Here is a 115,343-nt window from a genome sequence, read left to right as displayed (position 1 = left end):
CGCGCCAGCGCGGCCAGCGCCGCGGCGATCCGGTCCAGATCGGACCGGTCGCCGCGCCAGAACCGCACGGACACGCCGACCAGCGGCGGCCTGTCCGTGCCGCCCCCGCGCGCCGCGCCTGCGCCTTCGGCAGGAGCGGCATCGCGTTCTCCGGCGCCCGCAGCGGCAGCGCCGGCCAACCCCGAGCCCCGCGCGCCATCGGCCGCTCGAGGCCCATCGCCCGCGGCGCCCGCAGCGGCGGCGCCGGCCAACCCCGAGCCCCACGCGCCACCGGCCGCGCCGGGCTCACCGCTCGCCGCGCTCCGGCCTTCGGCCGCGCGGCCCCCATCGCCCGCCGCTCCGCCTGCAGCGGCGCCGCGCACCTCCGCCCCGCCGGCCGACGGCGGCAGCGGCAGCCCCATGACCGGGTCCGGCACGACCGCGACCCGATCCTCCGGAACGCCGAAGCCGGCCAGCAGCGCGGCCGATTCGGCGTCCCGCACCGACACGTACGACGCCTTGCGCATCGCCCGCGCGATGAACGGCCCGAACATCCGGCGCTTCACCGGCCCGATGCCCTGGGCATACACAAATGTCGGCTTGCGCGCCCAGCGCGCCATCTCCAGGATGCCCAGATAATACGGGATCGACCCGAGGCCGGTCGCATCCTGGAGCAGGCTGCCGCCGCCGCTGATCACGCCGTCGCTGGCGGCGATCGCTTCGCGCACCTCGCGCAGCTTCATGCGCGGCACCGACCAGACGCCGTACTGCCGGGCCGTCCAGGCCGGATCCCCGGACAGCACGATCGGCTCGACGAATACACCTTGGTCTTCGCCGGCCTGCTCGAGCGCGTTCAGGATGCTGAGCAGCACCGCTTCGTCTCCGCTGTTGCGGAAGCCGTAGTAGCCGGACAGCACCAGCCGCAGCTTCCGGTCCGTTTTTGCCATACCCATTATGCCATGCACCGCCTATGTTTGCCTTAAATTCAGATGAAAGAGGCGCGCCGCCCTGCCTTACCTTCAATATCGATCTCTTAGCGGCCGCATTCCTCTTTACCCGATTTCCGCGCCATGCAGAACTTGCTCACTTCAAGCCAGCTGCTTTCTCCAAACCGCCCACAGACGCTCGAGCACCTGCCAGACGACGATCAGCACGAGTCCGATCAGGAAACCGATGCCGAGTCCTAGCAGATCCCGTGTCGCGGACAGCACGGCTGGCGTATGAATGTGCGCGAACGTGTCGACCATCGACAGCTGTCCGATCGTGGCGGCGACGATGAGCACGAGCGGCCACTTCGGATAGCGAAGCGACAGGAACAGGCCCAGCAGCATGAGCGGGTGGCCCATCGCGAATTCCTTGAATCTCGGACGCACGTGGAAAGTCGTCTCGAGGAACGTGCGCAGCTTCATCTCGATGCCGGATGCGGAACCGCCGTTTCCAGTACGCGTCAGATAATAATAGCCTGCCGCCAGGATGAACACGCCTGCGATGACCCAGAACACCTTGATCGGCATGACCAGCAGCTGCCGGAGGTTGCCCCAGAATCCGTTCGCGGAGCCATAAAAGAATACGTAGAGCGCCACCAGCGCGATCGGCGCGAGATGGAGCAGGCTGACGCCGCGGAACTGCTGCAGCACGAGTTCGTACGTAATGTCGTTGAGCAGCGCGATGACGAACGGGATGGCGATGACGGACAGAATCGCCGTACGAATATAGAGCAAGATCGCGGAGCCTATCCGGCGACCGGCGGACATACGGAAGTTTTCGGGGCGATTCCTTCTCGCCCGAAGCAGGCGAACCAGCGTCACGACGGACACCGTCGGCGCCGCGATCGCGACGAACAGCGCCAGCGCCTGCGTAAGCAGCGACGAATCGAGCGCGAGCACGCCCGCTCCGCCGATGAAGCCGAGGATCGTAACCGGCAGGAGCAGCGGCGGCAGGAACAGTCCGATCATGATCGCGATCAGCGAGACCGCGCCCGCGATCGCCAGACCGCGCCAGACCGTCTCGGCCGGTGCTTTGTGAACCTTAAAAGCATGCGCTTCGCCCGTCACGAAGCCGAAGTCTCGCATACGCTCGATCGCGCCGTCGTCTCCGGAGAGCGCAGTGACGATCGTCTTGTCGATCGGGTGGGTCACGACCGCCTTCTTGTCGTCGCGCGCCGGCGCGGCGTTCAGGTAGATCATACGGATGTTGCGGTCCTTCACGGCCAGCACGAGACGGTCCTTCAGCGTCTCGGGGCTGATCACCATCATCTCGCCCTCGGACACCGAATGCAGGCGGACCGCGTTGTAGTCGAGCTTCTGGGCAAGCGCGCCCATGCCGAGCTGCGGCGCCTTCAGGTTCTCGATGACCGCGGTACCGAACCCGCCGTCCTTGAGCTGCTTGGCGAAGTCGTCCAGGCTGCGTTGATCCGCCTGGTTGTTGTATCCCGTCACTGCTTCGCCGTCGAAAATAATGCGCGTAGCGCCGACCGCTTTGAACTTGGCCAGCCAGTCGGACACGCGAGCGGCGTTGTACGGCTGAGTACGATCGGAAATACGCGGTACGACCATCAGCCCCGCATCGTGGATCGCCTGCATGGAGAGCGGGTTCGGTTCCATCGGACGCAGCTTGGCGTCATCGGGTCCGACCCCGAGGATGATGCCGTCGCGGCCCTTCGCGGACCAAGACTCGACGCTCACCCCGGCCTGGTTGAACGCGTCTTCCACGATCGGCTTGATCGCGGGCTCGGTATCCGGCTTGTTGAACATGACGTATGTACGATTGTCGCCCGGCACGCTAAGCTCGCCAACCAACTGCGCGGCTTGCTGAGCCGTATACACCATTACGTCCCCGGTCAGGCTCAGCTCGTCCAGATTGCTTTCGAACACCGCCATTCCATTGACGCCGGCATCCTTCAGCTTTTTTAAGCTGCTCCTGGGCAAACGCCTTCGGATCCGCCTGCGTAGCCGCGATCGTCAAGATGTCCTTGTAGTCCACGATGATTTCCACTTTGTTCGCAGAGTGCTCGGTCTGCACGCGCGCATAAGCGACGGGCAGCGAGCCCAGCACGCCAATCAGCACGACCCACCAGAGCCACTTCGCCAATCTGCGATTCCATTGATCCAGCCATACAGGCACCGCTTCCACTCCCTTTTATCCTCATCGGCGACGGCGCGCTTCGCTTACGAACGCTTCGCGCGGACGCCGAAGGTTACCCATTGCCGCGAGTTTCGCGAATTAAATGTAGTATTGCAGTTATCCCGGCAATGAATGCCGAAAGCGCAACATTTTCCTGCCGCCTTGCTGAAGCCAAGCCTTCCCGTTTCTGACGCGCATGCCATATAGACGAAGTCGCAGCCTGGCAAGTTACGAGCCGTTTTCTTCTGCATCGTCAATAGCCATCATTTCCCGCGCAATACCGCGACAAGAAGCGACACCGTCCGAGTATGCGAATCCCATTGCGCTTGCCTTCAAGGCAAATCGGAGTCCGTCCGGCACGAGTCAGAGCCAACGACTCACTCACCAGCCAGGTCACCAGCATCAGTCAACGAATCAAAAACCAGCCAATCAGCCGGCAATCAGCTCCCAGCCAGCCGGACGGCAAGCCAGCCGGACGTTACTTGCCACTGTCGCGCTCCCCGCCGGCCCGCCCAAGCGCACAAGCGCCCGCAAGCCGTGCGGAGCGCAGGCGGCTGCGGGCTAGATTGTGGCCGAAAGGCGCGGACCTCGCTTAGCTAAGCGCGTCTACGCGCGCCATGACCGCGCCGACCAGCGCGTCCAGCGCGGCGTTGGCGCCGCCAAGGTCGTCGCCGCGAACGGCGAAGTACACTTTGATCTTCGGTTCTGTGCCCGAAGGACGAAGGCAGAACCAAGAGCCGTCCGCGCGCAGAAACTTCAGCACGTTCTCCTTCGGCAAGCCGTCCAGTCCCAGCTCGTAGTCGAGCACCTGGTCCACCTTGATGCCGCCCACCTCGGCAGGCGGATTCGTGCGCCAGTCCGCCATGATCGCGGCGATTTGGGCGACGCCGTCCTTGCCTTTGAGCGTGCGTGATTCCAGCTTTTCCAGATACGTGCCGTACTTCGCGTACAGCTCCAGCAGCACGTCGTACAGCGTCTTGCCTTGCGTCTTGTAGAAGGCGGCCGCCTCGCAGATGAGCAGCGACGCGACGACCGCGTCCTTGTCACGCGCATACGTGCCGGCGAGATAGCCGTAGCTCTCCTCGTAGCCGAAGAGGAACGCATGCTCTCCCGTGGATTCGAACTCGGTCATTTTCTCCCCGATGTACTTGAAGCCGGTGAGCGTGTTGATGACCGCGCTGCCGTACGAGCGCGCGATATCGGCGCCCATCTCGCTCGTGACGATCGTCTTAATGACGGCGCCATTGGCCGGCAGGCGTCCCTTGGCCTGCAGATTGGAGAGCAGGTAGTGCACCATCAGCGCGCCGGACTGGTTGCCGGACAGCACGACGTATTCGCCCTTGTCGTTCTTGACGACGGCGCCCATGCGATCGCAGTCCGGATCCGTGCCGATGATGATGTCCGCGCCCACTTCGTCCGCGAGCTTGATCGCGAGCGTAAACGCTTCGTGCTCCTCCGGGTTCGGGGACTTGACCGTCGAGAACATGCCGTTCGGCTGCTCCTGCTCGGGTACCACGTGTACGTTGGTAAAGCCCGCGGCAGCCAGCACCCAGCGCACGGGCATGTTGCCCGCGCCGTGCAGCGGCGTATAGACGACGGAGAGCGCCGATCCCGCGCCGCTTTTCAGCACCTCGGGATGAACGGATTGAGCGGCGACCGTATGTACGAACCGATTGTCTTCATTTTCGCCCAGCCATACGATCAGGCCCTGCGCTTCGCCTTCGGCCTGACTCATACGCTTGACGTCATCGAACGCGTCGACTTCGCGAATCGCGGCGATGACCTGCTCCGCCTGATGGGGCACGAGCTGGCAGCCGTCCTGGCCGTAGACCTTGTACCCGTTGTACTCGGGCGGGTTGTGGCTGGCCGTCACGACGACGCCGCCTGCGGCCTTCAGATCCCGGACCGCGAACGACAGCTGAGGCGTCGGGCGCAAGGAGCGGAACAAATAAGCCTTGATCCCGTTTGCCGCCAGCACTTGTGCCGTCTCGAGCGTGAAGATATCGGAATTATTGCGGGAATCGTGCGCGATCACGACGGAGGGGGACTCGAAGTTGCGCAGCAAATAATTGGCGAAGCCCTGCGTCGCGCGGCCGATCATATACCGGTTCATCCGGTTTGTGCCCGCGCCCATCACGCCGCGAAGGCCGCCGGTGCCGAACTCAAGCTCGCGGTAAAAACGGTCGTCGATCTCCGCGGGTTTGTCCCCGATCGAGCGCAGCTCCTCCTTGGTCGAGTCGTCTACCTTCGGATTGTTGAGCCAGGATTCATACACTTCGTTCGCAGCAATGGTCATCAATTTCTCATCCTTCCGTCTTTGGTCTCTTTATCTATACCCAGGCGCCGCGCTCTCCGTCACAGCGAGAGCCCGGCGCGCCGGGGCCGTACGTTCATCTCTCCTTCGCCGGATCGGTCAGCGCGAACATCAGCACGCCTTCGGCGACGACCTTGCCGTCCACCTTGGCGGATGCCTGTCCTTTGCCGACGGGTCCCTTCAGCCGGATAATCTCGACCTCGAGCGTCAGCGTGTCCCCTGGCGTCACCTGTCCCCGCCAGCGGAACTCGTCCACGCCGGCGAACAAGCCGATCTTCCCCTTGTTTTCCTCGAGTCCGAGGATCGCGGTGGCGCCGACTTGCGCGAGCGCCTCCAGGATCAGGACGCCCGGCATGACCGGGAATCCAGGGAAGTGCCCGGCAAAATACGGTTCGTTCATCGTCACGTTTTTGAGTCCGACCGCGCGTTTGCCCGGCTCGAGCTCGAGGATTCGGTCGATGAGCAGGAACGGCTGGCGATGCGGAATGATTTCCTGAATTTGATTGATGTCGAGCATGAACAGTACTCCCTCCGATTGTACGGCGACCAAGGAATAACAGCGAGGCCCGGCGCCCATACTATGTATAATCCTTCCGCGTCCTGCAGCCGCGAAGGTTGAATATAAGAGGGCTTGCCTCCCGTGCCGATCGCTTCCCGCGCGGCCCTGCGGCAAGTCCTTTTGTCATCCTTCAGGTCGGCTGCGTCCGCTTAAGCGGACTTCGTCTCGCCATTCAGTTCTTTAAATGAAGTAAAGTAAACGAAGGAAGTCGCGAACGACAGGCCGACGGCAACCCAGAGCGCAACGACGCCTCCCGGCTGATCGAGAATCAGCAGCACGATGGCAAGGTAATAAATCACGGTCGTCAACTTGCCGAACGAATTCGCGGGCACCGTCCGCTTGCCCCGGAAGTGAAAGTACGTGCCTGTCGCGATCATCCCCACCTCGCGGAACGCCATCGCGCCCGCAGCGGACCAGGGAATCTCTCCGTGCGCCAGCAGCGCGCCGACGACGGCGAGCATCATGAGCTTGTCCGCGAGCGGATCGAGCATAATGCCGACTTGCGTCACGAGGCCGCTGCGCCTGGCGATATAGCCGTCCAGCATGTCGGTAATCCCGGCTCCGAACACCACGATCAACGCCCATATAGGGTGTCCGTCCAAATAAAGCGCCAGAAAGACGGGGATCAGGACAAAGCGGGACATCGTCAACAGATTCGGCACATTCACGCCGGAGCCTCCATTTCCGCCATCGGCTCCGCGATCGCGATCGCAAGACCGTTGTCAGCTTTTATTATACCGCCAGTCCCGCGTCGGGTAAAATCCCGTTCGATTGTCACGGGTCAATGATACCATATGTATCGCAAATACGCATAAAAAAAACTCCCCTTGCCATAAGACGGGGAGCCTCCTTGTCGTCCATTCCATACCGGCGCCTGCGCCTGGGCACGCCTGTCTTTCCAATCCAAACGGCTGCGCTAACGGCTGCCCTCGAAAATGAGATCGTACATGTGCTTCCAGGTATTCCAGTCGAACACGTCCGACCATTCCTGCTTGCCGAGCACTACGTATCCGATACCAAGCCCGGCCAGGAGCGCCACGATGCACAGTAACGGGATGAACACAATCTTGACGCTGGTCCAAACGATCAGCATCATGAGCCGTCCTGCGGATCGCTGCTTCTTGTCCGTCGGACGCTTCGTCGCTGACACGGTAGATCCTCCTTCAGAATAAAGAAGCTCGAAAAATGCTTTGCGTTCGAGTCAATTTATTCTAAGCTTTGGGTCGGAATTGCGCAAGCGGACCGGCAGCGGGGCACGCTAAAGCGCCGGCCCGCCGCCGGTCGTCAAGCCGCGTCAGGCGCGGAGATTGGCTGCCATCTGGGACATCTGGTCGCCGGAGCTGAGCGCCCTCGCGCTGAGCTGGTAGGCGCGCTGGACGTTGACGAGATCAGCCATTTCGTCCACCAGGCTGACGTTGGACTCCTCGAGGAAGCCCTGGCGAATCGCGACGCCGCCCGCCTCGTCGGGCCTGGCGACGACGTTCGCTACGACGTCCGCTACGTTCACGTCGGAAGGCACGCCGTACAGGTTGTCCGCGACCGCTTGCAGCAGCTCGGGCTTGTTGACCTCGACCAGCCGCAGGGTGCCCAGCTCGATCGACTCGTTGCCGTCGGAAGAACGGGCGGTCAGCTTGCCGTCGGCGCCTACGATCATCTCATAGTTGTTCGGCACGCGCACGAACGTATCCTGGCCGTTCGTATTCACGGCGACGACGGGATAGCCCTCGGCCGTCGTGAGCAGGCTGTCGCCCTGGGCCGTCGGCGACAGCTGGAAGGCGCCTTGTCTCGTGAAGGCGCGCGCGCTGTCGAGCGTGCCGCCCGAGCGCACTTCGAACAAGGCGTTGCCGGCGATCGCGAGATCGGTCAGGCTGTCGGTCTGCTGCATGGCGCCCTGGGTCATGTCGATCTGTTGGCCGACGACGCGCGCGCCCCAGCCTTGCGTGAAGCCCAGCGGCGACCGGCGGCCCGGCAGCTCGAACGATTTTTCGTGCGGCTGGATGTTCGTGAGGATGTCCTCGAACACCGTGCTCTTGCGCTTGTAGCCCTTCGTATTGGCGTTGGCGATATTGTCGGCGAGTACGTCCAGCTTCTGTTGGAGAGCGCCCATGGACGCGGCTGCGCTGACGATGGAGTTGTTCATCTCGATTCCCCTTCGCTTTTATTATACTTTGCCGACGTCGTTGACCGCTTTGTCCAGGCTGCGGTCATAGTATTGGACGATCTTCTGGTTCGCCTCGTAAGCGCGCAGCGCGCTCATCATGTCGACCATCGACTGCGAGGCGTCCACGTTGGAGCGCTCGAGGTAACCCTGCTTGATCTCTACGCGCTCGCCCGCCTGCACCTGACGCAGCCCGTTCGCGTCGCCCGCGTATACGTACTTGCCGTCGCCCTGGCGTACGAGCTGGTTCGGGTCGTTCACCTCGGTGAGCAAGAGCGCCGGGTTGCCGGCCAGCGGCTGCTGGGTCTCCTTGTCGATCAGGCGTCCGTCGGACGTGACCTGTACGTTGTCCCAAGTGCCGTCCACGCGAATCGCCTGTCCGTCCACGCCGAGCACTTGCATCCCGTCGGGAGTAACCAACGTGCCGTCTGCCGTCGTGCGGAATCCGCCGTCGCGGGTGTACCGGCGCTCGCCGTCCGCGTTCTGCACGGTGAACAGCGCCTGCGGCTGGTAGGTGACGTTGCCGTTCGCGTCCACGAACTTGCCGGAGTCGTCGAAGGCTTGTCCGTCGACGAGGATGTCCGACACGAGCGCCAGGTCCTGGCTGCGTCCCGTCTCGTTCAGGTCGCCCTGGCTCAGGTTGATGAGGCTCTCCTCGGCGAATACGCCCGTATTCAATTTGCCGATCGTGCCCTTCGTGTCGTCCGGGCTGCCCATCAGCGAGATGAGCATCTCGGGAAATGCCCGGTTCACCGAATTAACGCCCTTGTAGCCGGGCGTATTCAAGTTGGCCACGTTGTTCGTCACCGTATCGTGCCTGCGCTGCTCCGCGATCATCCCGGCAGCCGCCGTATACAATCCTCTGATCATGTTGCGTTGTTCCCTCCCGTTGTAAGAAAGCTACTTGCGGCGCGCCATCTTGTCGAGGTGGTCGAGCATGATGCCCGTTCCCTTGACGACGCAGTGCATCGGGTCTTCTGCGATCAGCACGGGCACTTTGAGCTCGTCCGCCAGCAGGGCGTCGAGCCCGTCCAGCAGCGCGCCGCCGCCCGTTAAAATGACGCCGCGGTCAATGATGTCGGCCGACAGCTCCGGCGGCGTCCGCTCCAGCACGGCCTTGGCGGAAGCGACGATGGACGATACGGGCTCCCATAGCGCCTCGCGGACCTCGTCCGCGTGAATCGTCACGGTGAGCGGCAATCCCGAGACCATGTCCCGGCCCCGAATATCCATTTCTTCCTTCCGGCCGCCGGTATAGACGGTGCCGATCTTGATCTTGATGTCTTCGCTTGTCCGCTCGCCGATGAGCAGCTTGTATTTATTTTTGATATACCGCATGATGGCGGCATCGAATTTGTCTCCGGCAACCTTGAGCGACGAGGCGGTCACGACATCCCCCCATGGACAGTACCGCGACGTCGGTCGTGCCGCCGCCGATGTCCACGACCATATTGCCGCTTGGCTGGAAGATATCCATGCCGGCGCCGATCGCGGCCGCCTTGGGCTCTTCCTCCAGAAAGACTTCCTTCGCTCCGCTACGCTCCGCGGCCTCGCGGATCGCTTTTTGCTCGACCGAGGTGATGTTGGTGGGCGCGCAGATCAGGATGCGCGGACGCCCGTACCAGCTGCGGCCTCCGACCCGCTGAATGAACGCCTTCAGCATCATGTCCGTAACTTCGAAGTCGGCGATGACGCCGTCCTTCAGCGGGCGGATCGCGATGATATTGCCGGGGTGCGGCCGACCATCCGGCGCGCATCCTCCCCGACGGCCAGCACCCTGCGGGTGTCGTTCTCTATCGCGACAACGGAAGGCTCGTCGAGCACGACGCCCTTGCCTTTAATGTGGATGGAGACGTTCGCCGTGCCCAAGTCGATTCCGATGTCTTTGCTGAACATATGAAAAACAAGCCTCCAACGCATAGATATTCCTTTAAGTATTCGCCATGATTTCTAAAAATCCTCTAACATTTCTAACGATATGACAAAATTTACGCTTTTGCGACCGCGAATACTTCCCGCTTCTTGATCGTCGTCTTTTTTGTACTTGATCTTGGTCGCCTCCCCGCCCCGCAGATGCCGGATCGACTTGTGGTACTCGAGGATGTGCTTGACCTGATCGGCCAGGTCCGGATTGATCTCCGGCAGACGCTCGGTCAGATCTTTGTGCACCGTGCTCTTGGAGACGCCGAATTCCTTGGCGATGGTACGAACCGTATTGCGCGTCTCCACGATGCTGCGGCCGATCTTGATGGTCCGTTCTTTGATGTAATCGTGCACGCTCCCGCCTCCCTGCTCTGATTGATTGGTACAGTATATGAGGGGGACGTTCACTTATTCTTTGTAACCAAGCCTGACAAGCCTATAAAGTCCGCAGAGGGCGGGGCTTATGGGTCAAATGGACTTCTATGGCGTCCTAATAAACGCAAAAAAAGACGAGCCCAAAGGCCCGTCCAGCGTAATCCATAGCTTGGGTCGCCGCCCGCTCATCCCTTGACCTGCACGGCGCGGGATACGTAGATGCGAGCGTTTTCATGGAGATCGATCTCGTACGGAGACGGCACGCGGCCGTCAGCCTCGCGTACGACCAGTACGACCGGCTTGTGCGCCGGCCGCCCCTCCGTATCCTTGACGATCGCCGTCTGTCCGCTGCTGAGGACCACGGCCATGCCCGTCGGGAAGATCGTGAGGTTTTTGAGGAACGAACGTACGATGCCGATGCCGAACTCGTAATTGCCGGCGGCGAACATATATTCCATCGCCTCGCATGGCGGATAAGGATCGCGGTAATGGCGCGGCGAGAGGAGCGCGTCGAACACGTCGGCCAGGCCGACGATCTGCGCCATGTCCGGGATCTTGTCCTGCGCGATTCCGTACGGATAGCCGTCTCCCCGATAGCGCTCGTGGTGCAGCAGCGCGCACTTGGCCGCCGCATCGGGAACCTCCCGCATGCGCCCGAGCGCATGGTAACCGAGTGTCGTATGCTGCTTGACCGCCGCCATCTCCGCGTCCGTGAGCCTGCGCTTGGCTTGGAGCAGCTCGGGCGAGATCCGCGTCATGCCGACGTCGAATAGCAGTGCGCCGATGCCTAGCTCGTACTGGGCATTCGCGTCCATCCCGCTAGACGCGCCGATCACCCCCGACATGAGCGATACCTGCAGCGCGTGCTCGAATAGCGATTCATCGGTTTGTCTCAGCACGCTGAGCTCCTCGGCCACCGCCCGATGGCTAACCGCAGAGAGCAGGCGCTCCCGGTACCCCCGCTTGAAGTTCTCAAGCTCTGCGTGAGGCAGGGCGAGCCTGCTGAAGTTTTCTTCCGTCTCCAAAAAGCGGATCAGGCTATGATGCGTCTCCTGAAGCTGGACCGGATCGGCGCGCAGCAGCTCGATCTCGGTCAGGTCGCGAACCTTCTCGTCGGGCCGAACCTTCATGCGGGAAGCGATGAGCGCTTCGGCCGCCGCGCCGCGCTTGCCAAGGGCGACCGACTGAAAACCGAGGAGCTGCAATCTATCTATGTATTGCGCCGTCAGCTCCGTGCCGGCTTCGAGCATGACCAATCCGTTTTTACCGTATACCGGCCTGTCCAACACGTCGCCGGGGTGAAGTTCGTCTACAGTCACGAGCTTCATCTATCACGCGTCCTCTCTCAAGTCGATAGATCTTCCGTAGTATCAATTATGGTACTATCGTAACACAAATACCATCATTTGGTCAGCTACTAAATTGTAAAAATAGACAGGGTTGCCCTTGCGCGTCTCCGCGCGCCGGGACAACCCTGTCTTAGGAACCAGATTATTGTTGATCTTCGATCAGCGAAGCCGGATCGACGGTCTGGCTGTTGCTCTTGACCGCGAAGTGGACGTGGACGCCTTCGTCCTTCTCCACTTCGCTGACGCCCGCCGTGCCGAGCACGTCGCCTTGCTTGACCGAATCTCCCACCTTGACCTTGAGCTCGGCCAAGCTTTGGTAGACGGTGACGAGACCGTTCGGATGCTTGATATTAATCTCGTAACCGTTTTGCGGCGTCTGCTCCGCTACCGTCACTTCGCCGCTCATGGCCGCCTTGACGTCGAACGCCTTGCCGTCTTTGCTCGCGAGATCGATGGCCGTATGCGGCGTGAACGAGTTGTCATGCTGCACCATGGCGGCCGCCTGCTCTTCTTCCGTGCCGTTCTCGTTGAAGTACGGCATGGACACGGACATCGCGTCCCGGTTGGTCACAGGCCAGGCGAGCGTCTCGCCGTTTGCCGCGACGGGCAGCGCATCCGGATCCTCGGCGGTTGGACCGCCCGCCCCGACATCCTGTTGGACGCTGGCGGAGCTCGCTTCGTCCTTCGGCTTGCCGCTCGTTCCCGAGCTGGCGTTCAGCCAGAGGATCGTTACGATGATTGCCGCTGCGGCCATGTACATGGCGGGGAATACCCACCGCTTGGCGAAAAACCTTTTTGTTGCCGAAGGCCTGGACGACGCGCTGACGACACTTCTCGTACTGCTTGGTTCGATCTTGCCGTTTGGTTTGTTTGAATCACTCATTTTTTATCACCTCAGTAACAGAGTGTTGCCAGGTGATAGTTTTTTAAACCTGCCTTTTTGCAAGATTAAGGGATTTATAGCTTAGCAGTCTCGGCGCGCGCGGACTGAAGCGCGGTCAGCGTCTTCAATTGGACGCCCGTATAGTAGTGAAGCACGATATCCGCGGCGGTCGCGCCGGTCTTCGCCATGCCTTCGGCGCCCCACTGGCTCATGCCGACGCCGTGCCCGCTGCCGTACGTCGTTATCGTAGCCTTCCCTTTCTCGATCTTCCAATCGAAGGCGGCGGACCGCAGCCCTAGCAGTCTGCGAACCTCGGTTCCCGACATCGTCTTGCCGCCGACGGTCGCCGTGCTCACCCGCTTCCCTTCCGTCCAACCGTTAATGACGGCCGCCGGCCGTTTGCCGAGGCCCGTCAGCGCGGCGAGCGACTTGACGCCAAGCTTGCGGTAGAATTCGCTGAGCTTCATCTCTACGGTTTCCTCGGCGCGGGGCGAATCTTCGCGGTCCCACGGGCTGCTCACCGATACCAGGTAAGGCAGATCGGCATGGAAAACGTCCTTGGCGTTTTCCGTAAACCCGTTGCTGCTGGCAAAGTAAAGAGATTCAATGGGCACGCCTTCGTAAACCATGACGATCCCCCGCGTCCGCCGCACCGCTTCGTCCACCGCCGTCCACGCCTTCGGATCCGTCTCTTTAAGCTTGTCCATCTCCGCCTTGGATCGATAGACTTGATGCGTCACCGTGTCCGTCACGTCCGCGCCGCGAACGGGAACGCCCGACCGGTCCTCGTTCCACAGGCGGCGGATCAAATACGTGCGCGCCGCGATCGCCTGCGCCTCCAGCGCGGCCGGCGCGAAGTCCGTCGGCATCTCCGCCGCCACGACGCCCTTCACGTACGTCTCCAATCCGGCGCGTTCGATCCGTTTGTCGTCCGACAGATAGACCCGAACGACGAGGGTGCTGTCTTTTAACTCGGCCTGAAGCCCCCCGAGCGGCGTCTAAAGCAGACAACGCCCCGCCAGCCTTATCTGATATTTTTGGCGGTTCCGACGCTTCGGCATCGGCTTTTCCATCAGAAGCCTTACCGTCCTTAACGGACGATTGGGCAGGCACGCCGCCGCGATTCGTCCTCTCTTTCGCCGAAGTTGCGCCGTTCGTGACAACCGCCGGGCTTTCTTCAATGACCGGAACGGGATTCCTTTCGCTTGCGTGCCGTTCCGCCCATGACCAGCTCGCGATCAATGCGCCTGTGCCAAAAGCCAAAATGAGCCACAAGCCCGCCGATTGCACGCTTCCTCCTTTACCTCGCTTGAATAAGCCATTCCGCTTGCCCCCGCGGTTTTCACGATGTTCCGAATGCGCCTCTTTGTTAGGTTCGGCTTGTCCATTCCGATTTCGCATGCCTCCAACTTCCTCTCTTCGTTGTCCTTTTCCTCGCACGCTACCAATCTATGAACGGTGCCGAGCCGATAGAACAAGATCAAGAGAGCGCAAAAAAAGCCTCCGCGCCAAGAACCGGATGAAACGCTCGGTCCAAGGCGCGAAGGCGCGGGATAATAAGTGCATTTAAAAGGAAATCAAGCCAGCGTCGGCTGCACGCGCAGCATGGCCACGCTGTCCGAGGCGATACGCTCTTCGGATGCCGTCTGAAGCGACCTCCGTACGGCGAACGGCTCTGCCGGCGCGGATGCCGATGCGGCAACTGCTGGTGCTGCCGGCGCCGGGATTTCTTCGCCGTCGCCCAGGCGGCTGATATCCGCGCCGAGCGCGGCCAGCTTGCCGACGATGTCCATGTAGCCGCGGTCGATGTGATGCGTGCCCGTCACTTCGGTAACGCCTTCGGCGGCGAGTCCCACGCAGATCAGCGCGGCTCCCGCGCGAAGATCCGTTGCGCAGACCGGCGCGCCCGAGAGCGGCTTGCCGCCCGAGATGACGGCGGCGCGGCCTTCGATCTTAATGTCGGCCCCCATTTTCGCCATCTCTTCGACGTGCATGAAGCGGTTCTCGAACACCGTCTCCGTCACGATGCTCGTGCCCGGACTCGCGAGCAGCAGCGCCATGAACTGCGCCTGCATGTCGGTCGGGAAGCCCGGATAAGGCAGCGTCTTGACGTCGACGGCCTTGAGCGGGCGATTCGCGAAGACGCGAATGCCGCTGTCATCCGACTCGATGCCGACGCCCATCTCCTCGAGCTTGGCGACGACCGGACCCAGATGATCGCGAATCGCGCCTTCGATATACACATCGCCGCCGGAGATGGCCGCTGCGATCATGTACGTGCCTGCTTCTACCCGATCCGGAATCACGGTATGGCGAACACCTTTAAGACGCTCTACGCCCTCGATGCGGATGATACCCGTGCCCGCGCCGCGCACCTTCGCGCCCATGGCATTCAGGAAGTTGGCGAGATCGACGATCTCCGGTTCCTTAGCGGCGTTCTCGATGGTCGTGACGCCGTCCGCGGTAGCGGCGGCCATCATGATGTTCTCGGTGGCGCCGACGCTGGCTACGTCCAGGTAGATGCGCGCGCCGCGCAGCCGGCCGTCAACCTTCGCCTCGACCGAACCTTGGCCGAAGCCGATCTCGGCGCCCATCGCCTCGAAGCCCTTGAGGTGCTGGTCGATCGGGCGCGTCCCGATCGCGCAGCCGCCCGGCAGCGAGATCTTCACCTTGCCTTCGCGGGCCAGCAGCGGTCCCATCACGAGGAACGACGCTCTCATCTTGCGGACGAGTTCGTACGGCGCTTCGTGCGAGATCAGCCTGTGGGCACGCAGCGTAACGCGGGATTCGTGACGAAGCGCCTGCACGCCGAGAGCCGACAGCACTTCCAGAATGTTGTACACATCGTCCAAGGCGGGTACGTCATCGATGACGCAAGACCCTTCCTCCGCCAGAAGAGTGGCGGCAAGGATCGGCAGGACGGAATTTTTGGCGCCGTGCACGCGGACAGTCCCATTTAGGGGACGGCCGCCGCGGACGATGATTTTGCTCATGGGTGGTTCCCTCCGCGGGTGTAGAATCATTTTTGGAGTCCGTGCTTTCACCGAGGCCGGCTCCAAAAAACCCAAATTTCATCATACCACCGTCCGTCGGCTCGGTACAAGCGGCATCTTTTTACAAATTCGAAACGATGCGTCGTCAAAATTCGACTTCGGACGACTTGTTTCTGCTTTATTACCCATTGTGAACATTTTGATTCGACGTTATGCGGAAAAAACATCGCTACGACGAATTGAACAGATTCTTCAGCGCGGAAGCCCAATTCCAGTAATCCAGCACGAATCCGGCCAACAGGCGTCCCGCGATGATCGCCAGGAAGAGCTGCGCGAGCCGCGCCCTCGGACTCTTGGGATGGCGGAAAAATTGCTCCCACTTGATCTCCTGTAGCACGACCCACGCCACGGCGATAAATCCAAGCGTGATAAAAATGGAGAACAAGCTGTCCCAGCCCATCGAATAGTAAATCGAATCCATTCGCCGAAAACGCTCCTTATGACCGCAATTGCAATTCGGTTCAATCGGCGTTCATGACGCCGAAGCGATAGTACGCGGAGCGATCCGCGCGATCGGCCGTGATCCGGGCATAATAAGTGCCGGCGGCCAGCTTTTGCAGGACGTTCAGGGAAGCGCTCTTCGCCTTGCTCGACCATTGGCCTAGGAGCTTCAGTTCCTTGTTGTACACGGTCAGCTTGAACGTCGAGCCTTCCGGTATGCCGTCCAACTTCCATTGATAGCGTCCGCCCGGCGCCTTGAACCTGAACCAGTCCTCATCTCCCTTGGACGATATAAGCCCTTTGAGGATGCTTGCCGCTCCGGGATTGAGCGCGGCGGACGTCAGCGGACCGCCGTTCGGCTCGCCCAAATCCGCGTACGTAGTAATGTATTCCAGTCGGACCGTATAGGTCCCTGTCACGGGTGGGGCTCCGTCGGCGGCCGCGTTGCTGACCCCTATGTAATATCTGCCTGCCGGCGCATTCTTCATCGAAGCCGTCTCCGGCAATCCGTCGCCGTTCGTGTCCGTGCGAACCACGGCTTGCCCGTCCCGCTGCAGCGTAATCGCAGGGTCGATGCGCGTCGTGTCCGTCTCGACGGTCACCTTCAAGGTGCCGGATTGAGGAAGCTTGACCGTCGTCCAGTCCTCGTCGTCCTCACGATCGAACGTTCCGCTCCAGGTCTGCGTTCGAGGCTCGATCGCGTACGCGGAATCCCGGTCGAAACCAGGCTCCGTCCGATCGGGCAGCATCTTGAAGCCAGAGGTGAGGCGGTAGGGCAGCGGCGACGAACGCGACGAGCCGTCCGTCCGCAGGTAGTATTTGCCCTTGGATACCTTCCAAGTCGTCGCTCCCCCCGCTCGTGCCGTAGGCGGAGATCGAATTGGCGGCGCCAGATCGGTATAGCGACAATTTAACCGCAGCAGGCCCGATGTCAAACAGGTTCGTCTGCATCCGTACGGACAAGATGCCGTCTTCGTGTGCCTCGATCGCGTACCAGTCCGTATCGAGGGACCCGCTCCATGCCGCATAGACCTCCGTGCCCGGGGGAAAAGGCGAAGCCGACCGCTGCGCGCCGTTCGGCTCGCGCCAGTCCGCTGCGAACGCGGCCGACAGAGCGCGGTCCGCGCGAACGAGACCGTAGCCCGTCGCGTCGTCCCGGCCCTTGGCGTCGATATCCTCGGCCGTGCGGCGAAGCGTCTCTCGAAGGAATGCAGGCTTCCAATCCGGGTGCGCAGCCCGCAGCATCGCGACCGCGGCCGCGACCTGCGGCGCCGCCATCGACGTCCCTTCCATGGCGAGGCGTCCGCCGCCCAGCGCGAGCGTATCGACCTGCCACGATCCGGACAGATCCACCTCGGGTCCTCCCGTCGAGTTGATCTGTCCTTGCCCAGCCTCCGCGCCAGCGACAGCGATCACGGTCGGGTAAGCGGCCGGGTACTGCACGGCTGCGCGCTCGCCAAAATCGGCCGCGTCGTTGCCCGTTGCGGCGACGAGCAGCACGCCCTTCGATTCGGCCAACTCGATGACGCTGCGCATGCCGGGAGCGTCCCTGCGCAGACCCAGAGACAGCACGACGATGTCCGCGCCGTGCTCGATCGCATACCGGATACCGCCCGACAAATGAGATTCGTCGCCCTCGCCCTTGTCGTCCAACGCTTTAACCGGCATCAGCTTCATCTTCCATGCAGCCTGCGCGTTCGCGCCCTTCGCGGCTTCCGCCGCCGCGACGATGACGCCCGCCACCGCCGTGCCATGACCGTTGTCGTCCTGCGGGGGCTTGGCATCGTCGAGCAGATTGACGCCGTCGGTCAAATACGGCTGAAGCGCCGCGTTCTTCAGATCGATCCCCGTGTCGACGATGGCGATCGTACCGGTCACGTCTCGTCGAAGCAGCTTCCAAGCGGCTGCGATGCCCGTCTCTTGTAAGAACGAAGCGTCGGACAACGCCGAAATGGCGACCGGCTTGCGGGAAGCTGAAGTACGAGCGTCCTTGCCCAAGCGTCCTGCCTGCTTCGTCGTCGCATGGGGAGCTGTCGCGCCGAGCTTCGCCGCCTCGGCTGCCGCGATCGGCCCGTCCCCTGCCGTCAATCGCGAATCCAGGGAACCGGTCGCAGCCAAAGCCGTGCCAAGAAGCACGGCCGCAGCCGCCGTACGAACCGTACGCCGTTTCCCTTTTCGTTCTGCTGCCATTATTGCCACGCCCTTGCCAGTCAGTAAGTGAAGCTATGAGTATATACCCACATATTGGCGTTCAACCAACACTAATCCGTCATTCGACATATGTAAATCGAATCCGTGGGCGGGACATAAGGCCGAGCAGTACCCTGTCTTCGCGAATCCAGCCTAATATATATCGCTCATTCATTATTCATGCATCTGCATGACCTATCAAGTTAATAATATTTAATGCTTCAAGCGTGCGGTCTCATCTTTTTCTCATCATCCAACCGCCATCGATGTCGGCTACCACTCCAATCCCGGCACCGTCCCCCCCATTGCAAGACCGTGTCGCTTTCATATCCTTTCTACATTCGATTTTTCGACATCATTTTCCTTCTTTCGGGATAAAAAAGAGTACTTAGGTCATGGGTGAGCCAATACGGTGCAAAAATATGAAGGCAAGAAAAAACCTATACTGGGCGAGTCTTATGCTCGCCAAGTATAGGTTAGAATTAAAATCAGGCCGATTCGTCATATCCTGGTCTCATCAACGCAAGATAATAATCTTTCGTTTTACCGTCGGATGTATCGACTTCAATCTTAAAAGATTGATAGGGCTCATAATAAGTGAAAGGGTACAGCAACATCTGGGTATTGTCGTGAAGCGTAACATTCTGCGACTCCATCTGTATCCAGTCGCTGCCGTTCGCGCGATATACACGAACGATCTGGTCAGGCTTCGCAATCGCCTCAATGCCCAGCGGCAAGTAAGGCGGAACTTCCGGAACGAGATGTTCGTCAATCTCGACTGACATCTCGCTTGAAATTGGGACACTTCGGTAGCCGTCACCCGCCGTGTACCATAACCTGAGTGAAGTCAGCTTAGGCAAAGGCTCATAATAGATGCGAAGCGGGTACATGATCGTGCCCGAGCCGTTGCTAGCGTGCACGTAATAATTTTGCTGACTGCCGAATTTAAATAGGTCGAACGTCGCCGTCAACGCGCCTACTCCGGCCGTATTGTCTTCTTGTCCGACCGACCGGCCGTAATCGTCGTAGATCGTCATCCGGACGCCCTCCGCGAGTACCGCGCTCAGTTCCAATTGCTCCGTGTCCGGCGAAACCGTCGCATCCCAATCGGCTACGCCCTTATGAACCTCGTACGATTCTCCATCCGCCTCGATCGCCGGACGCAGCCCCTCATTTGAGCTACTGCCGTCAAGCTCTGCTGGAATGGGGCCCTGGTAGTAATGAAACGTGAATTCATAACGATTGCCCGCAGCATTCTCCATCACGATTGGGTAATCGACGCTTGAGCCAGGTTCAGGCTTTTCGACGGAGAGCGTGTACCTGTAGTCGCCCCCTACGTCTTCTGTACGTACGAACTCGTTGCCGTTGATTGATACGTTCCAATCGGCTTCACCCGTTTTGATGACGACACGGAAATTCGATGTATTCTCAATCTGCTCGGCGCTTGTGTTGTACTGTACCCAATAGTCACCTCCCGCATAGCGGTAAGCCACGGCGCCAGTATCGCTGCTGCCGCCGTATATCGAGTACATTAGTAACTCCATGCTCAAATGGAATATCGTCAGCGGCTTTTCAACACTGTTGCCCACCGCATCGTACGCTCTTACCCTCACGAACAGAACCTCCGGCTGTGCTCCCGTGATCTCGGAGCCAACCTTTAGCCTGCCTTCCTCGTCGATCATGAACAGCGAGTTGTGATCGTCGCCCGGTCCCTCTACCAGTTCGAAAGAGACCGCGCCGGCAAAGGCGGAGGGATCAGGCACGGTCAACTGTCCGACGAAAATCCCTGCCGGTGACGTTTCATCTACCGAGTTGCTATGAAGCGAGATGTCCGTCACCTTGATCTCGACGGCCGCAGGCTCGGACTTAATGACTCGTGGCTCCGCCCCCCTCTTCATTATACGTATAGGACACTTGGAAGAAGATTGTATCGGTTCCGACAAAGCCCTCATTCGGCGTATAACTCAACGTCGACTCTGTAATCTCATAAGAACCGTAGGCTGGTTGCTGGGTAACTTGAATCGTCGGAGTCGCTGCAATGCCAGCAGGTAAATGAATCTGCAGCCCAACGCTCGTTGTCTCGCCTGCAGGAGCGAACATGACGGCGTCATCAGCCATCACGCCGCGTACGAGCTTCAACTTCTTGGGAACAAGTTTGTTTCCCGGGATGCGGACGATTAAGCTCACTTCAGCGGAACTAGACTCCCCGTCATTCAGCTCACCGAGTGTAATATCATAAGAACCCACGGCTTCGCCCTGAAAGCTCTCCGTTCCATCGACGTATACGCGTTCGATCTGTCCTCCCGTCACCACAGGAGTGATGGTGGCATAACTGCTTTCCGGCCCGATTACTCCACGGTTGTTCTCAACCAGCGTCGCTGCATTAGCGAACTCATCGCGAAGATTCCAATCGATCCCGATCTCGGACGGATCCCCGGCACCTTGCCAGACGACCACTTGATAAATATTGACAATGCCGCCATGGTAATCGTAAGTATGAATATAAATATCGTCGTTCCAGCCCTCGGCGAGCGAGATCGGATCATACTTGCTGGCAAGCTTGCTGCCATGCGCCCAGATCTCGAATTGTCCATGGTAGTCGCGCATGGACGGGTAAAGACTAATGCGTTCCATCTGCGTCGCCGCGTAATACTGCTGCGGGCCGGTCTTTTCGTATGAAACAGTCTCGTAGCCTTCCGCGCTTGTTATGTCCAGATCCTCCAACGGCATCGCTCCGCGAATCAGATCTACATGGATGTCGGAGTAGTTATAATTCTCCGGTTCGACGCTGATATGGATGGCGTTCACACCTTGCTTTGGCCACAGGATCCACACGCCGCCACCCTTATTTTCGATCTGGAGGTTGCCGCTGACTTGGATATTTGCCTTATCCGACTGCAATTCAAGTCTGACCGTCGAGACATTCTCTCCGACGACGGCATAGATAGACCCAGATCCTTCTCCGGCCTTTCCGTCATAACCAGGACGAATCACGGGTCCATCGGCAGTCGAACCTTGCCGGAACGTTAAGCCCGCTAAACCGACCACAGACGGAAATGCCTGCACGGACAGCCTATGCACATAACGCTCTCCGCCCGATTCGACGACGATGCCGGCTACCCGCTCTCCCTCGTCAGGAACGCCTAGCGTGAATTCGCCGCCATCCACAGGCACTTCTCTTCCGTCGACGACGATGTGCTCGATATTCGCTCCGTCGAGCGCCTCTACATGCAGCGTTACCGTGCTTGTCCCCTTTGCCGCCGTGTACACATATGAACGAGTAAGAGGGTTGAACCATACGTCACTCCCCCTCTACCGTAAGTCTGGATAGCTTGAGAGAAGGCGATAGTGGCGTTTTCACGACGCGGAGCTTGAAGACCTCCTCCGAGAACTCGTCCGCAATATGCACATTAAGCAGCGTATCGCCCGGATCGAGCGGGATATCGAAAGCCGCGTTTTCGAACGGATCATCGTTCGCGTCCTTAATCGTGAGACCGTTCCGGTAATCGTACGAATCGAACGAAAGCGATTCGGCATCCGCGTCGGCATAAAGGACATACTCCTTATCCGCGGACCAAGGCAAGACGCTGTAAGTATTCTCGTCCTGATCTTCAACGTCGAGCGCTGTCATCGCCGACGAAAAATCACTTACACCTTTTCGGATTTTGAGGACATCCCGAATATTTTCATCGCTTTGACCGTTTTTGTACATATACAATTCATAACGGCTGATCTCGCCGTCTTGGAGCGGCAGCGACTTCGGCTGCCCGTTGAAGAACTCGATCTCTTCGCCCTGCGACGGATAAATCACGGCGTAATCGTACATGCTCTCATCAAAATTGAGCGTAAGCTCCACTTGATCTGTATCTCTATTCGGTACCGTCGCAGCATACGTGTCGAGCGGGATACCATCTCCCCATTGGACCGAGTAAATCCAGGTCAGCACATCGCCTTCAGACGTGTGCGCCGACCAGCTCGTCAAGTGCGGAGGGGTATCGCCCGCGCGTGTGATAATGATCGTATATTTCTGTCGCGAGCCGTTCTGCGCCATCACCTCGACAGTGATCTGATTGGTTCCCACTCTCAGCGGGATCAACTCGCTCTGATTGCCGCTCTGCACGGTCGTATCGTTGACCGCGACTGTCGCATTGCCGTTCGAGGCAGTCGGCTTCACCGTGATGCTCTCTACCGCGTTGCCAACGTTAGCCGTATAGTTTGTCGTTGCGCTAGCGAACGCAGGAGACAGCGTACCATGCGACAGCACCAAACCGCTCAGCGATGCGTCGGACGACGGCAGACGAGATATCGATATGGAATTAAAGACTTCAGGCACTGTCCCGTCTGCAGCCCGAACCTGGAATGGGACGGTCGTATTGATGATCGTATATGGGATCACCGTACCGGATGCGAACTCGTTGGCGCCCATCAGTATCTTGGCATCGGGATTGATCGCGTTGATCTTCAGCTTGATCGTCGTGACGTCGGCCGGCACCTTCACCGTCCAAGAGTTGCCGCCGGTTGCCCTGACCTCGTATGCCATCGTACCGTCTTCGCTCGTGGCCGAGACGCTTTGGACCGCCGCATCGCTCGACATCGTACGGTTCGCGAACAGCTTGTAAGACTTGACGACGCCGTCGATCGTCGCTTTGATCTCGATCTCGTTAGACGCCTGCGCGAGCGGAATGACGTATCGCCATGCAATCTGGTCCGGCAGAAGAGTACGCGCCGCCGTGAACATCGGTATCGGCTCGACGTTCTGGCCGTTGACCGCGATGTCGATCTCCGGTCCGGTCACGGGGACGACCAGCGTCAGATTGCTAGAGCCGCTCGGAATGGACAACGGCGCCGGCGCGTTCGTCGAGTTGAAGTCAATATCGATGCCGCTCTGACCTGCGAAAACGACGCTGACGTTGTTCAGCAGTTGACGCGTCACGGTCACCTTGTAAGCTTGCGTGGAGCCGTTCTGCGCCGTCACGAGGACGGTGATCTCGTTGTCGCCGTAGGCGAGACTCACCGTCCGCTGCCCGCCGCCCGGCACTTGTCCGTTGATCGTGAACGAGGCGCCGCTCTCCTGCACGCTCGCCCCTACGACGACGCTCGTCTTGTCGCTGGTCACGCTTGCCCGGTAGGCGGTGACGGCTGCGTTGAACGAAGGGCTGAGCGCCGCGCCTGAGATACTCAGCGAGCCCAGATTAGCGTTGGACGGCAGGTTGTTCGTATTCGTGTTCGGCGCGGTCGTCGAGCCCTGGTTGTTCGCCTTGTCCTGCTGATACTGCTGCTTCTGCTGCTCGTTCAGCTTCTTGAGCAGCTCTTCTTCCGCCTTGCGCTTCGCCGCCTCCGCCGCCAGCCGGTTCGCTTCGTCCTGCGCCAGCTTGGCCGCCTCGATCGCCTTCAGCGCCGCCGCGTTGATCTTGTCCGCCAGCTCCTTCAGCTTTGCCGCTTCCTCGGTCGCTTTTTTCTTCGCGGCTTCCTCCGCCAGCTGCCTTGCCTTTTCCAGCTTGGCTTTTTCCTTCTGATCCAGCTGGCTCAGTTGATCTTTGTCCAGATTAAACGACGTCTTCTCCTGCTCTTCGATCTTCTTCACCTGTTGCTCATCGATCTTCTTCTGCTTGATCGCCTGCTTCGCGATGACGCCCAGCAGTTCTTCCGCGTTCTGAGTGAACTTGTCCAGACTCTGCGGAAGCTCGGGGGGCAGGCCGGTCTGCTTGAACTTCTCGATCGTCTGCCGGTTCTCCTCGTCGATCTTCGCCTTGCTGCGCAAGATCGCCTCGATGACTTCAGGCGATGCGTTTTTGACGATCTCCTCGATGTCCACGAGCGTCGTCAGCTCGCGCAGATCGGGGCCGCTCGTCGGTTCGAGCGAGATCTGCTGCGTCGGATACAAGTCGATCGTCTTGCTGCCGGACGCGCCGGTGCTTCCCAAGCTCTCGCCGCTTCCGCTTCCCGTCTGCTCCATGTTTTCGGAGGTGAAGCGCACGACGCCCGACATGACCGCCGTGTTCGTCCCGCCCGTCGCCGGATTAACTCGCGCGAAAAACGCCGTGCCGCGCACGCCCATGATCGCCGTCGGCGTCTCCAGTTTGAAGTCATCTTCTTGGCTCTTGATCGACTTGACGTCCACCCAGGCCGTTCCTTTGAGCATGCTGACCTTCGTCACCGTGCCCTTTTTTGTCCGACAGCTTCGAGAAGGTCAGCGTCGCATTCTCCCCGACCGTGAACTTGTCGTCCTCCGACGTTCCATTGCTGAACTGCAGCACCGCCGAGCCCTTGCTCCCCGTGATCAGCTTGTCCCCCTGGTTCAGGCTCAGCTTCGCGAACGCCTTGAACTGCTTCGAGCCCCCGGCCTTCTGCACCTGTACGTCTCCGCTCAGCTGCTTGATCACCGCGATCCGCGACGAAGAAGCCGCTTGGGCCTTCCCGCCGAACGCAGCCGATACCGGCAGCAGCAGCAATAGCGCCGCCAGCAGGTACATGCTTAACTTCCGATACATGAACTTCACTCCGTTTTCTGCATATGTATGATTGCTATAAAGACGCTTGCCAATGGATGAAAACGATGGAATATACGATTCGATTATACCTTAAAAATGGCGATTATTGTCGTTTTTTACGTTAAGCGCATGAAAAATTCAAGGCCGCCTCACCTTCTTGCCGAAGGCGAAGCGACCCCATATTTCAGTAGATCGTGCTTATCGATCAAACCGTGCCGTAGTATACGTAAAAATCAGAGCTCCAAAGAACGCCATTGCAACCGCCTGAAGCCCATATGGCTTTAATACCGCTCGATCCGATCAGATTTAGGACAAACGTTCCATCCGCATTTTGTTCGAGCGGCGCGTCCTCCGACTTCACCGCTTCAACTTCCGCGCCGTCCGGCAACCCCAGGTTGAACGCACCGTTGCCAGGATTGCTCCCCAGGTAAACCGCATAACCATTCAAAGCTTCATCATAAGCGAAAGAATAGGTTTGTCCTCCGATCTGCAGCGTCGGCGACACCGGCGCTCCGCGGTAAGCTGTCAGCTCGTAAACGCGACGCTGGCCGTCCGTGTACGTTACCGTAATCGTGAATTTATTGCTTCCTTGGGACAGCGATCCAATGTAGCCATGGTACCCGTCGGGGCCCGTCAGCCCCGTAATGACGACATTCGCTACGCCCGGGCCCGGCGTCACATTCATATGCAGCGTGTCCAGATTGTCCGGAACGCTGAGAGTATAGCGGTTCAGCCGGTCGTACACCCATTCTTTGGCCTCCGCCGAGTCTCCGCCGACGGAAGCCTGCGTGCTCCACACGACGTCGGCCGGCGCCGCCTGGTGATCCTGCTCCATATAAAGGTACAGCTTGTACAACGTCTGAACGTCATCATCCGTATCCGTCACCACGACATCGTAAGTCAAAATTTTATTGTTTTCCGGGTCCGTATAAGGCAGCGCAAAGGCAAGCGGATCGCCGGATGCATACATCTCTTGCCCGGTCTCGTCGAACAAGGCAGCCGTGGCATGCTCGCCCAAATCCAGGTCCAAGTCGAATGACGTCATGCCAGCGGGCAAAGTCGCGGATAGCGAGTCGGAGGTCGGATGGAGAAACTGAATGTTGCCGGCTCCATAAGAGATCGTCGCCCCTTTTCCGATTTCCAGATCGTCCTGCAAATCCCCATAGTATAAGTGGATTGGATAAACAACGCTTCGTCCGTATTTATCCCGGAATTCCAAAGTATAGGTCTGGCTTCCCGGTACCGGATCGAAGGCGAACACGTAGCCTCCAGCAGATATCTGGTAAGCGTTCGGCACCAATTCTCCGTTGGCGTAAAGCTGGTAGCCGGAACTTCCGAAGATTTTCAGCTTAAAGCCGTGCGGCTCGCTTCCAGATGCCAGCCTGGCCCACCATGCGCCGGCGCCTTTGTTGAAGGGAAGCATGCCCGGCGTTTCTGAGGACCCCGACGTGAAGGAGGCCAGCACTCCGCTTAGCGCAGGCGGATCCCCTTTTTACGATTTCTAGTCGGTATGGAAAGGGGTTGCCCCCGCTCGCGGGCTTGACGACCGCATAGGCGTCGGCGGACGCGCCGGTTGTCGGAACGATATATCTGCCGGAGCCTGGCGCGGTCTCCGCAGCGGGAAGATACGCGTTATACCCGGTTTTGATGTAGAAGTCCGAGAGCGTCGGTCCGGCCGACAGACTCGGTTTGACCTTAAGCGCCAATGTGTCTTCCGTAACCGCAGCCCGCCATACGTCCGCTCTGTTCTCGTCCCGAATAAAGCTGACCGGCACGGGCGACGCTTCGGGGGCCTCTTTGACCGTCGCGCCCGATATGCCGGTTACCGCGTAGCCTTCGGGCGCCGCTTTTCCGCGCCATACGTGAATCTTTTTCTCAATGGCGTCAGCCTCGCCGCCCGGGTAATAAGTGCGGATGACGATTTCGTTCCACCCGGCCTTCAAAAAGACGCGATAATAGATTCCGGATACTACAGGTTCTCCGTTCGCGGTGACTTCGACTTCAACACGCGAGTCCGGTTTTTCGTAATCGATCAGCAGCCAGTTATACTTGTCTTCTCTCTCAGCCTTGGTGCCGCCCTCGTCTCCTCCGTCCCAGCCCCGCACCGAAGCCGTCCATTCTTGCTCGCCTGCCGGAATGAGGTCGACCTCCGCCATGCCTTCAGGTTGTTGATACGCCTGTATGCCCGAATCCGATGGCAGTCCGACGTATATGTTAAAGAATAGCCGATAATAGATTCGCGATCCCTCGACAACCGTCGAATAGCTCAACGTGACGTAATTGATTCCCGACTCGACCTCAAGGTCTGCAGCGACCGTTCCGTCGTCTTCCTGGTATTGCGTTTGTTCGCCAAAGGTCATTTGCGCATCCGCGACGACCAATGGGTCGAACGCAAAGCTCATGTGGAGCGTCGAAGGCCGCTCGCGGTAAATGTAGTACTCTTTGTCGATGGATCCGCCGTCTTTATAGCTGCTATAAAAGAACCAATCGTCGATCGGCTTACCGTCCCAGGACGAGGTCCAGGCGTTCAATCCGATCGTTTCATAGTCGTAGGGTTCGACTTGAATCATGACGAATGCAGGTTCGGATACCGCTTCGCCCTTGACCGCCCGGAAGAAGAAGTAATCGCCGCCCGTATAGCCTTTATTCGGCGTATACGTGTACTCGCCGTTTTCTTCCACTTCCAGCGTGCCGTTTTGCGGACCGCCCTCCTCAACGAGCTCGTACTTGACGCCGCTGCCTCCGCTGCTCGTCAACGTGCCCGAGTAAGGCGTTTGGAAAGCTGTTTTGACAGAGGCGCTGTATGCGATCAACATGCCCGTCTCCGACGCGCGGTTCGCGATCAGCTTGTAAATCTTGACGACGCCTTCAATCGTCGCTTTGATCTCGATCTGGTTCGATTGTTGCGCAAGCGGGATGTTATACCGCCAGGAGATCTGCCCCGGCAGAATCGTAAGCGCAGCCGTGAACATTGGTTCCGGCTCCACCTTTTGGCCGTTGACCGCAATGTCAATCTCCGGTCCGGTAACGGGGACGACCAGCGTCAGGCTGCTCGAACCGCTCGGTATGGACAACGGCGCCGGCGCGCTCGTCGAGTTGAAGTCAATATCGATGCCTTCCTGACCTGCGAAAACGACGCTGACGTTGTTCAGCAGTTGCCGAGTCACGGTCACCTTGTAAGCTTGAGTGGAGCCGTTCTGCGCCGTCACGAGGACGGTGATCTCGTTGTCGCCGTAAGCGAGGCTCACCGTTCGTTGCCCGCCGCTCGGCGCTTGTCCGTTGATCGTGAACGAGGCGCCGCTTTCCTGCACGCTCGCCCCTACGACAACGCTCGTCTTGTCGCTGGTCACGCTTGCCCGGTAGGCAGTGACGGCTGCGTTGAACGACGGGCTAAGCGTCGCGCCTGAGATACTCAGCGAGCCCAGATTAGCGTTGGACGGCAGGTTGTTCGTATTCGTGTTCGGCGCGGTCGTCGAGCCCTGGTTGTTCGCCTTGTCCTGCTGATACTGCTGCTTCTGCTGCTCGTTCAGCTTCTTGAGCAGCTCTTCTTCCGCCTTGCGCTTCGCCGCCTCCGCCGCCAGCCGGTTCGCTTCGTCCTGCGCCAGCTTGGCCGCCTCGATCGCCTTCAGCGCCGCCGCGTTGATCTTGTCCGCCAGTTCCTTCAGCTTTGCCGCTTCCTCGGCCGCTTTTTTCTTCGCGGCTTCCTCCGCCAGCTGCCTTGCCTTTTCCAGCTTGGCTTTTTCCTTCTGATCCAGCTGGCTCAGTTGATCTTTGTCCAGATTAAACGACGTCTTCTCCTGCTCTTCGATCTTCTTCACCTGTTGCTCATCGATCTTCTTCTGCTTGATCGCCTGCTTCGCGATGACGCCCAGCAGTTCCTCCGTATTCTGAGCGAACTTGTCCAGACTCTGCTGAAGCTCGGGGGGCAGGCCGGTCTGCTTGAACTTCTCGACTGTCTGCCGGTTCTCCTCGTCGATCTTCGCCTTGCTGCGCAAGATCGCCTCGATGACTTCCGGCGACGCGTTTTTGACGATCTCCTCGATGTCCACGAGCGTCGTCAGCTCGCGCAGATCGGGGCCGCTCGTCGGTTCGAGCGAGATCTGCTGCGTCGGATACAGATCGATCGTCTTGCTGTCGGAAGCGCCGGTCCCGCCTGCGTTCTCGCCGCTTTCGCTTTCGCTCCCACTCCCCGTCTGCCCCGCGTTTTCGGACGTAAAGCGCACGACGCCCGACATGACCGCCGTATTCGTCCCGCCCGTCGCCGGATTGACCCGCGCGAAGAACGCCGTGCCGCGCACGCCCATGATCGCCGTCGGCGTCTCCAGCTTGAAGTCGTCGTCCTGGCTCTTGATCGACTTGACGTCCACCCAGGCCGTTCCTTTGAGCATGCTGACTTTCGTCACCGTGCCCTTTTTTGTCGGACAGCTTCGAGAAGGTCAGCGTCGCATTCTCCCCGACCGTGAACTTGTCGTCCTCCGACGTTCCATTGCTGAACTGCAGCACCGCCGAGCCCTTGCTCCCCGTGATCAGCTTGTCCCCCTGGTTCAGGCTCAGCTTCGCGAACGCCTTGAACTGCTTCGAGCCCCCGGCCTTCTGCACCTGTACGTCTCCGCTCAGCTGCTTGATCACCGCGATCCGCGACGAAGAAGCCGCTTGGGCCTTCCCGCCGAACGCAGCCGATACCGGCAGCAGCAGCAATAGCGCCGCCAGCAGCGTTAAACCGTATTTTCGAATCATAACTACACTCCCAATCCGTATCCAAATAAGTGCTTTTGCACGATCATTCGCCTATGTAAAGATGCCACAATCACAATTATAGATAAGAAAAATGGCGAATATATGCGACTTCTTTCACAATTATCGTCGTACGCGGTCATCGATTCTGTAATCAGCGCCACATAATCCTCCTTTAAAACAAAAAAAGAATCCCGTGCGCCGGGATTCGATCCGACGGACGGGATTCTATTTAAGTGTATGCTTCGCTTATGCCTTCACCTTGGTCGGCACGTTAATGCCTGCGGTCGCGCTCAGCATCCATACGTGCTTTTGCAGCGCTTCGACCTGCTTGGTGAGCAGATCCGCCGTTGGCGCGTCGCCTGCTTCCTCAGCCATCTCAAGCGTCTCGTTCAGGCCGTTGGTGAGCAGGATGAAGTCGTCGATGACCGCTTTGACCATATCGACGTCCTTCGACTCGTCGCCGCCTTCCTTTATCTTCGTGAGCGACAGATATTCCTTCATCGTGGATGACGGCTTGCCGCCGATCGCAAGGATTCGCTCCGCCACTTCATCCAGCGACAATGCCGCGAAGTTGTACAGCTCCTCAAACTTCAAGTGAAGCGTCTGGAAGTGCGGCCCCTTCACGTACCAGTGGAAGTGGTGCAATTTGAAGTAAATGACACTCCAGTCCGCCAGATTTTGGTTCAGATTGTTCTGGATCTTAGGCATGTGAATCCCTCCCGATTGGATAAGCTTGCTCTCCTAATTTACCCGGGATGGAAGCCGTTCAAGCATTTTCGAACAATGCCGCTCTATACCGTACGCTGAAAAGCCAGATGGTCAGCGATCTTACGGCCGTGGTAACGTCCGCTTTCAATAAAAATCTCGTTGGCATCTCTCCCCGTGGAAACGACTCCGGCCAAGTAAAGGCCCGGCACGTTGGTCTCCATCGTTTCCGGATCGTGCGTCGGCGGAATGATCCCATCCGGCGCTTCGACGCCCATCGACCGCAGGAAGGCCCGGTCAGGCCGGAATCCCGTGAGTGCCAGCACGAAGTCTGCGGGCAGCGTCTCCTCAACTACCTCAGTACCCCTATCCCCCGTATCCGCGTCCCTCACGCTTTCGACCGTCACCTGGTCGTAGCCGATCTCCACGACTCTGCTCCGCAGACGCAAGTCGATTCGTCCTTTTGCCGCATAACTGTCGAAAATCGGACGTACCCATGGCTTGATGTTGGCGGATACGGATTCGCCCCGGTACACCACCGTCACTTTAGCGCCCACGCGCTCCATCTCCAGCGCCGCGTCGACTGCGGAGTTGCTGCCGCCGATCACGACGACGCGCGTCCCCGCGTAAGGGTGCGCTTCGGTGAAAAAGTGGCTCACATGCGTATGATCCTCGCCCGGAATGCCGATCCGGTTCGGATGATCGAAGTAGCCGGTCGCGATGACGACTTTGCGAGCGTGCGTATACGAAGGCTGGCCGGATCTGCCCACCGACGTGACACGGAACGTATCGCCATCTTTTTCGACCGCCGTGACCGCTTCGTAGCGGCGAATCCGAAGTTCGCGGCGCTCGGACACGATGCGGTAATAGTTCAATGCCTCAAGCCTTGAAGGCTTGTCATGAGGCGTGATGAACGGCACGCCCGCGATCTCGAGCATCGGTGCCGTGCTGAAAAACTGCATATTGACCGGGTAACGGGAAATCGAGTACCCGACGTTTTCCTTTTCGAATAGTAAAGGGTTGAAGCCCTGGTCCTGCAGCTCGGCCGCTGCCGACAGCCCGCAAGGACCCGCACCTACGATGACGATATCTTCCATTGTGCTGTGGTCCGCCTTTCCTTGTGATAGCTAAGTTAAGTATACGCCGAGTGACGACAAGTGTAAAAAAACGCAAAATCGCCGGGAGGCGGCTTCCTGCGAACAGGTGCCGCCTCCCGGCGATAAAAGTAAGCTTATTCTCCGCCGCCGACCCGAATCCGGGTGAGTGCGCGCTGCAGCGCGGCCTCGGCCCGTTTGTGGTCGACTTCGGTTTGCTTGTGGTTCAGGCGGTCCTGCGCACGATCCTTGGCTTGCTGCGCGCGGTGGACGTCGATGTCCGAACCGAGCTCGGCGGATTCCGCGAGGATGACGACCTTATCCTTGCGTACCTCCATGAAGCCGCCGTGAACCGCGATGAACTCATCGTTGTTCCCGATCTTCGCCTTGACGGGCGCGATCTTGAGCGGCGTCACCAGCGGGATGTGATGCGGCATGATGCCCAGATCCCCGTCTACGCCGCGGGCGACGACCATGTTGACGTCCTTGTCGTAGACGGTCCGCTCGGGGGTGACGATCTCCAAACGTAAGGTGCTCATATCGATACCTCCATCAAAAGCGGATTAGAGCCCTTGAGCGAGCTTCTTCGCCTTCTCGACTGCGTCTTCAATCGAGCCGACGTTGTGGAACGCCGGTTCCGGAAGATCGTCATGCTTCCCTTCAAGGATCTCTTTGAAGCTGCGAACGGTATCTTTAACCGGCACGTATACGCCAGGCATGCCGTTGAAGGCTTCGGCGACGTGCAGCGGCTGGGACAGGAACAGTTGGACGCGACGCGCGCGCAGAACGACGAGCTTGTCGTCCTCGGACAGTTCGTCCATACCGAGGATGGCGATGATATCGAGCAATTCCTTGTAGCGCTGGAGCAGCTTCTTGACGCCTTGCGCGACGGCGTAGTGCTCTTCGCCGACGACTTCGGGCGCCAGAACGCGGGAGGACGATGCCAGCGGGTCGACGGCCGGGAAGATACCCATTGCCGCGATGTTCCGCTCGAGGTTCGTCGTCGAGTCCAAGTGAGCGAACGCGGTAGCCGGAGCCGGGTCGGTATAATCGTCCGCCGGTACGTAGATCGCTTGGATCGAGGTGACGGAACCCTTCTTCGTCGAAGTGATCCGCTCTTGCAGTTGACCCATTTCAGTTGCCAGCGTCGGCTGGTAACCTACCGCGGACGGCATCCGGCCGAGGAGGGCGGATACTTCGGAGCCGGCTTGCGTGAAGCGGAAGATGTTGTCGACGAACAGCAGTACGTCGCGTCCTTCTTCGTCGCGGAAATATTCGGCCATCGTCAGCCCCGTCAGCGCGACGCGCAGGCGCGCGCCCGGAGGCTCGTTCATTTGGCCGAACACCATCGCGGTCTTCGCGATAACGCCGGAGTCGCTCATTTCATGGTACAAGTCGTTGCCTTCGCGCGTACGCTCGCCTACGCCTGCGAATACGGAGATACCGCCGTGCTCTTGGGCGATGTTGTGGATGAGCTCTTGCATCGTGACCGTCTTGCCTACGCCTGCGCCGCCGAAGAGGCCGACCTTACCGCCCTTGGCGTACGGTGCCATCAGGTCGATGACCTTGATGCCGGTTTCCAGGATTTCTTGCGACGTCGACAGTTCGTCGAACGGAGGCGCCTGGCGGTGAATCGGATTCGCGATCGTGCGGTCGACCGTACCGTTGTTATCGATCGGATCGCCCAGCACGTTAAATACGCGGCCGAGCGTAGCCGGACCGACCGGTACGGTGATCGGCGCGCCGGTATCGACGGCTTCGGTGCCGCGGATGAGGCCGTCCGTCGAAGACATGGCGACCGTGCGGACCATGTTGTCGCCCAGATGCTGCGCGACTTCGACCGTCAGCTTGACTTCGCGTTCGCCGGTCTGATGAATTTGGATTGCGTTGAGGATGTCCGGCAGATGGCCGTTGTCGAACTCGATGTCGACGACCGGGCCCGTAACCTGGACAATGCGCCCCTTGCTCATTCGTGTCCCTCCTGTAACTTCAGTCTATATCCGTATCCTTCGCCTCGCTGGGCGGACGAGCCGCCGCGTGCGAAAGTTTAGCTCAATGCGTTTGCGCCGCCGACGATCTCGGCGATCTCCTGCGTGATGGCCGCTTGACGCGCGCGGTTGTACGTCAGGGTCAGCTCGTTGATCCGTTTGGTGGCGTTCTTGGTCGCGTTGCTCATTGCGGTCATCCGCGAGCCGAACTCGCTCGCCTTGTTCTCCAGCAGCGCGCTGTAGACCAGGGTCTCCGCATACTTCGGCAGCAGGACGTTCAGCACCGCTTCCGGAGACGGCTCGTACTCGTAGCCCGCGCTCGGACCCGCTTGCTTCGTCGCGCCAAGCGCCGAAGCGTCGAGCGGCAGCAGCTGCTTGACCGTCGGCAGCTGCGTGAGCGCGTTGATGAACCGGTTGTAGACGAGATGGACCTCGTCGTAAGTCCCCTGCTCGAACCCGCCTACGGCCGCAGCCGCGATTGCCTTAACGTCGGCAAACTTCGGCGAGTCGGGCACGCCGATGACATCCTGAACGATCGCATAATCGCGGCGTCTCAGGTAGTCGCGGCCTTTGCGTCCGATGACGAACAGATCATACTCCGCCTTGGACTTGTGCTTGCTCTTCAGCGTGTCCACGAACTTCTTCAGCAGACCGCTGTTGAGGCCGCCGGCCAGACCGCGGTCGGACGTGAAGACGATATAAGCCGTCTTTTTCACCTCGCGGGATTGGAGCATCGGGTGCTTGACGCTGCCGCCGCCGCCGGCGATGCTCGAGACGACTTCTTTGAGCTTGTCGGCATAAGGCCGGCCCGCGAGCGCCGCATTTTGCGCGCGTTTGAGGTTCGCCGCCGCGACGAGCTCCATCGCCTTGGTGATCTGCTTCATGTTCTGCGTGCTCTTGATCTGACGCTTAATCTCGCGCATCCCTTTAGCCATTCATGTCACCACCTTATTGTCCGCGCCGTCTCGACCTCGCGGTCGCGCGCCGGCGCGGAAGCTTCTATGGCCGAAGCCTTCGCTATGCTAGCTTAAGCGGTCGTAGCGAAGCTCTTCTTGAAGGCGCCGATCGCATCGACGAGCGCCTTGTCGTTGTCGGGCAAAATGTCCTTCGTATCGCGGATGGACGCCAGAATCTCCGGGCGCTGCGCATCCAGATAGCTCAGGAACTCGGATTCGAAGCGGCGTACGTCTTGTACCGGCACGCTGTCGGCGTAGCCTTTGGTGACCAGGTACAGGGAGACGACTTGGCGCTCCAGCGGCATCGGTACGTTGATGCCTTGCTTCAGAATCTCGAGAGTGCGGATACCGCGGTCGAGACGGGATTGCGTAACCTTATCCAGATCGGAGCCGAACGCCGCGAACGCAGCCAGCTCGCGGTATTGGGCGAGGTCGGTCTTGAGCGTGCCCGCGACCTTCTTCATCGCCTTCGTCTGCGCGGACGAACCTACGCGGGATACCGAGTTACCGACGTTGACCGCCGGACGCTGGCCGGAGTAGAACAGGTCGGACTCGAGGAAGATCTGGCCGTCGGTGATCGAGATGACGTTCGTCGGGATGTAAGCCGAGATGTCGCCGGCCTGGGTCTCGATGAACGGCAGCGCGGTCAGGGAACCGCCGCCGAGCTCGTCGTTCAGCTTGGCCGCGCGCTCCAGCAGACGGGAGTGCAGGTAGAATACGTCGCCCGGATAAGCTTCGCGGCCCGGAGGACGGCGGAGCAACAGGGACAGCTCGCGATATGCGGCGGCTTGCTTGGTCAAGTCATCATAGATGATCAGGACGTGCTTGCCGTTGTACATGAATTCTTCGCCCATAGCGCAGCCGGTGTACGGCGCGATGTAGAGCAGCGGGGACGGCTCGGACGCGCTCGCCGTAACGACGATCGTGTAGTCCAGCGCGCCTTGGCGGCGGAGGGACTCTACTACCGTACGAACGGTCGATTGCTTCTGGCCGATGGCGACGTAGATACAGATGACGCCATTGCCCTTTTGGTTGACGATCGTGTCGATCGCGATCGTCGTCTTGCCCGTCTGGCGGTCGCCGATGATGAGCTCCCGTTGGCCGCGGCCGATCGGGATCATCGCGTCGATCGCCTTGATGCCGGTCTGCATCGGCTCGAATACGGACTTACGGGCCATGACGCCCGGAGCCGGGGATTCGATCGGGCGGAACTTCGTCGTGGCGATCGGACCGTTGCCGTCGACCGGCTGGCCCAGCGCGTTAACTACGCGGCCGAGCATCGCTTCGCCGACCGGCACTTCCATGATGCGGCCGGTACGCTTGACTTGGTCGCCTTCGCGAATGCCGGTGTACGGACCCAAGATGACGACGCCGACGTTGTCTTCTTCGAGGTTGAGGGCCATGCCCACGACGCCGTTCGAGAATTCAAGCAGCTCGCCGGCCATCGCTTTTTCCAATCCGTGGACGCGAGCGACGCCGTCGCCGACCGTGATGACGGTACCGACGTCAACGACTTGGATATCGGATTGATAGTTCTGAATCTGCTGCTTGATCAGCGTGCTGATTTCTTCAGGACGGATACTCAATTCGTTCACCCCTGTCTCCTACTTACAAGATACATGCGTATATTACAGACTCGTTTGAAGTTCTTTGGATAGACGGCTCAGCTTGCCGCGCAGGCTGCCGTCGTAGAGCGTGTCGCCGATGCGGACGGTGATGCCGCCGATCAGCGACTCGTCAACCTCGCCGATGACGCGCACGTTTTTGCCGATGACGGCCTTGAAGCGCGTCGCGATCTCTTCGGTCTGCTCGGGCGTGAGCGGCTTGGCCGAAGTGACCAGCGCGTCCGCGCGTCCGAGGACGCCTCCGGCGACCGACATGTACGCGTCCAGCACCGCCGGGATCTCAGTCTCGCGACCGCGTTCGACCAGCAGGCTAACCGTGTTCAGCACGATCTGCGACACTTTGTCGCCGAACGTGCCGCGCAGCAGCGCGATTTTCTTGTCCAGCGTGATGTTCGGCGCCGACAGGAAGACGCGCACGTCTGCGTTCGCTTCGATCGCGTCAGCGATCAGCTTCAGCTCGCTCTCCGTGCTGGCCACGGCGTCTTGCTCGCGCGCCAGATCGAAGAGCGCCCTGGCGTATCGTTTGGCTACGACCGTGCCGCGGCTCATGACGACTTACCTACGTCTTTGAGATATTGATCGACCAGTTCGCCTTGGGCGCCCGCGTCGACTTGCTTCTCGAGGATCTTGCTGGCGATCTGTACGGACAGGCCGCCGACTTCGGACTTGAGCGACGCGATGGCCTTGTTCTTCTCGGCTTCGATGTCGCGTACCGCCTCTTCTTTCAGGCGGCTGGATTCGCCGCGCGCCGCGGCGATGATGTCGTCGGCTTGCTTGGAGCCGGTCGACTTCGCTTGTTCGATAATATCATAGGCTTCCTTGCGCGCTTGCTGCAGCGATTGCTTCTGCTCTTCGAGGAAGCGCTCGCTCTCGGAGCGGTTGCGCTCGGCCGTGTCGATCTGCTCTTTGACAAGCTGACGGCGCTTTTCCATGATGCCGAAAAGCGGACCGAAGGCATACTTCGACAGCAGCAGATACAAGATGCCGAATGCGATGACTTGAACAAAAAAGTTGGTCCATGTGATGGTCAACGATAGCCACTCCTTTCACCCAAAAACTGTCGATCAAATCCGAATTGCGCCCTCTTGCATAAGGAAGGCGTGGAGGCAGATGGCTCTCCGCGCCTAACGTTATAGATGAAATTGCTTACTTCGCCATGAAGATGAACGCGAGGACGAGGGAGATGATCGGCAGTGCTTCTACCAGACCTACGCCGATGAACGCCGTCGTTTGCAGTGCGCCGCGCAGCTCAGGCTGGCGGGAGATGCCTTCAACCGTCTTGGAGAAGATCAGGCCGTTACCGATACCGGCGCCGAGCGCGCCAAGGCCGAACACGATTGCAGCTGCTAACAGAGCATAGATTTCCATTTGTGAATATCCTCCTCGAATTGGGTACTTTGAGATTAATGATCTTCTTCGTGAATGCTAGCCTGACCGATATACACCATGGTCAGCATCGTAAATACGAACGCTTGGATGGCACCTACGAATATACTGAAGCCCTGCCAGACGAGAAGCGCCGGAATCCCGACCCAACCCATGCCAAGGATAACGCCGATCATGACTTCGCCGGCGTAGATGTTGCCGAATAGCCGGAGACCGAGCGTCAGCGGCTTGGCGACCGTCTCGATCAGGTTGATCGGAAAGAAGAACGGCCACGGCTCGAAGTAATGCTTGAGGTAATGCTTGCGGTTGTGGCGGAAACCCTGAATGTGCGAGATCACGATGACGGTAAGGGCGAGTCCCATCGTCATAGCAGCGTCTGCCGTAGGAGACTTCCACCATGCGAAGTGAGCTTCCTCTTCGCCGTTCATGAACAGGTCCATTCCGAGGAACGTCGCGTGACCGTGCGCTTCGGTAATGAAGTTGAACGGAAGGCCGAGCATGTTGCCGATGAAAATGTAGATGATCAGCGTAAGACCGAGGCTCAGGTAGACGCGACCCCGTTTGAAGTCTGTCGCCATCCCGATGATGTTGCTGACGAACTCGACGACCCACTCCATGAAGTTCTGCAGCTTGCCGGGATTGTCCACGGACAGGTTGCGGACGGACAGGCGCGCGAGTACAAATGCGACGACGCTGGTCACGATGACCATGATGATAGCCGCAAGGTCGAACTTCACACCGCCGAGAATGACGATTGGCGCTAAGTGATCCATGTTAGTGCTTTTCACCCCTTTCATCGGTGGCGTGTACGCCTTGGCGGCGTCTGGACAAGATACCCAGTAGGAGTGTTGCCAACGGCGCCGCAATTAATCCCGCTACGGTAGCCGGGAGATTGAACTCGAGCAGGCGAACCGACACGAACGCGGCGAGCAGGGCCAGCGCGGCGCGGGAGAGGAAGCCGAACCCCGAGCGGGGTCTTCTGCCGCCGGACGCGGCTTCGCCGATCCGAACGGTCTTCCAGGCCAGATGCCACGCGACGAGCAGGCTGCCGATCGCACCGATCAGGAACCCTCCGAAGACAGTCTTATAAGCGGGCAATACCGCCCACCCCAGACATCCCATGGACAAAAAAAAAGAACGTAATGCGAGAAACCTTCTTCATCAAAGCAGGCAAATCGTCCATCATTTGCCCCTTCCCTTGACGGCGAACTTCCGAATGAGGCCCACGGCCGAACCGATGCCGGCGACGAGGCCGACGATAAGTCCGACCAGATACCAAGTCGAGGTGCCGCGGTTGCCGTCAACGACGGATCCGATCCACCAGCCCAGGCCTACGCACACGGCCAGTTCGACACCGATCGCGGTTACGAGCCCGGCTGCGCGCCATGGATTTTCGTCCGGCGGCAGAGGCGGTTTTCGTTCGGATTCGGGCATGGACATCCGCTCCTTCGATCCCATCAGCAAGAAATTCGACTTCAAGTAAGCCCTTTCTTCCTAATGGTTCAGGTAATATTGTATCCTTGGCCGATGGGATTTGTCAATTCGCATAAATTCAAACATTATGTGAACGCAAGCCCGTCAAACCCTTGATAAATCTGGATTCTTCCGCTTTTCAAACCATACAGTTGCGCTGTACGCTGTAGACAATTCCACCTTCATTCCGCCACCCGTGCGAGCAGATTCTCCAAACCGCGAAAAAATCGCCGTCGTTTTTTGACGCCTCGCCTATGCGCAAAAGGCGACAGCCCGCCCATGGGGCATGGATCCCCATAGGCAGAACCGTCGCCTCGCTCGTCAACCTTCGAAGGCCGACGGCCGCTCTCCCCTGCCGAAATGGTGCAGGATCGCTTGCGCGATCCGCTTCGAAGCTTGCCCGTCCCCGTAAGGGTTGGCGGCATGGCTCATCCGCTCGTACAGCGCCGGATCGGTGAGCAGGGCGCTCGCCCTGTCGAAGATCAGATGCTCGTCCGTGCCGACGAGCTCCAGCGTGCCGGCCCCGACGCCCTCCGGACGCTCCGTCGTATCCCGCAGCACGAGCACGGGTACGCCGTACGAAGGCGCCTCTTCTTGAAGGCCGCCCGAATCGGTCAGGATCAGATAGGTGTGCTTGTAGAAATTGTGCAGCTCGACGACGTCGAGCGGATCGATCAGGCGGATGCGCGGGTGGCCGCCCAGAATCTCCTCGGCCGGTCCTTTGACGGCCGGATTCGGATGCACGGGATAGACGATGGCGATATCTTCGTGCGTTTCGGCAAGCTTGCGGACAGCACTAAAAATATGGCGATGAGGCTCGCCCTGGTTCTCGCGGCGGTGAGCCGTCATCAGCACCAGACGCTTGCCTTTTGCCCAGTCGAGTACAGGATGCGAAAAGTCCGGCTTCACCGTATATTGAAATACGTCCGTTACCGTGTTGCCCGTCACGTAGATCCGGTCCTCGGGCTTGCTTTCCTTCCGCAGGTTGCCCGCCGACCACTGGGTCGGCGCGAAGTGCGCGTCCGCCAGCACGCCGGTCAACTGCCGGTTCATCTCCTCCGGATACGGAGAGAGCTTGTTCCAGGTGCGCAGCCCGGCTTCGACATGGCCGATCTGGATCTGCTGCAGGAACGCGGCATAGCTCGCCAGGAAGCTCGTCAGCGTATCGCCGTGCACGAGCACCATGTCGGGCTTGGCCTCGGCCAGAATCGGCTCCAGCCCTTGCAGGACGCGGATCGTGATCTCGTTCAGCGTCTGTCCGACCTGCATGACGTTCATATCGTAGTCCGGCCGGATATCGAAAATATCCAGCACCTGATCGAGCATCTGCCGGTGCTGCGCCGTGACGCATACGGTGGATTCGATCAGGCCGGGGTATTTTTGCAGCTCCAGCACGAGCGGCGCCATCTTGATCGCTTCGGGGCGCACGCCGAATATCGACATGATTTTTATCGGTTTCACAAGTCCGTTCCTCCCACAAGCCTAGCTCGTCTTTATTTGGTTCCGTACAGCCGGTCGCCGGCATCGCCGAGTCCCGGCACTATGTATCCGTGTTCGTTGAGATGCGAGTCTAAAGCCGCGACGAAAATATCGATCTCCGGGTGTGCTTCCTGGACGGCCTTAACGCCCTCCGGCGCCGCGATGAGACACATCAGCTTGGTCGGCTTGCAGCCGCGCTGCTTCAGGATCGAGATCGCCGCGTTGGCCGAGCCGCCCGTCGCGAGCATCGGATCGAGCACGATGAGCTCTCGCTCGGTCACGTCGGTCGGCAAGCTGACGTAATACTCGACCGGCTGGAGCGTCTCCTCGTCCCGATAGAGCCCGATATGGCCCACGCGGGCGGAAGGCAGCAGCTTCAGAACGCCGTCGACCATGCCTAGGCCGGCACGGAGGATGGGGATCAGGCCGACCATACGGCCCGCGATGATCTTGCCCTCGGCTTCGACGACCGGCGTCTGTACCTTCGCCGTCGTCAGCGGGAAATCCCGCGTGGCTTCGTACGCCATCAGCGTGGAGATCTCGTCCACAAGCTCCCGGAACTGTTTGGTTTCCGTCTTTTTTATCGCGCAAAAAAAGTGACTTTATGCTGAATCAGCGGGTGGTCGCAAACCTGCAATCGCCCCATGGTGTTCCTCTCCTTTGTCCGTTCAGATGCCCGTCCATTATATCATTGTCTCCCCCCGCGGCGCATCCATGCGTCGCCAACGCTTCCAGCGCGCGCCTGTCCGCTCATATTCCTCTGTAACGATCGCCGCGGCCCGCCGATAATGATATCAGAAAGCATAAGGGAGGCGTATTTATTTGAAAAAGACGAAAAAGGCATTGTCAGCGCTGGCGGCAGGCGCGGTCTTGCTGGCCGCGCTCGGCGGCTCCGCAACTGCAGCAGGCTCCGCGGCCGAAGAAAAGCTTAAGGCGCTTATTGATGCAGGCATCATCTCCGGCGACCTGAAGGGCAACCTCAACCTCGGCGACAACATCACGAGAGCGCAGCTCGCCGTCATCATGGTTCGCGCGTTCGGTTTAGAGACGGAGGCCAAATCGCCCGTCCAAACGTCTTCCTTTACCGACGTAGCGCCCGGTTCCTGGTACAGCGGCTATATTTCCTCGGCCAAGGAGTTAATCGAAGAAAACGGCTACACGCTCGGCACCGGCAACGGCAAATTTAATCCGAACGGAAACATTACGTCCGCCGAAGCGGTAGCCTTGCTGTGCAAATTCCTGGACATCAAGCCGGATTCGTCGACGACGGATTGGGCGTCCGCTTACGTCAAAGCCGCGATGGAAAAGGGGATCCTGGACGCTAACTCCGCCAAAGGGATCAGCAAAACCAAGGCCGCCACTCGCGAGACCGTGTTCACGTACGCGAACACCGCATTCGGCGCGGTCAAAGACGAGAACGGCAAGACGGTTTACGAGAAGCTGAAGGAAGGCGTCGGCAGCGGCGTTTATAACAAAAAAGAGAACGGCACCGCGCCGTAATGTCCGCCGGCAGCGCCGATTAAGATCGCATTGCCCGCTCCATCCCGGCATTTGTCACCCTTGGGCCTTCCTCCGCATAGGCTGATGACACAAAGCCCAAGGAGGATTGACCATGACTTCAAAAAATAAAGCCTTGGACGCCAACGCGCCGATCTACGAGGCCAATCAGGATTGGGTCGCCGGCGCAAAGCAAATCCGGCAAAAGCTGTCCGACATCTGCGGCGCCCACTACAACCGAAACGTGCGCGTAAAGACGATGGACGGCCACATTTACGAGGGGACGGTCATCGGCGTCGACGGCTGCCACCTTCATCTGGCCGTCGCGCCGAGCGCGATGGACGCCCGTTTTTTAGGCCCGTTCGCCGCGAATGCGATCTTGACGCTCGTGCTGTACGAACTACTGGTCATTACGCTGCTCATTTGATTTGCGCTTCGATCCCGCCCTCGACGAGGGGCGGGATTTTTTTCATTCATGATTTCCCCCCGCCGCGACCATCCTAATCAAACTGCGCCCGCTTCGGGCATTGAATTCCAGTGCGACTTCAGGAGGGCGGCATGCCGGGTACTTCTTCAAAATCCTCTCGTTTTCCGCTGCTTGGGCACGAGCGGGGACGCGAATTTACGGATGTCGGACGTGCAGAGGACGAACCGCGGGCGACTAAGACGACAAAACTCGACCGCCAAGCCTTGCTGCTGCTCGCCGTGAATGCATTGTTCACCTGCGGAAATGCGTTGTCCGCCACTTTCGTCAACATTTTCATTTGGAAAATCAAACACGACTACGCGCTTCTCGGATGGTTTGCCGTCGTGCACCAGCTCTCGATGTCGCTCACCTTCTGGCTGGCCGGAAAATGGGTCAAGGAAGGCAACAAGATGAACGCCTTGCGCGGGGGCGTCATCGCGGCAGCCGCATTTTACGGCCTGGTGCTCGCCTTCGGCACCCGCGCCGCGGATGCAGTGCCTATCCTGGGGCTCGTTCAGGGCATCTCCTCCGGTTTGTTCTGGCTGTCGTTTAACATCGTCTACTTCGAGATCACCGGACCCGGCAACCGCGACCGTTTCAACGGCTGGGCGGGGCTGCTCGGCTCGTTGTCCGGCATGCTGGCGCCTTGGCTCTCCGGCCTGCTCATATCGAGCAGCGGCGGCAATGCGGGCTATCGTCTCATTTTCGCCATCTCCCTGGCCATATTCGTCGCAGGCGCCGCGCTCACGTTCGGCCTCCACAAGCGGGAGCCGTCCGGACGGTACGACTGGCGACTCGGGCTAGGGAGCCTGCTTCGGAAAGGCAACCCCTGGCGCGCGATCTCGGGCGCCATGGTTGCGCAGGGGCTCCGGGAAGGCATCTTCGGATTCGTTATCGCCTTGCTCGTCTATACGTCCACCGGAAGCGAAATGAAGCTCGGGAGCTTCTCGCTCTATACGTCCGCCGCAGCGTTGCTCAGCTTTTGGATCGCAGGCAGGCTGCTAAAGCCGAGCAGACGGTTCTGGGGCATGCTCACCGGCGCGCTGATGATGACTTTGTTTATCGTTCCGTTATTGTGGGGGACAGGCTATTCAGAGCTCCTTATTTTCGGATTAGGCACCGCCATCTTCGTACCGCTTTTCTCCATCCCTTCCGTATCGGTCGTGTTCGACCAGATCGGGGGCAATGAAGCGGACGTCAAGCAGCGGGAGGAACGCGTCATCCTTCGCGAGCTGGCGCTGAATGCCGGGCGCTTCGTCGGCGCCTTGACGTTTATCGTTTGCGTGTCCGTCAGCGCCAATCCCGTGATCATCCGCGTGCTCCTGCTCGTGTTCGGCAGCTCCCCCGCTGCTGGTTTGGGCGCTGCTCCGCAAGCGTCTGCGGAATGCGGCTATCGCGCAGACAAAAGCCGAGCGATGAGGCGCGTTTCGTTTATCCGAGTGGTCTGGTTGCACAACTATATTTATGCGGGTACAATCATAACTGATACTAGTTTATATACAGTTAATAAGAAAGCGAGTGAAGTCGATGAGCCAGCTTGGATCCCCTTTTACGTTAAAGGGGCTGACGCTCCGCAACCGCGTCGCCATGAGCCCGATGTGCCAATACTCCGTCGAAGCCGAGGACGGCGCCCCTAACGACTGGCACTTCGTTCACTACGTCTCCCGCGCCGTCGGCGGCGCCGGACTTATCCTCGTCGAGATGACGGACGTCGAGCCGGACGGCCGCATCTCGAACCGGGATCTCGGACTGTGGTCGGATGAGCAGATCCCCGCTTACCGTCGCATCGTAGACGAAGTCCACAAGCACGGCGCCAAGATCGGCGTCCAGATCGCGCATGCGGGGCGCAAAGCATTGGACGCGGAACCGCCGGTCGGCCCCTGGAGCGAGCCGTTCGACAACACGGCCAAGCAGCCCCGCGCCCTCGGCACCGAAGAAGCCTGGGCGTTGGTCGGCAAGTTCGCCGATGCCGCAGCCCGCGCGGTTCAAGCCGGCTTCGATACGATCCAGCTGCACGGCGCGCACGGCTACCTGATCCATCAATTCCACTCGCCGGGCATCAACAAGCGGGACGATGAATTCGGACGCGACAAAGCCAAATTCGGCGTCGAAGTCATTAAGGCCGTCAAGGCCGTTCTGCCGCCCGATATGCCGCTGCTCATGCGCGTATCCGCGATCGAGTACGCCGAGTATGCCTACGGCCTTGATCACATGCTCGAAATCGCGCGCGCATACCGCGATGCCGGCGTCGACATGTTCGACGTTTCCACCGGGGGCGAAGGCGGCCCGGCGGTGAAGGGCACGCCAGGAAACTACCCGGGCTACCAAGTCCCTTTCGCCCGCGCTCTGAAGGAAGCGCTTGGCGTCCCTGTCAGCGCCGTCGGCATGCTGGACGATCCCGAGCTTGCCGAGCACGTCGTCGCATCCGGCGACGCCGACCTTGCCATGATCGGCCGCGCCATGCTGCGCAATCCATATTGGGCGATCGACGCGCTCCGCCGTCTCGACGGCAAGACCGATCTATTCGCGAAGGCGTACGAGCGGGGCTACTACGGACATCGCTGAATAACGCCTTTTCTAAGCCGGCGCGGACTTGTCACCGCGTCGGCTTTTATGATGCGCCGCCATTTCCGCCATCGATTCATCGCTCATTTACACGGTCTGAGTAAAAACCAAAAACGCCGCCCGCTCCCATCATTCGAACTGAGGGAACAAGCGGCGCGTGCTTCACGCCATACTGTTTTGTTAGTCTCCGGTCCAGGCCGTCATCGTCGCCTGATGCGTCCCGATCCGCCGAAGCTCGTTCGCGGCTTCGTCGTCTTTCGCGGCTTGAAGCTCGAGCCCGACTTGCTGCCGGAGCTGCTCGTACCGTCGCGGGTGATGCTGCCGGTCGACGATTTTTTCTTGCCGAAAAGTCCGTCGGAGCCTACGCTGCCGCTGGAGCCCGACGAGCCGCCGCGCTTGAAGATCGATCCTTTTTTGTCCACCGTGAGCGGCGGCGCGACTTTCTGGTCGCTGACCGTCGGCGTACGGTAGGTGCCCGTAGTCGGCGGATACGATTTCTGGCTGCCGTAGCCGCGATAGTCGCCGTAATAGCCGCCTCTCGACGAATCGAACAGATTGCCGATCAGGCTCGCGAGCAGGTAGCCCTCCAGGAAAGACGGACTGTAGTTCTGCCGCACGTACTCCTTGGAGTCGACCTCGACCAGGCTGTCCTCCGGCTTGTTCGGATCTTTTTGCACGTGAATGATCTGATCCGAATAGACGAGGAACATATGCTCGGGGTCGTCCTTGGACACCTGCTGGGGCTTCTTCTTGGCCTCGAGCGCCGTCGCGACCTCCTGAACCGTCTCGCCCGCCGCCCTGTAGACGTAGGAAGTCTGACTGCCGCTGCCGCTAACCGATTCGAGCGGATAAGTCTCCTGGACGTTCAGGCTCGATCCGCATGCGGACAGCAGCGTCGCGACGAGCGCCAGCATGACGGTCAGATGAATGGAAGAACGCAGCCATCCGCGGCCGGATCGCCTGCGTGACGGACCGCTCATCGTCCGCTTCCTCTCAGCCACTCGACGTCGCCAGGCAGCACGCTCTCGCCTTCATACAGCATGAAGCGCCCGTCCTGCCACTCGATCCGGAGCAGCTTGCGCCCGTCCGATTGAAAACGCCACACGTAGAGCTCGCCTCCAGCCGAGGTAAAGGGCGTGCTGCCCGACTCGACGATCCGCGTGCTGTACTGGTCTTCCAGGTGGTAATCGATGCCGTCCAGCTCGATATGCGCCGGGACTTCGTCCATCGAATCGAGGCGGCCGTCGATCGTGTTAAATATGGAATATGACATATCGAGCCGCTGCTCGATGTTCAAGTAGCGGACGTCCGCGCCATCCCGAAGCGTCAGCCAGACTTCGTTGCGGGCCGTCGGCTTCGTGCGCCCGGTCACCTGGTAAGTGACAAGGGACACCTCGCATACGTCCCCGGGGCCCATCGTCAATACGCTTCGCTCTTGCGGAAGCGGCTCGGCTTTTTTCAAAATATTTTTAACCCGTTTGAACAGGCTCATCTCTTGTCCTCCTCTCCCGCAGCCTTACAGGCACGAGCCGATGATCATCGCACCGACCAGATGCAGGGAGCCCGCGATCAGCCCGTGCCCTACGATGCCGTCCCGTACGCCTTCGTCCAAGCGCAAGTCCCCGATTTTCCGGAACGCCAGCTCGACGATCCACTCAAGCACGAACAGAATCACGAACGAAATGAAGGAAACGAGCAGCGCCTCCCCAAGATCGTCGGACGTCACGATCGAGCGGGAAAGGATATACCCCTGCGCCACAAGCTTCAATACGAAGCGGACAGCTACCGCCGTGTTGCCCCGCTTCATCTCGGCCATGTCCTTGTACTTGGTAAAATAAGCGTCGATGCCCATGAGAATGAACAGAAGCACCGCGCCCGCCGCCGTCCACAGCAGCGTGCCGACCACGTTTTCAATCGTCACTGTTAACGTCTCTCCTCCCGCGGATAAACCGGGCGGTTCCCCGTCCCCCGCGGGAACGAGCCGCCCGAAGCGCTCCGTTTCGGAGGCGCCATGAAATTCCTACCTTATTTTAGCTTAGATGGGCGTTTGAAAAAAAGGACCCCGCGGGGGGAGTCCTCTTCGATCGCCTTAGCTCTCGTATTTTTTCATCAAAGCCGCCAATTCATCCTCGACCGCTTTGTCCTTGCCAAGCGCCGCGAACTCGTCGTCAAGCGACTTGCCCTTGGACTGGCTGAGCTCTTCGGTCGCCTCGGCGTGCGCTTCCATTTGCCGTACCTTCTCTTCCATCCGGCTGAGTCCCGACATCGCGGTGTCGGTGCCGAAGCCCGCCATCGCCTTGTTGATGCCGGCTTGCGCCTTCGCCGCGTTGGCGCGGGCAACCAGCGTCTCGCGCCGGTTTTTCAGCTCGGTGAACTGCTTGCGCATCTCGTCGAGCTTCAGGCGGAGATTGTCCGCGGCTTGCTTGTTCTGCTCGTAGCTGGCTTTGTACTCGCCGACTTTAATCTCAGCAGCTTTCTTCTCTTCGAGCGCGCGACGGGCCAGGTCAATATTCTTGGCCTGCGCCGCGATATTCGCCTGCTCCTCGCGTTTGGCGACGAGCGCCGATTGCTCCTCGTACAACTGCTTGAAGCGTTTCTCGATCGCGATCTGGGCTGCGACCGCCTTCTCGGCATCCTCAAGATCCTCCGCCATGTCGCGCAGATATTGATCGGTCATTTTGACCGGGTCTTCCGCCTTTTCGATCAGGGCATATACGTTAGACAGCGTGAGATCGCGCAGCCGTTTGAAAATAGACATTTACACGAATCCTCCTCTTGTCCGCTTGTTCGCGGCTATGTAATGTATTACGCGGACGCAGGCCGACCGTTTCAACATTTCCCCCGAAGACGCGCGAGTATCCGTAAAATAAATATACATCCGGCCCGCCTCGAAAGGCAAAGCCGAATGTATGGCGCGAAAGGCTGTCGGTCAGTCCCCGATCTGATAAGGCCGCTTGACGTAAGAAGTATGGAGCCCGTAATCTTCGGAGTCCGTCCAATCGATCCGCAGCGCCCCGATCTTCGATTCGCTGCCCGGCAGTTCGGTCAGCCACAGCGCGTCTTCGGGACAGTCCGCCGTGATGAACTTGCCCGCGTCGTCGTCAGGCGAAGCATGGAACTTCAGATAGGCTTTGCCGCCCTCGACGGCCAGCACCTCGGTGAAGCCCGCGTCATGATTGATCGCGAGGCGCGCACGCCGCCCGAGTCCCGCCGTCGTCAGCTTGGCTTCCTCGACCAGCCGGTACGCCTTGGCCAGCGGCACCGCAAACTCGGCACTCGCCTCGCTCGGACGATCGACGAAAAAGTAATAGGGCGTCACGCCCGCAAGCTCGAGGCGCTCCAGCAGTTCGCCCAGCAGCTCCGGCGCGTCGTTGATCCCGCCCAGGATCGGCGTCCGGTTCACGATGACGGCCCCGGCGTCGCCGAGCGAGCGAAACGCCCGGATCGCTTGATCCGTCATCTCTCGGGGATGATGGATGTGCGCCATCAGGTACAGCGGCTTCGAAGGCGTGGAAAATTCGCGGATCAATCGCAGCAAGCCGAGGTCGTCCGAGATGCGTATCGGATCCATGACCGGCATGCGCGTGCTAAGACGAATGATCCCCACATGGGGGATCGCCCGCAGATTCTGGATCAGCCTGCGCAACTTGAGCGTGGGAAGTTTGAAGCAGTCGCCGCCGGCCAGGATCACCTGCCGGATCTCCGGGTGGGCCGCTACATATTCAAGCGCTGGCGAAATGCCCTCTTCGGCCTCCGTCTCGGGAAGCATCAGAAACGCGGACGTCCGAAACTTATGGCGATAACCTTGGGCCAAATAGTCGGCTTCGTCGTCCGAGGCGCCCCAGATCCCCTTGCCGCCGGCCGCCGGCAGGGATGGGGACAGCAGCTTGCGGAGCGGATCGTTCGCGTCGCCCCAGTCGATGAGGCTATGATAATACGTATTCGCGGTCGTGCAAACAGGAGCGGCAGCGTCTTGGTCCATGTTTCTGGCGAATTCCGGCATGGCCAACGTGAATTCCTCCTTCTCCCGGTCTAAAGTCGACACGCCCCGAAGGACAGAAAAGACCCTTCTGCATCAGGCGCGCGCAATACGCTTAGCCAGACAGAGGGGTCTTGTAGAGACGCCAAAAGACCCGGCGAGGGTCATTCAAGCTTCAATAAATTAGATGTGACCCATCCACTGCCTACGAGGTTAGCTGACGGACTCGGATAAGATGGTACCCTATGAAGCCTGATAAAGGCTTCAATTCGCCCCATAAAGATTCGGTTCCCCCCGTTTCCCGGCCGATACCGGGAATTAAGCGTACACTTAGTTTATACCGAATGCCCCGAATCGTCAAACAAACGGCGCCCAATTCGACCTCGAAAGGTCAAAATTGGGCGCCTGTACCTGTTTTTAGGAGACTTGGACGGTACTTATCTTAGTATTCAAGACCTTGGTACAGCGGATATTGCGCGGCGAGCTCGCGTACCAGCTTGCGCGCTTCTTCCAGCTTGGTCTCATCCTTGGCGTTCTTCAGCGTGATGGCGATCGCTTGGCCGATCTTTTTCATCGCCGCGGCGTCCATGCCGCGCGAAGTAACGGCCGGCGTGCCGATGCGGATGCCGCTCGTGATGAACGGGCTCGTCGGATCGAACGGGATCGCGTTCTTGTTGACGGTAATGCCCACGGAGTCGAGCACGTGCTCGGCATCCTTGCCCGTAATGTTCAGGTTGCGAGTGTCCACGAGCATCAGGTGGTTGTCCGTGCCGCCGGAGACCAGGTTGATGCCCTCAGCGGTCAGCGACTCGGCAAGCGCCTTGGCATTGGTCACGACGTTTGCCGCGTAGTCCTTGAAGGACGGCTGCAGCGCTTCGCCGAGCGCAACGGCCTTGGCCGCGATCGTGTGCATAAGCGGGCCGCCCTGCGTGCCGGGGAATACGGCCTTGTCGATGGCCGCCGCCCAAGGCTTGGTGCAGAGGATCAGGCCGCCGCGCGGGCCGCGCAGCGTCTTGTGCGTGGTCGTCGTGACGAAGTGCGCGTGCGGCACCGGGCTCGGGTGCTGGCCGCCTGCCACGAGACCGGCGATGTGCGCCATGTCGACCATGAACAGCGCGCCTACGTCGCTGGCGATCTGACCGAGTGCTTCGAAGTCGATAATACGCGGATAAGCGCTCGCGCCGGCGACGATCATGCGGGGACGGTGCTTGAACGCGGCTTTGCGGACTTCGTCGTAGTTGATCGTGAACGTCGACTCGTCAACGCCATAAGCGACGAAGTTGTACAGGATGCCCGATGCGTTGACCGGGCTGCCGTGCGTCAGATGACCGCCGTGCGCCAGGTTCATGCCGAGCACGGTGTCGCCGGGCTGCAGCGCGGCGAGGTAGACGGCGAGGTTCGCCTGCGCGCCGGAGTGCGGCTGCACGTTGGCATGCTCGGCGCCGAACAGTTCCTTGGCGCGATTGCGCGCGATCTCCTCGGGAATGTCGACGTACTCGCAGCCGCCGTAGTAACGCTTGCCCGGGTACCCTTCGGCGTACTTGTTCGTGAGCACGGTGCCCATGGCTTCAAGAACGGCTTCGCTTACGATGTTCTCGGATGCGATCAGCTCGAGGTTGTCGCGTTGGCGGCCGAGCTCGAGGTTAAGGGCTTTGACGATCTCGGGATCTTGCTTGCGCAGATTGGCGGTCATGGGTGGTCCTCCTTAGGAATATGGAAAGTGATTATTTGTATTTGTAAGGGATGGTTGGGTGAAAAGGCGTTGGCGTTCGCGAGGCCCGGCGCGCCGTTAGCCGGTTTTTCCGGCTATCTCGGCCGGATTCGGCCGGTTAGCGCGCCGTTAGCCGGTTTTTCCGGCTATCTCGGCCCAGATGCGGCGGTTCGGCGTGCCGTTAGCCGGTTTTTCCGGCTATCTCGGCCCAGATGCGGCCGTTCGGCGTGACTTTAGCCGGTTTTTCCGGCTATCTCGGCCCAGATGCGGCCGTTCGGCGCGCCGTTAGCCGGTTTTTCCGGCTATCTCGGCCGGATTCGGCCGGTTAGCGCGCCGTTAGCCGGTTTTTCCGGCTATCTCGGCCCAGATGCGGCGGTTCGGCGCGCCGTTAGCCGGTTTTTCCGGCTATCTCGGCCGGATTCGGCCGGTTAGCGCGCCGTTAGCCGGTTCTTCCGGCTATCTCGGCACGCCGGGCCACGGCGACTCAGTCGCAGGTGCCCGACGGAGGCGCCTGCGTCGCAGGCGGCGCGTACACCGCGCGCTCGCCGCCGATCAGCTTCGGCCGCGCGTAAGCCATCGTCACGCGCGCCTCGCCGATCCAGCGGCCGGACGGTCTTACCGGCACGGCGACCGGGCGCAGGTGCATGCCGATCAGCGTCTCGCCGATATCGAGCCCGGCATCGACGGAGACGGCCTCGACGAGGCAAGGATCCGTCAATTGGCCGTAAGCATAGGCCGCCATGGAGCCGCCGGCCTTCGGAACCGGCACAGCCGATACGATCGTCCAGCCCCGGGCCGCGGCCAAGCTTCGCTCGGTCACAAGCGCGCGGTTCAAGTGCTCGCAGCATTGCCACACCGTCTCGAAACCCTTCCGGTCGCGGACGCGCCGCACGCCTTCGTAGATCTCCCGGGCGACGGCAGGCGCTCCGGACGTACCGATCCGGCGGCCTTGCACTTCGCTCGTGCTGACGCCCAGCACGACGATCTGCCCCGCGCCCAAAGCCGCGACTTCGGCCAGCTCGGACAGCGCTTTTTCGACTTGGCCCGCGACGGGCAACGCTTGGTCTTGGTCAGTCATCGTCGCATCGCGCCTCCCGGTCCGTTCAAGGATGAAGTGCCTGCTGCTCTTCGATCGCCTTCACCTTGTTCAGCCGGCCGACATGGCGCGGCCCTTCGGAGAAGGGCGTGTCCAGCCAGACGCGCACGATCTCCTCGGCGACGCCAGGACCGACGACGCGTTCGCCCATCGCCAGCACGTTGGTGTCGTTGTGCTCGCGCGTAGCCTTGGCCGAGAACAGGTCGTGCACGAGCGCGCAGCGGATGCCCGGCGTCTTGTTCGCCGCGATCGACATGCCGATCCCGGTGCCGCAGATCAGGATCCCTCTGTCCGCTTCTCCGCGGACGACTTTGTCGCATACGGGCACGGCATAATCCGGATAATCCACCGAATCCGCGCAATTGCATCCGAGATCGATAATCTGGTGACCCTGCGCTTCCAGGAACGGGACGATGACGTCCTTGAGACGATAACCCGCGTGGTCGGCGCCGATAGCGATGATCATGACTGTACCTACCTCCCTTGATTGTCAGATGTATTATACCGAATTTGCCGCAAAAAAGACGAAAAAGAGCACGCGTGCTTAAAGCACGCTGCTCTCTGCCCAGGCGACCGGCCGACATTCCGATGCTCCACTGTGGTTAACCCCACTTGTGTCGCCAGTTACACCGGAACTGCAACTTGTAGCTACATCATAGCGAAGGAAAATGCCGAAGTCAATCGAAAATAGACTATAATCAACCTTATCAAGGCTTACGACGGTTCAGTAAGGAGCAAGCATGAACAATCTGCTGATTACCGGATACCGCGCGCACGAGCTCGGCATTTTCGGACAAAAACACAAAGGAATCCCTTTCATACGCAAGGCCATCGAGTCCAAGCTCATCCCCCCTGATCGAGGAAGGTCTCGAGTGGGTCATCACGCCCGGCCAGTACGGCGTCGACCTGTGGGCCTGCGAATCGGTCATCGCGCTGAAAAAAGATTATCCGCAGCTGCGTCTCTCGATCCTGACGGCGTTCGAGGGCCAAGAGGAAAAGTGGAGCGAGGACAAGCAGGAATATTACCGCGGGATCCTGAAAAACGTCGACTATTATGCCGCGGTAAGCAAGCAGCCCTACAGCGGCCCCTGGCAGTTTACGGCGCGGGACGACCTGCTCCTGAGAAAAACGGAAGGCATCATCCTCGTCTACGACGAGGAAGCAGGGGATGCCAGCCCGAAGTTCATGAAGGAAAAGGCGCTGCGCAAAAGCCGCGAGGACGGCTACCTCTATTTATCCGTCAGCTCGGAGGACATCCAGAGCGCCGCGAACGAGGAGCAGTACGACATGGCGGACGGGATCGGCGAGGCCGAGGTTTACGAGGACAAGGGTCCGGACTGGAATGAAGAAATTTGATGGATGCCGGGAGTTGCTTCGCTGCCGCGCGCCTGTTAAACTGATGTCAAGAATACGGTCGCAAAGCATGCGCCGCACGCTCTCATACGAGAGTTTGCGGCGCTTTTCTATTTTCCGGGGGGAGCGTGACGATTCGATATGGCGCCGCACGACGAAGCATTCAAAAAGCTGCTGCAAGCTTTTTTCGCCGAATTCATGGCTTTGTTTTTTCCCGAGCTTTATCGTTTAATCGACTTCTCATGTACGCGCTTCCTCATGCAGGAACTATTGGTGGACGTCGTCGGAGGGGAGAAACGTACGGTGGATTTGCTTGTCGAGGTTCGCCTGCGAGGCAGAAACGCGTTCATTCTCATTCATCTGGAGCCCCAATCCTATGCGCAAGCGGATTTCGGGGAGCGAATGTTCCTGTACTTCGCAAGACTGCTGGAACGTCACCGCAAATCCTATAAGGTGATTCTCCCCCGTAGCCATTTTCACAGGAAGCCGTGCAAGAGACGAGCCCGGCGGATATTGGATGCACTTCGGGAAGGAGAGCATCGTGGAGTTCCGCTACCGCAAGCTGGAGCTCGCTCGCCTGGATTGGCGGCGCTTCGCCAAGTCGGACAATCCTGTAGCCGCTGCGCTGTTGTCACGGATGGGTTATAATGAAAGAGACAGACGCGAGCTCCGACTGGCTTACCTTAGAATGCTGGCGAGGCTGCATCCGAAGCTGGACGACGCCAAACTGGCGCTCGTCATGTCGATTGCGGATCTCTACTACCGGCCCGAACCCGAAGAGGACCGGTCCATATTGCGCGAGCTTCAGGCTCGCGATCCGGAGGAGGCCGAACGCGTTATGGAATTGATGCCTGCATGGAAGCGCTGGGGCTACGAGGAAGGTCTGGAGGAAGGTCTGGAAAAGGGAAAAGAAAAAGGCATAGAAGCCGGCCGCGCCGAGAGCGTGCGCAAGCTGCTAGCCAAGGGCTTTACGCCGGGCCAGATCGCCGACCTGCTCGATCTGCCGCAGGAAGAGGTCGCGAAGCTGCGGGATTCGCATTAAAATAGCGCCGCTCGCTCCATAACACGGAGCAAGCGGCGCTTTGCCGTTCAATAAGGTCATTTACGCAATCCTATATCCTTCAATCAGCAGCCTGCCGCCCGCCGAAAGCCCGCTCGATCGACTCGCGAATCTCCCTCGCGCAAGCCTCGTATACCGCGAGCGGCCCGCCGTACGGATCCGCGATGTCCAGATCGGGCGCGCGCCGCGACAGCTCGGTCAAGCGTCGCTTGTCCTGTTCGGGAAACGGCTTGCCGAGCGCCAGCGCCACCTGAAATTCCGCATGGAGGCGGTCCATCTCCTGCAGATCGGGCAGCAGCGCCTCGCTCTGCCGCGCGTATTCCTTCAGCGTATAGGTCTTGGACGACGCGTGCGGATACCGCTCCGCGATCGCGCGCTTGTGGGAGGCGGTCATCGTCAGGATGAGATCCGCCCACTCTACGTCCCCCCGGTCGAGCCTCGTCGAAGCGCCGGGCAGCGCGACATTGCCTCGCTTCAACGTCTCCGCCGCATTCGCGGAGATCGGCATGCCCGACTGGGCAGATACCCCGGCCGACCGCACCTCCATCTCCGTGCCCGTCCGCCTCGCCCAATCGCGCAGCAGGGCTTCGGCCATCGGACTCCGGCATGTATTCCCGGTGCACACCATCAATATACGCCGCATCATCCTAGCCTCCTCGTTCGGACGGACATTTGCCCCGTCGACTTTATAGTGAACTAGTTATATCAAAAACAGCAGGCCGAACGCAAACAAAATCACCCCGCCGAACGCTTCTCCGTAGCCTCCGAGCGACTGGCTTACCCGCGTCCCGAGCAGCAGTCCCAGCACGCTCATGGCGCCGCCAACGAATCCGAACAGGAGTACCGTGAACATCATATGCGCCGAGAACATCCCTAGCGAGACGCCGACCGAAAAGGCGTCGATGCTCACGCTGAGCGCGAAAACGAGCATGCCCCAAAACGTTCGATGGCTGATCGACGAAACGGACTCGCCGCGGATCGCGCTGTACACCATATGGCCGCCGAGCAGCAGCAGAAGCGCGCCCGCCGCGGACGTGGCGACGCCGCCCAGTAGTCCGCTTACGTAATGTCCAGTCAGCATGCCCCCCGAGCGGCATCAGAACGTGGAACAAAGCGATCAAGGCGCTCAGTTTGAGCACGTCCAGCTTGCGGACGCCCTTCAGCCCGATTCCGATGCCGAGCGAGAAGGCATCCATCCCGAGCGCGACCGCCATAATGCCGATCGTAATCAAATGCCCCGCCGCCGCAGACCATTCCATGCTTTAGCCCCCTTGTCCAGCTAGCCCGATATAGGGAGCATATGCGGACAAGGCGGCGAACATGACCCGACGAAGGCAAGGGGAACCGGTTTGAGCCAGAAGGAGAGCCAGAGGCATGTCGAAGCTGCGAGTTCTGTACGGGCGGAAGCGGGAGAGCGGAGCAGCGTACCGGGCGGACAGGCTCGCCGCTAGCGACGAGCCTTAATTGAGCTGCTGCGCCCGAAGGCGGCGCCGCTCAGACGGGCAGCGCGCGGCCGCCGGCCGCCTTGCGCATGCGGTTCATGAGCGCGGCCCCGATGCCTTCCTCCGGGAAGGCTTCGGCCGCGATGAACCGCAGGCCGCGCGCGTCGCATTCGCGCAGCGCCGCGTACAGCGCCTGCGCGGCGACGGCCGGCTCCGCGCGCGGACCCAGCGCGATGACGGCGTCCGCGCGGTAAGATCCGGCGTGCTCGTCGCAGCACAGCACGCCGGCAGGCTCGCCGCGCCGCCGCGCTTCGTCGACGGCGGCTTGCACCGCGGCGCGCACGGCCTCGGGCGCGCCGGAGGCAATCGCCATTACGCCCCGCGGGGCGTAATGGGCGTACTTCACGCCGGGCGAGCGCGGCGCGCCCGCGGCAAATGCCACAGCCGGATTGGCCACGGCCGCGTCTGTCGCACGCGCGGCGCCGGCTTCGTCACCGGCGATACCGGTTGAACCGGCGCCCGCCGCTGCCACATCGCCGGCGGAGACCAAGACGCGCGCCGCTGCGCCCGCCGCCTCGCGCAGCTGCTCGGCCGTCACGCCGCCCGGCCGCAGGATGTGCACGTCGCCGCCTAGCACGCGGACGACGGTCGACTCCACGCCGACGCCGGTCGGGCCGCCGTCGAGCAGACCGTCGATGCGCCCGTCGAGGTCGTCGCGCACATGGCTCGCGAGCGTCGGGCTCGGCCGGCCCGAGCGGTTCGCGCTGGGCGCCGCGACCGGGCAGCCCGCGGCCGCGATCAGCCGCCGCGCGATCTCGTGCGCCGGCACGCGCACGGCAACCGTGTCGAGCCCCGCAGTCACGCGGGCCGCTACCGCCCCGGGCCGCACGGGCAGTACGAGCGTGAGCGGCCCCGGCCAAAAGACGGCCATGAGCGTCCGCTCCAGCGGCGACACCTCGGCGGCCAGCGCGTCCACGTCCGCCGCATCCGCCAGATGCACGATCAGCGGATTGTCCGAAGGCCTCCCTTTGGCCGCGAAGATCCGCTCCGCGGCGGCTTCGCTGCGCGCGTCCGCCCCGAGCCCGTACACCGTCTCGGTCGGAAACGCCACGACGCCGCCTGCGGCAATCGCCGCGGCGGCTTCGTTCAAGCCGGCATCCCCGTCCGCCGGCGTCCAATATTTCGTCTTCGTATGCATGTCCGTCCCTCGCGTTCAGTCAAGTTAGGACGATTATATCACAGCGCTCAGGAGAACAACGAGGCGATGAAACTGAACAGCTTCTCGAGCAGGACGAGCAGGAAGAACTCGGCCTTCGGCTTCTCGGCCGGCAAGGCCGCGGCGATGACGCCGTCCTCCTGTGCTGCGTTCGCGGACGCTTGCTTGATCTTGGCAGCGTTGCCTTGGTCGTTCTTTTGCGCGACCGTCGTCTGCTTGGCAGGCTGCTTCTCGCTGGACGCGGCCTGGTCGTCCGCCTTGACCGACGCCGCCAGGCACAGCGGCGGGAAAAGCACGCACCACCAGTTGGCGCCGCCGCCCTTGCCAAGCGTAATCCGAAGCGCTTCGTACTGTCCCGCCGGATACGTCTTGCCCTCGAACGTTTTGGCCGGGAAGTCCACGACCGCAAGCTCCGTTTTTTCGCCGTAACCGGCTTTGGAACCCTTCAGCGACTTGTCCGCCACAGCCTCGACGTCCGCGAGCCGTGAACGGATGAGCGCACGCGCTTCTTCAATCGTAGCGGGCATCTCGCCCCAAGATTCGATCAACGCGGAGACGTCGTCGCGTACTTTGCGTTTGATCGCCTGATCGCGATCGCTGTCCGAATTGGCGATGATCCGGATGCGGATCGCCTGGTTCGGTATCGTATCGTCGCCTTCGGCATCCGCCGAGGCGCGGTTCACTGCCAACGTAGAAAATCCTGACAGACCGATAAGAAGAAGAAAAAGAAAAGGACCATAATGACGAAGACCACGCATCGTTCTCGCTCCTTGTGCGCACCCGTCGGTGCGGCCGATGCGTTCCGGAACGGCTTAGTCCTCATTATGTCCTTCTCCCGAATCTGTAAACCTAGCAATCTATATTTTGTTTTTTTAGAAACGAAGCGCGAGCACGTGACGGTCGATACCGGCATAATCGCGGACGACGCGAATCTCGTCCCAGTCGGCGGCCTCGCGCAGAAGCGCGGCCGCCTGCACCGCCTGGTGGATGCCGACCTCCCAGGCGACCATCGCAGGCAGCTCCGTCAGCCCGCTCAACTGCTCGGCCATCCGGCGGTAGGGCGCCAGCCCGTCCGGCCCGCCGTCCAGCGCAAGATGCGGCTCGTGCTCGCGCACTTCCGCTTGCAGGCCGGGCAAGTCCGACGAAGGAATATACGGCGGATTGGAAACAAGAATATCGATCCGCTCGCCCGCATGCGCGCCCCCTGCCAGAAACGGCGCCAGCAAATCGCCCTGCACGAAGCGGACGCTCGCGCCGAGCGCAGCCGCGTTGCCTGCCGCTACTTCGAGCGCGTCCGGCGACAGATCGCTGGCGGTCACTTGCCAGCCTGGCTGCTCCAGCTTCAGCGTGACCGCGAGCGCGCCGCTGCCCGTGCCGACGTCCAGCACGCGCAGCTCCATCTTCGGTGCATCGTCCGAGGCCGCCATCCCGTCGGCGCTCTCGCCCGTTCCGTCGAAGCCTTCCGCCTCTGCCAGCTCCTCGTTTCGCCTTGCCTTTCGCGCTGCGACGAGCCTTGCCGCCTCTTCAAGCACCGCTTCGGCCAGCAGCTCCGTCTCCGGCCTCGGGATCAGCACCGCAGGGGTCACTGCGAATCGCCTGCCGTAAAAATATTGCTCGCCGGTCACGTATTGCGCCGGCTCCCCTGCCGCCCTCCGCGCCAGCATCGTCTCCCACGCTTGCCGCTTCGCCTCCGGGAAGAGCTCCCGCAAATCCCGCAGCAGCTCGGCCTTGCCGATCCCGAGTACGTGCAAGATCAGCAACTCCGCCCCTGCCTCGGCCTCCGTATCGTCGACGCCTGCCTCCGCCAACCGCCGAGCCCCGGCCTTCCACGCTTCGCCGTACGTTCGTCCTCTTTCCATGCCGTCCTCCTTAGCCGAATAAATCAACCATTCCGGACTTATGATATACCGCCATGGTACCACATGCCGCTTCTTTTATACGAGCGAGGATGTTCTTAATGAGTTGCGATAGCGGAACTTTTGACCTCTATTTGCACGGGAGCGAGCTTTTGCGGCACGATAGCGGAACTTTGTTCGTTACTCGTATGCCGGTATAAAGCCGTGCCTACCACCTGGACATCTATCGCCGCCGCTCCCCTCCCGATCATGGACCACGCCAAGATCGCACCTGCCGACAGGACGAGCCCCAGCGCGACAAAACCGGATCGGATGCCGGCTTCCGTCGAACCTGCCTGTCCGAGAAAGGCGCCCATCAGCACGACGCCGAGCGTGGCGCCCAGCTGACGCGAGGCGTTCAGCGCGCCGGAGGCCGATCCAGTCCACTCGGGCGGCGAAGCGGCCATCACGGCGGCCATCAGCGAAGGAATGGCGAGGGAGGTGCCGAAGCCGACGAGCAGCAAGCCGATCAAATGACCGACGTAGCCGGTCTCTCCCGTCGCCGCCGCCAGGGTCAGCACGCCCGTCGCGCACAGCGCGAAGCCCGCGGCCATGGGCAGTCTTGCGCCGACACGGCCGACGATTCGCCCTGTCAATATCGGGTTGAACGCCAGCGGGATCGTCATCGGCAGCAGCGCCAGACCCGCGGCATGCGCCTCGTAACCCCGCGCCTGCTGAAAGTAGAGCGGCAGCGCGAACAGCACGCCGGACAAGCCGACGTTGACGAGAAGTCCGGCCAGCATGCCGGCAGACACTGTCGGTACCTTGAGAAGACGAAGCGGCAGCAGCGGCGCCCGCCCCCCGCGACTCCACTGCCGCAAAGCCCGCCGACGCGAGCGCAAACAAAACGAAAGCGCCCAGTACGGCCGGCGACGTCCATCCACGCGCATGGCCCTCGGTCAGCGCATAGGCGAGCGAAGCGATCGCCGCAATGCAGGTCGCTTGTCCGGCCGGATCGAGGCCGCGCTGCCCGCGTCCGGCATCGGCGCCCGCCAGTCGCCCGACGACGGCCAGACTGACGGCGGCGAGCGGTACATTAATCAGGAAAATGCTCCTCCAGCCCCAGCTGTCGGCGAGCAAGCCTCCCGCGACGGGGCCGATCGCCATAGCCGCCCCCGTCGTCGCCGCCCAGATGCCGAGCGCCCTCGCCCTCGCGGCCGGCTGCGGGTATGACTTGGCCAGCAGCGCGAGCGAAGCGGGAAGCAAGGCTGCCCCGCCGACGCCCAGCACGGCGCGAAATCCGACGAGCGCGCCAAGCGAAGGCGAAGCGGCGCAAAGCGCCGATGCGGCGAGAAACACGGCCAGCCCGGCCGAGTAGACGCGCTTCGCGCCGAGCCGATCGGCGAGCGCGCCCATGGACATCAGCAGTCCCGCGAAAACGATCGTGTACGCATTGACCACCCATTGCAGGCCCGACAAGCCTCCGCCCAGATCGGCGCGGATCGCGGGCAGCGCGACGCCAAGCGCCGTCGTGTCCATCAGCACCATGAAGTAGCCAAGCGACAGGCCGAGCAGCAGCGCGGCCCTGCCTTGCTTGGTTTCGCGCCAAACGCCCGTTTGAGCGACAGTTTCCATTGTTCGTTCCCTCCCGTTTTCCGGACGGCTTCGGTCGCCATCCGCATCCCGGTCAGTTTATAATGATGCTGACGCATGCGTAAGCGGAGGGTTTATCCCGGGAGCGCCACTCCCCGGATCATGTCGCTTCGCCGAAAAGGAAGTGAAGCCAGCCATGGAACCTGTAAACGACCAGCGGCAGCGCGAGCTCGCGCTGTTTCTGAAGACAAGGCGAGCCAGACTGTCCCCGGAGCAGGTCGGACTGCCCGGCGGAGGCAGACGGCGCACGCCCGGACTGCGGCGAGAGGAAGTGGCGCTGCTGGCCGGCGTCAGCGCGGATTGGTACACGTGGCTGGAGCAAGCGCGCGATATCCAGGCCTCCGCCCAGGTGCTGGACAGCATCGCGGCAGCGCTCCGGCTCGACGCGACCGAGCGAAGGCATCTATACCTGCTCGCGCTGCGGCAGCTCCCGGCCGATCCGCAGCCTGACGACGGAGCCGTGCCGCGAACGCTATGGCGGTTTCTCGAGCTGCAGGCGCCCAGCCCGGCCCTCGCGACCGATCAGCGGATGGACGTCGTGGCCTGGAACCGGCCTGCCTGCCTGATTTATGGCGATTATGGGTCAATGTCTCAGCGTGATCGCAATACCGTATGGCGGACATTCACCTCGCCGTACGTACGCGAGCTGCTCCGCGAAGGCTGGGAGCCGCATGCACGCCATCGGCTGGCTCAGTTTCGCGCGGGATACGCCAGATTCGCCGGAGATCCCTGGTGGCTGGCGATGATCGAAGAGCTGACCCGCGAGAGCGCCGAATTCCGCGAGTGGTGGCCGACGCACGACGTTCTAAACGGGCCGGAGGGCACGAAGCGCAACTATCATCCGTCTGCGGGGCTGCTCGTCTTCGAACAAGCGGCCTTCACCGTGTCGAACGCGCCTCATTTGACGGTAATCGTCAATATGCCTTCGGCGGAGGACGACACGACGGCCAGACTCGACCGTTTAATCAACGGATCCCTCTAAAGCCGAGTTCTTTGATCAAGCAGCGTTTCTCCCCCAAACTTCCGCAAACAAGAACGAGCTCCTGCGCCGTTAAACGCAAGAGCTCTTTTTGTTTATTTCTGCCACTGCAGCAAGCTATACTTCCGTCCAGGTCAACGTGAGCTCCACGACGCCGTCTTCCGCGGCCAGCGGGCCCCCGATCATCGACCACGTTTCTTTTTCGGTTTTACTGTTCCCCTGTATGATCAGGTTCTTGTCGTCGACCGTCTGGACGGCATTCTCGCCCAGCTCGGCATTGAAGTAATCTTTGTACAGGGCCGAAACCTCATCCATGCTCTTCTTGGTTGCGAAAATAAGCAGCACGGAGCGTTTGCCGTCCGTCGTTTCCTGGTGAGACGTGCGAATATCGGCATCGTCGGGCAGCGGAAATCCCGCAGGCAAGTACGATGGACGCTCGGCGGAATCCGACTGCACCGCAGCTTCGGCCACGCTGCCGCCGGTCGGCGTATTCACCGCGGACGGTTCCTTGTCTGCGCATGCGCCGAGAAGCGCGCTTCCCAGAAGCAGTACGGCCGCCCCGCTTGCTACACGAATGATCATCCTTTCACTCCTAACATCCTTCGGAATTTAACCTACCTCTCGCCTCTCTTCAAAGATATTCAAGGAAGAGGTATTTCCAATTTTTACCCAAAACTTCATTTCGGGAAACGGCATTCGCCGGCACATAAATCCAAAAAAAAGAAGACAGCCGACCCGTTAAAGGTGAGATGTCTTCAAATTCACTTTAATGACTCGACTTCATTTTAATGACTCGACGCCATGCCTTCCTTCTCGAGCAGCTCCGCCTGCTCCGCGATCGACAGCGCCTGCACGATCTCGTTCATCTCGCCGTTCAGCACGGAGTCGAGCTTGTGCAGCGTCAGGCCGATGCGGTGATCGGTGACGCGGCTCTGCGGGAAGTTGTACGTACGGATGCGCTCGCTGCGGTCGCCGGTGCCGACCTTCTCGCGGCGCTCGCCCGCGTACTTGGCGGTCTCCTCCTGAATCTTGATGTCCATGATCCGGGTGCGGAGCACCTGAAGCGCCTTCGCCTTGTTGTCGTTCTGGGACTTGCCGTCCTGACAGGTGGCGATAATGCCGGTCGGGATGTGCGTCACGCGCACGGCCGACTTGGTCGTATTGACCGACTGTCCGCCTGCGCCGCTCGAGCAGAACGTATCCACGCGGATGTCTTTGTCCAAAATCTCGATGTCCAGTTCTTCGGCCTCCGGCATGACGACGACGGTCGAGGTCGACGTATGAATCCGGCCGCCGGACTCGGTCTCGGGCACGCGCTGCACGCGGTGGGCGCCGCTCTCGAACTTCATCTTGCTGTAAGCGCCCTGGCCGTTGATGGTGAAAATAACTTCCTTAAAGCCGCCGAGGTCGCTCACGCTCGCTTCGAGCAGCTCGGTGCGCCAGCCCTGGCTGTCGGCGTACTTGGCATACATCCGGTACAGCTCCGCGGCGAACAGGTTCGCCTCTTCGCCGCCGGCCGCGCCCCGGATCTCGACGATGACGTTCTTGTCGTCGTTCGGATCCTTGGGCAGCAGCAGGACGCGCACCAGCTCCTCCAGTTCCTCTTTGCGGGCGGCGAGCTCCTCGATCTCCATTTTGACCATGGCCTTCATCTCGTCGTCCAGCTTGTCTTCGAGCATCGCCTTGGCGTCGGTCAGTTGCTCCGACACTTGCTTATATTCCACGTAAGCCTGATACGGCTCTTGCAGGTCCGATTGTTCCTTCGCATACGCGCGCAGCCGGGCCGAATCGTTCATCACGTCCGGGTCGCACAATAACTCGCTCAGCTTTTCGTATCGGTCCGCCAGTGCCTGCAGACGATCCAGCACTTCAACCAACCTCCGGTAATCGTAATCGTAGTCTCACCATTATATCATACCGTTGCAAGTACCGGCGCGCGACGGATTCAAGCCCCTCGGGCCGTCGTCGAGACGCTTCGCGGCGCCGTTCCCCGCCAGTTGACCAGAAATATGCCCGCGCAGATCATCGCGCCTCCCGCCGCCACGTAAGCATGGAGCGGTTCGCCGATCAGCACCGCCCCGCCGATGACGCCGAAGAACGGCGCCAGAAACAGGAACGCGTTCGTCTTTGCAGGGTCGCCCCGCTGAAGCAGGTAGGACCACCCGGAAAATTGCAGGATCGAGTTAACGAGCACGAGCCAGACGAGCGAGAAATAAAACCCGCTGCCGAAATGGATGTGCGGATGCTCGAACAACGCGCTCAATAGGCCGAGCACGATGCCGCCGAACAGCATCTGGTAACCGGTGAGCACCCAAGTGTCGAACGCCTGCCCCCACCGTTTGACGAGCAGCGATGCCGCAGCGAAGCAGCAGGCGCCGAGCAGCGAGATGAGCGTGCCGGGATTCATCGACAGATGCGCGCCCATCGTGCAGAAGACGCCGGCGAAGCCGAGCGCTACGCCAGCCCACTGGAGGCTTCTGTACCTGGCCTTCATGAACAGCGCGCCGAACAAGATGACGAGCAGCGGATTCACGAAAATGAGGATCGCCGACTCGCCGGACGTGATCCACCGCATGCTGTAATAGCTGCATCCCATGACGCCGGCGGAGTTCAGCGAGCCGATCAGCGCGATGCGCAGCCAGGAAGAGATGTCCTTCGGTTTGAGCCGGCGCGCGGTGAATGCCGCCATAATCAGACCGGCAGCCACGAATCTAATGCTCATCAGCAGAAAAGGCGGCGCATAGTCGAGGCCGATCCGGCCGACCGGAAACGCGAGCCCCATCGTTAACGTGGTCACGAGAATCAGCGAGGCATAGGCTTTGGGATTCATCGGGTATTCTCTCCTTCGCGGATTCGTTTGATAAAAACGATTGTAATCGCGATGCGCGTTCAAATAAAATAGAAATAAATCATGACTGACATCATTCAAAGTGATAGCTAAAAAGGAGGGTGACGCGAATGGAGAGCGGGGACTTGCGCGTGTTTCGGGCTGTGGCGCTTGAGGGGACGGTGACGGCCGCGGCGGCCAAGCTCGGTTATGTGCAATCGAACGTGACCGCGCGCATCCGCCAGCTGGAGACCGATCTGGGCAAGCCGCTGTTCCACCGCCACAACCGGGGCATGACGCTGACGGGCGACGGCAAGCTGCTGCTGGACTACGCAGGGCGGATCGTCGGCCTGCTGGACGAGGCGGCCAAAGCCGTGTCGTCGCTGGAAGGACCGCTCGGGCCGCTCGCGATCGCCTCTACGCAGAGCTGCGCGGCCGTGCGGCTGCCGACGCTGCTCGCCGGCTATCATCGCCTTTATCCGGATGTCGAGCTGTCGCTCTCGACGGGTCATTCGTCGGCCGTATTGGAAAAAGTGCTGCGCTATGAAGCGGACGGCGGATTTCTGGCGGGACCGTGGCCGGAGGACGAGATCGTCGCCGTGCCCGCGTTCGACGAGGAAATCGTCCTGGTGTCCGCGGCGGAGCATATCGAGACGGACACGCTCGCCGGCGCGCCCATGCTTGTGTTCACGGACGGCTGCTACTACCGGTCCGTGTTGGAAAGCTGGACTAGGGATCGCGCCTGGTCGCAGCCCCGGATCATGGAGTTCGGCACGCTGGAGGCGATCGTCGGCGGCGTATCCGCCGGGCTCGGCATTTCGTTGCTCCCCCCTCAGCGTCGTCGCCAAAGCGGCGGCGGAGGGCGCGCTGCGCGTGCATCATCTGCCGGAGCCGTATAACCGGATCCGGACGTACTTCGTCATGCGCAGGGATGCCTATGTAAGCCGGCCGCTGGCTTTGTTCCTGGAGGAGTTGGCCGGCGCGCGGGCAGCTGCGGGCGGTTCGGCGAGCGAGGGCGAAGGCAGCCCGGCGGGCCAAGGTGAAGGCGGACCGGTGCTGGAAGTCGGCGCGGGCCAAGGCGACGGCGAAGGCGGACCGGCGCAGGATGTCGGCGCGGGTCCGCGCGCAGCCGGGGCAAGGGCAGGCGCGCCGGACGGGGATTCGAATCGAGCCCGGATGCAAGAGCTCGGGCAAACACAGGAAACCGGGCAAGCCAAGGCAGCGCGCCTAGGCAAGCGCAAAGGAGAGATCACCGCATGAAGCTCGACCGGTTGCTGGCCATTACGATGCTGATGTTGGGCAGGCGGCGGATCGGCGCCAAGGAGCTTGCCGACCGGTTCGAAGTGTCGCTTCGGACCGTTTACCGCGATATGGAGACGCTCTGCCAGGCGGGCATCCCCATCGTTTCGTATGCAGGCGAAGGCGGCGGCTACGAGATTATGGAGCGTTACCGGCTGGAGCGACAGTTCCTCACGCTCGAGGAGCTGCAGGCGATGGTCATCGCGTTAAAGGGCATCCAGCCGACGCTGGAAGAACGGGAGATCGGCAGACTGCTGGATAAAGTCGGCGCGATGCTGTCCGGGACGGAGCATGACCGTCTAGCGGACGCATCGGAGCAGATGGTCATCGACATTAACCCTTGGGGCGGCGGCACGCAGGACAAGGCGAAGGTCGCACTGCTCCGGGAAGCGGTCAGGGATCGGTTCATCGTACGCTTCGTCTACACGGACATGGCCGGCGAACGCTCGGAGCGCCGCTGCGAACCGGTTCGTTTGGTGCTCAAGGGGCTGGTCTGGTACGTGTACGGGTACTGCCTGATCCGGGAGGATTTCCGATTGTTTCGGCTGTCCCGCGTAAGAGAATTGACGCGGACGGACGAGACGTTCGAGCGCCGGGAGGAACCGGAATCGCGGCCGCTTACATGGAGCAATATGTCGAACGGGGCCTGCGCTGGCGTCAAGGATATCGTTATCCGGTTTGCGCCGGTCGCGCGGACGCGTGCGGAGGATTACTTCGGATCGCTCGACGGCACGCACGGCATGGAGGATCTGCCGGATGGCTCCCTGCTCGTGCGCTCGGCACAGCCGGACGAGCCTTGGCTGCACCTGTGGCTGCTCGGATTCGGCACGAGCGCTTACGTCGTATCGCCGCCGGAACTGGCCGCGGCCGTTCGCGAATGCGCAGCCGAAGTGCTGCGGCTCTATCCGGCCGCTGACACGCAGTTGTCAGCGGCAAGGTGATACGCTGGACGGGCAACGTACAGAGCGGCCGTCTTCACCGATAGGCGGCAGCCGTTGATCCATGGAGGCTGATGATGATGTTTACGCGTATCGAGAGTTTCATTCAGGAGTGGGAAAGACTGTCCGCGGGCACGCGTCAACTGCTGGAGGAGCTGACCGATGCGTCGCTGTCCCAAAGCGTAGGCGAAGGCTTCCGTACGCTTGGCCGGCTCGCCTGGCATTTGACCTGCAGCCCGCAGGAGATGCTGGTGCGTACGGGACTCACGCTGCCGGCGCCTGGCGACGAGCATGTCGTTCCGTCGTCCGCAGCGGAGATCGCGGCGGCCTATGCGCGGACCGCGCGCGAGGTCGCCGAGGCGGTACGCGGGCAGTGGACGGACGCGAATCTGGCGGCGTCGAGCGACATGTACGGCGAGCAATGGCCGAACGGCCTGACGCTGCGCGTCGTGATCCAGCACGAGGTGCATCACCGCGGGCAGATGACCGTGCTGATGCGGCAGGCAGGCTTGCGCGTGCCGGGCTTGTACGGACCTTCGCGCGAGGAATGGTCCGACATAGGCATGGAGCCGCCGATTGTCTGAAGTGCCGAGCAGAGATAGCCGACTTTTTCGGCTATCTCTGCCCCAGCGCCCCCGTACCCGCCTCCGTTAGCCGGTTTTTTCGGCTATCTCGGCCCCACCAACCTCGTACCCGGACCGTTAACCGATTTTTCCGGCTATCTCACCCCACCATCCCCGAACCCGGCTCCGTTAGCCGGTTTTTTCGGCTATCTCAGCCCCACCGACCTCGAAGGCGCTCTGAAAGGCGCCGATAAGCGCATACGGGCCCTAACTCCGCCGCCATCTCGCTCGAATTGGCGGCGATAGTCGCATACAGGCACGATCGCCGCCCGTTATGCCCCTCCTTGGCCTCTCTTCTTAGCCGCTCCTCCATGCCGCGTTTACAAACTACTCCGCAGCTCCCGCCGGCGTCTCCGCGAACTGCGTGCGGTACAGCTTGGCATAGAGGCCGTCACGCTCCAGCAGCTCCTCATGGGCGCCCAACTCGACGATGCGGCCGCGGTCCATCACCGCGATCGCGTCCGCGGCGCGGACGGTGGACAGGCGATGCGCGATGGCGATCGTCGTTCGCCCGGCCATCAGGCTGTCGAGCGCCTCCTGCACGTACGCCTCCGATCGGGAGTCCAAATGCGAGGTCGCCTCGTCCAGCACGAGAATGCGCGGATTTTTCAGAATCGCCCGCGCGATCGCGATCCGCTGGCGTTCGCCGCCCGAGAGCCGATGCCCCCGCTCCCCCACCTTCGTGTCGTACCCCTGCGGCAGTCCGGCGATCACGTCGTGGATATAGGCCTGCCGGCACGCCGATTCCATTTCCGCTAACGTCGCGTCTTCTTTTGCAAACCGAAGATTGTCCGCGATCGTGCCGTAAAACAAGAACGGCTCCTGCGTCACGTAGCCGATCTGCTCGCGCAGCGACGCCAGCGTCACGCCGCGAACGTCACGGCCGTCGATCCTCACGGTCCCTTTCGTTGGATCGTACAGCCGGCCCACTAAGCCCGCCAGCGTCGTCTTGCCCGCGCCGCTCGGTCCGACCAGCGCGAGCAATTGCCCGGGGCGCGCAGTCAGATCGATCTCCTTCAGCACGGCCGCCCCGCCCGAGGCGTACGCGAACGACACGCCTTCAAACGCCACCAGTCCGCCCCCTCTTTGCAGCGGCTGGGCATTCGGCGCGTCCGCGACCTCCGGCTTCAGATCGAGATACTCGAAGATGCGCTGGAAGATCCCCATCGCCGCGGACAAGTCGAGATGTACGCCAAGCAGGCCGGACACCGGCTCGTACATGCGGCCGGTCAACGCGGCGAACGCGATGACCGAGCCGATGGATAGGCCGCCGTGAATGACGAGCCAGCCGCCGTACAAATAGACGATCGCCGTCGCCACCGGATTCGACACGCCCGCCGCCATCCCGTACCATCTGCCGATGAGGCCGAGCCGCAGCTCCATGCTTTTTACCGTGTCGTTCATCTCTCCGAACTTGCGGACCTGCGCTTCTTCCCGTCCGTAGATTCGCGTCAGCAGCGCGCCCGACACGCCGAACGTCTCCGATAGGTGGGAAGACATCTCGCCCCGCAGCGTTTGCACGCGCAGCCGGAGCGACTTGCGCAGCGCCCCGATTCGCCTGGCAGGCAGCAGCAGCGCCGGAATGACGACCATTGAAACGAGCGCCAGCCGCCAATCGAGCCGAAGCAGGATGACGACGGTCGCAATCAAGGTGACCAACTGGGTGATCGCGGTGACGATCGTGCCCGTGATGGCGCCTTGCACGGCCTGCACGTCGCCCGAGATGCGCTGGACGATCTCGCCCGTTCGAGATCTCGTAAAGAACGACATCGACTGCCGCTGCAAATTGCGGAAGAGCCGGTCGTTCAGGTCCCGCATGACGCTCTGGCCGACTTTGTTGTTCAAGTGGGTCTGCCAGACGTTCAAAACGCCCTTGACGAGCGGACTTGCGGCCATGAGTCCCGCGAATAGCAGCAGGAGGCCCGCATCCTTCTGCGGTATCGCCTGGTCGACGAGCTCTTTGGTGGCGAGGGGAGCTGCCAGCCCGGCCAGCGTCGCCGCAAGCGAGAGCAGCAGGATAAACGTCAACTGGCCGACGTACGGTCTGAACAACAACAGCACCCGGGACAGCTTCACGTCGGACAAAGACGCGCCGGCCTGGTGATTTTCGCTTAATCTTCGCATATTCGCATAGCTTCTTTCCGTTGATCGATGATAAAAACTCGTAGATCGATTATAGCAAGATCGGCGCCGCCTCACATCCGCCGCTCCCACGGCAGGGCAGAGGCTCGCTCAAAAAAAGAAACGGCCCCGTCGGGACCGTTCCGCTTAAGCTCGTATTACTTGCGTCCTCTGTTCGGTTATTGCGCGTCCGCCGGCAGCACGACGATCGTGTCCGCCGCGCTCTGCGGCGGGATGCTGCGCGTGGTCGCCGGGCCATAGTACGCCAGCACCTTGTCGCCCACCTTGATATCCTCGGCCTTGACCGGCTCGCCCATCGACGTCACGATCAACGTGTCCGCGCCGACGTTCAGCACCAGATTGGAGATGGCTGCATCGCCCGTTCCCGAACCGAGCTGAATCTGGAAGCCGCCGTCCGTCTTGTTGACGGCGCCGACTTTATCTTCCTTGATCGACCGCTCGCCGAGCAGCGTGACCTTGGCCGCATGCGATTGGCCCGGGAAGCTCAAGGCGACCATCGGACCGTATTCGACGGCGACGCGCGAACCGGCCTTAAGGTCGGCAGCCGTCTTGGCGGCGCCGGACTCGTCCACGATGACCGTGTCCTTGTCCACCTTGGCGACGATCCAATCGAAGGTTCCTGCCGCGCCTTTGCCCATAACGTTCAAGCTCGTCAGGCCGTTCGCCGTCTGCGCGTCCGTCACGACGCCGGTATTCAAAATATAAGCGTCCACGGGCGCCTGCTCCTCCTTCTTCGGCGTCAAGTCGAACTGCTTGGATTGCTGATTCCAGGTGAGCTCGTAGCCCAGCGCGCCGGCGGTATCGCGCAGCGGCACATAAGCCTTCCCGTTGATATAGACCGGCTGAATCGAGCCGTACGCGGCTCCGTTGACGGATACTTGAATGTCGGAGCGCAGGAGGCCGCTGACCTTCTGCGTGAGGCCGGAAGCGCCGGCGAGCGCGGAAGCGCCGAGAATGCCGGCGGCGGTCAGAAAAATAACGGATTTCTTTTTAAGATTCATGAGTGATGCTCCTCTCTAGGTTGCGTTGCGTTGCCTTGACACGAAGCCGCCCGATCGGCGGCGGTGACAACAGGCAAGTCAGGCTTGTCTTGCACATTTCCCCAGACGAGCAGCCGACAGGAAAGGTTGCACGGGATCAAAAACGGCCGTCTCCCGAAAGGCAGGGAAACGGCCGATAACGATGGCGGATCAGTGCGCGCCGGCTTTGTCGACGTGCATCAAGTGACGTTGGTTCAGCATGATGACGACGACGGCCGCCAGCACGAAAGCGCCCCCCGACGACGAACGGCACGTGCGGATTGTACCATTCGGCGAGCTTGCCGGCGAAGTAAGGCGCGATCGCGCCGCCGATGAAGCGCAGGAAGCTGTACGCGGCGGATGCCGTCGGACGTTCGACGGGCGCGGCGTTCATGACCGCCGTCGTAATGAGCGTGTTGTTGTTGCCAAGCAGCGCGCCGGCGAACACGATCGCGCCTACGACGACCCATTCGGTCGTCGTCCAGACGCCCATCGCGAACAGCACGAGGCCGAACAGCGTCAGCATGGCGTACATTGACTTGAGCGTGCCGAACTTGCGCTGGAGTACCGGCGCCATGAATACCGAAGTGACGGCAAGCAGGACGCCCCAGCCGAGGAAAATATAACCGAGACCGTGCGCGTCGTACCCGAAATAATGGTCCAGCACGAGCGGCGCGTACGCCAGCAGGGTGAAGAAGCCGAAGTTGTAAAGACAAGCGCCTAGGCCGAACACGAGCAGCGAGCGATGCTTCAGCGCGCGAAAAGGATCGGCGAGGGACGCCTTGGGACGGCCAGCCGCTGCCGCAGGCTTCTTGACCTTGGGCATCGTGAGCGCAAGCGAGACGAAGGCGATGACCATGAGCACGGCGACTCCGAAGAACGGGCCGCGCCAGGAGATCGATCCGAGCTCGCCGCCGATGAGCGGTCCGACCGAGATGCCAAGGCCGATCGCGGCTTCGTACAGAATGATCGCCCGGGCGACGCTGCCCGTCGACAGCGTGACGATGGCGGTCAGCGAGGTCGCGACGAACAGCGAGTTGCCGAGGCCCCAGCCGCCGCGCAAACCGATCAGCGCCCAGATCCCATTGGAAGCGCCGCCCAAGGCGGCGAATATCGCGATGATGACGATACCGGCCAACAGCGTCCCTTTCATGCCGAGACGGGACTGAATGACGCCTGTGATGAGCATCATGACGGCCATGACGGCATTATAACTGGTGAACAGCAACGAAACCTCGCTTGGCGAAGCTTCCAGTTGTTTGGCGATGGCGGGCAGGATCGGGTCGACGAGACCGATGCCCATGAACGCGATGACGCAGGCAAAGCCGACCGCCCATACGGCGCGCGGCTGCTTCAGCAAGCTTCCTTCCGGCGCCAACGGGGATGCGGCCGGGGATGCTTTGGATGTGGATGACATGAGATGAAGGTCCCCTTTTGGTTATGAAATGTGAACGCTGCGGCGATTTGTCTTATAGCAAATTCTCGAACGCGTGTCGAACGACATTGCCGCGGCTGATGATGCCGACCAGCACGCCGTCCCGTTCCACAGGTACCTTTTTGATCTGCTTTTTGCCCAGCATGGCCGCGATATTCTCGACCTCGTCGTCCCACATGGCCTTGACCACCTTGGTCTTGGCGATGGACATGACGTTCAGGTCCAGCAGCCTGCGGGCGCGTTCTTCGAACTGCTCGTTATCCCCTTGGATCAGGATGGAAGCGTAAAAAAAAGTCGACGTACCGGTCCTCGTGCTTGCCGATGTACCGCATGACGTCGCCGTCGCTGACATAACCGACGATCTCGTTGCGATCGTTGACGACGGGCAGCCCGCTGATTCCGTGCTCGATGAACCTTTCGATCACGCGGCGTACGGTGTCGCTCTCTTTGACCTTGTACACCTGCTTGATCATAATGTCTTGAGCTAGCATGCGAAGCCCCTCCATTTAGTTGTATTGCAAAACTAAACATTTAAGTGTATTATACAACTACTTTGCGAAAAGTCAATCCCTTTGCCACGGCTTCAGCTTGAAATGCCCGCGGCATGTGGTACGATGGGGAACAGAAAAGCAGCAAGGTGGTGAGATCCGTGAGTCACGAAACGAATACCAGCATCGAGCTCGAGATCGCCCTTCTGATTCGACGCCTCACTTCGATCTCGACCGGCCGCAAGTTCGGAACGCTCGATCGCTCCGCCTATTTGCTGCTCGGCCAGATCGAGTCGCACGGCTCTGCCGGCGTCAAGGCGCTCGCGGAGGAATTCCGCCTCGACATCTCCACAGTCAGCAGGCAGACGTCCGCGCTCGAGCAAAAAGGCTACGTCTACAAAATGCCCGATCCGGAAGACGGCAGGGCCTACTTTTACCAGCTTACGGACGAAGGACGCCGCATGCTGGAGGAGACGCGCCAGCAGCGCACCGAGCGGATCGACGAGCTGCTGAAGGACTGGTCCGAGGACGAGCGGACCCGCTTCGGCGAGCTGCTCGCCAAGTTCAATCGGACCTATCTGGACGATTAGGGCCGCTGTTATTGTATTCAAAAGCTTCGCAAGTTATTGGGCGGCGGCGCTCGGCACGGGAGGTTTCGCGCGGGAGAGAGTCGTTGCATGATGAAAGCGGGAGGCGCGTCGTGCGGCGGGGCCGCATAACTCGCGGCTTTGGCTGGTCAAGCAGCCGAGTTGCAAGGAAAATCCGTGTATCTCGCGGTTTTAATCGGTCCAGGAGCAGAGTTGCACGGAAAAACCGTGTATCTCGCGGTTTTAATCGGTCCAGGAGCAGAGTTGCACGGAAAAACCGTGTATCTCAGCCCCCCGTCCTCACACCTGCCCTATAAACCTGCCCTTACCGCAATCCCGCAACCTGTACCGCAAACCCTCAATCTGTACCGAAAACCCGCAACCCATACCACTATCCCGCAACCTATACCGCAAACCCGCAATCCATACCACGATCCCGCAACCTATACCGCAATCCCGTAACTTATATACTGCAATCCCGCAACCTATACCGCAAACCCGCAGGCAAAAAGCCCAGGCATCCCGCCTGGGCTTTTCCCTGCGCGCTGCGGCGCAACTCGCTTATACGTTAAACCGGAAATGCATGACGTCGCCGTCGGCGACGACGTATTCCTTGCCTTCGAGCCGAAGCTGGCCCTTTTCCTTGGCGGCGTTCATGGACCCCGCGTTCACCAGGTCCTCGTACGACACGACCTCGGCGCGAATGAAGCCGCGTTCGAAGTCAGTGTGGATGACGGCGGCCGCCTGCGGCGCCTTCGTGCCTTTGCGGATCGTCCAGGCGCGCACTTCCTGCACGCCGGCCGTGAAGTACGTGTACAGGCCGAGCAGCTTGTAGGCCGCCCGAATGAGACGATCGAGACCGGACTCGGTCAAGCCGAGCTCCTCGAGGAACATCTCGCGGTCCTCGCCTTCGAGCTCGGCGATCTCGGACTCGACGCGCGCGCTGATCGGCACGACCTCGGAGCCTTCGGCCGCCGCGAATTCGCGGACGCGCTGCACGTACTCGTTGGCGTCGGCGTTCGCCGCCTCGCCCTCGCTCACGTTGGCCGCGTACAGCACCGGCTTGATCGTCAGCAGGTGCAGATCTCGCACGAGCATGCGCTCTTCGTCCGACAGCTCGACGCTGCGGACGGGCTTCTCTTCGAGCAGCGCGGCGTGGATGCGCTCGAGCACCTCGACCTCTTGGGCGTACTTCTTGTCCCCGCCCTTCATGTTCTTGCGGGAGCGGTCCATGCGCTTCTCGACGGAGTCGATGTCCGCCAGGATCAGCTCCAGATTGATGACCTCGATATCGTTGATCGGATCGATCTTGCCCGATACGTGGGTAATATTTTCGTCGACGAAGCAGCGCACGACGTGCACGATGGCGTCGACTTCGCGGATGTTGGCCAGGAACTTGTTGCCCAGACCCTCGCCGCGGCTCGCGCCCTTGACCAGGCCGGCAATGTCGACGAATTCGAAGGCGGTCGGCACGATCCGGTTGGGCGTGACGATATCGGCAAGCTTCTGCAGGCGCTCGTCCGGAACTTCGACGACGCCGACGTTCGGGTCGATCGTGCAGAACGGATAGTTGGCCATCTCGGCACCCGCTTGGGTGATGGCATTGAATAAAGTCGACTTGCCGACGTTGGGCAGGCCGACGATACCACAGGACAGTGGCATTCGCTAAACACTCCTGACTTCGCGCGGCCCTCGCGGAGTAGCGCCGGACGGCCGTTCACGGTTCAATTATACTTCAGACATTATAACGGAAGGCCGGGACCTGCGTCCACCTTGACGACAACCTCAGCCTGCCAAGCTGACGACCCGACGGACTCAATACGAATCCGATCCTTCCGGCCCGTTCAATTCGTCCAGCGTCCCCAGATCCCCCTCGGTCGCCGCCGGATCGTCGATCGGCGGATCGAGCTCCGGCGCCGCAAGCGCCGCTTCCGGAACGGCGATCGCCTCGGTCGCCCCGTGTTTGGCATAGGTGCCTTCAAATACTTGGCTGAGCTCGGACGGCGAACCCGGCTCGTATTCGATCGTCATCTCCGACTCGACGCGATAGGCGAGCGGCAAGTGCGTGGCCGCATCTAACGTGAAACTGGCGGACAGCGACTTGAGCTTAATGCTGCGCCGTACCGCTTCGTCCAGGCTATTAAGGTCGAGCGTCCCCTCCAGAATGTGCTTGAGAAACGCCAGCGCCTCGGGCCCTTTCCCTTCGTAGCGGACGACGTCGCGCCCCGCCTCGCTATCGGATGACAGCCCGGCGCCGAGCGAAGCGGCTGAAGCCAGCGCCGCCGCCGGATCGGTCTGATAATCGGACAGCGTCCGCGCGATATCCGCCGCCTGCTCGCTGGACAGCTTGCCCCATTCTTCAAAAGAAGGGTCGTATACGTAATAGGCATCCGGCACGAGGATCGCGCGCAGCGACGACTTTTCCCCGTCCTGGACGCTGGCAATCGTCTGGTCGAGCTTGAGCGGCGAACGCTCGACCTTGCCCGCGTTGTTCACCTCGAAAACCGAGTCGGCCGCGGCTCCTCCGCTCAGCTTTTGAACGAGATGAAGCGTAAATGCATAGCGCCCGATGTCCGACATAGCCGCGCGGGCTTGCTCGATCAAAGCCGCAGCGTCGCCGGCGACAGCCCTGCCCGATGGCGGCGCGCCCCCGGTCTCTGTTGGCTCCGCGACCGCGGATGGCGCGGCGACCGGCTCGGCAGGCCCCGCGCCGCGGCAGGCAGTCAGCGCGAGCGCCACCGCGAAAACGATGAAAACTACGACTAACGACTGTCGCTTGGATGTGCGTGACATGGTGGATAACAGCCCCTTTAATTCGGTTAACCTATGCTGTGCGAGGCGCTGCGGCCTTGCCGGCGGTCGCCGCTTCGCCTACATTTTCGAACGAACCCAAGGAGGGATTACCATGGAGAACGACAGCCATAAAGGCAATTACAAGGGAACGAAGGCGATGGCGGCCAAAAATCAAGACATGGCATTCGTAAACGACACGCTGGAGAACACGAAGTCCGTCGCCCCGACGCCGCAAAAAAAGAAAAAGACCGACTGACGCGACGCGTTCCATCCGATCCGAATTTCGACAGAGCGGCCCCTATGCCGCTCTGTTTGCCGTTCCCGCCAAAAAGTCTCTCTACCCTACCATACCCCCCGCCTCCTCCACAACGATCAAACCGATGAAAAATTCGACAATCGAACAGGGAACTTTTCCCCCTGCTCCTCGTTCCTTAGATGTGCCGGCCGCACGATCATCGGGCAAAGGAGAATGCGAAGCGGTCTTCCCCGTACGGCGCCGGAAGGCTACTATGAAAAATAGAATGCATAGGGGCTCCGGAACGGCTGCGGCCGTCGAGGAGAAGAGGTGGACGCGTTGGATCACGATTATTTGAAGCATATGACCGGAGGCGTCGACCGCGACGCCGTGCTGGAGGAGCTCATGCTCACTTACGGCCGCGACGTGTGGAATTACGCCTTTTTTTATGACAGGCAAGCGGGAGACGGCGGAGGACATCGCGCAGGACGTATTCGTCAAGGCGTACCAGAGCCTGCACACGCTCCGCGGCGAATCGGGAGCCCGCGCCTGGCTGCTGAAGATCACGCGAAATACCGCGCTGGATTACTTCAAATCGGCCTGGTATCGCCGCATTCGCCTGCCGGCGGTCATGCCGGTCCGCGAATCGCAGATGTCCGCGGAGAACGAATGGCTCGGCTCCTATCGGCAGCGGGAAATCTGGCGGACGGTCATGGAGCTGCCGCGCAAGCTGCGGGAGAGCCTGCTGCTCCAGGCGCACCACGGCCTGAGCATGGCCGAGATCGCCGAGCTGCTCCAGGTGTCGGAGGGAACGGTCAAGTCGCGCATTCACAGGGCGCGGACCGCGATGAACAAGAAGTTCGAACACGGGCGCGAAGACGACGAAGAAGGGAGCGGGCGAGCATGAAAGACGATCGCGACCGCTGGGAACGCACGCTGTCGGACCTGCCGCTCGGCTCCGGCGGCTTCGGCACCCCGACGATCAAAAAAGTGAAGGAGCGCATCAAGATGCTGGAACGACGCGCCAGGCGCAGACGAAGCGCCGCCGCGGCCTCCGTCGTCGCGCTGCTGATCGCGGGAGCGATAGTCTTCCGGGGCGATCTGACAGCGCTATTTACGCACGAAAAAGCGGCGAAGCCGGTTATCAGCGAGACGGAGACGACGACGCTGAACATTATGTATTGGGACAAAGGCAGCTTTGTGTCCACTTACGGACAGCCATTTATCATCAGACATCCGTCCGTGAGATTCGAATACTCCGATTATCCCGGCAAAACTGCCAATGTATTCGATCTGACGCCGGGCATAGACACGTTCAAAGCGCAGCTGCAAAAAAAGTCACGCCGACTTGGTGCAGGTCCCGCTCGCCTATTTGCCCGAGCTGTCGGCCGCCGGCCTGCTGAAGCCGCTGGACGCTTGGATGAAGCGAGATAAAGTATCCGACGACAGCTGGCAGAGCGCCGTCAAGCAGACGCTGCGCGAAGCGGGCGGCGGACAGCTGTATGGCTATGCGCCTGAGTTCACCGGGCATGCGTTGTATTACAATCGCAAGCTGTTCCGGGAATACGGCATTCCCGAGCCAACGGAAGGCATGACGTGGGAGGAGGTCATGAATCTCGCCATAAAATTCGACGGGGTGCAAAAAAAGCGGAAAGCCGGTCTACGGCCTGAGCTTCGGCTACAACACGACTCTGTCGCTCGAAGCCGCCGCCATCGGCGCCGGCCAGGGGCTGCGCTATGCGGACGCTTCGCTGAGCCAAGCCGCGATCGATACGCCGGCGTGGACGACCTTGTGGACGAAGCTGGCGGAGGGACACCTCGACGGCTGGATCAACGATGAGCCCGAGGTCAAGTGGAAGGGCAACATCGCGATGGCGGAACTGTACAAGCACGATCCGTTCCTCACCGGGCACTCGGCGATGACGTACAATTCGAACGCCTACTTTAGAAATATAAGCGAGGCAGGCAAAGAGCTCGGGCTTGCCGCAGACGATTGGATCGCCCTGTCTCCGCCGGCAAGCGCAGACAGCCGAGGCACGGACGCCGCGTTTGAAATTCCGTATGTATTTGCGATTCCGGGAAATGCGGCAAGCGCCGATGCCGCGTGGGAGCTGTTGAAATATATCATGTCTCCTTCGCAAGCGAATCGGTTAGTCCGCTTTAATTACGGATCGACGCTGCCCACCGTGGCTGCGGAAGAAGCGAAGGAAAGCGAACGCTCCGCCGTATTTTACCGCACGGCGGTCGATCCGGCTTATGTACTCGAGGTCGCCGAGAGAAACGCCGATCCCGTCTACAAAGAACTGGTCAATGCCGCCTGGAGCGAAGCCTACAAACGGACCCAAAACCTCGGCGACGAAGCGCTTGACGTGCCCGCTCTGCTCAAGGCGATGCAGGCGATGGCCGAGGAAAAGCTCGCCGCCGCCAGATCCGGCAGCACGGCCTCGACGGGAGGAACGCCATGAGACCGCTCGCCGCAACATTCGCGCTGATTCTGCTGTTCGCGACGCTCACTGGATGCATGCAGGTCGCCCGGCCCGTGTCCGAGCCTAAGACGCTCACCGTCGCCTGCTGCCAGCCTTATACGTATGACCTGCAATTCAGAGACTTTATCGAAGCCGGATTTCCCGATTGGGAGGTCAAGTTCGTGCCCCTTCAGGCGGATAACGATTATCAGACATACGACGAAAAGAAGATCGCCGAATTCATGGATCGAGAGAAGCCCGATCTGATGATATTGAACAGTTCGGACTTCAGTTTGCTGCGCAAGGCGGACAAGCTGCAAAATCTCGACGAGCTCGCCTCCCGGAACAAGACCAAGCTGACCGACAACGTAACGCCCGGCGTCCTGGACTTTCTGCGCGGCGAAGACGGCGGTCCGCTCTATGCGATCGGTCCCGCTTTTCATGCAGACGCGATGTACTTCAACAAAGACATCTTCGACCGGCTCGACATCCCTTATCCGACGGACGGCATGACCTGGGAGCAGACGATCGCGCTCGCCGACCGCGTCATGCAGGACAAGCGCCGGGAAAAGGACGAGATCGGCCTGCACATCCCGTGGCTGCGCGGCCCCTTCGATCTGCTGCGGCAGATCGCCGGCACCGAGGGCCTGAAGTACGCAGACGCGAAGACCGGTACGGTGACGTTCGACACGCCCGGTTGGGAGCGGCTGTTCAAGCAGCTTGCCGCCGCCTACAAGCGCGGCACGTTCGTCGCCACATGGCCCGAAGAGCGCGAAGAAAACGGCACGACGTACTATGATCAGGCGGCGATGGAATCGGTCGATCTGTTCAAGAAGGGAAACGCGGCGATTACCATCGACAATGACAACTTGCTCTTTAACCTCAAAGCTTCGGCGAAGCCCAAGTTCGAATACGGCGTCGTGACGGCGCCTGCCCGCAGCTCCGATCCCGGGATCGGCGGAGAAGTTCAGCTCTACCAGTTGTTCGCTATTCCCGCCTCCTCCACGCACGCCGAAGAAGCTTGGCAGATGCTCTCCTTCTTCATGTCGGAACGCGTCGGCAAGGCCAAGGCGGGACTCGGGAGCGGGATTGGCGGCATGGACCTGTCCGTCCAAAAAGGATTATCCCGATTGGAAGCAAGATCCGGACTACAAGCCGTTCTACGCACTGCGTCCGACCAATTCGGTCTACAACTTATATTACGGCGCCGAGCAAGGCCCCGCCGGCTTCGACGAGTCGTTCGCCGAGCTCGTGAACGGGCTCATCCGCGATGTCGCGGAAGGCAAGTCGTCGGCGGACGAAGCCTTCTCGGCGATCCAACCCCAGGCGGAAGCGCTCATGAAAAAGGCGTCTGCAGACCGGAAGGCCGCAGGCGCCGAGGCGTCAAAGTAACGATCGGGATAGCTTAGCGACAGGGTGAGGGCCGTCAGGCCTTCACCCATGCGTCGTTGTCGTAGCCCCGTTCTTCCCAATATCCGATGTGAGGCTTGTCGATCAGTTCGATCCGGTCCAGCCATTTGACCGATTTGTACGCGTACATGCCCGGCACGATCAGGCGGACCGGACCGCCGTAATCGCGGTGGATCGGCTTGCCGTCGTGGAGCACGGCGACCAGGACGTCCTTCATCCGCGCCTGCTCGAGGGACAGGGCGTCGGTGTATTCGCCGTCTCCGGAATAGAACTTCACGAACTGCGCGTTCGCCCGCACGCCCGCTGCGTCCAGCAGCTGCGCGAGCGGGATGCCTTCCCACGTGTTGCCGTACACCGACCAGCCGGTGACGCAGTGGAAGTCGCTGACCTGCACCTTGCGCTTGATCGCGAGGAACTGCTCCCATGTCCACGTCGCGGGCTTGTCGACCAGACCGTCGATCGTGAAGCGCCAAGTGTCCGAATCGAAATGCGGGAGCGGCGTCACCGTATAAACGCGAAAGCTGCCTTTGGCACCGCCGCCGATGACGTTCGCCGAGTCCGGCAGCGGCTGCGGCGCAGGAAGCATGCGATTCGCGTCCGTCTCGTCCGCGGCGATGTTGCCCGAGCCGGAGGTCAGACTCAAGCTGCCGCCCATCCAGCGGAAGAAGGACGGCAGCACCGCTGCGGCTAACGCCACGCCGACAGCGCTCCGGATGAACTGGCGGCGCGTCATCCACGGCTGCGGGCTCGCGGCCGGATGCAGACCGCCGGCATACGGACGCTTCGTGTCCGAACCGCCAGCCGTCTCCGCGCTATCGTCCGAGCGGACGGCTCGCCGCTGCGGTTTTTTCGCCCAACGCATCCGGGTGATCGAGTGATATGCCGCGTACGGCAGGCCCACCCACGTCAGCAGATCGTGAATGACAAGCGCGTTCGTCGCCCAGCGCGGCGGCAGATGGCGAAGCTGCCAGAGCACGATGCCCGAAGCCAGCCAGCCGAGCAGCAGGAAGACGACGAACGCCAGATTGCCACGCTGCCCCGGCCTGCCCCGAAGCTGCTTCAGATGTCGCTTGAGCAGCGGCGCGTAAAGGACGAGCACGATGCCCGTGATGAGACCGATGTAGATGTGCAGCTGCTTGATCCACACGCGCCCTTCGCCAAGCCACCCTCTCGCCGCGCCCCAGGACAGAATCAATCCGCTGACCGCCAGCGCGACGACCAGCCATGCATTCCAGCGGTGCAGCTCCGCCAGCTGCTTGCCGAGGCCCGCCCGTTTACGCTCCTTCATCTTCTGCATCCCTCCTCCGGCCGAGGGCCGTAACGCCTCCGGCGTCGGCCAGCTTCAGCGTAAATCGAAATTCGCTTCCTCCGTCTCCCGCCGGCGCCACGCCGATCTCGCCGCCATGCCGCTCCGTGAGCGTCTTGGCGATCGAGAGGCCGAGACCGGCGCCCCCGCCCTCGCGCCGCCTGCTCCGGTCCGACCGGTAAAACCGCTCGAAAATCCGGTCCCGCTCCGCCTCCGGCACGCCGTCCCCTTCGTCCCTGAGCGCGATCGAGACCATGCCGCCTTCCTCGATCGCGGCCCGCCATTCGATGCATCCCCCGTTCGGGGAATGCCGAATCGCGTTGTCGAGCAGGTTGGCCGCGATCCGGCGCAGCTCGCTCTCTACGCCCCACACGACCGGGGACGGCTCGGGAAGCTTTACGACAACCTCCAGATTTTTCTCCTCCAGCTTCGGCCTGTAGACGTTCAGCGTATCGATCAGCACGTCTTCGAGCGCTACGGGCCTAGGCTCGAAGGGGTCCGAGCCAGCGTCCAGCTTCGACAGGTCGAACAGATCCTGGACCAGGCGCCCCAGCCGTATCGATTCCTTGCGAATGACTTGAAGATAACCGCCTCGCGCGGTCTCGTCTTCGACGACCCCGTCCAGCAGCGCCTCGGAGTGAGACTGCAGCAGCGCGAGCGGCGTGCGCAGGTCGTGCGCGACGTTCGCTACGAGCTCCCTGCGCGAGGACTCAGACTTCGTCACGTTTTCGAAGCTTGCCTTCAGCTGTCGGCTCATCGCGTTGAACCGCTCCGCCAATAGACGGAACTCGGCCGGCCCCACGATGGGCACCTCCGTGCCGAGCTCGCCCGAAGCGATCTTGCCTGACGCTTCCCCGATCCGGTTCGCCGCGCGGGCAAGCGGCACGATCAGCGCGAAGTGGAGGACGAACGAAAGGACGCCGGCCAGCAACGTGGCACCGCCCAGCCAGATGAACGTCGGCGCGCTGAGCAGCATGCGGCTGTAGCAATAGAACAAGACGGCTAAAATAACGCCCAAACTGACGGCGTTGGATATTAGAAGATAAGTGCGCAGCTTTACCGTCCGGCCCCTCATTCGACGGGCTGCCCTTCGAACCGGTAGCCGATGCCCCATACCGTTTTGAGCCATGCCGGCTTGGAAGGGTTCGGCTCGATCTTCTCTCTCAGCCTGCGCATGTGCACGGTGACCGTGGTCGAATCGCCTTCGAAGGCGATGTCCCACACCCGGCTCAGCAGCTGGCTTCTCGAAAAGACCTGGCCCGGATGGCGCGCGAACCATTCCAGAAGATCGAACTCGGTGGCCGTGAGCTCCACGTCCCGTCCGCCCGCCTTCACCTTGCGCTGGGCCGGATAAAGGGAAAGGCCTTCGAAGTGAAGGCCTTCTTCCGGCTGCGCCAGCTTGTCTGCGGGCGCGGCGGCGGGCGCCGTCCTGCGCAAAATATTGCGAACGCGGAGCACCAGTTCGCGGGGGCTGAACGGCTTGGTCAAGTAGTCGTCCGCGCCAAGCGTCAAGCCGAGCAGCCGATCGCTCTCCTCGCCCCTTGCGGTCAGCATGATAATCGGCACGTCCTCTTCGTCGCGGACGGCGGTGCAGACGTCCCAACCCGACATGCCCGGCATCATGAGGTCCAGCACGAGCAGATCCGGGCGCCTCGACCGCCAGAGCCGCAGCGCCTCATCGCCGTCGTCCGCGACGAGCACCTCGAACCCTTCGCGCTCCAGGTATCTTCGGCAGACGTCGGTAATATCCCGTTCGTCGTCCGCGACCAGCACCGTTGCCGCCATCCCTATCTCCCCTTCATCCGAATACCCAGATTATAGCACAGCCGCCGGCTGGAATTGCGGCAATTACTTATCGGCCATGCTCGCCTCCGGCGACATCTCCCCGCCGTCCTTCATGCTCGCTTCCGGCGACATCATCCCGCCGTCCTTCATGCTCGCTTCCGGCGACATCTTCCCGCCGTCCTTCATGCTCGCCTCCGGCGACATCTTCCCGTCGTCCTTCATGCTCGCTTCCGGCGACATCTTCCCGTCGTCCTTCATGCTCGCCGACGGCATCGGCGGATTGTCGTTCGCCTTGTCCGTGCCGCATCCTGCCAGCGCAGCAGCCAACGCGGCGGTTGACAGCATGAAGCAGATGGCTTTGCCGAATTTTATCAATCTCGGTTCCTTCACCAGAATCGCCTCCTTGACACGTTATAGTCTCAAGGTATCGTCCGGGGCTAACGAACCGCTAACCGATTTTCAAAGAAAGGATTAAATGATTCTTACAGAAGCATTACGATGGGCCAGGCCGTCGATTTCTTACGATTTCCTGTCGTTCGCTCACGCAATTTCCCCTAATTATCCTTCTGTCCCACCGGAACATCCGGAGACATTTTGCGTCTAAGATATACGAATTTAAAAAAAGAGCTAAATTCCGTATCTCTTCTAGGAGGTTATACATCATGAAACCCAGGATGCTCCCATACTTCGCCATGCTGCTCGCCGTGGCGCTGCTGGCCGGCTGCGGCGGAGGCAACGACGATCGCAATGCCGCTCCGCCTGCCGCTTCGGGCACTGCCGCCGTCGCTTCACAGTCCGATTCTGCGCCGTCCGAGGGCGCCTCGGCGACGGCATCCGCTTCTCCGTCGGCTTCAGCCGCTCCGTCCGATTCCCAAAAGGCGCTTTCCGCCGCGGCCAAGGACGTCGTCGAAGCGCTCCGCGACCGCGACTTGAAACGGCTCTCCGCGTGGATCGATCCGAAGCTCGGCCTTCGCTTTTCACCTTATGCCGCGATGACGGAGGAAGATCGAATTTTCAAGCCCGAAGCCCTGCCTTCCTTCAAGAGCCAGGACAAGATCAAATGGGGCACGGCGGACGGCAGCGGCGATCCGATCGAGCTGTCCTTCCGCGATTACTTCGACAAGTTCGTGTACGACAAGGACTTCGATACCGCTCCCTCGATCTCGGCGAACAAGCTTGTCGGCAAAGGCAATTCCGTATACAACGGACAGGATATGTATCCCGGCTCGGCGTTCGTGGAATTCCACTACCCGGGCTTCGACGACGCCGCCGACGGCATGGATTGGGAGAGCTTGATCCTTACGTTCGTACAGGACGGCAGCGATTGGCGGTTGGTCGCCCTGACGCATGCGCAGTGGACGATTTAATGACGGGCGCGTTAAAAATAAATGGGCAGCAAAAAAAACAAGCACCGCGTCCTTGGACGGGGTGCTTGTTCGCGTAGCAGGCTAGATTAGAGCTGGTTTTGAATCTTGGCCTTCAGGGAATCCTTGCTTTGCAGACCGACCAGCTTGTCGACCGGTTGGCCGTCCTTGAACAGGATCAGGGTCGGGATGCTCATGACGCCGAATTGGGAAGCCAGCTCAGGCTGCTCGTCGACGTTCACCTTGGCGATCGTCGCCGTGCCTTGAAGCTCGGACGACAGCTCTTCGACGATCGGGAGCTGCATTTTGCAAGGTCCGCACCAAGGGGCCCAGAAATCAAGCAGAGACACGCCTTCGCTAACGGTCTCGTTAAAGTTGTCCTTCGTTACGACTACGGCCATCGTAATCCACTCCTTCAGAGGTTAAATGAATTCTTTATATCGTTCCTTTATGATGATCGGACGACGAAGCGCTATGGCTCCGGTCCGCTCCATCCTGCGACTGCTGCCGTCCCCGCGCGCGGAGCGCACAACGAACCTTACCCTCGGCTACGTCTTCTGACACGCCTTGATGCGCGACAGCATCTGGCCGATCGTGATCCCCTGGAAATAGCTCTCGAGCTGCTTCTCGGCGCCGCAGAACACGGAATTCATCACTTCCTGCATATTAGAGCCGACCATGCAGTCCATTTCCGGATTGCCGCTGCACCAGTTCGGCGTGATCGCGCCGGCCGCCATCGTCCGGTAGATATCCGCCAGCGTCATGTCCGAAGGATCGATGCAGAGCCTGTATCCGCCGCCCGAGCCTTCGCGCGTCGTCACGTAGCCGTTTTTTCGCAAGAAACCGAGCACCTTCCGCACCCGCGCCGGATGCGTGCAGACATTGGCCGCGATCTCTTCGCTCGACGCCATGCCGTCGGGCTTGTGCGCGAGCAGGACCAGGCTGTGTACGGCAATAATAAATTCGCTGTTCAAATGCGGCGCCCCCTTTCCCGGCGGGTTACTGTAATATTACCAGTTACAGTTGGGTCTGTCAAGGGGAGATACGACGCGGTTAAGGCTTAGCATGCCGCCCGCACCCCCGCCCTATTCCGGACGCGCGCGCGCTCAATCGCCCTGGACCAGATCCGGATCCATGCCGAAGCGGCGATCTTCGTTCAGCCCGTCGATCCGGGTCATGTCGTCATCGGAGAGCGCGAAGTCGAACACGTCCGCGTTCTCCTCGATGCGCCGTGCCTGCACGGATTTGGGAATGACGACGATCTCCTGCTGCAGATGCCAACGGAGCACGACCTGCGCCGGCGTCTTGCCGTATTTGTTCGCCAGCTCGGCCAGCAGCGGCAAGTCCAGCCGTCCCTGCATGAGCGGACGCCATGCCTCAGGCTGGATGCCTTCGCGCCGCAGGAATTCAAGCAAGGGCTTCTGCGTCAGCAGCGGATGCAGCTCCACCTGATTGACCATCGGCTTGATCCGGCAGACGCCCATTAAGTCCTCCAGGTGATGGATCTTGAAGTTGCTGACGCCGATCGCGCGCGCTTCGCCTTCGTCGTACAGGCGCTCCAGCGCCCTGTATGTATCCTTGTACTTGCCCGGCACGGGCCAATGGACCAAATAAAGATCGATCGCGCCGATGCCAAGCCGCTCCTTGCTCCTGTAAAAGGCGCGCAGCGTCTCGTCGTAGCCCTGCTCGTCGTTCCACACTTTGGACGTGACGAACAGCTTGTCCCTCGCGATGCCCGATTCGCGAATCGCCCTGCCTACGTCGGCCTCGTTGCCGTACAGCGACGCGGTATCGATCGCGCGGTATCCCGCCGCAAGAGCGACCCTTACCGCGTTCTCCGTTTCCGCGCCCGACTTCGCCCGCCACACGCCCAGCCCCAGCCGGGGCATCCGTTCGCCGTTCAGCAGCTCCACGGCCGATGCCTTCGTCCACCCCATCCCGTCCACTCCTTTTCGCGCCGATCTTAGGCCATGTTACCACGGATACGCGAGGTCCGCACGTTGATCGCGACCGTTCGTTCTGGCATACTCAAGGTGTCGGCGAAGCCTAGCGCCCGCCCCAACTTCAAAGAGACGAGGAGCTCACGCTCATGCATATCGACATTTACTCCGACATGGTCTGCCCTTGGTGCAGAATCGGCAAAAAAGAACGTCATTGACGCGATCGAACAATGGGTCGCAGAATCCGGAGAGGACGTCACCGTCAGCTATCATGCCTTTCTGCTGGATCATTCGCTGCCTCCCGAAGGGCTGCCCTTCCGCGCTTCGATGGCGCACAAAATGGGCGGCGAGCACCGCATCGAGGAGATGCTGCAGCGCGTGACCGATGCCGGCGCGGCCGTCGGCGTGCCGTTCCGGTTCGACCGGGTGACGCGGATGCCGAATACGGTGCTGGCGCATCGCCTGACCGCGATCTTGCCCGCAGAACGGCAGGAGGCTTGGATCGACGCCGTCATGATGGCTTATTTCGAGTACGGCAGAGATATCGCGAAGCGCGACGTGCTGCTCGAGATCGCGGCGGATCTGGGCCTTGAGACCTTTCCGCTCGAGACGGCGCTGGACGAAGGCCGCGGAGCCGAAGAGGTCCAAGAGGATCTGGAGCGCGCTTCGGCCATGGGGATCTCAGGCGTGCCTTTCTTCGTGCTGAACGGCAAGTACGGTCTGTCCGGCGCCTATCCGGCTGCCGAATTCGTCAAGGCGTTCGGGAAGCTCGCGGAGCAGAGCGGGAGCTAGACCGGCAATTAGGTTAAGCAAGTTAACGCGAGGCCAAACGCGGGCGGCGGCAATGGATCAGGCACCGGGATCGGGAGCCGGGTCTCCGCCGTTCAGCCGAGGTCTTGCGCATCGATTCCGGCCCGCTCCATGAGACGACGCGTCGTCTCCTCCAGCTGTGCCAGAAAAGCTTCCAGCGTACGCGTCCGCGCGTCGCCCTTTCGCAACAGGACATAAAAACTCCTTTTAAAAGGCAAACCCGGCGCCAGGACCGGCTTTAGCGCGCCGCTCTCCAGCTCCTTCCGCAGAGACCAGCGGGACTGCAGCGTAATGCCAAGTCCGGCTTCCGCCATTTCCTTGATCAGCTGCGTGCTGCCCAACTCCATTATTCTAGGCGGGCGTACGCCCCACGTCTCGAACATCTGCTCGGTCGCCGCGCGTGTGCCCGAGCCCCGCTCTCTTACGAGCCAAGCTTCCTCTCGCAGCCTTGCCGCCTCTACTTCCGACGCCCCCGCGAGCGCATGCTCCGCTCCCGCGACGATCACCATCTCGTCACCCGCGATTCTCCGGCTCTCCAGACCTAGCCCGATCTCTTCCCCTTCGACGATGCCGACGTCGAGCTCGCGCCTGCGCAGCCGCTCCGCGATCTCCGCCGTATTCGCGATTGCGATGGAAGGCCTGATATCGGGGTAAATGCGCATTAAATCGGCTAATGTACGGGGCAACACGTACTCCCCCGAACGTATAACTGGCGCCGATGGCCAAGGGGCCGCGCACGCTGCCCGACAGCTCGTCCACCATCTCTTGCATCCGCTCGTACAGCATACCGATTTCCTTGGCATGCCGCAGTACGATTGCGCCTGCGCGCGTGAGCGCGACCGATTTGCTGCTGCGATCCAGCAGGCGGGCGCCGAGCGAAGCTTCTAACGCGCGGACATGCTGGCTGACGGCAGGCTGAGTCATATGAAGCCGTTCGGCCGCGCGCGAAAAGTTCTTCATCTCGGCGGCGACGACGAACACCTGAAGCGCGATATCCAAGCTGTCTCACCTCTAAAGGATAAGTAAATACTTATTATTAATATAACATTAATTCATTTCTCTTATAGGACAAAGCGAGCTATGCTTGCACTACCGAAAAGCTCACGCAGTGGTCCTAAGGAGATGGATAGAATGCATATCGTTCCAGCACGCCAATTACAGCCTGGACGTCGCTCGCGCACGCGCTCGATGCGCCTCGCCGAATACGCCCCGGGGTTAACGCTCGCAGCCGCGTTGGCACTGCTCGGCTGGCAGCTCGCGCGCATCCCCGGCTTCGGCCTGTTCGGCCCGATGGCCTGCACGCTGCTCGCAGCGGTCGCATACCGCCAGCTGTTCGGCTATTCGGAGGCATTGGCGCCGGGCATACGCTTCGGCACGACCAAGCTGCTTCGCGCCGCCATCGTGTTGTTCGGCTTGAAGCTGCCGCTCGATGCCGTGCTCCAGCAAGGCTTGCCGCTCTTGGCGAGAAGCGTCGGCACGCTGGCTTTCTCCATGGCGGCCGGGCTCGCGCTGGGCCGCTTGCTAAAGGCGGACCGGCAGCTGACGCTGCTGCTGGCCGTTGGCACGGGCATCTGCGGCGCGGCCGCGATCGCCGCCGTATCGCCGCTGATCGCGGCCAGGGAAGACCACACCGCGACCGCGGCGGGCTTGATCGCGATCGCCGGCACGGCGGCGGCGGTAGCCTCGATGCTGCTGGCGGACGTCCTGCCGCTAAGCGGCCCCGCCTACGGCCTCTGGACCGGCTTGACGCTGCACGAGATCGCGCACGTCGCCATGGCCGCTTCGGCAGGCGGACCCGACGCGCTTGCGAGCGGCATGCTGGCGAAGCTTGCCCGCGTGTTCCTGCTGGTGCCGCTCTGCCTGGCGCTTCACTGGCGCAACCAACGCCGCGCCCGTCGACCGTCCGCGAGCGAAAAAGAAGCCGCGGCGAGCGCCGCAGCTTCATTCCCCCTGGTTCTTAATCGGCTTCCTGGCCATGAGCTTGCTCGCCTCGGGCTTAACCGCTGCCGGATGGACGCTTCCCTCCCGCGCGACCGCGGGCGCCTCGACGCTGACGACCGTCCTGCTGACGGTCGCGATGGCCGGCATGGGCCTCAGCGTGAACGTACGCTCGCTCCGGCAAGCGCTGCGTCCGATCGCCGTCCTGCTGATCGTATCCGCGCTTCTGTCGGGATTGACGCTCGTGACGCTGCTCTGACCGGCTCGCCCTACTTACGAAGGTTCCCGTATCCTTTACAGAAGCGCCGCCGCATTCGCTTCTTTCCCGCCAGCTCGCTCAAGACGATCGGCAATGGCGCGCGCGATCCACACGCCTGCCGCGCCGGCTTGCGCCAGCCCCCGCGTGATGCCAGCGCCGTCGCCGCCGCAGTACAATCCGGCGATCTCGGTCTCGAGCCGGTCCGTCAGCTGCGGACGCGCGGAGTAGAACTTCGCCTCGACGCCGTAGAACAAGGTATGCTCGGACGCGAGGCCCGGCGTGACCTTATCCAACGCTTCCACCATTTCGATCAGGCTTTTCATCGTGTTGTAAGGCAGGACCAATCCCAGATCTCCCGGTACGGCTTCCTTCAGCGTCGGCTCCAGAAAACCTTCCTTGATCCGTGCGGCCGTCGAGCGTCTCCCCCGCAAAATATCGCCGTACTTCTGCACGATGACGCCGCCGCCGGACAGGTCGTTCGCGCGCTCGCAGATTTCTCGGGCGTATTCATTCGGTTTGTCGAACGGCTCGGTGAATTTATGCGATACGAGCAGCGCGAAGTTCGTATTGGCGGAGCCGAGGGCGGGATCCTTGTAAGCGTGGCCGTTGGCGGCCATGATGCCGCTGTGGTTTTCGACGACGACGTGACCCGACGGATTGCTGCAGAACGTGCGGACGCGCGTGCCCACCGACGTGTTGAATACGAATTTCCCTTCGTATAGATGCTCGTTGATCTCGCGCATGACCACGTCCGACGTCTCGACGCGTACGCCGATATCGACCTGGTTGCTTTGCATTTTGATTCGGCGTTTCTTCAGCACCTCCGTCAGCCAGGCCGATCCGTCCCGTCCCGGCGCGACGACGACCTTGTCCGCGAGCAGCTCCTCGCCGCCCTTCAGCACGACGCCCGTCGCCCGGTGGCCGCCGCCTTCCTTTACGGACAGCAGATCCGCGACCTCCGTCTTGAACCGCATCTCGATCTTATCCGCGAGGTAGGCGGCGATCGACTTCAGAATCTCCAGGTTTTGCTCCGTGCCGAGGTGCCGCACCTGCGCGCGCAGCAGCTTCAGGCCGGCCGCATAAGCGCGCTGTTCGATGCTTTTGACGACGTCCGTCGTCGGATCGGTGATCGTATGCGTCGCGCCGTGGACGAGGTTGACTTCGTCCACGTATTTGATGAGGCCGAGCACCTGCGAAGCCGGCAGATAATCCGTGAGCCATCCACCGAACTCGGTCGTAATGTTGAACTTCCCGTCGCTGTACGCGCCCGCGCCGCCGAAGCCAGCCGTGATCGAGCAGGCCGGCAGGCAGCCGGCGAATTCCTTTTCCCGGCGGCCGGGGGACAGAGCTGAATCTTCTCCTCGAGAATGGGGCAGCGGCGGCGGTGAATGTCGTGGCCTTTGTCCAGCAGCAGCACCTTAAGCTGCGGGGACTTGCGGTAGAGCTCGTAGCACGCGAAAATGCCCGCCGGCCCGGCGCCGACGACGATGACGTCATAAGCGTTCGTCATTTTATTTTGCCTCCCGAAAATGAAAAATGCCCGACCGCCAAAAGATACGGAGATGCCCTCCGCTCCTTCGTAGTCGGGAATTCACGGTTCCCGGTAGAGACCACCGGCCCTTATCGCCGGAGATATACGAATGCGCGTATAGTCGATGCCTGATGGCGGTTCGGTAAGATGGTTGCCTAGCCTTGCCTTGCCTTGCCTTGCCTTGCTTTGCCTTGCGGAGCAGCGGAGCTTCTGCTGAATGATCCGCTCAGACCGTTCCAACGTGCCCCGACAGTTAGTTTACGCACGTTAGACGTACGTGTCAATGGCATTTTCATTTATTGTACGTAAATCATGAACGAATACTTAGAAAATCATTTAAAATACAATCTTATCGAACCAAAAACCGAACGTTTTATCGCAATCAGACGAGTCAATCCGACTACTTTTGCCCATTATGCCCATCGCCCTCACTGCAGCAGAGGATTCGCCCCCCTCCGCTCGTTCGCAGCAAAAAAAGCTGCCCGACCGCCGCATCCCGCGACTTCCAGACAACTCTACGTACACGCCCCGCCGGCACGACCATTGATTCTCCCTCCACTAAACACACAGTCCGGCCTTGCTCGTCTATCCCGCCAGCTGTACGTCCACGCTCACCGTCAGCGTCTGCTCGCCCGTGCCCCGATAGACGCCCTTGACCGGCACGATGTCCAGATAGTCCCGGCCGTGCGCCAGCTTGACGTACCGCCAGTCCACGAGCCCGTTGTTGGTCGGATCGAAGCCCTGCCAGCCCATGCCGGGCACGTACACCTCCACCCATGCGTGGGAAGCCTGCTCGAAGTCCGCGTTGCGCCCCTGGAGATCGCCGACGAAGTGGTACCCGCTCACGTACCGCGCGGGCACGCCGCGCATGCGGCAGATCGCAAGCAGCAGATGCGCGAAGTCCTGGCAGACGCCGGAGCCGATGGCGATCATCTCGTCGGCCGTCGTGTGAACCGCCGTCGACAGCGGCTTGTACTCGAAGTCGCCGAAGATGCGGCCGGACGCGCACTGGACGAAGTCGAACACGCCGACCTGCCCGGCCCCGCATACCGCGTCCTCCGCGTACCCCGCGACCGTCGGATGAAAGGTGGCGAACGGCGTCGGCAGCAAATACTCCGCGTTGGCGTCGCGGAACGCTTCTGCGCGCAGCCGCGACCATGACTCGAACGGCTCAATCTCGGGCTTGCGCTTCATTTCTGAATCGCGGGTGACGACCGTCGACCGGGAGGTGATGACGAGCTCCCGATGCGGATGGTTGGCCGTGAAGGCATGCACGCGATTGCCGAAATAATCCTCGTATGACATCAAGGAGACGTTGGGCTCGATGATCAGCCGGTGCTGGTAGCAGGCCTGGCGCTCGTCGGTACGCGGCGCGAGACGCAGTTCATTGACACTGTCCGTCACCGGCGCGCCGTACCGGTAGGTCGTGACGTGGGTGATATCCAGCTTCATGCGGTGACCTCCCGTCCGGGGAAAAAAAACGCCTTCGCCATCGCCTCGCCCAGCTGTCTGTTCGTGGCGAGCAGCTGCTGCAGGACGGCGTCCAGCGAATCGGCATGGATATCCGGACGTTCCAGCCATCCCAGCTCGGAGCGGGCCTTGTCGGCGATCCGTATGATCCGGTCGAGCCCCAAGCCCGGCCGGCTCGCCTCCGTTCGCAGCGTCTTGAGATGGTCCGAGAAGCTCGCTAGCGCATAGTGGACCGAGCGCGGGAACCGCTCTTGCGCCAGCAAAAAGGACGCCACCTCCTCCGTGCTCAGCTCCTCGATGCCGAGCCTGCGAAAGGCCTCGTAGCCGCCGACCGACTTGAGCACGGCCGTCAAGTAGGCGTAGGAGGAGCTTCCCGTCTCGGCCGTATATCTCAGCACGGATTGAAGCAGCCGGACGATATTTTCAGAACGTTCGAGATACCGCCCGCTCTCCATCATGCCGTACGCGTCGTCGCGAAGCGCGATCGACACCGCCGTCCCCTGGAACGCCGCCAAGCCCTCCTTGACGCGCCGATAAAACCGATGCGGCGAATCCCCGAGCACCTCGGCCGTATCGCAGCTTTTCAGCCACAGGTAGAAACCGTTCAGCAAATTCCACAGCTCCGACGGAAGCCGATCCCGGATCTTCCTCAGATTGTCCCGCGCCTGGGCGACGCAGACGACAAGCGAGTTAGCTTGCGTCGCGTCCAGCGTCAGAAAATGGATGACGTCGCGCTCGCCGTAGGCGGCATGCTGCTCCTCGTAGGCGGAGATATCGCCGATCGCGCCCACGATACGGCGCCACACCTGCGCGTCCGGACCTTGCTCATCCTCCCGGAGATGATAGTACACGTCGATGAGCCGCGCGTGGTTTTCCGCCCTCTCCGTATAGCGTCCGATCCAGAACAACGATTCCGCGATGCGGTCCAGCATAGCGTCTCCTCCTCGTCACGATCCTGCTAATACCCACGTATCCTTGCAGCCGCCCCCTTGGGACGAATTGACGACCAGCGAACCTTCTTTCATGGCGACGCGGGTGAGTCCGCCGGGCAGCACATGCACCTGCCGGCCGTTCATGAGCGCGAAAACGCGAAGATCGATATGCCGCGAGACGAGCCGTCCGTCCATGCAGACGGGCGCGGTGGACAGCTTGACCGTCGGCTGCGCGATATAGTTGTCGGGATCGGCGATGATCTTCTGCGCGAAGGCGGCGCGCTCTCCCTCGGTCGACGACGGACCGATCAGCATGCCGTAGCCGCCGGACAGCGAAGTCTCCTTGACGACCATCTCATCCAGCCGCTGCAGCACGTATTCTCTTTCCTCCGGACGGCTCATCAGATAGGTGGGTACGTTGGAAAGGATCGGCGTCTCGTTCAGGTAGTAGCGGATCATGTCCGGCACGAAGGTGTAGATGGCCTTGTCGTCTGCGACGCCCGTTCCCGGTGCGTTGGCGATCGCGATATTGCCGAAGCGGTAGGCGTTCATCAGACCGGCGACCCCGAGCATCGAATCGGGCCGGAAGGCGAGCGGGTCGAGAAAATCGTCGTCGATTCGCCGGTACAGCACGTCGACCCGCCGTTTGCCGCGGGTGCCGCGCATGTAGATCTTGTGGTCCTCGCAGACGAGATCGCGTCCCTCTACCAGTTCGATCCCCATCTGCTGCGCCAGAAACGCATGCTCGAAGTACGCCGAATTGAAGCTGCCCGGCGTCAACAGCGCGATGACGGGATCACTCTTGCCGGTCTGGGCCATGGCGCGCAGGGAGGACCGGAAGGCGTCCAGCGTGCGGTCGATGCCGCGTATCGCGTGAGAAAAGTAGAGCTCCGGGAAATCGTGGGTCATGATGGACCTGCTTTTGAAAATGTACGAGAACCCCGACGGAGAGCGCAAATTGTCCTCCAGCACGAAGTAGTCGCCCTTTTCGTCGCGGATCAGGTCGATGCCCGAGGCCGTCACGTAGGCGCCGCCCGGCACGGAGAGCCGCATCATCTCGCCTCTGAAGTAGCGGTTGCCGAGCACCATGCGCCTGGGGATCAGCCCTTCCCGGAAAATATGCTGCTCATGGTACACGTCCTGAAGGAACGCGTTCAAAGCGCGCACGCGCTGCGAGACGCCGCGCTCGATCTTCTCCCATTCGGCGCCGGGAATGATGCGGGGCACGAGGTCGAAGGGAATCGTGCGCTCCAGCGCTTCGGACTGGCCGGGCTGCGACAAGGTGAAGGTAATGCCTTCCTCCAGCAGCCGCCGGTTCATCTGGCGCTGCCTGGCTGCGCGCTCGTCGATGCCGAGCCGAGAAAGGATGGCTTGCACCTTTTCGTAATGAGCCCTGACCTGCGTCCCTTCGAACATCTCGTCGTAAAACTTGGAGGCGGGAGGCGACAGCGAAGTGATCGCGTTCCATAATTCCATGACTGCGGCTCTTCTCCGCGCAGGCGTACGGAGGAGAAGAGCCATTCCTCCCTTCGGGCGGGAATCCGGCGATAGGCGTCTGCCTGTCGGCAACCGTTGTACCTGAATCATATTCCCCCCGTCTATTTGATGTCAATATTTTTTACATAAAATAAACTATTTCAGCTTGATATCTGACATGAACCTTCTTGTTATTTATGAAAATTAATCAGAAACATGAATTCAAAGCACTTCCCTGACTTCATCTTGCGTTGATTTCATATCACCTTGCTTTCGTTTAGCCGATACGCGTGATGTTAATGTTATATTTATTGCGAAATTACGACCTCTCCGCCAGCCGATTCCGAATTAGGCATCGCGCGCGGCGCTATGATAAAATATCGGAACAATGATTGGCAAAAGGAGCCATGGCCGTTGACCTCTAAAGCAAACGCAGGGCTGCTGTCCATCTGGATCAGCCTTGTGAGCAACATCGCGCTCACCATCCTCAAGATCGTCGTCGGCCTGCTCTTCGCAAGTCCCGTGCTCGTGGCCGACGGCATTCACAACGCCGGGGACATCATTGCGACCGTGGCGGCATTGACGTCCTCCATGGTGTCCAAGAAACCCGCGGACGACGAGCACCCGTACGGCCATGGCAAGGCGGAGGTCGTCGCCTCCGCGCTCGTCGCCATCATCCTGGCGATCGCCGCGCTCTGGATCGGCTACCATGCCGTCCTGACGCTCCGCGAGCCCCCGGAGAGCGAGAGCCTGCTGCCGCTGGCCGCTGCCGTCGTTTCTCTTGTCTGGAAGCAAGCCCTGTACCTTTACACGATCCAGGTCGGGCGCGCCGTCAACAGCAAGAGCGTGCTCGCCACCGCCTACGACCATCTCGCCGACGTGTATGCCTCGTTGGCCGCCGTGATCGGGATCGGGCTGGCTTACATCGGCGAACGTCTCGACTGGTCTTGGGCCGCTTACGGCGATCCCGTCGCCGGCATCGTCGTCTCCCTGCTCGTGCTCAAGCTCGCCTACGAGATGGGCACCGACGCCATCGACATCCTGATGGAACGCAACGTATCGCCCGCCAAGCTCGCGCAGTACGAAAAACTGATCGCAAGCGAGCCCGAGATCAAGCGCATCGACCGCGTCCGCGCCCGCGAGCACGGCCACTATATCATCGTCGACGTGCGCGTCGGCATTCCGAGCCACTATACGATCCAGCAGGGCCACGATATCGGCCGGGCGCTCAAGCGCTGCATCATGGACAGCGATCCCGACGTCGTCGAGGTACTCGTCCATATGAATCCGTGGAACGAGGGCGAATAAACGCAAGCGAACAAACGTCAAGCCGCTTAAATCGAGTAGGAGGAGGCGGCTAGCCTCCGTCCTCTCACACCACCGTACATGCGGGTCCGCATACGGCGGTTCCAAAAGGTTAACAAGGCTCCTTGTAACGAGTAAGCAGACTTTTCAGCCCTTTTGCCTCCCAGTAGGAGGTCGGAAGGGCGTTGTTTATGTTCCGGGACATTTCCCAAGGGCCGCGCCGGGAGTTGGCCATGACATAACAGGCCCACTCCCGTACATTCAGCGCTCTTAGTTCGCGGATGCGCGTTCGCACTCGCTTCCATTGCTTCCACAGGCACATGCGCAGCCGTCTACGAATCCAGCCATCGAATTGCTCGAGGTGTTTCTTCGCAGCAGCCATCCGGAAGTAGCCCAGCCACCCCATCGTATAGCGGTTTAGCCGGTTTATCCGTTCCTCCATTGGCATAGACTTCGTACGGTTCGTCAGTTCCCGGACCTTGTCCTTGAACCGAGAAATCGTCTTTGGTGCCAATCGAATCGTCGCTTGCCGGTTGTTCATGAAGCTAAATCCTAGAAACTTTCGCTCCCGCGGTCTGGCTACCGCACTCTTTTCCCGGTTCACTTTCAGTCTTAGCTTTCCTTCTACAAAGCGAACCACCGACCCCATGACGCGTTCTCCGGCGCGTTTGCTGGCTACGAAGATGTTGCAATCGTCCGCATAGCGGACGAAGTGCAGTCCTCTGCGCGTTAACTCCTTGTCCAGGTCGTCCAACAGGATGTTTGCCAGTAGTGGACTAAGCGGTCCGCCTTGCGGCGTCCCTTCCTCCGTTCGCTGGCAAACCCCGTTCTCCATGACGCCGGCATTCAGATAGGCGCGAACCAGCTTCAGGACGCGTTGGTCCGTCACCTTACGTGCCACTCTGGCCATGAGCATGTCGTGGTTCACCCGGTCAAAGAACTTCTCCAGGTCCATGTCTACGACCCAGCGCAGTCCGCTCTGGATGTAGGATTGAGCCTGCCGCACCGCATCGTGCGCACGCTTGCCTGGCCGAAAGCCGTAGCTGCTTGGAGAGAATTCGGCATCGAAAATCGGATTCATCACTTGCAGAAGCGCTTGCTGTAGCAGTCGGTCCATCACGGTCGGGATGCCAAGCAGCCGTACGCCGCCTCCGGGTTTGGGGATTTCCACCCGTCTGACGGGCGCAGGTCTGTAGGTTCCCGCGAGGAGTTCGGTCTTCACCGACTCCCAGTGCGTTTTCAGGTAAGCTTGTAGCTGCGCTACCGTTACACCGTCCACACCGGGCGCTCCTCCGTTTTGGACCACTCGCTTGTACGCGTCCCTCAGGTTTGCGCCCTCGAGCATCCGCTCCAGCAAGTCGTTACTGGCTTTGCGAGAGGAAGGGGCGACTTGTGCCGGCGATGAACTCGGCGCTCCTGCATACCCTTGCGGCTTCACCGCTTCTCTTTGCAGCAAGCTCCCTTGCGGGATATTCGGCTGTCGTTGCTCATCGCGCGAACGCATCGGTTTCCTCTCTCCTTTCGGTTCGGCCCTTCCGCAGCTGTTGCAACAGTCTGCGTACTATGGCCTCTGCTGACTCCTGCGGGTTCAGCGCAACCTCCCGGTTGCGGTTACGAAATGACTTCGCTTTTTTTTTTTTTTTCATCCCGCAGGCCTCCCCAGATAAGAACGCCATCTGTCTGCCCGCGACCACTGGAGTTTACAGGGTTAGCCCTTGGCGGCTTTGGATTTCGTTGTGTGTTGACAACTCATCCGGCTAACCCTGCCTCGAATCCAGTTCGTATACCTTGGCCCGTGCATTTGCCTCCGGCTTCCTTCAGATTCCGCCTCGCGACGGACACCCTTGCCCTTGGCTACGGTAGGCGCTCGCCAGCCCCCGTTCGGGACTTTCACCCTAAAGATGACGCCCATGCTGGGCGTACAACGAAAGGTACAGTCCCGCGAAATTTGCAGGGGCTGTACCTTTTTTCATGGAACAAAATAACGCGCGAGCCCGCTTCCTCCGCTTCGATGCCGGAACTCCTCCTCTCGATCGAAGTCGCCCGAAAAACATTGCGATAATATTCGTCTCCTATAATGAAGCCGGCTAACCGCCAGCCTTTAATACGAATACGGGGAGAACGCACCATGAACTGGAGACACGGAGTTCGCTCCCTCTTCGCCAGTTGGAAGCTGCTGCTCTTCATCCTGATCTCGCTGTTCCTGCTGTTCCTGACTTCGTTTCAAGGCTATATCGTCAGCAGGCAGTCTACCAGGACGATCGAAGACCAGTACGCCCGGCTGATCGCCGAGAACATGGACTCGGTATCGGTCAACTTGTCCAACTACCTGAATTATATCGACGACTTCGCCCGGACGCTGTCGAATGATCCGGAACTGATCGAATCGCTTCAGTACGGCGCGAAGACGAATACGGAGCGGCAGCTCAGCGCGTTCGCGGAGTATTACCATCTCCGGCTGCCCGTCAACATTCAAGTGTTCGACGGCCGGCAGCGCGTATACGCCTATCCCGCGATCAACGCGGAAGAAGAACGGCGCCTCCTCCGCACCGTATCGGATTTTCCTTGGTTCGAGAACCGCGTCGCCCTCGACAACAACTTCCTTCACTGGAACGTCTCTTCCGATTACCATATCGCTTCGCACGCCGAAACCGCCCTGTACGTCAGCAAAAACATCATTCAAAACAACCGTTCGCTCGGCCTGCTCGTGATCGAGCTGAACGGTACGCTCATCGAGCGATTGCTGGATCGGGCGCAAATTAATGCGGACAATCCGATATTCCTGTTCTCCGGCGACGAGCAGACGACGCTCTTTCACAGCGAGCGGCTGACGGGCGATATCGCAGACTGGCCCGCTCATCTTCTCGCCATCTATCGGACGATCAAGGGCGCACGCGCGGACGAAGGAGCCCTCGACATCCGCCTTGCGGGAAGACCCTATCGCCTGCTGTATATGCAGGTCGCCTCGACGCCCTGGACGATGGCTTCGCTCCTCCCGCCGAGCGCGCTCCATGCGAGCAGCGTCAGCACCTGGCGCATCACGGCGCTCACGACGGGCGTCTCGATCCTGTTCATCGCCGTCTTCTTCGCCGTCCTGCACAGGAAGGTGACGATGCCGATCCGCCGCCTGTCCCGAATCGTCGAGGATTCGGATGGCGAAGGCATGCGGTCCGACAGCTACCGCTACAGCGGCTTCAAGGAGATCGAGACGCTGAACAGCGGCATTTACCGGTTTCTCGGGAAAATCCAAGAGCAGGTCGAGACGATCCGGCGCGGCGAAACGGAAAAGCGGATGCTGGAGCTGCAAAGGCTGCAGGAGCAGATGCGGCCCCACTTCTGGCACAACTCGCTGAACGCGCTGCGGTTCATGGCGATGCTGCGCGGCGACCCGACGATGGCCGAAGCGCTCCTCTCCCTGACGCGGATGCTCGACTATACGCTGCGCAACACCGACGTGCTGTACAGTACGCTGGAGGAAGAGATCGAATACGCGATGGGCTTCGTCAAATTCCAGGAGATCCGCGCGATGCGAACGTATCGCGTCGAGTTGGACGTCGACGCAGACGCGCTCCGTGCGGAGATCCCGAAGTTTACGATCCAGCCGCTCATAGAGAATTCGATCGTGCACGGGTTCGCAGCGCAGTTCGACGGCGAGCCGCTGCTGCGCATCGAGGCGCGCGCCCGCGGCGGCGACCTGGCGCTCACCGTCGCGGACAACGGCAAAGGCATCGCCCCCCGCAGCTCTCTCAGGGCCCGGCGGCTCGGGACGGCGCAGCGGGCGCGGGGCCCCGGGCGGACTGAGCCTCGCCAACCTGCGGCAGCGGCTGCGGCTGGAATACGGTTCGCCATACGGCCTTGAGATCGACAGCGCGACCGGCGCATACACAAAAGTGAAACTCTCCCTGCCCTATCGGCCGGCCGAGCAGAAGATGGAGGGAATGCCGTCATGAAAGTCATGATCGCCGAAGACGAAATTCTGGTCAGGCTCGGCCTGCGCAAAACGATCCCGTGGGCCAAGCTCGGCATGGATCTCGTCTGCGAGGCGCAGGACGGAGAAGAAGCCTACGAGCAGTTCCAGCGCCATCTGCCCGATATCGTGCTGGTGGATATCGAGATGCCGAAGATGGACGGCCTTCAGTTCGTACGCTACGCCAAAGGAAAGCGGGCGGACGCACGGTTCGTCATGCTGACGTGCCATCAGGACATGAAGTATATGCGAGAAGCGATCCAGCTTCAGGTGCACGACTTCATCCTGAAGTCCACGCTGGATATGGACGAGCTATGCGGGATTCTGCAAAGCCTGGCGCTCGACCTGGCGCGTGAAAAGGAAGCCGCCGCCGCGCTTGCGGGACGGACCGCGATCGAAGCGCCTGCGCCGGATGCTGCCTCCGCGCGGGAAGCGGCGGAGCGCGCGTTTTACGGCGCGCCGGAGGGAACGGGCGACGGAGCGACGCTCGAGGCGCTGTCGGAAGCGGCGCTGAAGCGGCGCAAACCGCTGGCCGCCAGCCTGGAGTCGCTGCGCTTCGCCGATGCCAGAAGGCAGCTCCGGGAGCTCGAGCAGGCGCTTCGCGAGCCGCCGCTCGCGCATCCGCATGTCGTCAAAAACATGATGACCGAGCTGCTGTTCCGCTCCTGGTCCGCCTGCGACGAGCTGCTCGCCGGCCAACAGGCGGCGGATCATCTGCTCGTCGACCGGATCTATGCTTCCGAACGGCTGGAGGACGCCGCGGCGCTGCTGGAGGAGGAGCTGGAACGGCTGGAACAAGCGCTCGCGCTGACGAACTCGGACGGCGACAAAGCCAAGATCGTCCTGCTGATCAAGCAATATATCAAGTCTCATTTGGACCGGGACATTACGCTTCAGGAGATCGCGGACGTTTTTTTACATCAACAGCAGCTACTTAAGCAGACTATTCAAGGAGGTCAGCAGCATGAGCTTCACCGAGTTCGTCGTGCACGAGAAAACGGAGCAAGCCATCGTCATGATGAGAAACGGGAAAACCCTGACCGAAATCTCCGAAAAGCTCGGTTATCTGAACCTGAGCTCATTCACCCGCATGTTCAAAAAAGCGCGAGGCGTCTCTCCCTCCCGCTACCTCAAAGGATAAACGAAAAGGCATGTCCGGATAAACGGCGCGACGTTCTTTAACCCCCCCGTTGACATTCGCCTTACAGGCGCTTAATGCGCGGCGATAGCCGCGCGCCGAAGATAAACGACATCGTCATATGCTGTAGTCCTCGAAAGGCGCCCCGCCTCCTATGATGAAGATAGCAAAATATCATCAATGCGGGAGGAATGGATATGACAGTCGGCAATACCGCCGCGCGGCCGGTTCGCCGTCTCGCGGCAGCGGCCCTGGCGGTCGCCCTGATCGGGGCGGGACCGCTGGGCTCCGCGCTGGCAACCCCTGCGCAAGCCTCCGACATCAAGGACAACTGGGCGGAGAGCACGCTGGAAAGCTGGGCGCAGAGCGGCCTGCTGAAAGGGGATGCGAGCGGCAAGCTGGAGCCGAACCGCCCGGTCAGCCGGGCGGAATGGATGGCGCTGGCGAATCGGGCGCTCGGCTACGCCGATGCGGGCGAAGCGAGCTTCACCGACTTGTCTCCGGCCAATTGGGAATACAAGGATGTCCGAATCGCGGTCAAGGCCGGCTACATCTCGGGCTACGAGGACGGCACGATTCGCAGCAAAAAAACGGTCAGCCGACAGGAAGCGGCGGTCATGCTCGCCCGCATTTTCGGACTGGACACCGTCTCGGGCGCGAGCGTCGCGCTTCCGTTCACGGACAAAACCTCCATCGCCGCTTGGAGCCGCGGGGCCGTAGGCGCCCTCGTCAAGCTTCGTCTCATCGGCGGCTATGCCGACGGCTCGTTCAAGCCCCTCGCCTCCCTCACCCGAGCAGAAGCGGTCGTCCTGCTGGAAAAAGCCAGGATGGAAAAAGGAACGCACAACGGCTCGAACCCGGGAGGTTCGACGCCGGGGAACGGCGGTTCGACGTCAGGCGGCTCGGGCAACAACGGGGGATCGAACGGCGGCGGATCCAACGGCAACGGATCGAACGGCAACGGATCGAACGGCGGCAATAACCCGGACGTCGAGCCGCTTCTGACGTTCCCCGTCGTGAGCGATACGCATGTCGGGATCGAAGACGTCTCCGTGGACGGAGCCGCCAAGTTCGAGCAGGCGCTTCAGACGTACCGGTCGCTCGGCGGCTATGACGCGATCGTCGTCGACGGCGATATGACGGATGCGGGCACGATTGCCCAATACGACAGCGCGATGCGCATCCTGAACGCCAACAAGCCGAAGGGCGCCAAAGCGATCATCGCCCCCGGCAATCACGAATATTATGCGGCGGGCGACGAGTTCGGCGGAGATAAGTACGCCGCGGCCAAACGCTTTTACGAGAAGACCGGCATGGACGCGGACGGTTATGCCGTTGAGAACGTCGACAAGGCTACCGAAAACGCGGGCGTCTTTTACGATACGTGGGTCAAGGGCTACCACTTCATCGTCGTCGACCACGACCGGAGCGCGATGTCGGATGCCAAGTACGCCTGGCTCAAAAAAGGAGATCGCGACGGACGAAAAGGGAAATCCGGCGGACCCCAAAAAACCGGTCTTCGTCCTGATGCACTATCCGTACAAAAACACCACTTACGGCAGCGAAGGCGCGGGATGGAACAATCCGGCCGAGTACGCCAAGTTAAAAACCGTCATGGCCGCCTATCCGAACGCCATGCTCTTTACCGGCCACACGCATTATACGCTGGAGCATCCGAACACAATTAACGCGGACGACGGGTTCATTCGCGTCAACGACGGCTCCACCGCCTTCGTCCAGGCCGGCGGCTACGGCAATGACAGCGATATTTATCTGGACAAAACCGTATCCCAAGGCTTGCTGGTCAAGGTTTACGACGACAAGGTCGTCATCGAGCGAAGAGAGTTGGACAAGCAGGGCGCGGTCATCGGCACGCCGTACGCGATCGATCTGGCTTCACCGGTTCAATCCGCGCGGAAATATTCGACGGATACGGCAGCTCCCGCATTCGCCTCCGGCGCAAAGCTGAATGTCTCTTCTGTCGGCGCCTCTTCAGCCACGCTGACCTGGCCCAAGGCAGCCGACGACACCAAGGTCGATTCGTATATCGTCACGGTCAACGGCAAGCTCATCGGCGCGCCGTCGGTCATCTCGCCGTACGAAGAGGCCTCGACGCACGCCTTCTCGGCGAAGGGTCTCAAGCCGAACACCGACTACACGGTATCGGTCCAAGCGCTGGACGCTTACGGAAAGGAATCCGCAGCGCTCGTCTCCACATTCAAGACGGCAAGCGCAGGAACCGGATACGACGCAAGCGCCCCGGACGTGCTGAATATCGACTTTACGGATGTGGCCGGCACGTCCGTCAAGGATAGCACGCTGAACAAAAACGATGCCGTACTGGAAAACCACGCCAAGGTGCAGAGCGACTCCCTGTTCGGCAAGCAGGCGCTCGTGCTGGACGGCGACGGTTCGAGAGGCAAGCCAAGCTCGGTGGCGCGCGTCGGCTACAACAGCAGCCTGTTCACGCAGGATGCCTTGACCGTAGAAGCCGCCGTCTCGATCTCGAATGACAGCGACTTGTCCAAGGACGAATACCACATCCTGGGCACGTACGAGGATGGCGGCTACGCCCTCTACTATTCGGCCGAGGACCGCAAATTCGTGTTCGATACCCAAAATTCCAAAGACCCGGCGGAATCGGGCGCGATGGCCGATGTGAAAGGCAAGCTCGTCTATCTCACCGCCGTCTACGAAGGCGACGCGGCGCACGACTATGCCGGCGGCACGATCAAGCTCTATGTCAACGGGACGGCCGCAGGCAGCAACGCGACTTCCGGGCCGCTGCCGATCAACGAGAACAACGACCTGATTATCGGCGGCGATATCGAAGCTTACGGCGACGTGATCCACGACTTTGAGGGCACGATCGGCGAGGTCAAGATTTACTCGCGCGCGCTCGGCGCAAGCGAAGTCGCCGCGCACTACCAGGCGTTCCAAAAAACGCTGCCGATCGGAACCGTCAAGTTCTACGACACGACCGACGCCACGGTACCGCAGGCGCTGCGGGAGTACGCCCAGGTGCTGGCCGGCACGAAGACGGTCGATTATACGTACGGCTATCAGCCGTCCGCGCTGGCCCTCGCCGGAACGAGCGGCAGCGTCAACCTTTTCGACGCGGCGGGGTATATGTGGACAGCTTCAGGCACGACGCTCAAGCGGTTCGACGTGTACGCGACGGACGCGAGCCAGTCGCAGATCTATGCCGAGGGCAAGTACTTCAAGGGCACGATCCGGGCGCTGCTGGCTTCCGATCGCGAGCTGTGGGTGATGACGGATCAAGGCGTCTCCAGCATTCGATACCAATAAACATTCAACCGACAGGAGGATGAATCCGTTGCGCGTGAAAAAATACGCCGGAAGCTTAAAAGCGATTCCCGCCGTTCTGCTGTTCGCCCTGGTCTCTCCGCTGCAGGCGCTCGCCGGCAGCGGCGGACCGCCGCCGACGGCCGCCTATACGGCTGCAGTCATCGGCGATACGTATCAGAAGCAGATGGACTATTACAGCTTGAACGAGTTCAATGCGACGACCGACTTGAGCGATACGCAGCGGGCGGCCGTGCTGAACGGCCTGGATGCCTCTATTGCGATTCCCGGTCAACTCGAGATCGTCCAGGCGATCGGCGCGGATAACGTGACGGCGTTCGCCCGGGAAGGCGATACGCTGTGGATCGGCACGAAAAAAGGATTGCAGCGGATCAATGTCAAGGAACGCGACAGCCGGGACTATGCGCAATACCTGGCAGGCCCCCCGCTATCTATACGGCGGCGACGATCAGGTCTCCGGCTTGTATGCGGACGGCGACCACGGCGTCTGGGTACGCAACGGCAAGGGCATCGTGCATATCAGGATGACGATGCGTTCGCTCAAGGACAAGGCGGATACGTACGAGCAGTGGACCAAGGCAGTGAACGACCGCTACGGCATGATCGGCGAGGACGTCGCGTTTACCCGCAGCGGCCGGACGTATACCGGTTCCCCGACGACCAACGACAACGACGGCTTGTGGACGAGCGAGTACGCGATCGGCGAGATCTATCGGTATTTGACCGCCAAGCAGCTGGGCGACGCGGACGAGACGGCTGCGGCCAAGGCGGACGCGACGCGCGCGGCGAAGGCCGTCATGCTGCTCGCGCAAGTCTCCGGACGCGGCGACGGCTTCATCGCCCGCTCCTATATCATGGAGGGCAATGCGCAGCCGAACGGCTTCTGGTTCAAAAAGGAGTCGGTGAACGGCGCCGTTTACGGCATCGCCGTCGACACGTCGGACGCCCAGAAAAAAGACGAGCTTGAAATTACCGATCCGGCGCTCGTCGCCGAAGCCAAGGCGGCGTACCTGGCCGCCACGGGCCGCGCCTACGACGCCGACTACGGCGACAAGGGCATCTTCCCGGTCATCAAGAGCAAGAGCGACGGCAGCGTCGTCTGGCGGCTGAAGTCGCCGATCGTCGAGGAGGTCGACCCGGCGCTTGCGGAGCTGTACGGCGGCAACCAGAACGACTACAAGGTCATCTACAAGGCGGACACATCCTCCGACGAAGTGAACGGACAGATGGCGCTGCTCTACTTTGCGGCGAACTATCTGTTCGACGGCACCGGCGCCGAGGACGATCATCTCAAGGCGCTGGCGATCAAGTTCGCCGACCGGATCGTCAAGGGCATCGTGACGCACGGCTTCGCGATGATCGACGCGACCGGCAATCCGACGACCTGGGCGCGGTGGAACGCCACTTATTTCGCCCCGCAGATCGACTACACCCTCAACACCGAAGGCGTACCGCCCGGCGAATACGAAGGCGGGTACGAGAGCGACGTCAATGCGGACGAGATCGTGAGCTTCGTCAAGACGGCGATCCATCTGACCTCGCTCGATCCGGCGAACTACGGCGCAGACAACGCGCTGTTCCAGGAAGTCTACCGCAAGCTGTGGGAGCCGCGCGCCGACTGCGGCAGCTACGACAACAACGACGCCAGCTACTCCGACGCGACGAACGGCATCGGCTACGTCGATATCATGAAGCAGTACATCGAGCGCAAGAAAAACGTGCTGTCGAGCGACTTCGACGATTACCCGGACATCAACAGCGCCATCCATGCGAGCGGGAACTGGAGACTGGCCGTCAACTTTTCCGACGAGAATCTGTTCGCGATGGCGTACCTGCCGCTCATCGACATCGAGATGAACGAGGATCCGAACTCCGATCGGGTCAAGACACTCCGCGAAGTGTTCGATCAATGGTGGGCGAACATGAAGGACGAGCAGAATCCGTTTTACATCTATCTGTATCAGAAAACGTATCCGGAGCGGACGGACGCACAGCTGGATACGGCCGCGTGGGCGCTCTCCCGCATGCCGCAATACCCGATCAATTTCCCGGTCAACAACAGCATGCGCGCCGATGCGCTACTCGTCCAGTACTTCAACTATCGCGACTATACGAAAATCAGCGGGGACCGCAAAGGGGTCGTATCGACGAACCGCCCGCTGCCGCCGGACGAGCGCCAAGTTCACAAATTCAATTCGAGTCCGTTCGCGGCATTCACGAATTACACGAACGCGACCGTGCTGAACAACGACTACGTCGACTACACCAAGGTGCAGTACAATCCGGTCAGCTATGCGTCCGGCTCGGCGCTGAGCGGCACGTGGTTCCTGCTCCCGTACTGGATGGGACGCTACTACGGCATGCTGGAGCAACAACAATAAGCAGATAAGGGGCGAAAACAGAACCATGCAGAGCAATCAACGCAAGGCGCTGGCGCTGCTGCTGGCCGGCAGCCTCGCGCTGCTGTCCGCTTGCGGCAGCAACGACGCGAACGGCTCGAACGGCACAGGCAGCGCAAGCGCCAGCGGCGGGACCGCTTCGGCTTCGTCCGCTTCGGCTTCGTCCGCTTCGGCCGGCGCGAGCACCGGAGAGAAAACCAAGCTCGTCTTCTGGAACACATCGTATCCAACGATCGACGAGAACGACAAGACGAAGAAGAAGGAAGACTTCTACATCTATAAAGCAATCGCGCGCTATGAGGCCGCCAACCCGAACGTCGAGATCGTTATCCAGGACATTCCCGACGGCACGAACGCGATGACGAAGTTCCAGACGGCGGGCATCGCCAACAACGGTCCCGACGTCACCAATCTCTGGTCCGGCAACTATACGATGGACTTGAAGTCGTTCATCCAGCCGCTCAACGACTACTTGAAGCCGTCGGATATCGACGCGATGACGGGCTGGAATGCCGTTACCGAGAACTTCGCCGATAAGGGTACGATTTACGGCGTCCCCGACGGCAGCGACGGCACGATCGGCATTTTGTACAACAAGAAGCTATTCGCGGCCGCGGGCCTCGATCCGGAGCAGAGCCCTCCGGCCACCTACGACGACTTCGTGGCGATGCTGCAGAAGCTGAAGGACAGCGGCGTCACGCCGATCGGTTCCGAGCAGGACGGCGACTTCGTCTACTTCCTCGACTACTGGTTCGCCCAGACGGTCGGCACGGCCGGCATCAACGATATCGTCAACGGGAAGATGAACTTCAACAACCCGAAGCTGCTCCAGGTGATGCAAGGCTATGTCGAGCTGTACAAGAATGGCTTCGTCACGAACGACCAGCCGCAGACGCAGTTCTATAACCGCAAGGTCGCGCTGATCTTCGGCGGCTACGGCTACCTGAACGACGCCCGCGCCGCGCTCGGAGACGACCTGGGCATGATGAAGATCCCCGACTTCAACGCCGAGGTCCTCGTGAAAAACGGAGGCATCGGAGGCACGGGAGCGGACTTCGTCGTCTCGAAGTCGTCCAAGCATCCGGAGGAAGCGGTGAAATTCATCCTCTTCCTCGTGAGCAAGGAAGAGCAGGTCGCGCGGTTCAAGGACGGCTACGGCAAGCTCCTGAACCTGAAGAACGTCGACCCGGGCGAATTCACGAACGACCCGTACGTCGTCAAGCAGCAGGAGTGGGCCGGCGAATCGTCCACCATCTTCTGGCCGGACAACATCTACCCGTCGGAGCTGTCCGATTATATCAGCTCGATGAACGAGCTTGTCGTCAAGCAGCAGCTGGACGTTCGCGATTTTCTCGTCAAGCTTGACCAGAAGCGGGACGAGATCAACAAACAAAGATAGGCTTGCCGTCCGCTCTGCCCAGGCCTTCATTCCTTTTCGTGAAGGCCTCATTTTTTTATAAAGCGAGGCTTGCCGCCGATGCATTTTCGCACAAAAGAATCCATGACCGGCTACCTGTCGCTGCTGCCGGCTTTTGCGGCACTGGCCGCGATCGTGTTTTACCCGATGGTCAATACGTTCTTCCACAGCTTCACGAAATGGAACGGGGCCGAGTCGCATTGGATTGGCCTACACAATTATACGTTTATATTCACCAATGGCGAGCTATGGACGCTGCTGCGGAACAACACCGTATTCCTGCTGTCGATTCCCGGCATCCTGCTCTTGTCGCTCGTCGTCTCGGTGCTGCTGTTCGAGGAAGTCCGCGGCTGGCGCTTTTTCCGCTCGCTCTACTATATCCCGACGATTCTGTCGTCCGTCGTCGTCGGCATGCTGATGAAGATGATGTTCGCCCAATCCGGCGTCGTCAATCAGTTCTTGCATGCGCTCGGGCTGACCGACGGCAAGACGGAATGGCTGACCCAGGTGCCGACCGCCTTTATGGTGCTCATCTTCTGCTTCTATTGGCAGACGCTCGGGCAAGGCGCGCTCATCTTTTTTATCAGGCCTGTCCGCCATCTCGCACGAGATATTTGAATCGGCCGATCTGGACGGCGCCGGCTGGTGGCAGCGTCTGTTCCACATCACGATACCGTCGCTCGTGCCGACCATCGTTTATTTTACCGTGACCAACGCGATCTACTGCTTCATCGGCCTCTTCTCGCTCGTTTATGCCGTCACGCAAGGCGGCCCCGGACGCGAGACGACGCCGATCGATTACATGATTTATATCAAGGCGTTTCAAACGCCCGACCAACTGGGCTATGCCAGCGCGCTGTCGATCGTGCTGTTCGCCATCGCGCTATTGGCGTCATGGGTGCAAATCCGGTTGTCGAACCGTTATCAAGACTAGCCAGACAGGAGCGGTTAGCGATGGCCAGCCGAAGCGCTTTACCCGTTCGTTTGATCGTATACGCCGTTCTCGTCGCGATCGCGATCGTCGACTTTTATCCGATCGTCTACATGGCCGTGAACAGCTCGCGGACCTCGGTCGACTTTTTCCAAAATCCCGGCGGGCTGCCCGACGCGTGGCACCTCGACAACTTCAAAGCGCTGTACTACCGCTTCGACGTCCTTCGCCTGTTCGGCAATACGCTGCTGGACGCGCTGCTCGCGTTCGCCGTGACGATCGTGCTGTCCGTCCCCGCATCCTTCGCCTTCGCGAAGCTGCGGTTCCCCTATCGGTCCGGTCTGTACATGATCGTCATCGCGACGATGGCGATACCGGGCATCACGTTCGTCATCCCGAACTTCGTGCTCATGTCCCGGCTCGGGCTCGTCGACCACCCGGGATCCGTCATCCTCATCTGGGCCGTGACCGCCGTCCCCTCGAACATCTTCCTGCTTGTCGCGCTCATGCGCGGCATTCCGAACGAAGTGCTGGAGGCAGGCAAAATCGACGGCATCTCCTATGTCCAGACGCTCGCGCGGATCGTGATGCCGCTGTCGGTTCCCGGAATCGTCACACTGGCCATTTTCAATACGACAGGCTGGTGGAACGATCTGTTCACGCCGCTGATTTTCCTGCAGTCCGACGACCTGAAGACGATGACTGTCGCGGTGGCAACGATTCTGAAGCGGTTCGACACGGACTACCCGCTGCTGCTCGCCGGGCTGTTCATGACCTCGATTCCGCCGATCGCGATCTATGTCGCGCTGCAGAGCCATATCAAAAAAAGGACTCGTCATCGGGTCCGTCAAATAAGGAATGGAGGCTGTAACGATGGATGCGAAGCCATTGCGTCTGGGCATCGTGGGCGGCAACCGGGGCGGTAGATTCAAGGTGACGATCGAGGCGCTGTCGCACCTCGTCCGGCTGTCCGCCATCTGCGATCTGCGGGAAGACACGGTACGCTTGTGGCAGGCCGAATATCCCGAACTGAAGGGGTATACGGATTATGATAGGCTGCTGGAGGATCCCGATGTCGACGCCGTATTGCTCGCAAGCCCGATGCTGCTGCACGCTCGCCAGGCGGTCCGGGCGCTGCGGGCCGGCAAGCACGTGCTGAGCGAAGTGACCGCCGCGCACACGCTGGAAGATGCGTGGGAGCTGGTTGAGACGGTGGAGTCGACCGGATTGACGTACATGATGTCCGAAAATTATTGCTTCGAGCGCGCCAGCATGACGGTCCAGCGCATGGCGGAGGCCGGCGTCTTCGGCGAAATCACGTACCTGGAAGGCGGATACATTCACGATCTACGGCATGCCGTTCATACGGAGGATGGATCGCTGACCTGGCGGGGCGAGCTTCATCGCGATTACGACGGGCTCAATTACCCCACGCATTCGATCGGCCCGCTCGCCAAATGGCTGTGGCTCGGACGCGAAGGCGGGGACAGGCTCGCGAGCTTGTCCGCCTTCACTTCTAATTCGCGCGCGCTGCAGCACTATTTTCGCGACAAATTCGGCGCCGGTCACCCGGCTGCGATGGACGGCTATTGGAAGCAAGGCGATTCGGCCGTCGCCCACCTGACGACCGAGGCGGGCGTGCTCATCGCCCTTCGGGTCGACTGGACGTCGCCGCGCCCGCATAATATGCATAGCTATTCCCTGCAAGGCACGAAGGGCGCTTACGTGTCCCGCCGCCATGACGACGAGGAGGACCTCGTCTGGCTCGACGGCCGCTCGCCCATGCGGACGCCCCCGTGGGGCGGCGCGCCGGAAGGCGTATGGGAGCCGCTCGGCAGCTATCGGGCCGCGTTCGATCCGCCAGCCTGGGTCCGTCTCGACCGCGAAGCCGCCGAGAGCGGCCGCGCTGGCCACGGCGGCTCCAACCATCTCGCGCTGGAAGAATTCGCGCTGGCCGTCCGGGACGGCCGGTCGCCGCTTATCGACGTGTACGACGCGGTCGAATGGAGCGCCGTCTTCCCGTTGTCCGTGCAGTCCCGCGCCAGAGGCGGCGAGCCGGTGGCGATGCCCGATTTTCGCAAGTTTCGCAAGCATATGAAGCCGACGAGGAGACCGTAACGATGACGCAACAGAGACAGCTTCCGCAGCTCGTAATGCGTAGAGCGAGCTTGGCCGATCTGCCCCCTTTCCGGCTGCCGGAAGGATATGCCTGCCGCAGCCTTCAGCCGGGCGACGAGGCGCATTGGGAGCGGATCGTCAAGCTGGCCTTCGGCAGGGAACGCAGCTTCCGCGAATCGATTCAATCGCACTTTTATTACCGGCCGGGCAGGGTGCTGTTCCTGTGCCGCGAAGGGATCCCCGTAGCGACCGCCTGCGCCTGGCAGGAACCGGAGTGGGGCGAGGACTGGGGCTACTTGCATATGGTCGGCGTTGATCCCGCGTTTGCCGGTCAAGGGCTTGGCTATGCGGTCAGCCTGGCGGCGCTGCACCGGATGAAGGAGGACGGCAAGGCGTGCGCCGTGCTCGAGACGGACGACTTCCGCCTGCCGGCCATCCGTACGTACCTGAAGCTCGACTTCCGGCCGGACGTCCCCAGTGAGGCGCTTCTCTCCCGCTGGAAGCAGGCATACCGGGAGCTGGGCTTGCCCTATGGCGTGAAGGTCATGTCCGCAACCCGACCAGGCAGCGCCGCTTCGGCGAACGAGGACGCGCTCGTCGTCGATCCGGAAGCCCATGTGTACGGCGTCGTGGACGGCGTGTCCGCGATGCTCCCATACAAGGACGAAGCGGGCTTTACGGGCGGCCGCATCGCCGCCGCGCTGCTCGTCGAAGCGCTCGGCGCTGGCGATCGAGGCGACGCGTCCGAGCCCCCCGGCCACTCCGACCACTCCCACCACTCCGATCACTCCCAGTATGATCTGGCAGAAGCCGTCCTGCGCGCCAATGCGGCGCTGATGCAGCACATGCTGGACGCGGGCGTCGACGTCGCCGCCAAGTGGAAACGCTGGGGCGCGGTGTTCGCAATCGTCCGGTGGCGGCGCACGCATCTCGAATACGTGCAGGCCGGAGACTGCATGCTGCTCGCGCGATACCGCGACGGGAGCGTCCGGACGCTGACCCGCAATCAAGTGGCCGAATTCGACCTGAAGGCGCTGCAGGCCAAGCAGCAGCTGCTAAAAGACGACACGCTGCCGGCCGAGAAGGTGTCGCAGCGGTTGAAGCCCGTGTTCAAGTGCAATCGCGACAAGGCGAATGCGCCGGACGGCTACGCTGTCATGAACGGAGATCCTGCGCTGGCTTATACGATGGAATACGGGCGCATCTCCTGTGCCAACGTCGTTCGGATTTACGCGGTTACCGACGGCATGTTCCATTTCATCGAGAATGACGACGACCCGCGCAAATGGGAAAAGCTCGTTGACGCGCTCGACGAACGCGGCATAGAGCCATACATGGACGAGCTTGAACGCGAGGAAGCGCTCGATCCCGACTGCGAGCGTCATCCGCGCCATAAGAAATCGGACGACAAGTCGGCCGTTATTCTGGATTTGCCGAATGGGCCGGAGACGAGCTTCGCGCGTTCCTGATCGTTGGCGCAAGCTCTGCAACCGCGCATTACTCGCTTACAGCACGCTCTGGCGTCTTCGTCGCTCCTGTAACGTTGCCGTTCTCGCTTGCAGCGCCGGCTTGCTCCCCCCAACCGTGTTTTTCCTGCCCCCTCAAGTCGCCGCCGTATCGATTCAAAAAAAGAGAGCAGCCCGATGGGCTGCTCTCTCGCCTTTATCCGCCGCGCCTTATCCCGCAAAGGATCAGTGCGACACCATATTGTACTTCATGATCCAGATGGAGCCGGCGACGATCGTCAGGACGATGACGAGGCCGAGCAGGAGCACCATCAGGTTGTAGCGAGGCTTCTTCTCTTCCTTCAAGTGCATGAAGAAGAAAAGCTGCACGACGAATTGCAGGACGGCCGTCACGAGCAGGACGACGTCGGCGGCGTTGCCGGTGACGATGTCGTTCAGCACGAGGATCAGCGGGATCGCCGTCAGAATGAGCGACAGGACGAAGCCCAGCACATAGGACTTGAGCGAGCCGTGAGACTCGTGCGCGTCGGCGCCGTGCGAGGCATGCGTGTCATGATGCTGCGCCATCTTACCTCACCCCCATCATGTACACGATCGTAAAGACGAAGATCCACACGACGTCGAGAAAGTGCCAGTACAAGCTAATATTGCCGATCTTGCGCTTGGTCACCGGCGTGATGCCGCGCTTTGCCACCTGCAGCATCAGCGCGACCATCCAGATCAGGCCGATAGAGACGTGGAGACCGTGCGTGCCGACGAGCGTGTAGAAGGCGGACAGGAACGCGCTGGTCGAGATCTTGGCGCCCTCGTCGATCATCTTGAGGAACTCGGTTACTTCGAGCGTGATAAAGGATGCGCCCAACACCGCGGTGACGATCAACCAGCCGATCAGGCCCTTCTTGTCGCCTCTGTTCATGGACAATACGGCCAGACCGCTGGTGAAGCTGCTCGTCAGCAGGATGAACGTCTCGGCGATGACGCCCGGCATCTCGAACAACTCGGCGCCGGACGGACCGCCCGCCGTGTTGTTCATGAGCACGGCATACGTCGCGAAGAGCGTGCCGAATATAATACAGTCGGTAATGATGAAAATCCAGAAGCCCATCGTCCGAAGCGCTTCGAGGTCGTGATGGCCGTCATGGCCGTGATCGTGGTCGTGCGATGATTGGTTAGCCGCGACATGCGCCATTAGACAACCCTCCCCCGCTTTAGCTTCGGTCTTTCTAACTTCTTCGGCCGTTACGTAATAATCCGTGTCGTAGTTAAACGAGTGATACAGCATGGTAGCCGCGATCCCGATCGCGCCCGGCACGATCAGCCACAGCCAGTCGAAAACGAAGCCGAAGCCGAGGATGAACCAGAAGACGGACATGACGATCGGCGTCCCCGAGTTTTTCGGCATATGGATCGGCTCATACTTCGGCGGCGGATCCTGGACGCCCTTGGCGGCCAGCTCCTTGCGGCGCCACCAGTCGTCCCTGCCTTCGACCTTCGGCGTAATCGCGAAGTTGTAGAACGGCGCCGGCGAAGGAATCGACCACTCGAGCGTACGGCCGCCCCACGGATCGCCCTTGACGCGCTCCATGAACTTGATGCTGTGCAGAATCTGCCACACCTGGAACAGGAAGCCCGCGCCCATCAGGAAGGCGCCGATCGTGGAGACGAAGTTCCAGCTCCACCAGCCGGTGTCCCAGCTGTACGAGCTGACGCGGCGCGTCATGCCCATGAGGCCGAGTACGTATTGCGGCATGAAGCAGACATAGAAGCCGATGTTCCACAGCCAGAACGCCCATTTTCCAAGCTTGTCGTTCAGCTTGAAGCCGAACACCTTCGGCCACCAGTAGTACAGGCCCGCGAAGTAACCGAATACGACGCCCCCGATAAGCACCTGGTGGAAGTGAGCGATCAGGAAGTAGCTGTTGTGGAACTGGAAGTCGGCCGGCGCGACGGACAGCATGACGCCGGTCATGCCGCCGACGACGAAGCAAGGAATGAAAGCCATCGTCCAGAGCATCGGAAGCTCGAACGTAATTTTCCCCTTATACATCGTGAATAGCCAGTTGAACACCTTGACCCCCGTCGGAATCGCGATGATCATCGTCGTGACGGCGAAGAACGCGTTGACGCTCGCGCCCGAGCCCATCGTGAAGAAGTGGTGGGCCCAGGTGAAGAACGAGAAGATACTGATGCTCATTAGCGCGAACACCATGGAGCCGTAGCCGAACAGCCGCTTCTTGGAGAAGGTGGCCACGACCTCCGAGAATATGCCGAACGCCGGCAGTACGACGATATAAACTTCAGGGTGACCCCACATCCAGATAAGGTTGATGTACATCATCGGATTGCCGCCCATGTCGAGCGTGAAGAAGTGGGCCCCGAAGTAACGGTCGATGAAGAGCAGCGCCAGCGTGACCGTCAGAATCGGGAACGCCAGGATAATCGTCAAGCAGCTCGAGAGGACCGACCAGGTGAACATCGGCATCTTCATGAGCTTCATGCCCGGCGCGCGCATCTTGAGGATCGTGACGATAAAGTTAATGCCGGTCATCAAGGAGCCGATACCCGAGATTTGGATACCCCAGATATAGAAGTCTTGCCCCACGCCCGGACTGAACATCTTCTCGGACAGCGGCGGATAAGCCAGCCATCCGGCCTCCGGCGAACCGCCGATGACGAACGAGACGTTGAACAGCATCGCGCCCATGAAGAACAGCCAGAAGCTCAGGGAGTTCAACAGCGGGAACGCGACGTCGCGCGCGCCGATCTGCAGCGGCACGGTCAGGTTAAACAAACCGAACATGAGCGGCATCGCCATAAACAAAATCATGATGACGCCGTGCGTGGTGAAAATATCGTTATAGTGATCGGGCTTGAGGAACTCCATGCTGTCCGGCAGCGCCAGCTGCGTCCGCATGAGCAGGGCGTCGACGCCCCCGCGGAACAGCATGAGCAGCGAAGCGATAACGTACATGATGCCGATCCGCTTGTGATCGACGGTCGTCAGCCATTCGCGCCACAGCCATCCCCAGCGCTTGAACGCGGTGAGCGCGACGACGATGGCGACCATCGT

General features: G+C 60.8%; 100 protein-coding genes, 15 pseudogenes and 3 riboswitches (2 of these 118 only partly in view). Of the genes and pseudogenes, 35 read left to right on the top strand and 80 right to left on the bottom strand.

The features are described 5' to 3' along the window. The 13 genes and pseudogenes from OMP38_RS29485 to OMP38_RS29425 all read right to left on the bottom strand — a co-directional run. A protein-coding gene (locus tag OMP38_RS29485) for a polysaccharide pyruvyl transferase family protein (protein WP_420869766.1) crosses the window boundary here: on the bottom strand, positions 1–932 show its 5' portion. It extends 460 nt beyond the left edge of the window; the window shows 932 of its 1,392 coding nt (coding positions 1–932); the start codon lies at positions 930–932; its stop codon lies off the left edge, out of view. A 135-nt stretch (positions 933–1,067) separates the two neighbouring features. Next, positions 1,068–2,858 (bottom strand): DUF5693 family protein, encoded by a 1,791-nt coding sequence (locus OMP38_RS29480; RefSeq protein WP_277568246.1) that lies wholly within the window; start codon positions 2,856–2,858, stop codon positions 1,068–1,070. Further along, positions 2,761–3,102, bottom strand: coding sequence for a hypothetical protein (locus OMP38_RS29475; protein ID WP_277568245.1), 342 nt, complete (start codon positions 3,100–3,102; stop codon positions 2,761–2,763). Before OMP38_RS29475 ends, OMP38_RS29480 begins: the two co-directional genes overlap by 98 nt. Positions 3,103–3,694: 592 nt before the next feature. Further along, positions 3,695–5,398, bottom strand: coding sequence for a phospho-sugar mutase (locus OMP38_RS29470; RefSeq protein ID WP_277568244.1), 1,704 nt, complete (start codon positions 5,396–5,398; stop codon positions 3,695–3,697). A gap of 94 nt (positions 5,399–5,492) precedes the next feature. Then, entirely contained in the window at positions 5,493–5,933 is a 441-nt protein-coding gene (gene fabZ, locus OMP38_RS29465; RefSeq protein WP_090116193.1) for a 3-hydroxyacyl-ACP dehydratase FabZ, read from the bottom strand. 191 nt (positions 5,934–6,124) lie between these two features. Further along, on the bottom strand, positions 6,125–6,643 hold the full coding sequence (locus OMP38_RS29460; RefSeq protein WP_277568243.1) for a CDP-alcohol phosphatidyltransferase family protein: 519 nt from the start codon (positions 6,641–6,643) through the stop codon (positions 6,125–6,127). Between the two features lie 248 nt (positions 6,644–6,891). Continuing rightward, positions 6,892–7,125: a DNA-directed RNA polymerase subunit beta gene (locus tag OMP38_RS29455; RefSeq protein ID WP_277568242.1), complete on the bottom strand. Its 234-nt coding sequence runs from the start codon at positions 7,123–7,125 to the stop codon at positions 6,892–6,894. A gap of 144 nt (positions 7,126–7,269) precedes the next feature. Continuing rightward, positions 7,270–8,115: a flagellar hook-basal body protein gene (locus OMP38_RS29450; protein WP_277568241.1), complete on the bottom strand. Its 846-nt coding sequence runs from the start codon at positions 8,113–8,115 to the stop codon at positions 7,270–7,272. Between the two features lie 21 nt (positions 8,116–8,136). Beyond that, on the bottom strand, positions 8,137–9,003 hold the full coding sequence (locus tag OMP38_RS29445; protein WP_277568240.1) for a flagellar hook-basal body protein: 867 nt from the start codon (positions 9,001–9,003) through the stop codon (positions 8,137–8,139). A 30-nt stretch (positions 9,004–9,033) separates the two neighbouring features. Beyond that, a pseudogene (mreB, locus tag OMP38_RS29440) lies at positions 9,034–10,029 on the bottom strand (rod shape-determining protein MreB). Positions 10,030–10,121: 92 nt separating this feature from the next. Further along, a pseudogene (gene spoIIID / locus OMP38_RS29435) lies at positions 10,122–10,410 on the bottom strand (sporulation transcriptional regulator SpoIIID). Between the two features lie 206 nt (positions 10,411–10,616). Next, positions 10,617–11,759, bottom strand: coding sequence for an HD-GYP domain-containing protein (locus tag OMP38_RS29430; protein WP_277568238.1), 1,143 nt, complete (start codon positions 11,757–11,759; stop codon positions 10,617–10,619). A 163-nt stretch (positions 11,760–11,922) separates the two neighbouring features. Next, a complete protein-coding gene (locus OMP38_RS29425) occupies positions 11,923–12,540 on the bottom strand; it encodes a M23 family metallopeptidase (protein WP_277568237.1) in 618 nt (205 codons plus the stop codon). On the opposite strand from OMP38_RS29425, the gene OMP38_RS29420 reads away from it, so the two are divergent. After that, positions 12,515–12,748: a hypothetical protein gene (locus OMP38_RS29420; protein WP_277568236.1), complete on the top strand. Its 234-nt coding sequence runs from the start codon at positions 12,515–12,517 to the stop codon at positions 12,746–12,748. The two genes, OMP38_RS29425 and OMP38_RS29420, sit on opposite strands and share 26 nt — an antisense overlap. Here OMP38_RS29420 and spoIID read toward each other — a convergent pair. The 25 genes and pseudogenes from spoIID to upp form a co-directional block, all read right to left on the bottom strand. Next, positions 12,738–13,628 (bottom strand): annotated as a pseudogene (spoIID, locus tag OMP38_RS29415) (stage II sporulation protein D); the annotation flags it as partial. The gene OMP38_RS29420 and the pseudogene spoIID overlap by 11 nt on opposite strands. A gap of 612 nt (positions 13,629–14,240) precedes the next feature. Next, a complete protein-coding gene (gene murA / locus OMP38_RS29410) occupies positions 14,241–15,656 on the bottom strand; it encodes a UDP-N-acetylglucosamine 1-carboxyvinyltransferase (protein ID WP_277568235.1) in 1,416 nt (471 codons plus the stop codon). A 229-nt stretch (positions 15,657–15,885) separates the two neighbouring features. After that, the gene (locus tag OMP38_RS29405; RefSeq protein ID WP_277568234.1) at positions 15,886–16,137 is read right to left on the bottom strand and encodes a DUF1146 family protein; all 252 of its coding nucleotides are present in this window, start codon (positions 16,135–16,137) and stop codon (positions 15,886–15,888) included. Positions 16,138–16,177: 40 nt separating this feature from the next. After that, entirely contained in the window at positions 16,178–16,906 is a 729-nt protein-coding gene (locus OMP38_RS29400) for a pre-peptidase C-terminal domain-containing protein (protein WP_277568233.1), read from the bottom strand. Continuing rightward, entirely contained in the window at positions 16,812–18,347 is a 1,536-nt protein-coding gene (locus OMP38_RS29395; RefSeq protein ID WP_277568232.1) for a S8 family peptidase, read from the bottom strand. Before OMP38_RS29395 ends, OMP38_RS29400 begins: the two co-directional genes overlap by 95 nt. 488 nt (positions 18,348–18,835) lie before the next feature. Next, the gene (locus tag OMP38_RS29390; protein WP_277568231.1) at positions 18,836–20,185 is read right to left on the bottom strand and encodes a hypothetical protein; all 1,350 of its coding nucleotides are present in this window, start codon (positions 20,183–20,185) and stop codon (positions 18,836–18,838) included. A gap of 28 nt (positions 20,186–20,213) precedes the next feature. Further along, positions 20,214–21,515, bottom strand: a complete 1,302-nt coding sequence (locus tag OMP38_RS29385) for an Ig-like domain-containing protein (protein WP_277568230.1) — start codon at positions 21,513–21,515, stop codon at positions 20,214–20,216. A gap of 133 nt (positions 21,516–21,648) precedes the next feature. Next, on the bottom strand, positions 21,649–24,489 hold the full coding sequence (locus OMP38_RS29380) for a cadherin-like beta sandwich domain-containing protein (RefSeq protein WP_277568229.1): 2,841 nt from the start codon (positions 24,487–24,489) through the stop codon (positions 21,649–21,651). Further along, entirely contained in the window at positions 24,434–24,838 is a 405-nt protein-coding gene (locus tag OMP38_RS29375; RefSeq protein ID WP_277568228.1) for a FecR family protein, read from the bottom strand. The genes OMP38_RS29380 and OMP38_RS29375 overlap by 56 nt, the downstream gene beginning before the upstream one ends. Positions 24,839–25,043: 205 nt before the next feature. Next, positions 25,044–26,261 (bottom strand): cadherin-like beta sandwich domain-containing protein, encoded by a 1,218-nt coding sequence (locus tag OMP38_RS29370; RefSeq protein WP_277568227.1) that lies wholly within the window; start codon positions 26,259–26,261, stop codon positions 25,044–25,046. Beyond that, a complete protein-coding gene (locus OMP38_RS29365; RefSeq protein ID WP_277568226.1) occupies positions 26,188–29,241 on the bottom strand; it encodes a cadherin-like beta sandwich domain-containing protein in 3,054 nt (1,017 codons plus the stop codon). Before OMP38_RS29365 ends, OMP38_RS29370 begins: the two co-directional genes overlap by 74 nt. Positions 29,242–29,821: 580 nt before the next feature. Beyond that, complete coding sequence (locus tag OMP38_RS29360; RefSeq protein ID WP_277568225.1) at positions 29,822–30,283, bottom strand: Dps family protein; 462 nt, start codon at positions 30,281–30,283, stop codon at positions 29,822–29,824. Between the two features lie 83 nt (positions 30,284–30,366). Beyond that, positions 30,367–31,377 carry a YpdA family putative bacillithiol disulfide reductase gene (locus tag OMP38_RS29355; RefSeq protein WP_277568224.1) on the bottom strand — a complete coding sequence of 337 codons (1,011 nt, stop codon included), beginning with the start codon at positions 31,375–31,377 and terminating at the stop codon, positions 30,367–30,369. 134 nt (positions 31,378–31,511) lie between these two features. Further along, the gene (locus OMP38_RS29350; RefSeq protein ID WP_277534581.1) at positions 31,512–31,913 is read right to left on the bottom strand and encodes a F0F1 ATP synthase subunit epsilon; all 402 of its coding nucleotides are present in this window, start codon (positions 31,911–31,913) and stop codon (positions 31,512–31,514) included. Positions 31,914–31,937: 24 nt separating this feature from the next. Then, a complete protein-coding gene (gene atpD / locus OMP38_RS29345) occupies positions 31,938–33,344 on the bottom strand; it encodes a F0F1 ATP synthase subunit beta (protein WP_277568223.1) in 1,407 nt (468 codons plus the stop codon). Positions 33,345–33,421: 77 nt separating this feature from the next. After that, positions 33,422–34,297, bottom strand: a complete 876-nt coding sequence (gene atpG / locus OMP38_RS29340; RefSeq protein ID WP_277568222.1) for an ATP synthase F1 subunit gamma — start codon at positions 34,295–34,297, stop codon at positions 33,422–33,424. Between the two features lie 92 nt (positions 34,298–34,389). Next, entirely contained in the window at positions 34,390–35,904 is a 1,515-nt protein-coding gene (gene atpA / locus OMP38_RS29335) for a F0F1 ATP synthase subunit alpha (protein ID WP_277568412.1), read from the bottom strand. A gap of 42 nt (positions 35,905–35,946) precedes the next feature. After that, positions 35,947–36,492 carry a F0F1 ATP synthase subunit delta gene (locus OMP38_RS29330; protein ID WP_277568221.1) on the bottom strand — a complete coding sequence of 182 codons (546 nt, stop codon included), beginning with the start codon at positions 36,490–36,492 and terminating at the stop codon, positions 35,947–35,949. Further along, a complete protein-coding gene (gene atpF, locus OMP38_RS29325; RefSeq protein WP_277568220.1) occupies positions 36,489–36,974 on the bottom strand; it encodes a F0F1 ATP synthase subunit B in 486 nt (161 codons plus the stop codon). The genes OMP38_RS29330 and atpF overlap by 4 nt, the downstream gene beginning before the upstream one ends. Positions 36,975–37,089: 115 nt before the next feature. After that, a complete protein-coding gene (gene atpE / locus OMP38_RS29320; protein WP_090116173.1) occupies positions 37,090–37,311 on the bottom strand; it encodes a F0F1 ATP synthase subunit C in 222 nt (73 codons plus the stop codon). 35 nt (positions 37,312–37,346) lie between these two features. Beyond that, positions 37,347–38,102 carry a F0F1 ATP synthase subunit A gene (gene atpB / locus OMP38_RS29315; RefSeq protein WP_277568219.1) on the bottom strand — a complete coding sequence of 252 codons (756 nt, stop codon included), beginning with the start codon at positions 38,100–38,102 and terminating at the stop codon, positions 37,347–37,349. A gap of 1 nt (position 38,103) precedes the next feature. Continuing rightward, a complete protein-coding gene (locus OMP38_RS29310) occupies positions 38,104–38,457 on the bottom strand; it encodes an ATP synthase subunit I (protein WP_338130693.1) in 354 nt (117 codons plus the stop codon). Positions 38,458–38,511: 54 nt separating this feature from the next. Beyond that, positions 38,512–38,808, bottom strand: coding sequence for an AtpZ/AtpI family protein (locus OMP38_RS29305; RefSeq protein ID WP_277568218.1), 297 nt, complete (start codon positions 38,806–38,808; stop codon positions 38,512–38,514). A 315-nt stretch (positions 38,809–39,123) separates the two neighbouring features. Further along, positions 39,124–40,263, bottom strand: coding sequence for a non-hydrolyzing UDP-N-acetylglucosamine 2-epimerase (wecB, locus tag OMP38_RS29300; RefSeq protein ID WP_277568217.1), 1,140 nt, complete (start codon positions 40,261–40,263; stop codon positions 39,124–39,126). Positions 40,264–40,295: 32 nt separating this feature from the next. Continuing rightward, positions 40,296–40,927, bottom strand: a pseudogene (upp, locus tag OMP38_RS29295) (uracil phosphoribosyltransferase). A 176-nt stretch (positions 40,928–41,103) separates the two neighbouring features. Here upp and OMP38_RS29290 point away from each other — a divergent pair. The 4 genes from OMP38_RS29290 to OMP38_RS29275 all read left to right on the top strand — a co-directional run bounded on the left by OMP38_RS29290 (position 41,104) and on the right by OMP38_RS29275 (position 44,809). After that, positions 41,104–41,781, top strand: coding sequence for an S-layer homology domain-containing protein (locus OMP38_RS29290; protein WP_277568216.1), 678 nt, complete (start codon positions 41,104–41,106; stop codon positions 41,779–41,781). 112 nt (positions 41,782–41,893) lie between these two features. Continuing rightward, positions 41,894–42,205 carry an acetyl-CoA acetyltransferase gene (locus tag OMP38_RS29285; protein ID WP_277568215.1) on the top strand — a complete coding sequence of 104 codons (312 nt, stop codon included), beginning with the start codon at positions 41,894–41,896 and terminating at the stop codon, positions 42,203–42,205. A gap of 131 nt (positions 42,206–42,336) precedes the next feature. Continuing rightward, positions 42,337–43,881, top strand: coding sequence for an MFS transporter (locus OMP38_RS29280; RefSeq protein WP_277568214.1), 1,545 nt, complete (start codon positions 42,337–42,339; stop codon positions 43,879–43,881). Next, positions 43,772–44,809, top strand: a complete 1,038-nt coding sequence (locus OMP38_RS29275) for an NADH:flavin oxidoreductase/NADH oxidase (protein ID WP_277568213.1) — start codon at positions 43,772–43,774, stop codon at positions 44,807–44,809. Before OMP38_RS29280 ends, OMP38_RS29275 begins: the two co-directional genes overlap by 110 nt. A 200-nt stretch (positions 44,810–45,009) precedes the next feature. Here the strand turns inward: OMP38_RS29275 and OMP38_RS29270 are convergent, their stop codons facing one another. The 8 genes from OMP38_RS29270 to rpiB all read right to left on the bottom strand — a co-directional run bounded on the left by OMP38_RS29270 (position 45,010) and on the right by rpiB (position 52,061). Then, entirely contained in the window at positions 45,010–45,789 is a 780-nt protein-coding gene (locus tag OMP38_RS29270; RefSeq protein ID WP_277568212.1) for a DUF4247 domain-containing protein, read from the bottom strand. After that, positions 45,786–46,301, bottom strand: a complete 516-nt coding sequence (locus tag OMP38_RS29265; RefSeq protein WP_277568211.1) for a DUF4178 domain-containing protein — start codon at positions 46,299–46,301, stop codon at positions 45,786–45,788. Before OMP38_RS29265 ends, OMP38_RS29270 begins: the two co-directional genes overlap by 4 nt. Before the next feature lie 24 nt (positions 46,302–46,325). Beyond that, on the bottom strand, positions 46,326–46,730 hold the full coding sequence (locus OMP38_RS29260; protein WP_277568210.1) for a DUF350 domain-containing protein: 405 nt from the start codon (positions 46,728–46,730) through the stop codon (positions 46,326–46,328). 168 nt (positions 46,731–46,898) lie between these two features. Beyond that, positions 46,899–47,567, bottom strand: a complete 669-nt coding sequence (locus OMP38_RS29255) for a PspA/IM30 family protein (RefSeq protein WP_277568209.1) — start codon at positions 47,565–47,567, stop codon at positions 46,899–46,901. Positions 47,568–47,738: 171 nt separating this feature from the next. Next, positions 47,739–48,812, bottom strand: coding sequence for a KamA family radical SAM protein (locus OMP38_RS29250; protein ID WP_420869778.1), 1,074 nt, complete (start codon positions 48,810–48,812; stop codon positions 47,739–47,741). A gap of 163 nt (positions 48,813–48,975) precedes the next feature. Then, positions 48,976–49,123: riboswitch (cyclic di-AMP (ydaO/yuaA leader) on the bottom strand. 107 nt (positions 49,124–49,230) lie between these two features. Next, entirely contained in the window at positions 49,231–50,481 is a 1,251-nt protein-coding gene (locus OMP38_RS29245; protein WP_277568207.1) for a serine hydroxymethyltransferase, read from the bottom strand. Between the two features lie 502 nt (positions 50,482–50,983). After that, positions 50,984–51,577 (bottom strand): TIGR01440 family protein, encoded by a 594-nt coding sequence (locus OMP38_RS29240; protein ID WP_277568206.1) that lies wholly within the window; start codon positions 51,575–51,577, stop codon positions 50,984–50,986. Between the two features lie 25 nt (positions 51,578–51,602). Continuing rightward, complete coding sequence (gene rpiB / locus OMP38_RS29235; protein WP_277568205.1) at positions 51,603–52,061, bottom strand: ribose 5-phosphate isomerase B; 459 nt, start codon at positions 52,059–52,061, stop codon at positions 51,603–51,605. Positions 52,062–52,151: 90 nt separating this feature from the next. Next, a riboswitch (ZMP/ZTP riboswitch) is annotated at positions 52,152–52,233 on the bottom strand. A 102-nt stretch (positions 52,234–52,335) separates the two neighbouring features. Between rpiB and OMP38_RS29230 the strand changes: the two are divergent. From OMP38_RS29230 to OMP38_RS29225, 3 genes and pseudogenes are all read left to right on the top strand, one after another. After that, positions 52,336–52,951, top strand: a pseudogene (locus OMP38_RS29230) (SLOG family protein). A gap of 138 nt (positions 52,952–53,089) precedes the next feature. After that, positions 53,090–53,350: pseudogene (locus tag OMP38_RS36380) on the top strand (hypothetical protein); the annotation flags it as partial. A gap of 115 nt (positions 53,351–53,465) precedes the next feature. Next, complete coding sequence (locus OMP38_RS29225; RefSeq protein ID WP_277568204.1) at positions 53,466–53,990, top strand: hypothetical protein; 525 nt, start codon at positions 53,466–53,468, stop codon at positions 53,988–53,990. A 79-nt stretch (positions 53,991–54,069) separates the two neighbouring features. On the opposite strand, the gene OMP38_RS29220 is transcribed toward OMP38_RS29225, so the two are convergent. The 7 genes and pseudogenes from OMP38_RS29220 to OMP38_RS29190 form a co-directional block, all read right to left on the bottom strand. Continuing rightward, the gene (locus OMP38_RS29220) at positions 54,070–54,654 is read right to left on the bottom strand and encodes a low molecular weight protein arginine phosphatase (protein WP_277568203.1); all 585 of its coding nucleotides are present in this window, start codon (positions 54,652–54,654) and stop codon (positions 54,070–54,072) included. 54 nt (positions 54,655–54,708) lie between these two features. Next, positions 54,709–55,267 (bottom strand): annotated as a pseudogene (locus tag OMP38_RS29215) (manganese efflux pump MntP). A gap of 235 nt (positions 55,268–55,502) precedes the next feature. Next, on the bottom strand, positions 55,503–56,648 hold the full coding sequence (locus OMP38_RS29210) for an L-threonylcarbamoyladenylate synthase (protein WP_277568202.1): 1,146 nt from the start codon (positions 56,646–56,648) through the stop codon (positions 55,503–55,505). A gap of 47 nt (positions 56,649–56,695) precedes the next feature. Then, complete coding sequence (gene spoIIR / locus OMP38_RS29205) at positions 56,696–57,424, bottom strand: stage II sporulation protein R (RefSeq protein ID WP_277568201.1); 729 nt, start codon at positions 57,422–57,424, stop codon at positions 56,696–56,698. Between the two features lie 114 nt (positions 57,425–57,538). Further along, a complete protein-coding gene (gene prmC, locus OMP38_RS29200) occupies positions 57,539–58,525 on the bottom strand; it encodes a peptide chain release factor N(5)-glutamine methyltransferase (RefSeq protein WP_277568200.1) in 987 nt (328 codons plus the stop codon). A 95-nt stretch (positions 58,526–58,620) separates the two neighbouring features. Beyond that, the gene (locus OMP38_RS29195) at positions 58,621–59,451 is read right to left on the bottom strand and encodes an MFS transporter (protein WP_277568199.1); all 831 of its coding nucleotides are present in this window, start codon (positions 59,449–59,451) and stop codon (positions 58,621–58,623) included. Positions 59,452–59,611: 160 nt separating this feature from the next. After that, positions 59,612–60,040, bottom strand: a pseudogene (locus OMP38_RS29190) (MFS transporter); the annotation flags it as partial. Between the two features lie 250 nt (positions 60,041–60,290). On the opposite strand from OMP38_RS29190, the gene OMP38_RS29185 reads away from it, so the two are divergent. Then, positions 60,291–61,136 (top strand): helix-turn-helix transcriptional regulator, encoded by an 846-nt coding sequence (locus OMP38_RS29185; RefSeq protein ID WP_277568198.1) that lies wholly within the window; start codon positions 60,291–60,293, stop codon positions 61,134–61,136. Between the two features lie 114 nt (positions 61,137–61,250). On the opposite strand, the gene OMP38_RS29180 is transcribed toward OMP38_RS29185, so the two are convergent. The 3 genes from OMP38_RS29180 to OMP38_RS29170 form a co-directional block, all read right to left on the bottom strand. Next, the gene (locus OMP38_RS29180) at positions 61,251–61,715 is read right to left on the bottom strand and encodes a hypothetical protein (RefSeq protein ID WP_277568197.1); all 465 of its coding nucleotides are present in this window, start codon (positions 61,713–61,715) and stop codon (positions 61,251–61,253) included. Positions 61,716–61,918: 203 nt separating this feature from the next. Next, the gene (prfA, locus tag OMP38_RS29175; RefSeq protein ID WP_277568196.1) at positions 61,919–63,001 is read right to left on the bottom strand and encodes a peptide chain release factor 1; all 1,083 of its coding nucleotides are present in this window, start codon (positions 62,999–63,001) and stop codon (positions 61,919–61,921) included. Positions 63,002–63,078: 77 nt separating this feature from the next. After that, on the bottom strand, positions 63,079–63,963 hold the full coding sequence (locus OMP38_RS29170; RefSeq protein ID WP_277568195.1) for a DMT family transporter: 885 nt from the start codon (positions 63,961–63,963) through the stop codon (positions 63,079–63,081). A 128-nt stretch (positions 63,964–64,091) separates the two neighbouring features. Here OMP38_RS29170 and OMP38_RS29165 point away from each other — a divergent pair. From OMP38_RS29165 to OMP38_RS29155, 3 genes and pseudogenes are all read left to right on the top strand, one after another. Further along, positions 64,092–64,971, top strand: a pseudogene (locus OMP38_RS29165) (LysR family transcriptional regulator); the annotation flags it as partial. Between the two features lie 245 nt (positions 64,972–65,216). Next, positions 65,217–66,200 (top strand): helix-turn-helix transcriptional regulator, encoded by a 984-nt coding sequence (locus OMP38_RS29160; protein ID WP_277568194.1) that lies wholly within the window; start codon positions 65,217–65,219, stop codon positions 66,198–66,200. 77 nt (positions 66,201–66,277) lie between these two features. Beyond that, entirely contained in the window at positions 66,278–66,781 is a 504-nt protein-coding gene (locus tag OMP38_RS29155) for a DinB family protein (protein WP_277568193.1), read from the top strand. 366 nt (positions 66,782–67,147) lie between these two features. On the opposite strand, the gene OMP38_RS29150 is transcribed toward OMP38_RS29155, so the two are convergent. The 4 genes and pseudogenes from OMP38_RS29150 to OMP38_RS29135 all read right to left on the bottom strand — a co-directional run bounded on the left by OMP38_RS29150 (position 67,148) and on the right by OMP38_RS29135 (position 71,907). After that, positions 67,148–68,944: an ABC transporter ATP-binding protein gene (locus OMP38_RS29150; protein ID WP_277568192.1), complete on the bottom strand. Its 1,797-nt coding sequence runs from the start codon at positions 68,942–68,944 to the stop codon at positions 67,148–67,150. Positions 68,945–69,120: 176 nt separating this feature from the next. Beyond that, positions 69,121–69,963 carry a stalk domain-containing protein gene (locus OMP38_RS29145; RefSeq protein WP_277568191.1) on the bottom strand — a complete coding sequence of 281 codons (843 nt, stop codon included), beginning with the start codon at positions 69,961–69,963 and terminating at the stop codon, positions 69,121–69,123. Between the two features lie 189 nt (positions 69,964–70,152). Next, a pseudogene (locus OMP38_RS29140) lies at positions 70,153–71,398 on the bottom strand (MFS transporter). A 52-nt stretch (positions 71,399–71,450) separates the two neighbouring features. Next, positions 71,451–71,907 (bottom strand): annotated as a pseudogene (locus OMP38_RS29135) (CBS domain-containing protein). A gap of 158 nt (positions 71,908–72,065) precedes the next feature. Here OMP38_RS29135 and OMP38_RS29130 point away from each other — a divergent pair. Then, positions 72,066–72,494 (top strand): MarR family winged helix-turn-helix transcriptional regulator, encoded by a 429-nt coding sequence (locus OMP38_RS29130; protein ID WP_277568190.1) that lies wholly within the window; start codon positions 72,066–72,068, stop codon positions 72,492–72,494. Between the two features lie 558 nt (positions 72,495–73,052). Here OMP38_RS29130 and ychF read toward each other — a convergent pair. Both ychF and OMP38_RS29120 read right to left on the bottom strand, forming a co-directional pair. Further along, positions 73,053–74,153, bottom strand: a complete 1,101-nt coding sequence (gene ychF / locus OMP38_RS29125) for a redox-regulated ATPase YchF (protein ID WP_277568189.1) — start codon at positions 74,151–74,153, stop codon at positions 73,053–73,055. 153 nt (positions 74,154–74,306) lie between these two features. Further along, a complete protein-coding gene (locus OMP38_RS29120; protein ID WP_277568188.1) occupies positions 74,307–75,284 on the bottom strand; it encodes a DUF6612 family protein in 978 nt (325 codons plus the stop codon). Between the two features lie 112 nt (positions 75,285–75,396). On the opposite strand from OMP38_RS29120, the gene OMP38_RS29115 reads away from it, so the two are divergent. From OMP38_RS29115 to OMP38_RS29090, 6 genes are all read left to right on the top strand, one after another. Then, positions 75,397–75,540, top strand: coding sequence for a hypothetical protein (locus OMP38_RS29115; protein WP_177244262.1), 144 nt, complete (start codon positions 75,397–75,399; stop codon positions 75,538–75,540). A gap of 427 nt (positions 75,541–75,967) precedes the next feature. Beyond that, a complete protein-coding gene (locus OMP38_RS29110; RefSeq protein WP_277568187.1) occupies positions 75,968–76,426 on the top strand; it encodes an RNA polymerase sigma factor in 459 nt (152 codons plus the stop codon). Then, the gene (locus tag OMP38_RS29105; protein ID WP_277568186.1) at positions 76,423–76,953 is read left to right on the top strand and encodes a hypothetical protein; all 531 of its coding nucleotides are present in this window, start codon (positions 76,423–76,425) and stop codon (positions 76,951–76,953) included. The genes OMP38_RS29110 and OMP38_RS29105 overlap by 4 nt, the downstream gene beginning before the upstream one ends. Then, positions 76,871–77,359, top strand: coding sequence for an extracellular solute-binding protein (locus OMP38_RS29100; protein WP_277568410.1), 489 nt, complete (start codon positions 76,871–76,873; stop codon positions 77,357–77,359). The genes OMP38_RS29105 and OMP38_RS29100 overlap by 83 nt, the downstream gene beginning before the upstream one ends. Beyond that, the gene (locus OMP38_RS29095) at positions 77,310–77,984 is read left to right on the top strand and encodes an extracellular solute-binding protein (protein WP_277568185.1); all 675 of its coding nucleotides are present in this window, start codon (positions 77,310–77,312) and stop codon (positions 77,982–77,984) included. Before OMP38_RS29100 ends, OMP38_RS29095 begins: the two co-directional genes overlap by 50 nt. Next, complete coding sequence (locus OMP38_RS29090) at positions 77,981–79,393, top strand: ABC transporter substrate-binding protein (protein ID WP_277568184.1); 1,413 nt, start codon at positions 77,981–77,983, stop codon at positions 79,391–79,393. Before OMP38_RS29095 ends, OMP38_RS29090 begins: the two co-directional genes overlap by 4 nt. Before the next feature lie 17 nt (positions 79,394–79,410). Here the strand turns inward: OMP38_RS29090 and OMP38_RS29085 are convergent, their stop codons facing one another. From OMP38_RS29085 to OMP38_RS29070, 4 genes are all read right to left on the bottom strand, one after another. Next, a complete protein-coding gene (locus OMP38_RS29085; RefSeq protein ID WP_338130692.1) occupies positions 79,411–80,682 on the bottom strand; it encodes a molybdopterin-dependent oxidoreductase in 1,272 nt (423 codons plus the stop codon). Next, positions 80,669–81,775, bottom strand: a complete 1,107-nt coding sequence (locus tag OMP38_RS29080; protein WP_277568182.1) for a sensor histidine kinase — start codon at positions 81,773–81,775, stop codon at positions 80,669–80,671. Before OMP38_RS29080 ends, OMP38_RS29085 begins: the two co-directional genes overlap by 14 nt. Further along, the gene (locus OMP38_RS29075) at positions 81,772–82,485 is read right to left on the bottom strand and encodes a response regulator transcription factor (RefSeq protein ID WP_277568181.1); all 714 of its coding nucleotides are present in this window, start codon (positions 82,483–82,485) and stop codon (positions 81,772–81,774) included. The genes OMP38_RS29080 and OMP38_RS29075 overlap by 4 nt, the downstream gene beginning before the upstream one ends. Positions 82,486–82,548: 63 nt before the next feature. Next, positions 82,549–82,875 (bottom strand): hypothetical protein, encoded by a 327-nt coding sequence (locus OMP38_RS29070; RefSeq protein ID WP_277568180.1) that lies wholly within the window; start codon positions 82,873–82,875, stop codon positions 82,549–82,551. A gap of 272 nt (positions 82,876–83,147) precedes the next feature. Between OMP38_RS29070 and OMP38_RS29065 the strand changes: the two genes are divergently transcribed. Beyond that, entirely contained in the window at positions 83,148–83,852 is a 705-nt protein-coding gene (locus OMP38_RS29065) for a hypothetical protein (protein ID WP_277568179.1), read from the top strand. Positions 83,853–83,938: 86 nt separating this feature from the next. On the opposite strand, the gene trxA is transcribed toward OMP38_RS29065, so the two are convergent. The 3 genes from trxA to OMP38_RS29050 form a co-directional block, all read right to left on the bottom strand. Then, entirely contained in the window at positions 83,939–84,250 is a 312-nt protein-coding gene (gene trxA, locus OMP38_RS29060; protein WP_090116128.1) for a thioredoxin, read from the bottom strand. Between the two features lie 147 nt (positions 84,251–84,397). After that, on the bottom strand, positions 84,398–84,823 hold the full coding sequence (locus OMP38_RS29055) for an RrF2 family transcriptional regulator (protein WP_277568178.1): 426 nt from the start codon (positions 84,821–84,823) through the stop codon (positions 84,398–84,400). A gap of 132 nt (positions 84,824–84,955) precedes the next feature. After that, positions 84,956–85,786 (bottom strand): aldo/keto reductase, encoded by an 831-nt coding sequence (locus OMP38_RS29050; RefSeq protein ID WP_277568177.1) that lies wholly within the window; start codon positions 85,784–85,786, stop codon positions 84,956–84,958. 63 nt (positions 85,787–85,849) lie between these two features. Between OMP38_RS29050 and OMP38_RS29045 the strand changes: the two genes are divergently transcribed. Beyond that, positions 85,850–86,581, top strand: a complete 732-nt coding sequence (locus tag OMP38_RS29045) for a DsbA family oxidoreductase (protein ID WP_277568176.1) — start codon at positions 85,850–85,852, stop codon at positions 86,579–86,581. A 92-nt stretch (positions 86,582–86,673) separates the two neighbouring features. Here OMP38_RS29045 and OMP38_RS29040 read toward each other — a convergent pair whose 3' ends face one another. Continuing rightward, positions 86,674–87,261 carry a LysR substrate-binding domain-containing protein gene (locus tag OMP38_RS29040; RefSeq protein ID WP_277568175.1) on the bottom strand — a complete coding sequence of 196 codons (588 nt, stop codon included), beginning with the start codon at positions 87,259–87,261 and terminating at the stop codon, positions 86,674–86,676. 217 nt (positions 87,262–87,478) lie between these two features. Beyond that, positions 87,479–87,559: pseudogene (locus tag OMP38_RS29035) on the bottom strand (helix-turn-helix domain-containing protein); the annotation flags it as partial. A 120-nt stretch (positions 87,560–87,679) separates the two neighbouring features. Between OMP38_RS29035 and OMP38_RS36375 the strand changes: the two are divergent. Next, positions 87,680–88,456: pseudogene (locus OMP38_RS36375) on the top strand (YeiH family protein); the annotation flags it as partial. 118 nt (positions 88,457–88,574) lie between these two features. Further along, the gene (locus OMP38_RS36370) at positions 88,575–88,796 is read left to right on the top strand and encodes a hypothetical protein (RefSeq protein WP_420869765.1); all 222 of its coding nucleotides are present in this window, start codon (positions 88,575–88,577) and stop codon (positions 88,794–88,796) included. 35 nt (positions 88,797–88,831) lie between these two features. Here the strand turns inward: OMP38_RS36370 and OMP38_RS29015 are convergent. From OMP38_RS29015 to OMP38_RS29000, 4 genes and pseudogenes are all read right to left on the bottom strand, one after another. After that, a pseudogene (locus tag OMP38_RS29015) lies at positions 88,832–90,306 on the bottom strand (NAD(P)/FAD-dependent oxidoreductase). Between the two features lie 50 nt (positions 90,307–90,356). Continuing rightward, a riboswitch (purine riboswitch) is annotated at positions 90,357–90,456 on the bottom strand. Positions 90,457–90,912: 456 nt separating this feature from the next. Continuing rightward, positions 90,913–91,779, bottom strand: coding sequence for a transglutaminase family protein (locus tag OMP38_RS29010; RefSeq protein WP_277568173.1), 867 nt, complete (start codon positions 91,777–91,779; stop codon positions 90,913–90,915). After that, positions 91,776–92,729: an alpha-E domain-containing protein gene (locus OMP38_RS29005; RefSeq protein WP_277568172.1), complete on the bottom strand. Its 954-nt coding sequence runs from the start codon at positions 92,727–92,729 to the stop codon at positions 91,776–91,778. The genes OMP38_RS29010 and OMP38_RS29005 overlap by 4 nt, the downstream gene beginning before the upstream one ends. A gap of 15 nt (positions 92,730–92,744) precedes the next feature. Beyond that, positions 92,745–94,205: a circularly permuted type 2 ATP-grasp protein gene (locus OMP38_RS29000; RefSeq protein ID WP_277568171.1), complete on the bottom strand. Its 1,461-nt coding sequence runs from the start codon at positions 94,203–94,205 to the stop codon at positions 92,745–92,747. 414 nt (positions 94,206–94,619) lie between these two features. Between OMP38_RS29000 and OMP38_RS28995 the strand changes: the two genes are divergently transcribed. After that, a complete protein-coding gene (locus tag OMP38_RS28995) occupies positions 94,620–95,513 on the top strand; it encodes a cation diffusion facilitator family transporter (RefSeq protein WP_277568170.1) in 894 nt (297 codons plus the stop codon). A gap of 109 nt (positions 95,514–95,622) precedes the next feature. Here OMP38_RS28995 and ltrA read toward each other — a convergent pair whose 3' ends face one another. Beyond that, positions 95,623–97,014 (bottom strand): group II intron reverse transcriptase/maturase, encoded by a 1,392-nt coding sequence (gene ltrA / locus OMP38_RS28990; protein WP_277564517.1) that lies wholly within the window; start codon positions 97,012–97,014, stop codon positions 95,623–95,625. Between the two features lie 624 nt (positions 97,015–97,638). On the opposite strand from ltrA, the gene OMP38_RS28985 reads away from it, so the two are divergent. From OMP38_RS28985 to OMP38_RS28970, 4 genes are all read left to right on the top strand, one after another. Next, positions 97,639–99,369: a sensor histidine kinase gene (locus OMP38_RS28985; protein ID WP_277568169.1), complete on the top strand. Its 1,731-nt coding sequence runs from the start codon at positions 97,639–97,641 to the stop codon at positions 99,367–99,369. Positions 99,370–99,456: 87 nt separating this feature from the next. Further along, the gene (locus OMP38_RS36710; RefSeq protein ID WP_277568168.1) at positions 99,457–100,659 is read left to right on the top strand and encodes a response regulator; all 1,203 of its coding nucleotides are present in this window, start codon (positions 99,457–99,459) and stop codon (positions 100,657–100,659) included. 153 nt (positions 100,660–100,812) lie between these two features. Then, on the top strand, positions 100,813–102,303 hold the full coding sequence (locus OMP38_RS28975) for an S-layer homology domain-containing protein (RefSeq protein ID WP_277568167.1): 1,491 nt from the start codon (positions 100,813–100,815) through the stop codon (positions 102,301–102,303). Next, positions 102,230–103,924, top strand: coding sequence for a LamG-like jellyroll fold domain-containing protein (locus tag OMP38_RS28970; protein ID WP_338130703.1), 1,695 nt, complete (start codon positions 102,230–102,232; stop codon positions 103,922–103,924). Before OMP38_RS28975 ends, OMP38_RS28970 begins: the two co-directional genes overlap by 74 nt. Positions 103,925–103,979: 55 nt before the next feature. On the opposite strand, the gene OMP38_RS28965 is transcribed toward OMP38_RS28970, so the two are convergent. Continuing rightward, the gene (locus OMP38_RS28965) at positions 103,980–104,351 is read right to left on the bottom strand and encodes a hypothetical protein (RefSeq protein ID WP_277568166.1); all 372 of its coding nucleotides are present in this window, start codon (positions 104,349–104,351) and stop codon (positions 103,980–103,982) included. Here OMP38_RS28965 and OMP38_RS28960 point away from each other — a divergent pair. From OMP38_RS28960 to OMP38_RS28930, 7 genes are all read left to right on the top strand, one after another. Then, complete coding sequence (locus OMP38_RS28960) at positions 104,344–106,323, top strand: hypothetical protein (RefSeq protein ID WP_277568165.1); 1,980 nt, start codon at positions 104,344–104,346, stop codon at positions 106,321–106,323. The genes OMP38_RS28965 and OMP38_RS28960 overlap by 8 nt on opposite strands. A gap of 25 nt (positions 106,324–106,348) precedes the next feature. After that, complete coding sequence (locus tag OMP38_RS28955) at positions 106,349–107,740, top strand: ABC transporter substrate-binding protein (protein ID WP_277568164.1); 1,392 nt, start codon at positions 106,349–106,351, stop codon at positions 107,738–107,740. A 78-nt stretch (positions 107,741–107,818) separates the two neighbouring features. Beyond that, on the top strand, positions 107,819–108,376 hold the full coding sequence (locus tag OMP38_RS28950; protein ID WP_277568163.1) for a carbohydrate ABC transporter permease: 558 nt from the start codon (positions 107,819–107,821) through the stop codon (positions 108,374–108,376). Then, complete coding sequence (locus OMP38_RS28945) at positions 108,303–108,692, top strand: carbohydrate ABC transporter permease (RefSeq protein WP_338130702.1); 390 nt, start codon at positions 108,303–108,305, stop codon at positions 108,690–108,692. Before OMP38_RS28950 ends, OMP38_RS28945 begins: the two co-directional genes overlap by 74 nt. 20 nt (positions 108,693–108,712) lie before the next feature. Beyond that, positions 108,713–109,615 carry a carbohydrate ABC transporter permease gene (locus OMP38_RS28940; protein ID WP_277568162.1) on the top strand — a complete coding sequence of 301 codons (903 nt, stop codon included), beginning with the start codon at positions 108,713–108,715 and terminating at the stop codon, positions 109,613–109,615. Continuing rightward, complete coding sequence (locus OMP38_RS28935) at positions 109,563–110,807, top strand: Gfo/Idh/MocA family protein (protein WP_277568161.1); 1,245 nt, start codon at positions 109,563–109,565, stop codon at positions 110,805–110,807. The genes OMP38_RS28940 and OMP38_RS28935 overlap by 53 nt, the downstream gene beginning before the upstream one ends. Before the next feature lie 2 nt (positions 110,808–110,809). After that, a complete protein-coding gene (locus OMP38_RS28930; protein WP_277568160.1) occupies positions 110,810–112,276 on the top strand; it encodes a GNAT family N-acetyltransferase in 1,467 nt (488 codons plus the stop codon). Positions 112,277–112,498: 222 nt separating this feature from the next. Here OMP38_RS28930 and cyoD read toward each other — a convergent pair whose 3' ends face one another. The 3 genes and pseudogenes from cyoD to OMP38_RS28915 all read right to left on the bottom strand — a co-directional run. Next, positions 112,499–112,840, bottom strand: a complete 342-nt coding sequence (cyoD, locus tag OMP38_RS28925; protein WP_277568159.1) for a cytochrome o ubiquinol oxidase subunit IV — start codon at positions 112,838–112,840, stop codon at positions 112,499–112,501. 1 nt (position 112,841) lies between these two features. Next, entirely contained in the window at positions 112,842–113,462 is a 621-nt protein-coding gene (gene cyoC / locus OMP38_RS28920; RefSeq protein ID WP_277568406.1) for a cytochrome o ubiquinol oxidase subunit III, read from the bottom strand. Positions 113,463–113,477: 15 nt separating this feature from the next. Beyond that, positions 113,478–115,343: pseudogene (locus tag OMP38_RS28915) on the bottom strand (cbb3-type cytochrome c oxidase subunit I); its annotated part runs 78 nt beyond the window's last position; the annotation flags it as partial.

Source organism: Cohnella ginsengisoli, assembly GCF_029525555.1.
Lineage (GTDB): Bacteria > Bacillota > Bacilli > Paenibacillales > Paenibacillaceae > Cohnella > Cohnella ginsengisoli.
The sequence above is the reverse complement of the archived record's forward strand: the minus strand, read 5'-3'. Positions and strand labels throughout refer to the sequence as shown.

What these genes read in the sequence shown, in the direction of transcription:
- OMP38_RS29480 (WP_277568246.1), bottom strand. Translation starts at nt 2,858, where the DNA reads ATGGCGGTGTTCGAAAGCAATCTGGACGAGCTGAGCCTGACCGGGGAC.
- OMP38_RS29470 (WP_277568244.1), bottom strand. Translation starts at nt 5,398, where the DNA reads ATGACCATTGCTGCGAACGAAGTGTATGAATCCTGGCTCAACAATCCG.
- fabZ (WP_090116193.1), bottom strand. Translation starts at nt 5,933, where the DNA reads ATGCTCGACATCAATCAAATTCAGGAAATCATTCCGCATCGCCAGCCG.
- OMP38_RS29450 (WP_277568241.1), bottom strand. Translation starts at nt 8,115, where the DNA reads ATGAACAACTCCATCGTCAGCGCAGCCGCGTCCATGGGCGCTCTCCAA.
- OMP38_RS29445 (WP_277568240.1), bottom strand. Translation starts at nt 9,003, where the DNA reads ATGATCAGAGGATTGTATACGGCGGCTGCCGGGATGATCGCGGAGCAG.
- OMP38_RS29430 (WP_277568238.1), bottom strand. Translation starts at nt 11,759, where the DNA reads ATGAAGCTCGTGACTGTAGACGAACTTCACCCCGGCGACGTGTTGGAC.
- OMP38_RS29420 (WP_277568236.1), top strand. Translation starts at nt 12,515, where the DNA reads ATGATTGCCGCTGCGGCCATGTACATGGCGGGGAATACCCACCGCTTG.
- OMP38_RS29425 (WP_277568237.1), bottom strand. Translation starts at nt 12,540, where the DNA reads ATGTACATGGCCGCAGCGGCAATCATCGTAACGATCCTCTGGCTGAAC.
- murA (WP_277568235.1), bottom strand. Translation starts at nt 15,656, where the DNA reads ATGAGCAAAATCATCGTCCGCGGCGGCCGTCCCCTAAATGGGACTGTC.
- OMP38_RS29405 (WP_277568234.1), bottom strand. Translation starts at nt 16,137, where the DNA reads ATGGATTCGATTTACTATTCGATGGGCTGGGACAGCTTGTTCTCCATT.
- OMP38_RS29400 (WP_277568233.1), bottom strand. Translation starts at nt 16,906, where the DNA reads ATGCTGCCCGATCGGACGGAGCCTGGTTTCGACCGGGATTCCGCGTAC.
- OMP38_RS29395 (WP_277568232.1), bottom strand. Translation starts at nt 18,347, where the DNA reads ATGGCAGCAGAACGAAAAGGGAAACGGCGTACGGTTCGTACGGCGGCT.
- OMP38_RS29380 (WP_277568229.1), bottom strand. Translation starts at nt 24,489, where the DNA reads ATGCTCAAAGGAACGGCCTGGGTGGACGTCAAGTCGATCAAGAGCCAA.
- OMP38_RS29375 (WP_277568228.1), bottom strand. Translation starts at nt 24,838, where the DNA reads ATGTATCGGAAGTTAAGCATGTACCTGCTGGCGGCGCTATTGCTGCTG.
- OMP38_RS29370 (WP_277568227.1), bottom strand. Translation starts at nt 26,261, where the DNA reads ATGCTTCCCTTCAACAAAGGCGCCGGCGCATGGTGGGCCAGGCTGGCA.
- OMP38_RS29360 (WP_277568225.1), bottom strand. Translation starts at nt 30,283, where the DNA reads ATGCCTAAGATCCAGAACAATCTGAACCAAAATCTGGCGGACTGGAGT.
- OMP38_RS29355 (WP_277568224.1), bottom strand. Translation starts at nt 31,377, where the DNA reads ATGGAAGATATCGTCATCGTAGGTGCGGGTCCTTGCGGGCTGTCGGCA.
- OMP38_RS29350 (WP_277534581.1), bottom strand. Translation starts at nt 31,913, where the DNA reads ATGAGCACCTTACGTTTGGAGATCGTCACCCCCGAGCGGACCGTCTAC.
- atpD (WP_277568223.1), bottom strand. Translation starts at nt 33,344, where the DNA reads ATGAGCAAGGGGCGCATTGTCCAGGTTACGGGCCCGGTCGTCGACATC.
- atpG (WP_277568222.1), bottom strand. Translation starts at nt 34,297, where the DNA reads ATGGCTAAAGGGATGCGCGAGATTAAGCGTCAGATCAAGAGCACGCAG.
- OMP38_RS29330 (WP_277568221.1), bottom strand. Translation starts at nt 36,492, where the DNA reads ATGAGCCGCGGCACGGTCGTAGCCAAACGATACGCCAGGGCGCTCTTC.
- atpE (WP_090116173.1), bottom strand. Translation starts at nt 37,311, where the DNA reads ATGGAAATCTATGCTCTGTTAGCAGCTGCAATCGTGTTCGGCCTTGGC.
- atpB (WP_277568219.1), bottom strand. Translation starts at nt 38,102, where the DNA reads ATGGATCACTTAGCGCCAATCGTCATTCTCGGCGGTGTGAAGTTCGAC.
- OMP38_RS29285 (WP_277568215.1), top strand. Translation starts at nt 41,894, where the DNA reads ATGACTTCAAAAAATAAAGCCTTGGACGCCAACGCGCCGATCTACGAG.
- OMP38_RS29280 (WP_277568214.1), top strand. Translation starts at nt 42,337, where the DNA reads ATGCCGGGTACTTCTTCAAAATCCTCTCGTTTTCCGCTGCTTGGGCAC.
- OMP38_RS29275 (WP_277568213.1), top strand. Translation starts at nt 43,772, where the DNA reads ATGAGCCAGCTTGGATCCCCTTTTACGTTAAAGGGGCTGACGCTCCGC.
- OMP38_RS29270 (WP_277568212.1), bottom strand. Translation starts at nt 45,789, where the DNA reads ATGAGCGGTCCGTCACGCAGGCGATCCGGCCGCGGATGGCTGCGTTCT.
- OMP38_RS29265 (WP_277568211.1), bottom strand. Translation starts at nt 46,301, where the DNA reads ATGAGCCTGTTCAAACGGGTTAAAAATATTTTGAAAAAAGCCGAGCCG.
- OMP38_RS29255 (WP_277568209.1), bottom strand. Translation starts at nt 47,567, where the DNA reads ATGTCTATTTTCAAACGGCTGCGCGATCTCACGCTGTCTAACGTATAT.
- OMP38_RS29250 (WP_420869778.1), bottom strand. Translation starts at nt 48,812, where the DNA reads ATGCCGGAATTCGCCAGAAACATGGACCAAGACGCTGCCGCTCCTGTT.
- OMP38_RS29245 (WP_277568207.1), bottom strand. Translation starts at nt 50,481, where the DNA reads ATGACCGCCAATCTGCGCAAGCAAGATCCCGAGATCGTCAAAGCCCTT.
- OMP38_RS29240 (WP_277568206.1), bottom strand. Translation starts at nt 51,577, where the DNA reads ATGACTGACCAAGACCAAGCGTTGCCCGTCGCGGGCCAAGTCGAAAAA.
- rpiB (WP_277568205.1), bottom strand. Translation starts at nt 52,061, where the DNA reads ATGATCATCGCTATCGGCGCCGACCACGCGGGTTATCGTCTCAAGGAC.
- OMP38_RS29225 (WP_277568204.1), top strand. Translation starts at nt 53,466, where the DNA reads ATGCACTTCGGGAAGGAGAGCATCGTGGAGTTCCGCTACCGCAAGCTG.
- OMP38_RS29220 (WP_277568203.1), bottom strand. Translation starts at nt 54,654, where the DNA reads ATGATGCGGCGTATATTGATGGTGTGCACCGGGAATACATGCCGGAGT.
- OMP38_RS29210 (WP_277568202.1), bottom strand. Translation starts at nt 56,648, where the DNA reads ATGCATACGAAGACGAAATATTGGACGCCGGCGGACGGGGATGCCGGC.
- spoIIR (WP_277568201.1), bottom strand. Translation starts at nt 57,424, where the DNA reads ATGCGTGGTCTTCGTCATTATGGTCCTTTTCTTTTTCTTCTTCTTATC.
- prmC (WP_277568200.1), bottom strand. Translation starts at nt 58,525, where the DNA reads ATGGAAAGAGGACGAACGTACGGCGAAGCGTGGAAGGCCGGGGCTCGG.
- OMP38_RS29195 (WP_277568199.1), bottom strand. Translation starts at nt 59,451, where the DNA reads ATGCGCGTGGATGGACGTCGCCGGCCGTACTGGGCGCTTTCGTTTTGT.
- OMP38_RS29185 (WP_277568198.1), top strand. Translation starts at nt 60,291, where the DNA reads ATGGAACCTGTAAACGACCAGCGGCAGCGCGAGCTCGCGCTGTTTCTG.
- OMP38_RS29180 (WP_277568197.1), bottom strand. Translation starts at nt 61,715, where the DNA reads ATGATCATTCGTGTAGCAAGCGGGGCGGCCGTACTGCTTCTGGGAAGC.
- OMP38_RS29170 (WP_277568195.1), bottom strand. Translation starts at nt 63,963, where the DNA reads ATGAATCCCAAAGCCTATGCCTCGCTGATTCTCGTGACCACGTTAACG.
- OMP38_RS29160 (WP_277568194.1), top strand. Translation starts at nt 65,217, where the DNA reads ATGAAGCTCGACCGGTTGCTGGCCATTACGATGCTGATGTTGGGCAGG.
- OMP38_RS29155 (WP_277568193.1), top strand. Translation starts at nt 66,278, where the DNA reads ATGTTTACGCGTATCGAGAGTTTCATTCAGGAGTGGGAAAGACTGTCC.
- OMP38_RS29150 (WP_277568192.1), bottom strand. Translation starts at nt 68,944, where the DNA reads ATGCGAAGATTAAGCGAAAATCACCAGGCCGGCGCGTCTTTGTCCGAC.
- OMP38_RS29145 (WP_277568191.1), bottom strand. Translation starts at nt 69,963, where the DNA reads ATGAATCTTAAAAAGAAATCCGTTATTTTTCTGACCGCCGCCGGCATT.
- ychF (WP_277568189.1), bottom strand. Translation starts at nt 74,153, where the DNA reads ATGCCACTGTCCTGTGGTATCGTCGGCCTGCCCAACGTCGGCAAGTCG.
- OMP38_RS29120 (WP_277568188.1), bottom strand. Translation starts at nt 75,284, where the DNA reads ATGTCACGCACATCCAAGCGACAGTCGTTAGTCGTAGTTTTCATCGTT.
- OMP38_RS29115 (WP_177244262.1), top strand. Translation starts at nt 75,397, where the DNA reads ATGGAGAACGACAGCCATAAAGGCAATTACAAGGGAACGAAGGCGATG.
- OMP38_RS29110 (WP_277568187.1), top strand. Translation starts at nt 75,968, where the DNA reads ATGACAGGCAAGCGGGAGACGGCGGAGGACATCGCGCAGGACGTATTC.
- OMP38_RS29105 (WP_277568186.1), top strand. Translation starts at nt 76,423, where the DNA reads ATGAAAGACGATCGCGACCGCTGGGAACGCACGCTGTCGGACCTGCCG.
- OMP38_RS29090 (WP_277568184.1), top strand. Translation starts at nt 77,981, where the DNA reads ATGAGACCGCTCGCCGCAACATTCGCGCTGATTCTGCTGTTCGCGACG.
- OMP38_RS29085 (WP_338130692.1), bottom strand. Translation starts at nt 80,682, where the DNA reads ATGAAGGAGCGTAAACGGGCGGGCCTCGGCAAGCAGCTGGCGGAGCTG.
- OMP38_RS29080 (WP_277568182.1), bottom strand. Translation starts at nt 81,775, where the DNA reads ATGAGGGGCCGGACGGTAAAGCTGCGCACTTATCTTCTAATATCCAAC.
- OMP38_RS29075 (WP_277568181.1), bottom strand. Translation starts at nt 82,485, where the DNA reads ATGGCGGCAACGGTGCTGGTCGCGGACGACGAACGGGATATTACCGAC.
- OMP38_RS29065 (WP_277568179.1), top strand. Translation starts at nt 83,148, where the DNA reads ATGAAACCCAGGATGCTCCCATACTTCGCCATGCTGCTCGCCGTGGCG.
- trxA (WP_090116128.1), bottom strand. Translation starts at nt 84,250, where the DNA reads ATGGCCGTAGTCGTAACGAAGGACAACTTTAACGAGACCGTTAGCGAA.
- OMP38_RS29050 (WP_277568177.1), bottom strand. Translation starts at nt 85,786, where the DNA reads ATGGGGTGGACGAAGGCATCGGCCGTGGAGCTGCTGAACGGCGAACGG.
- OMP38_RS29040 (WP_277568175.1), bottom strand. Translation starts at nt 87,261, where the DNA reads ATGCGCATTTACCCCGATATCAGGCCTTCCATCGCAATCGCGAATACG.
- OMP38_RS36370 (WP_420869765.1), top strand. Translation starts at nt 88,575, where the DNA reads ATGAGCTTGCTCGCCTCGGGCTTAACCGCTGCCGGATGGACGCTTCCC.
- OMP38_RS29010 (WP_277568173.1), bottom strand. Translation starts at nt 91,779, where the DNA reads ATGAAGCTGGATATCACCCACGTCACGACCTACCGGTACGGCGCGCCG.
- OMP38_RS29005 (WP_277568172.1), bottom strand. Translation starts at nt 92,729, where the DNA reads ATGCTGGACCGCATCGCGGAATCGTTGTTCTGGATCGGACGCTATACG.
- OMP38_RS29000 (WP_277568171.1), bottom strand. Translation starts at nt 94,205, where the DNA reads ATGGAATTATGGAACGCGATCACTTCGCTGTCGCCTCCCGCCTCCAAG.
- ltrA (WP_277564517.1), bottom strand. Translation starts at nt 97,014, where the DNA reads ATGCGTTCGCGCGATGAGCAACGACAGCCGAATATCCCGCAAGGGAGC.
- OMP38_RS28985 (WP_277568169.1), top strand. Translation starts at nt 97,639, where the DNA reads ATGAACTGGAGACACGGAGTTCGCTCCCTCTTCGCCAGTTGGAAGCTG.
- OMP38_RS36710 (WP_277568168.1), top strand. Translation starts at nt 99,457, where the DNA reads ATGAAAGTCATGATCGCCGAAGACGAAATTCTGGTCAGGCTCGGCCTG.
- OMP38_RS28975 (WP_277568167.1), top strand. Translation starts at nt 100,813, where the DNA reads ATGACAGTCGGCAATACCGCCGCGCGGCCGGTTCGCCGTCTCGCGGCA.
- OMP38_RS28970 (WP_338130703.1), top strand. Translation starts at nt 102,230, where the DNA reads ATGGCCGCCTATCCGAACGCCATGCTCTTTACCGGCCACACGCATTAT.
- OMP38_RS28960 (WP_277568165.1), top strand. Translation starts at nt 104,344, where the DNA reads ATGCGCAATACCTGGCAGGCCCCCCGCTATCTATACGGCGGCGACGAT.
- OMP38_RS28955 (WP_277568164.1), top strand. Translation starts at nt 106,349, where the DNA reads ATGCAGAGCAATCAACGCAAGGCGCTGGCGCTGCTGCTGGCCGGCAGC.
- OMP38_RS28950 (WP_277568163.1), top strand. Translation starts at nt 107,819, where the DNA reads ATGCATTTTCGCACAAAAGAATCCATGACCGGCTACCTGTCGCTGCTG.
- OMP38_RS28940 (WP_277568162.1), top strand. Translation starts at nt 108,713, where the DNA reads ATGGCCAGCCGAAGCGCTTTACCCGTTCGTTTGATCGTATACGCCGTT.
- OMP38_RS28935 (WP_277568161.1), top strand. Translation starts at nt 109,563, where the DNA reads ATGGATGCGAAGCCATTGCGTCTGGGCATCGTGGGCGGCAACCGGGGC.
- OMP38_RS28930 (WP_277568160.1), top strand. Translation starts at nt 110,810, where the DNA reads ATGACGCAACAGAGACAGCTTCCGCAGCTCGTAATGCGTAGAGCGAGC.
- cyoD (WP_277568159.1), bottom strand. Translation starts at nt 112,840, where the DNA reads ATGGCGCAGCATCATGACACGCATGCCTCGCACGGCGCCGACGCGCAC.
- cyoC (WP_277568406.1), bottom strand. Translation starts at nt 113,462, where the DNA reads ATGGCGCATGTCGCGGCTAACCAATCATCGCACGACCACGATCACGGC.